General features: G+C 66.2%; 107 protein-coding genes and 4 tRNA genes (2 of these 111 only partly in view). 66 read left to right on the top strand and 45 right to left on the bottom strand.

The window, feature by feature from the left end; translation table 11 throughout:
- The 6 genes from purF to purM form a co-directional block, all read left to right on the top strand.
- Positions 1–1,510: the 3' portion of an amidophosphoribosyltransferase gene (purF, locus tag ACQP2D_RS40940; RefSeq protein ID WP_433685917.1), read on the top strand. It extends 50 nt beyond the left edge of the window; 1,510 of the gene's 1,560 nt are visible here — the last part of the coding sequence; its start codon lies beyond the left edge, outside the window; its stop codon occupies positions 1,508–1,510.
- Positions 1,511–1,900: 390 nt separating this feature from the next.
- Positions 1,901–3,457, top strand: coding sequence for an ABC transporter substrate-binding protein (locus ACQP2D_RS40935; protein ID WP_433681246.1), 1,557 nt, complete (start codon positions 1,901–1,903; stop codon positions 3,455–3,457).
- 113 nt (positions 3,458–3,570) lie between these two features.
- Positions 3,571–4,587: an ABC transporter permease gene (locus ACQP2D_RS40930; protein ID WP_433685916.1), complete on the top strand. Its 1,017-nt coding sequence runs from the start codon at positions 3,571–3,573 to the stop codon at positions 4,585–4,587.
- Positions 4,587–5,708: an ABC transporter permease gene (locus tag ACQP2D_RS40925; protein WP_433681245.1), complete on the top strand. Its 1,122-nt coding sequence runs from the start codon at positions 4,587–4,589 to the stop codon at positions 5,706–5,708. Before ACQP2D_RS40930 ends, ACQP2D_RS40925 begins: the two co-directional genes overlap by 1 nt.
- Positions 5,705–7,384 (top strand): ABC transporter ATP-binding protein, encoded by a 1,680-nt coding sequence (locus ACQP2D_RS40920; RefSeq protein ID WP_433681244.1) that lies wholly within the window; start codon positions 5,705–5,707, stop codon positions 7,382–7,384. Before ACQP2D_RS40925 ends, ACQP2D_RS40920 begins: the two co-directional genes overlap by 4 nt.
- 120 nt (positions 7,385–7,504) lie before the next feature.
- The gene (gene purM / locus ACQP2D_RS40915) at positions 7,505–8,584 is read left to right on the top strand and encodes a phosphoribosylformylglycinamidine cyclo-ligase (protein WP_433681243.1); all 1,080 of its coding nucleotides are present in this window, start codon (positions 7,505–7,507) and stop codon (positions 8,582–8,584) included.
- A gap of 160 nt (positions 8,585–8,744) precedes the next feature.
- Here the strand turns inward: purM and ACQP2D_RS40910 are convergent, their stop codons facing one another.
- The 4 genes from ACQP2D_RS40910 to ACQP2D_RS40895 all read right to left on the bottom strand — a co-directional run bounded on the left by ACQP2D_RS40910 (position 8,745) and on the right by ACQP2D_RS40895 (position 11,959).
- Entirely contained in the window at positions 8,745–8,957 is a 213-nt protein-coding gene (locus tag ACQP2D_RS40910; protein ID WP_420770527.1) for a DUF3073 domain-containing protein, read from the bottom strand.
- A gap of 175 nt (positions 8,958–9,132) precedes the next feature.
- On the bottom strand, positions 9,133–10,086 hold the full coding sequence (locus ACQP2D_RS40905) for an asparaginase (protein WP_433681242.1): 954 nt from the start codon (positions 10,084–10,086) through the stop codon (positions 9,133–9,135).
- Complete coding sequence (locus ACQP2D_RS40900) at positions 10,083–10,844, bottom strand: MOSC domain-containing protein (protein ID WP_433681241.1); 762 nt, start codon at positions 10,842–10,844, stop codon at positions 10,083–10,085. The genes ACQP2D_RS40905 and ACQP2D_RS40900 overlap by 4 nt, the downstream gene beginning before the upstream one ends.
- Positions 10,844–11,959, bottom strand: a complete 1,116-nt coding sequence (locus ACQP2D_RS40895; protein WP_433681240.1) for a YgfZ/GcvT domain-containing protein — start codon at positions 11,957–11,959, stop codon at positions 10,844–10,846. The genes ACQP2D_RS40900 and ACQP2D_RS40895 overlap by 1 nt, the downstream gene beginning before the upstream one ends.
- 152 nt (positions 11,960–12,111) lie before the next feature.
- On the opposite strand from ACQP2D_RS40895, the gene ACQP2D_RS40890 reads away from it, so the two are divergent.
- The 7 genes from ACQP2D_RS40890 (at position 12,112) to ACQP2D_RS40860 (ending at position 21,177) form a co-directional block, all read left to right on the top strand.
- Positions 12,112–13,029: an aminodeoxychorismate lyase gene (locus ACQP2D_RS40890; protein ID WP_433681239.1), complete on the top strand. Its 918-nt coding sequence runs from the start codon at positions 12,112–12,114 to the stop codon at positions 13,027–13,029.
- 176 nt (positions 13,030–13,205) lie between these two features.
- Positions 13,206–14,702 carry a cytochrome ubiquinol oxidase subunit I gene (locus ACQP2D_RS40885; RefSeq protein WP_433681238.1) on the top strand — a complete coding sequence of 499 codons (1,497 nt, stop codon included), beginning with the start codon at positions 13,206–13,208 and terminating at the stop codon, positions 14,700–14,702.
- A 9-nt stretch (positions 14,703–14,711) separates the two neighbouring features.
- Positions 14,712–15,743, top strand: coding sequence for a cytochrome d ubiquinol oxidase subunit II (cydB, locus tag ACQP2D_RS40880; protein ID WP_433681237.1), 1,032 nt, complete (start codon positions 14,712–14,714; stop codon positions 15,741–15,743).
- Between the two features lie 2 nt (positions 15,744–15,745).
- A complete protein-coding gene (gene cydD / locus ACQP2D_RS40875; protein WP_433681236.1) occupies positions 15,746–17,680 on the top strand; it encodes a thiol reductant ABC exporter subunit CydD in 1,935 nt (644 codons plus the stop codon).
- 148 nt (positions 17,681–17,828) lie between these two features.
- Positions 17,829–19,799: an ATP-binding cassette domain-containing protein gene (locus ACQP2D_RS40870; protein ID WP_433681235.1), complete on the top strand. Its 1,971-nt coding sequence runs from the start codon at positions 17,829–17,831 to the stop codon at positions 19,797–19,799.
- 290 nt (positions 19,800–20,089) lie between these two features.
- Positions 20,090–20,527: a hypothetical protein gene (locus ACQP2D_RS40865; RefSeq protein ID WP_433681234.1), complete on the top strand. Its 438-nt coding sequence runs from the start codon at positions 20,090–20,092 to the stop codon at positions 20,525–20,527.
- A gap of 65 nt (positions 20,528–20,592) precedes the next feature.
- Complete coding sequence (locus ACQP2D_RS40860; RefSeq protein WP_433681233.1) at positions 20,593–21,177, top strand: Uma2 family endonuclease; 585 nt, start codon at positions 20,593–20,595, stop codon at positions 21,175–21,177.
- Here ACQP2D_RS40860 and ACQP2D_RS40855 read toward each other — a convergent pair.
- The 6 genes from ACQP2D_RS40855 to ACQP2D_RS40830 form a co-directional block, all read right to left on the bottom strand.
- Positions 21,174–21,881 (bottom strand): FABP family protein, encoded by a 708-nt coding sequence (locus ACQP2D_RS40855; RefSeq protein WP_433681232.1) that lies wholly within the window; start codon positions 21,879–21,881, stop codon positions 21,174–21,176. The two genes, ACQP2D_RS40860 and ACQP2D_RS40855, sit on opposite strands and share 4 nt — an antisense overlap.
- A 184-nt stretch (positions 21,882–22,065) precedes the next feature.
- Complete coding sequence (locus ACQP2D_RS40850; protein WP_433681231.1) at positions 22,066–22,371, bottom strand: DUF1416 domain-containing protein; 306 nt, start codon at positions 22,369–22,371, stop codon at positions 22,066–22,068.
- A 4-nt stretch (positions 22,372–22,375) separates the two neighbouring features.
- The gene (locus ACQP2D_RS40845) at positions 22,376–23,209 is read right to left on the bottom strand and encodes a sulfurtransferase (RefSeq protein ID WP_433681230.1); all 834 of its coding nucleotides are present in this window, start codon (positions 23,207–23,209) and stop codon (positions 22,376–22,378) included.
- A 31-nt stretch (positions 23,210–23,240) separates the two neighbouring features.
- Complete coding sequence (locus ACQP2D_RS40840) at positions 23,241–23,843, bottom strand: DUF4395 domain-containing protein (protein WP_433685915.1); 603 nt, start codon at positions 23,841–23,843, stop codon at positions 23,241–23,243.
- A gap of 328 nt (positions 23,844–24,171) precedes the next feature.
- The gene (locus ACQP2D_RS40835; protein WP_433681229.1) at positions 24,172–24,612 is read right to left on the bottom strand and encodes a thioredoxin family protein; all 441 of its coding nucleotides are present in this window, start codon (positions 24,610–24,612) and stop codon (positions 24,172–24,174) included.
- Positions 24,609–25,415: an LmeA family phospholipid-binding protein gene (locus tag ACQP2D_RS40830; protein ID WP_433681228.1), complete on the bottom strand. Its 807-nt coding sequence runs from the start codon at positions 25,413–25,415 to the stop codon at positions 24,609–24,611. The genes ACQP2D_RS40835 and ACQP2D_RS40830 overlap by 4 nt, the downstream gene beginning before the upstream one ends.
- A 241-nt stretch (positions 25,416–25,656) precedes the next feature.
- Here ACQP2D_RS40830 and ACQP2D_RS40825 point away from each other — a divergent pair, with 241 nt between their 5' ends.
- The 6 genes from ACQP2D_RS40825 to pstB all read left to right on the top strand — a co-directional run bounded on the left by ACQP2D_RS40825 (position 25,657) and on the right by pstB (position 31,563).
- Complete coding sequence (locus ACQP2D_RS40825) at positions 25,657–26,424, top strand: winged helix-turn-helix transcriptional regulator (RefSeq protein WP_433681227.1); 768 nt, start codon at positions 25,657–25,659, stop codon at positions 26,422–26,424.
- 78 nt (positions 26,425–26,502) lie between these two features.
- Entirely contained in the window at positions 26,503–27,414 is a 912-nt protein-coding gene (gene mshD, locus ACQP2D_RS40820) for a mycothiol synthase (RefSeq protein WP_433681226.1), read from the top strand.
- Between the two features lie 248 nt (positions 27,415–27,662).
- Positions 27,663–28,778 (top strand): phosphate ABC transporter substrate-binding protein PstS, encoded by a 1,116-nt coding sequence (pstS, locus tag ACQP2D_RS40815; protein ID WP_433681225.1) that lies wholly within the window; start codon positions 27,663–27,665, stop codon positions 28,776–28,778.
- Positions 28,779–28,869: 91 nt separating this feature from the next.
- Positions 28,870–29,862 carry a phosphate ABC transporter permease subunit PstC gene (gene pstC, locus ACQP2D_RS40810; RefSeq protein ID WP_433681224.1) on the top strand — a complete coding sequence of 331 codons (993 nt, stop codon included), beginning with the start codon at positions 28,870–28,872 and terminating at the stop codon, positions 29,860–29,862.
- Positions 29,862–30,767, top strand: coding sequence for a phosphate ABC transporter permease PstA (gene pstA, locus ACQP2D_RS40805; RefSeq protein WP_433681223.1), 906 nt, complete (start codon positions 29,862–29,864; stop codon positions 30,765–30,767). Before pstC ends, pstA begins: the two co-directional genes overlap by 1 nt.
- Positions 30,768–30,786: 19 nt before the next feature.
- Complete coding sequence (pstB, locus tag ACQP2D_RS40800) at positions 30,787–31,563, top strand: phosphate ABC transporter ATP-binding protein PstB (protein ID WP_355181844.1); 777 nt, start codon at positions 30,787–30,789, stop codon at positions 31,561–31,563.
- 354 nt (positions 31,564–31,917) lie between these two features.
- Here pstB and phoU read toward each other — a convergent pair whose 3' ends face one another.
- From phoU to ACQP2D_RS40775, 5 genes are all read right to left on the bottom strand, one after another.
- Entirely contained in the window at positions 31,918–32,580 is a 663-nt protein-coding gene (gene phoU / locus ACQP2D_RS40795) for a phosphate signaling complex protein PhoU (protein ID WP_433681222.1), read from the bottom strand.
- 101 nt (positions 32,581–32,681) lie between these two features.
- Entirely contained in the window at positions 32,682–34,937 is a 2,256-nt protein-coding gene (locus ACQP2D_RS40790; RefSeq protein ID WP_433681221.1) for an LCP family protein, read from the bottom strand.
- 351 nt (positions 34,938–35,288) lie between these two features.
- A complete protein-coding gene (dusB, locus tag ACQP2D_RS40785; RefSeq protein WP_433685914.1) occupies positions 35,289–36,410 on the bottom strand; it encodes a tRNA dihydrouridine synthase DusB in 1,122 nt (373 codons plus the stop codon).
- 846 nt (positions 36,411–37,256) lie between these two features.
- Entirely contained in the window at positions 37,257–37,598 is a 342-nt protein-coding gene (locus tag ACQP2D_RS40780; protein ID WP_433681220.1) for a hypothetical protein, read from the bottom strand.
- A gap of 228 nt (positions 37,599–37,826) precedes the next feature.
- Positions 37,827–38,693, bottom strand: a complete 867-nt coding sequence (locus tag ACQP2D_RS40775) for an SDR family oxidoreductase (RefSeq protein ID WP_433681219.1) — start codon at positions 38,691–38,693, stop codon at positions 37,827–37,829.
- 234 nt (positions 38,694–38,927) lie between these two features.
- Here ACQP2D_RS40775 and ACQP2D_RS40770 point away from each other — a divergent pair, with 234 nt between their 5' ends.
- Entirely contained in the window at positions 38,928–39,581 is a 654-nt protein-coding gene (locus ACQP2D_RS40770; RefSeq protein ID WP_433681218.1) for a hypothetical protein, read from the top strand.
- A gap of 124 nt (positions 39,582–39,705) precedes the next feature.
- Here ACQP2D_RS40770 and ACQP2D_RS40765 read toward each other — a convergent pair whose 3' ends face one another.
- From ACQP2D_RS40765 to ACQP2D_RS40755, 3 genes are all read right to left on the bottom strand, one after another.
- On the bottom strand, positions 39,706–40,668 hold the full coding sequence (locus ACQP2D_RS40765; RefSeq protein ID WP_433681217.1) for an acyl-ACP desaturase: 963 nt from the start codon (positions 40,666–40,668) through the stop codon (positions 39,706–39,708).
- 322 nt (positions 40,669–40,990) lie between these two features.
- Positions 40,991–41,401 carry a DUF937 domain-containing protein gene (locus tag ACQP2D_RS40760; protein ID WP_433681216.1) on the bottom strand — a complete coding sequence of 137 codons (411 nt, stop codon included), beginning with the start codon at positions 41,399–41,401 and terminating at the stop codon, positions 40,991–40,993.
- A 229-nt stretch (positions 41,402–41,630) separates the two neighbouring features.
- Positions 41,631–41,703 (bottom strand) — tRNA-Lys (locus ACQP2D_RS40755).
- Between the two features lie 850 nt (positions 41,704–42,553).
- Between ACQP2D_RS40755 and ACQP2D_RS40750 the strand changes: the two genes are divergently transcribed.
- From ACQP2D_RS40750 to ACQP2D_RS40720, 7 genes are all read left to right on the top strand, one after another.
- Positions 42,554–43,219 (top strand): TetR family transcriptional regulator, encoded by a 666-nt coding sequence (locus tag ACQP2D_RS40750; RefSeq protein ID WP_433681215.1) that lies wholly within the window; start codon positions 42,554–42,556, stop codon positions 43,217–43,219.
- 93 nt (positions 43,220–43,312) lie between these two features.
- Positions 43,313–43,385 (top strand) — tRNA-Glu (locus ACQP2D_RS40745).
- A gap of 29 nt (positions 43,386–43,414) precedes the next feature.
- Positions 43,415–43,488, top strand: a tRNA-Asp gene (locus ACQP2D_RS40740).
- Between the two features lie 58 nt (positions 43,489–43,546).
- Positions 43,547–43,623: transfer RNA gene (locus tag ACQP2D_RS40735), tRNA-Phe, on the top strand.
- 211 nt (positions 43,624–43,834) lie between these two features.
- Positions 43,835–44,011: a DUF6374 family protein gene (locus tag ACQP2D_RS40730; RefSeq protein ID WP_433681214.1), complete on the top strand. Its 177-nt coding sequence runs from the start codon at positions 43,835–43,837 to the stop codon at positions 44,009–44,011.
- Between the two features lie 125 nt (positions 44,012–44,136).
- Positions 44,137–44,943: a hypothetical protein gene (locus ACQP2D_RS40725; RefSeq protein WP_433681213.1), complete on the top strand. Its 807-nt coding sequence runs from the start codon at positions 44,137–44,139 to the stop codon at positions 44,941–44,943.
- Positions 44,944–45,850: 907 nt separating this feature from the next.
- The gene (locus tag ACQP2D_RS40720) at positions 45,851–46,378 is read left to right on the top strand and encodes an HD domain-containing protein (RefSeq protein WP_433681212.1); all 528 of its coding nucleotides are present in this window, start codon (positions 45,851–45,853) and stop codon (positions 46,376–46,378) included.
- On the opposite strand, the gene ACQP2D_RS40715 is transcribed toward ACQP2D_RS40720, so the two are convergent.
- Together ACQP2D_RS40715 and ACQP2D_RS40710 are read right to left on the bottom strand one after the other, a co-directional pair.
- Positions 46,354–46,836 carry an NUDIX hydrolase gene (locus ACQP2D_RS40715; protein WP_433681211.1) on the bottom strand — a complete coding sequence of 161 codons (483 nt, stop codon included), beginning with the start codon at positions 46,834–46,836 and terminating at the stop codon, positions 46,354–46,356. The two genes, ACQP2D_RS40720 and ACQP2D_RS40715, sit on opposite strands and share 25 nt — an antisense overlap.
- 4 nt (positions 46,837–46,840) lie before the next feature.
- Entirely contained in the window at positions 46,841–47,578 is a 738-nt protein-coding gene (locus tag ACQP2D_RS40710) for an XRE family transcriptional regulator (protein ID WP_433681210.1), read from the bottom strand.
- Positions 47,579–47,721: 143 nt separating this feature from the next.
- Here ACQP2D_RS40710 and ACQP2D_RS40705 point away from each other — a divergent pair, with 143 nt between their 5' ends.
- From ACQP2D_RS40705 to ACQP2D_RS40630, 16 genes are all read left to right on the top strand, one after another.
- Positions 47,722–48,177: a hypothetical protein gene (locus tag ACQP2D_RS40705; RefSeq protein ID WP_433681209.1), complete on the top strand. Its 456-nt coding sequence runs from the start codon at positions 47,722–47,724 to the stop codon at positions 48,175–48,177.
- Positions 48,177–48,956, top strand: coding sequence for a DUF2637 domain-containing protein (locus tag ACQP2D_RS40700; protein WP_433681208.1), 780 nt, complete (start codon positions 48,177–48,179; stop codon positions 48,954–48,956). Before ACQP2D_RS40705 ends, ACQP2D_RS40700 begins: the two co-directional genes overlap by 1 nt.
- On the top strand, positions 48,956–49,222 hold the full coding sequence (locus tag ACQP2D_RS40695; protein WP_433681207.1) for a hypothetical protein: 267 nt from the start codon (positions 48,956–48,958) through the stop codon (positions 49,220–49,222). The genes ACQP2D_RS40700 and ACQP2D_RS40695 overlap by 1 nt, the downstream gene beginning before the upstream one ends.
- Entirely contained in the window at positions 49,222–49,464 is a 243-nt protein-coding gene (locus tag ACQP2D_RS40690; RefSeq protein WP_433681206.1) for a hypothetical protein, read from the top strand. Before ACQP2D_RS40695 ends, ACQP2D_RS40690 begins: the two co-directional genes overlap by 1 nt.
- The gene (locus ACQP2D_RS40685; RefSeq protein WP_433681205.1) at positions 49,464–50,783 is read left to right on the top strand and encodes an FtsK/SpoIIIE domain-containing protein; all 1,320 of its coding nucleotides are present in this window, start codon (positions 49,464–49,466) and stop codon (positions 50,781–50,783) included. Before ACQP2D_RS40690 ends, ACQP2D_RS40685 begins: the two co-directional genes overlap by 1 nt.
- A complete protein-coding gene (locus tag ACQP2D_RS40680) occupies positions 50,780–51,106 on the top strand; it encodes a hypothetical protein (RefSeq protein WP_433681204.1) in 327 nt (108 codons plus the stop codon). The genes ACQP2D_RS40685 and ACQP2D_RS40680 overlap by 4 nt, the downstream gene beginning before the upstream one ends.
- Entirely contained in the window at positions 51,103–51,333 is a 231-nt protein-coding gene (locus ACQP2D_RS40675) for a hypothetical protein (protein ID WP_433681203.1), read from the top strand. The genes ACQP2D_RS40680 and ACQP2D_RS40675 overlap by 4 nt, the downstream gene beginning before the upstream one ends.
- Positions 51,330–51,572, top strand: a complete 243-nt coding sequence (locus tag ACQP2D_RS40670) for a hypothetical protein (RefSeq protein ID WP_433681202.1) — start codon at positions 51,330–51,332, stop codon at positions 51,570–51,572. The genes ACQP2D_RS40675 and ACQP2D_RS40670 overlap by 4 nt, the downstream gene beginning before the upstream one ends.
- Positions 51,569–52,246: a DNA methylase gene (locus tag ACQP2D_RS40665; RefSeq protein WP_433681201.1), complete on the top strand. Its 678-nt coding sequence runs from the start codon at positions 51,569–51,571 to the stop codon at positions 52,244–52,246. The genes ACQP2D_RS40670 and ACQP2D_RS40665 overlap by 4 nt, the downstream gene beginning before the upstream one ends.
- Positions 52,246–52,842, top strand: coding sequence for a hypothetical protein (locus ACQP2D_RS40660; protein ID WP_433681200.1), 597 nt, complete (start codon positions 52,246–52,248; stop codon positions 52,840–52,842). Before ACQP2D_RS40665 ends, ACQP2D_RS40660 begins: the two co-directional genes overlap by 1 nt.
- Positions 52,842–54,587: a replication initiator gene (locus ACQP2D_RS40655; protein ID WP_433681199.1), complete on the top strand. Its 1,746-nt coding sequence runs from the start codon at positions 52,842–52,844 to the stop codon at positions 54,585–54,587. The genes ACQP2D_RS40660 and ACQP2D_RS40655 overlap by 1 nt, the downstream gene beginning before the upstream one ends.
- A gap of 15 nt (positions 54,588–54,602) precedes the next feature.
- A complete protein-coding gene (locus tag ACQP2D_RS40650; RefSeq protein ID WP_433681198.1) occupies positions 54,603–54,821 on the top strand; it encodes a helix-turn-helix domain-containing protein in 219 nt (72 codons plus the stop codon).
- Complete coding sequence (locus ACQP2D_RS40645; protein ID WP_433681197.1) at positions 54,821–55,942, top strand: site-specific integrase; 1,122 nt, start codon at positions 54,821–54,823, stop codon at positions 55,940–55,942. Before ACQP2D_RS40650 ends, ACQP2D_RS40645 begins: the two co-directional genes overlap by 1 nt.
- A 434-nt stretch (positions 55,943–56,376) precedes the next feature.
- The gene (locus ACQP2D_RS40640; protein ID WP_433681196.1) at positions 56,377–56,559 is read left to right on the top strand and encodes a DUF6374 family protein; all 183 of its coding nucleotides are present in this window, start codon (positions 56,377–56,379) and stop codon (positions 56,557–56,559) included.
- Positions 56,560–56,643: 84 nt separating this feature from the next.
- On the top strand, positions 56,644–56,829 hold the full coding sequence (locus ACQP2D_RS40635; RefSeq protein ID WP_433681195.1) for a hypothetical protein: 186 nt from the start codon (positions 56,644–56,646) through the stop codon (positions 56,827–56,829).
- Between the two features lie 251 nt (positions 56,830–57,080).
- On the top strand, positions 57,081–57,800 hold the full coding sequence (locus ACQP2D_RS40630) for a polyprenol monophosphomannose synthase (protein WP_433681194.1): 720 nt from the start codon (positions 57,081–57,083) through the stop codon (positions 57,798–57,800).
- Here the strand turns inward: ACQP2D_RS40630 and ACQP2D_RS40625 are convergent.
- Both ACQP2D_RS40625 and ACQP2D_RS40620 read right to left on the bottom strand, forming a co-directional pair.
- On the bottom strand, positions 57,797–59,263 hold the full coding sequence (locus ACQP2D_RS40625; protein WP_433681193.1) for an HAD-IB family hydrolase: 1,467 nt from the start codon (positions 59,261–59,263) through the stop codon (positions 57,797–57,799). The genes ACQP2D_RS40630 and ACQP2D_RS40625 overlap by 4 nt on opposite strands.
- Positions 59,263–61,716 carry a glycerol-3-phosphate 1-O-acyltransferase gene (locus ACQP2D_RS40620; protein WP_433681192.1) on the bottom strand — a complete coding sequence of 818 codons (2,454 nt, stop codon included), beginning with the start codon at positions 61,714–61,716 and terminating at the stop codon, positions 59,263–59,265. The genes ACQP2D_RS40625 and ACQP2D_RS40620 overlap by 1 nt, the downstream gene beginning before the upstream one ends.
- Positions 61,717–61,871: 155 nt before the next feature.
- Between ACQP2D_RS40620 and ACQP2D_RS40615 the strand changes: the two genes are divergently transcribed.
- Positions 61,872–62,636, top strand: coding sequence for a DUF2127 domain-containing protein (locus ACQP2D_RS40615; RefSeq protein WP_433681191.1), 765 nt, complete (start codon positions 61,872–61,874; stop codon positions 62,634–62,636).
- 104 nt (positions 62,637–62,740) lie between these two features.
- Positions 62,741–64,054 carry a salicylate synthase gene (locus tag ACQP2D_RS40610; protein ID WP_433681190.1) on the top strand — a complete coding sequence of 438 codons (1,314 nt, stop codon included), beginning with the start codon at positions 62,741–62,743 and terminating at the stop codon, positions 64,052–64,054.
- Positions 64,055–64,172: 118 nt separating this feature from the next.
- On the opposite strand, the gene ACQP2D_RS40605 is transcribed toward ACQP2D_RS40610, so the two are convergent.
- Entirely contained in the window at positions 64,173–65,792 is a 1,620-nt protein-coding gene (locus ACQP2D_RS40605; protein ID WP_433681189.1) for a (2,3-dihydroxybenzoyl)adenylate synthase, read from the bottom strand.
- 152 nt (positions 65,793–65,944) lie between these two features.
- On the opposite strand from ACQP2D_RS40605, the gene ACQP2D_RS40600 reads away from it, so the two are divergent.
- From ACQP2D_RS40600 to ACQP2D_RS40585, 4 genes are all read left to right on the top strand, one after another.
- Positions 65,945–69,493: an amino acid adenylation domain-containing protein gene (locus ACQP2D_RS40600; RefSeq protein ID WP_433681188.1), complete on the top strand. Its 3,549-nt coding sequence runs from the start codon at positions 65,945–65,947 to the stop codon at positions 69,491–69,493.
- A gap of 74 nt (positions 69,494–69,567) precedes the next feature.
- On the top strand, positions 69,568–70,446 hold the full coding sequence (locus ACQP2D_RS40595; RefSeq protein ID WP_433681187.1) for an oxidoreductase: 879 nt from the start codon (positions 69,568–69,570) through the stop codon (positions 70,444–70,446).
- Between the two features lie 123 nt (positions 70,447–70,569).
- Positions 70,570–71,040, top strand: a complete 471-nt coding sequence (locus tag ACQP2D_RS40590; RefSeq protein ID WP_433681186.1) for a carboxymuconolactone decarboxylase family protein — start codon at positions 70,570–70,572, stop codon at positions 71,038–71,040.
- A gap of 277 nt (positions 71,041–71,317) precedes the next feature.
- On the top strand, positions 71,318–72,409 hold the full coding sequence (locus ACQP2D_RS40585) for a 3-deoxy-7-phosphoheptulonate synthase (protein WP_433681185.1): 1,092 nt from the start codon (positions 71,318–71,320) through the stop codon (positions 72,407–72,409).
- A gap of 35 nt (positions 72,410–72,444) precedes the next feature.
- On the opposite strand, the gene ACQP2D_RS40580 is transcribed toward ACQP2D_RS40585, so the two are convergent.
- Both ACQP2D_RS40580 and ACQP2D_RS40575 read right to left on the bottom strand, forming a co-directional pair.
- Positions 72,445–72,999, bottom strand: a complete 555-nt coding sequence (locus tag ACQP2D_RS40580; protein ID WP_433681184.1) for a class I SAM-dependent methyltransferase — start codon at positions 72,997–72,999, stop codon at positions 72,445–72,447.
- A 44-nt stretch (positions 73,000–73,043) separates the two neighbouring features.
- Positions 73,044–73,613 (bottom strand): GNAT family N-acetyltransferase, encoded by a 570-nt coding sequence (locus ACQP2D_RS40575; protein WP_433681183.1) that lies wholly within the window; start codon positions 73,611–73,613, stop codon positions 73,044–73,046.
- Between the two features lie 106 nt (positions 73,614–73,719).
- Here ACQP2D_RS40575 and ACQP2D_RS40570 point away from each other — a divergent pair, with 106 nt between their 5' ends.
- A complete protein-coding gene (locus tag ACQP2D_RS40570; RefSeq protein WP_433681182.1) occupies positions 73,720–74,640 on the top strand; it encodes a sigma-70 family RNA polymerase sigma factor in 921 nt (306 codons plus the stop codon).
- Between the two features lie 50 nt (positions 74,641–74,690).
- On the opposite strand, the gene ACQP2D_RS40565 is transcribed toward ACQP2D_RS40570, so the two are convergent.
- The gene (locus ACQP2D_RS40565) at positions 74,691–74,894 is read right to left on the bottom strand and encodes a hypothetical protein (protein WP_433681181.1); all 204 of its coding nucleotides are present in this window, start codon (positions 74,892–74,894) and stop codon (positions 74,691–74,693) included.
- A 174-nt stretch (positions 74,895–75,068) separates the two neighbouring features.
- Between ACQP2D_RS40565 and ACQP2D_RS40560 the strand changes: the two genes are divergently transcribed.
- Complete coding sequence (locus ACQP2D_RS40560; RefSeq protein WP_433681180.1) at positions 75,069–76,256, top strand: pyridoxal phosphate-dependent aminotransferase; 1,188 nt, start codon at positions 75,069–75,071, stop codon at positions 76,254–76,256.
- Here ACQP2D_RS40560 and ACQP2D_RS40555 read toward each other — a convergent pair.
- Together ACQP2D_RS40555 and ACQP2D_RS40550 are read right to left on the bottom strand one after the other, a co-directional pair.
- A complete protein-coding gene (locus tag ACQP2D_RS40555) occupies positions 76,253–76,903 on the bottom strand; it encodes a trimeric intracellular cation channel family protein (RefSeq protein WP_433681179.1) in 651 nt (216 codons plus the stop codon). The genes ACQP2D_RS40560 and ACQP2D_RS40555 overlap by 4 nt on opposite strands.
- A 367-nt stretch (positions 76,904–77,270) precedes the next feature.
- On the bottom strand, positions 77,271–77,915 hold the full coding sequence (locus ACQP2D_RS40550; RefSeq protein ID WP_433681178.1) for a LysE family translocator: 645 nt from the start codon (positions 77,913–77,915) through the stop codon (positions 77,271–77,273).
- A 240-nt stretch (positions 77,916–78,155) separates the two neighbouring features.
- Here ACQP2D_RS40550 and ACQP2D_RS40545 point away from each other — a divergent pair, with 240 nt between their 5' ends.
- From ACQP2D_RS40545 to ACQP2D_RS40530, 4 genes are all read left to right on the top strand, one after another.
- On the top strand, positions 78,156–79,814 hold the full coding sequence (locus ACQP2D_RS40545) for a DNA repair helicase XPB (RefSeq protein ID WP_433681177.1): 1,659 nt from the start codon (positions 78,156–78,158) through the stop codon (positions 79,812–79,814).
- 108 nt (positions 79,815–79,922) lie between these two features.
- The gene (locus tag ACQP2D_RS40540; RefSeq protein ID WP_433681176.1) at positions 79,923–80,591 is read left to right on the top strand and encodes a DUF3239 domain-containing protein; all 669 of its coding nucleotides are present in this window, start codon (positions 79,923–79,925) and stop codon (positions 80,589–80,591) included.
- A 39-nt stretch (positions 80,592–80,630) separates the two neighbouring features.
- Positions 80,631–81,266, top strand: coding sequence for a LysE family translocator (locus ACQP2D_RS40535; protein WP_433681175.1), 636 nt, complete (start codon positions 80,631–80,633; stop codon positions 81,264–81,266).
- Between the two features lie 50 nt (positions 81,267–81,316).
- Positions 81,317–82,729 (top strand): M1 family metallopeptidase, encoded by a 1,413-nt coding sequence (locus tag ACQP2D_RS40530; RefSeq protein ID WP_433681174.1) that lies wholly within the window; start codon positions 81,317–81,319, stop codon positions 82,727–82,729.
- 3 nt (positions 82,730–82,732) lie between these two features.
- On the opposite strand, the gene ACQP2D_RS40525 is transcribed toward ACQP2D_RS40530, so the two are convergent.
- Positions 82,733–83,554 carry a hypothetical protein gene (locus ACQP2D_RS40525; protein WP_433681173.1) on the bottom strand — a complete coding sequence of 274 codons (822 nt, stop codon included), beginning with the start codon at positions 83,552–83,554 and terminating at the stop codon, positions 82,733–82,735.
- A gap of 65 nt (positions 83,555–83,619) precedes the next feature.
- On the opposite strand from ACQP2D_RS40525, the gene ACQP2D_RS40520 reads away from it, so the two are divergent.
- Both ACQP2D_RS40520 and ACQP2D_RS40515 read left to right on the top strand, forming a co-directional pair.
- Complete coding sequence (locus tag ACQP2D_RS40520; RefSeq protein ID WP_433681172.1) at positions 83,620–83,742, top strand: hypothetical protein; 123 nt, start codon at positions 83,620–83,622, stop codon at positions 83,740–83,742.
- Between the two features lie 117 nt (positions 83,743–83,859).
- Complete coding sequence (locus ACQP2D_RS40515; RefSeq protein ID WP_433681171.1) at positions 83,860–84,387, top strand: LppU/SCO3897 family protein; 528 nt, start codon at positions 83,860–83,862, stop codon at positions 84,385–84,387.
- Here ACQP2D_RS40515 and ACQP2D_RS40510 read toward each other — a convergent pair whose 3' ends face one another.
- Positions 84,388–86,661 carry a helicase-associated domain-containing protein gene (locus ACQP2D_RS40510; RefSeq protein WP_433685913.1) on the bottom strand — a complete coding sequence of 758 codons (2,274 nt, stop codon included), beginning with the start codon at positions 86,659–86,661 and terminating at the stop codon, positions 84,388–84,390.
- 253 nt (positions 86,662–86,914) lie between these two features.
- On the opposite strand from ACQP2D_RS40510, the gene ACQP2D_RS40505 reads away from it, so the two are divergent.
- Positions 86,915–87,103: a hypothetical protein gene (locus ACQP2D_RS40505; protein ID WP_062988419.1), complete on the top strand. Its 189-nt coding sequence runs from the start codon at positions 86,915–86,917 to the stop codon at positions 87,101–87,103.
- A gap of 91 nt (positions 87,104–87,194) precedes the next feature.
- Here the strand turns inward: ACQP2D_RS40505 and ACQP2D_RS40500 are convergent, their stop codons facing one another.
- Positions 87,195–87,815, bottom strand: a complete 621-nt coding sequence (locus ACQP2D_RS40500) for a transglycosylase family protein (RefSeq protein WP_433681170.1) — start codon at positions 87,813–87,815, stop codon at positions 87,195–87,197.
- Between the two features lie 366 nt (positions 87,816–88,181).
- Positions 88,182–88,424 carry a hypothetical protein gene (locus ACQP2D_RS40495; RefSeq protein ID WP_433681169.1) on the bottom strand — a complete coding sequence of 81 codons (243 nt, stop codon included), beginning with the start codon at positions 88,422–88,424 and terminating at the stop codon, positions 88,182–88,184.
- A 197-nt stretch (positions 88,425–88,621) separates the two neighbouring features.
- Between ACQP2D_RS40495 and ACQP2D_RS40490 the strand changes: the two genes are divergently transcribed.
- The gene (locus ACQP2D_RS40490) at positions 88,622–89,047 is read left to right on the top strand and encodes a cold-shock protein (protein ID WP_433685912.1); all 426 of its coding nucleotides are present in this window, start codon (positions 88,622–88,624) and stop codon (positions 89,045–89,047) included.
- Between the two features lie 108 nt (positions 89,048–89,155).
- On the opposite strand, the gene ACQP2D_RS40485 is transcribed toward ACQP2D_RS40490, so the two are convergent.
- The 3 genes from ACQP2D_RS40485 to ACQP2D_RS40475 all read right to left on the bottom strand — a co-directional run bounded on the left by ACQP2D_RS40485 (position 89,156) and on the right by ACQP2D_RS40475 (position 92,255).
- The gene (locus ACQP2D_RS40485; protein WP_433681168.1) at positions 89,156–89,665 is read right to left on the bottom strand and encodes a DUF2771 domain-containing protein; all 510 of its coding nucleotides are present in this window, start codon (positions 89,663–89,665) and stop codon (positions 89,156–89,158) included.
- The gene (locus tag ACQP2D_RS40480; protein WP_433681167.1) at positions 89,662–91,404 is read right to left on the bottom strand and encodes an MFS transporter; all 1,743 of its coding nucleotides are present in this window, start codon (positions 91,402–91,404) and stop codon (positions 89,662–89,664) included. The genes ACQP2D_RS40485 and ACQP2D_RS40480 overlap by 4 nt, the downstream gene beginning before the upstream one ends.
- 77 nt (positions 91,405–91,481) lie before the next feature.
- Positions 91,482–92,255, bottom strand: coding sequence for a glutaminyl-peptide cyclotransferase (locus ACQP2D_RS40475; RefSeq protein ID WP_433681166.1), 774 nt, complete (start codon positions 92,253–92,255; stop codon positions 91,482–91,484).
- A 17-nt stretch (positions 92,256–92,272) separates the two neighbouring features.
- Here ACQP2D_RS40475 and ACQP2D_RS40470 point away from each other — a divergent pair, with 17 nt between their 5' ends.
- Positions 92,273–94,621 carry a DUF3027 domain-containing protein gene (locus ACQP2D_RS40470; protein WP_433681165.1) on the top strand — a complete coding sequence of 783 codons (2,349 nt, stop codon included), beginning with the start codon at positions 92,273–92,275 and terminating at the stop codon, positions 94,619–94,621.
- Between the two features lie 47 nt (positions 94,622–94,668).
- Positions 94,669–97,680, top strand: a complete 3,012-nt coding sequence (locus ACQP2D_RS40465; protein ID WP_433685911.1) for a sacsin N-terminal ATP-binding-like domain-containing protein — start codon at positions 94,669–94,671, stop codon at positions 97,678–97,680.
- Positions 97,681–97,713: 33 nt separating this feature from the next.
- Here the strand turns inward: ACQP2D_RS40465 and ACQP2D_RS40460 are convergent, their stop codons facing one another.
- Positions 97,714–98,328 (bottom strand): TetR/AcrR family transcriptional regulator, encoded by a 615-nt coding sequence (locus ACQP2D_RS40460; protein WP_433681164.1) that lies wholly within the window; start codon positions 98,326–98,328, stop codon positions 97,714–97,716.
- A 126-nt stretch (positions 98,329–98,454) separates the two neighbouring features.
- On the opposite strand from ACQP2D_RS40460, the gene ACQP2D_RS40455 reads away from it, so the two are divergent.
- Complete coding sequence (locus tag ACQP2D_RS40455) at positions 98,455–100,512, top strand: neutral/alkaline ceramidase (RefSeq protein ID WP_433681163.1); 2,058 nt, start codon at positions 98,455–98,457, stop codon at positions 100,510–100,512.
- 18 nt (positions 100,513–100,530) lie between these two features.
- On the opposite strand, the gene ACQP2D_RS40450 is transcribed toward ACQP2D_RS40455, so the two are convergent.
- Positions 100,531–100,767 (bottom strand): DUF2530 domain-containing protein, encoded by a 237-nt coding sequence (locus tag ACQP2D_RS40450; RefSeq protein WP_354960656.1) that lies wholly within the window; start codon positions 100,765–100,767, stop codon positions 100,531–100,533.
- 63 nt (positions 100,768–100,830) lie between these two features.
- On the opposite strand from ACQP2D_RS40450, the gene ACQP2D_RS40445 reads away from it, so the two are divergent.
- Positions 100,831–101,268 (top strand): MarR family winged helix-turn-helix transcriptional regulator, encoded by a 438-nt coding sequence (locus ACQP2D_RS40445; protein ID WP_433681162.1) that lies wholly within the window; start codon positions 100,831–100,833, stop codon positions 101,266–101,268.
- A gap of 33 nt (positions 101,269–101,301) precedes the next feature.
- Here ACQP2D_RS40445 and ACQP2D_RS40440 read toward each other — a convergent pair whose 3' ends face one another.
- Together ACQP2D_RS40440 and ACQP2D_RS40435 are read right to left on the bottom strand one after the other, a co-directional pair.
- Positions 101,302–101,730: a YccF domain-containing protein gene (locus ACQP2D_RS40440; protein WP_433681161.1), complete on the bottom strand. Its 429-nt coding sequence runs from the start codon at positions 101,728–101,730 to the stop codon at positions 101,302–101,304.
- 804 nt (positions 101,731–102,534) lie between these two features.
- Complete coding sequence (locus ACQP2D_RS40435) at positions 102,535–103,740, bottom strand: GNAT family N-acetyltransferase (RefSeq protein WP_433681160.1); 1,206 nt, start codon at positions 103,738–103,740, stop codon at positions 102,535–102,537.
- 214 nt (positions 103,741–103,954) lie between these two features.
- Between ACQP2D_RS40435 and ACQP2D_RS40430 the strand changes: the two genes are divergently transcribed.
- Both ACQP2D_RS40430 and ACQP2D_RS40425 read left to right on the top strand, forming a co-directional pair.
- A complete protein-coding gene (locus ACQP2D_RS40430; protein ID WP_433681159.1) occupies positions 103,955–104,758 on the top strand; it encodes a TrmH family RNA methyltransferase in 804 nt (267 codons plus the stop codon).
- Between the two features lie 91 nt (positions 104,759–104,849).
- The gene (locus ACQP2D_RS40425) at positions 104,850–105,161 is read left to right on the top strand and encodes a DUF2537 domain-containing protein (protein WP_433681158.1); all 312 of its coding nucleotides are present in this window, start codon (positions 104,850–104,852) and stop codon (positions 105,159–105,161) included.
- A gap of 3 nt (positions 105,162–105,164) precedes the next feature.
- Here ACQP2D_RS40425 and ACQP2D_RS40420 read toward each other — a convergent pair whose 3' ends face one another.
- The 3 genes from ACQP2D_RS40420 to serC all read right to left on the bottom strand — a co-directional run bounded on the left by ACQP2D_RS40420 (position 105,165) and on the right by serC (position 108,741).
- Positions 105,165–105,911, bottom strand: coding sequence for a DUF6928 family protein (locus ACQP2D_RS40420; RefSeq protein ID WP_433681157.1), 747 nt, complete (start codon positions 105,909–105,911; stop codon positions 105,165–105,167).
- Positions 105,912–106,280: 369 nt separating this feature from the next.
- Positions 106,281–107,417: a septation protein SepH gene (sepH, locus tag ACQP2D_RS40415; protein ID WP_433681156.1), complete on the bottom strand. Its 1,137-nt coding sequence runs from the start codon at positions 107,415–107,417 to the stop codon at positions 106,281–106,283.
- Positions 107,418–107,616: 199 nt separating this feature from the next.
- Positions 107,617–108,741: a phosphoserine transaminase gene (serC, locus tag ACQP2D_RS40410; RefSeq protein ID WP_433681155.1), complete on the bottom strand. Its 1,125-nt coding sequence runs from the start codon at positions 108,739–108,741 to the stop codon at positions 107,617–107,619.
- 64 nt (positions 108,742–108,805) lie between these two features.
- Between serC and ACQP2D_RS40405 the strand changes: the two genes are divergently transcribed.
- Positions 108,806–109,450 carry a hypothetical protein gene (locus ACQP2D_RS40405; protein WP_433681154.1) on the top strand — a complete coding sequence of 215 codons (645 nt, stop codon included), beginning with the start codon at positions 108,806–108,808 and terminating at the stop codon, positions 109,448–109,450.
- A 46-nt stretch (positions 109,451–109,496) separates the two neighbouring features.
- Here ACQP2D_RS40405 and ACQP2D_RS40400 read toward each other — a convergent pair whose 3' ends face one another.
- The 3 genes from ACQP2D_RS40400 to ACQP2D_RS40390 all read right to left on the bottom strand — a co-directional run.
- Complete coding sequence (locus tag ACQP2D_RS40400; protein WP_433681153.1) at positions 109,497–110,084, bottom strand: GTP-binding protein; 588 nt, start codon at positions 110,082–110,084, stop codon at positions 109,497–109,499.
- The gene (locus ACQP2D_RS40395) at positions 110,081–112,870 is read right to left on the bottom strand and encodes a sensor histidine kinase (protein ID WP_433681152.1); all 2,790 of its coding nucleotides are present in this window, start codon (positions 112,868–112,870) and stop codon (positions 110,081–110,083) included. Before ACQP2D_RS40395 ends, ACQP2D_RS40400 begins: the two co-directional genes overlap by 4 nt.
- 258 nt (positions 112,871–113,128) lie before the next feature.
- Positions 113,129–113,850: the 3' portion of a polysaccharide deacetylase family protein gene (locus tag ACQP2D_RS40390; protein ID WP_433681151.1), read on the bottom strand. It continues 136 nt past the right edge of the window; the window shows 722 of its 858 coding nt (coding positions 137–858); its start codon lies beyond the right edge, outside the window; its stop codon occupies positions 113,129–113,131.

Below are 113,850 nucleotides of genomic sequence, written 5' to 3'. Positions count from 1 at the left end.
GTGTGGTGTGTTCGGAGTCTGGGCGCCGAGCGAGGATGTGGCCAAGCTCACGTACTACGGCCTGTATGCGCTGCAACACCGCGGCCAGGAGGCCGCCGGTATCGCCGTCTCCGATGGCTCGCAAATTCTGGTCTTCAAGGATCTCGGTCTGGTCAGCCAGGTCTTCGACGAGCAGACCCTGGCCGCGATGCCGGGGCATATCGCCGTCGGCCACTGCCGCTACTCCACCACCGGCTCCACCACCTGGGAGAACGCGCAGCCGATCTTCCGCACCACCGCGGTCGGTTCCGGACTCGCGTTGGGCCACAACGGAAATCTGGTGAACACCGCCGAATTGAGCGCCCGCGCACGGGAACTCGGGCTGATCGGCATGCCGCCGGTCTCCGGCGGTCGGCCCGCGCCGATCACCGCCACCTCGGACTCCGATGTGATGACCGCGCTGCTGGCGCACGCCGCCGCGGATTCGAGCATCGAACAGGCCGCGATGAAGCTGCTGCCGACCCTGAAGGGCGCGTTCTGCCTGACCTTCATGGACGAGCACACGCTCTACGCCGCGCGGGATCCGCACGGCGTTCGCCCGCTGTGCCTCGGTCGGCTCGAGCGTGGCTGGGTCGTTGCCAGTGAGACCGCCGCGCTGGATATCGTCGGTGCCGCCTTCGTCCGGGAGATCGAGCCGGGCGAACTGCTGGCGATCGACGCCGACGGCGTGCGGTCCATGCGCTTCGCCAATCCCGAACCCAAGGGCTGCGTCTTCGAATTCGTCTACCTGGCCCGTCCCGACAGCACCATCTCCGGTCGCTCGGTGCACGCCACCCGCGTGGAGATCGGCCGTCGCCTGGCCAAGGAGCATCCGGTCGAGGCGGATCTGGTGATCCCGGTGCCGGAGTCCGGCACCCCTGCCGCGGTCGGCTACGCCCAGGGCTCCGGTGTGCCGTACGGCCAGGGCCTGATGAAGAACGCCTATGTCGGGCGCACCTTCATCCAGCCGAGCCAGACCATCCGTCAGCTGGGCATTCGGCTCAAGCTGAATCCGCTGCGCGAGGTGATCCGCGGTAAGCGGCTCATTGTGGTCGACGATTCGATCGTGCGCGGCAATACCCAGCGCGCGTTGATCCGGATGCTGCGGGAGGCGGGCGCGCTGGAGATCCACGTGCGCATCGCTTCGCCGCCGGTGAAGTGGCCGTGCTTCTACGGCATCGACTTCGCCTCACGTGCGGAGCTGATCGCCAATGGCGCGGGTGCCGATGACAGTTATGAGGACATGGTGGAAGCGGTGCGCCGCTCCATCGGCGCGGACACCCTCGGCTATATCTCCACCGAGGGCATGATCGCCGCCACCGAGCAGCCGCGCTCCCGACTGTGCTCCGCCTGTTTCGACGGCGACTACCCGATTCCGCTGCCCACCGAGGCGGCCATCGGCAAGAACGTGCTCGAAGGCATGCTCACCGGACAGTCCGAGGCCATGCTGCTGAGCGAGAACGCGAATGCGAGCGCGCTCAGCCGTCCCTGACCCAGAACGATCCGCGAACCCCTCGGCGGCAGCCGGGGGGTTCGATCTTGTTCGGGGTCTCGTGCCCCATCTGTCCACCAGAGTGTCATGGCCTCCTCGAGACGCCACAACGCCGGTTTCGGTGGGAACCTGGTCATTCGTCCGGTGATCCGGCCTTACCCGCGCATCCTGCGCAACGGCCGCTGACACCGCGGTGATTTTTTCTTTGAAAACGCAACATCCCAGAAATGGATCCTGGGTACGGTGCCCGACATATCGGAAGTTCACCGTGCCGTCCGCAGTCCTGTGATCCAGAACATGCGGCGTGGCGCGCTCGAGAAGTGGGGCCTGATGTTGGTTTCAAGGAAGCCTGGGCGAAGGGTTCGGACCCGACGAATTGCGGCGGTCGGGATGGCGGCATTGGCCGTATCCGCGATCGCCGGATGCGGTTCGGGACGCACCGGTGGTGGTGGCGACGGAGCCGGACTGGTGGCGGGCACCACCGACAAGATCTTCTCGCTCGATCCCGCGGCGGCCTACGACAACGGCTCGCTGCTGGTCGAAACCCAGATCTATTCGTATCTGCTGAATTTCGCGCCCGGCGATGCCACTCCGAAGCCCGACGCCGCGGAGAAGTGCGAGTTCAGCTCGCCGACGGTGTACACGTGCAAGCTGAAGTCGGGGCTGAAGTTCGCCAATGGGAACCCGCTGACCGCCAAGAGCGTCAAGTTCTCCTTCGATCGCATGCTCGGCATCAATGACCCCAACGGTCCCGCCTCGCTGCTGGGCAACCTCGAGAAGACCGAGATCGCCGACGACCTGACGGTGAACTTCACATTGAAGGTCGCCAACGACCAGACCTTCCCCGCGATTCTGCCGACCCAGGCCGGCCCGATCGTGGACGAGAAGGTCTTCCCGGCCAATAAGGTGCTGCCGGATGAGGATGTGGTGAAGACCAAGGGCTACTCGGGCCCGTACACCATCGCCAGCTACGACAAGAACAAGCTGGTCGAGTACAAGGCATACCCGGACTACAAGGGCATCCTCGGTACGCCGAAGACGTCGCAGGTCTCCACCAAGTACTACGCGACCTCGGACAATATGAAGCTCGATCTGCAGAGCGGGGCGCTCGATGTCGCCTACCGTTCCTTCACGCCGACCGATATCGAATCGCTGCGCAAGGACAGCAAGGTCAAGGTGGCGGACGGTCCCGGCGGTGAGCTGCGCTATATCGTCTTCAATCTGAACACCATGCCGGGCGGAACTCCGGAGCAGAAGTTGGCGGTGCGCAAGGCCATCGCCTCGTCGATCGACCGACCCGCGCTGGCCGAGGGTGTCTACAAGAACACCTACCAGCCGGCATATGGCTTTGTGCCGCAAGGTATGCCAGGTGCGGCCGAGCCGCTGAAGGATCTCTATGGCGCCAAGCCCAATAAGGATGCGGCGGCGAAATTCCTCTCCGGCGCTGGCGTCGCGACGCCGGTGGAACTGAATCTGCAGTACAACCCCGATCACTACGGTTCGAGCAGCTCCGAGGAGTACGCGGCGATCAAATCGCAGCTGGAGTCGACCGGGCTGTTCAAGGTGAATCTGCAATCCACCGAATGGGTCACCTACCAGAAGGAACGGGCCCGTGATGGTTACCCGCTCTATCACTTCGGCTGGTTCCCGGACTACCCGGACGCCGACGACTACCTGACCCCGTTCTTCGCGCCGAACAACTTCCTGCAGTCGCACTTCGAGGAGCCGAAGATCACCTCGCAGCTCACCGCGGAGACGACCGAGCAGGACAAGTCCAAGCGCATCAAGCTGATCGAGGACGTGCAGAAGGATCTCGCGCAGAACTACCTGCCGACCCTGCCGCTGCTGTCCGGTAAGCAGATCGCGGTATCGAATCCGAGCGTCCAGGGTGTGGCCGACACACTCGACGCGTCCTTCAAGTTCCGGTACACGGTGCTGAGCAAGTGACATCTGGCGAAGCCGGGCCCGAGACAGTTGCCACCGCGGAAAAGCGGGCATCGGATCGGGTCCGGCGCTTCGGGCTGCCATGGGTCGGGAAGTTCGGCGGGGATTCCCGACAGCTGGCGTTATTGCGGTATTTGGTGATTCGACTGTTCTTGATCCTGCCGACGGCGTGGATCCTGGTCACCGTCGTGTTCTTCCTGATGCGGGTGATCGGTGATCCGATCAGCGCCGCGATGGGTGGCCGGATGACCCAGGAACAGATCGAAGTGCGCAAGGAAGCGGCCGGTTTGAACCGGCCCATCCTGACCCAGTACTGGGAGTACATCTCCGGGCTGATGCACGGGGATTTCGGGCACTCCCAGGACAATCGGCAGATCAGTGAGGTGGTGACAACCTACGGCGCGGCGACCCTGGAACTGGTGTTCTGGGCGCTGCTCGTCGCCTTCGCGGTTGGCGTTCCGCTCGGCAGATACGCTGCGACACACCGTGATTCGACGGCCGACGCCGGACTGCGATTGTTCGCCATCCTGGCCTACGCGGCACCGGTCTTCTTTGTCGGCCTACTGCTCAAGCTGATCTTCGCGGTGAAGTTGGAGTGGCTGCCGGTCGCGGGCCGGGCCAGCACTTCGGTGGAACTGCAACTGCAGCATGTCTCGCCGAAGACCAACATCATGGTGGTCGACGCAATCCTCTACGGGGACAGCAGTTATCTGCTCGATGTGCTGAAGCACGCGATATTGCCCGCGGTCGCGCTCGGTCTATTGACCGCGGGTATTTTTCTGCGGCTGGTGCGCGTCAATCTGATCCAGACGCTGCGCAGCGAATTCGTCGATGCCGCACGGGCGCGCGGGCTTTCGTCGCGGGTGGTGACGGGCCGACATGCCGTGCGCAACGCGATGATTCCGATCATCACGGTGATGGGCATGTATATCGCGACGCTGCTCGGCGGTGCGGTGCTCACCGAGACCACCTTCGAATGGAAGGGGCTCGGCTATCAGCTCGCGGAATATCTGCATCAGCGTGATTTCATCGCGGTGCAGGGCATTGTCGCGTTCCTGGCGCTGGCCGTCGCGGTCATCAGCTTCGTGGTGGATGTCATTGTCGCGCTGATCGACCCGAGAGTGAGGTTCTGATGACCGCTCCGGAATTGGCGAACGAACCACTGGTGGTGCCGCCGGTACCGCCGACCAGGCGCCGGCGGATACCCGGATTGCGGCTGTTCACCATGACCGCCGGATTGCAGCGGGTGACGCTGATCGTCGGACTCGGTCTGGTCGCGCTGTTCGTATTCGTGGCGATCTTCGCACCACTGATCGCACCGTACGGCCTCGCCCAGAACTCCTCGGACGGTGTCGCCTTCGTCGCACAGCAGCCGCCGTCGGGTCAGCATTGGTTCGGCACATCGGTGCGCAGCGAGGATGTGTTGTCCCGGGTGATCTTCGGTGCCCGCACCGCGCTTTTGGTGATCGCGATCTCTCTGGTGATGTCATTGGTCGTCGGGGTGCCGCTCGGATTGGTGTCCGGGTATATCGGACGCGCACTCGACCGGGTGCTCGTCCTGTTCATGGACGCCATCTACGCGTTCCCGACCCTGCTGCTCGCGATCGTGGTGTCCATCGTGGTCGCGGGCGGACAGTCGAGCAGCTTCGGCGGCGTGCTGTCGGCGTCGGTCGCCATTACGGCGATCTATGTGCCGCAGTACTTTCGGGTGGTTCGCAATGCGACCGTTGCGGTGAAGACCGAACCGTATGTGGACGCGGCCAGGGTCACCGGTGCGTCCACCACTCGGATCATGTTCCGGCACATCCTCGCCAATGTCACCCAGTCGCTGCCGGTCATCGTCACCCTCAATGCGGGCGATGCCATCCTGACCTTGGCCGCGCTCGGCTTCCTCGGCTTCGGCATCGAGCCCACCCAGGCCGCTGAATGGGGCTACGACCTCAATAAGGCGCTCTCCGATGTCTCCAACGGCATCTGGTGGACCGGCATCTTCCCCGGTACCGCCATCGTGCTGGTCGTACTCGGCCTGACGCTGGTCGGCGAGAGCCTCAACGAGGTGCTCAATCCGTTGCTGCGTACCCGCCGGACGCTGAGCCCGGCCACCGTCGCCAGCGACAGCCTCGGCGTCGGCACCGATACCGACGCCGAAAAAGACGTTCCCGCAGCGGAACTCACCGCCGCCGAACTCGATCTCGTGGGCGAGGCCGAGCGGGACGGCACAACCGATGCAGACCGGGAAGGACAAGCACGATGACGGAAGTGGTAGCCGAGAAGCGTCCGGCGTTGTCCATCGAATCGCTGTCGGTCACCTTCGCCACCGACGCCGGACCCGTCCACGCGGTCAGCGATGTCTCCTACGAGGTCTTCCCCGGCGAGGTGCTCGCCATCGTCGGCGAGTCCGGCTCGGGAAAGTCGGTGAGCTCGCGCACCGCGATCGGACTGCTGCCGAATACCGCACGGGTCGAGGGCCTGGTCACCCTCGGTGCGGACAAGGTCACCTCGATGAGCGAGCGACAGCTCACCGCCCTGCGCGGCGGCGCCATCTCGATGATCTTCCAGGAGCCGGGTCGTGCACTCGATCCGCTGTTCACGGTCGGCTTCCAGATCGCCGAGGCACTGCGGGCACACAGCGATATGAGCCGCAAGGCCGCCAAGGCCCGCGCGATCGAACTGCTGCGCATGGTCGGACTGCCCGATCCGGAGCATCGGGTGGACTACTACCCGCATCAGCTCTCCGGCGGCCAGAAACAGCGCGTGATGATCGCGATCGCCATCTCGTGTGAGCCGAAGGTGATCATCGCCGATGAACCGACCACCGCACTCGATGTCACCGTGCAGGCCGAAATCCTGGAGTTGCTGCGCGATCTGCGCGATCGCATCGGCAGCGCGATCGTATTGATCACACACAACATGGGTGTGGTCGCCGATATCGCCGACCGGGTGGTGGTGATGCACGACGGCAAGGTGGTCGAGCAGGCACCGGTGGACGAGCTGTTCGCAGCGCCGAAGCAGGAGTACACCCGCAAACTGCTGGCGGCTGTCCCCCATCTGGGCACCGAACAGTTGGAACACGGCGCAAAGGAGGTCGGTACCGCCGAGCCGGTGCTCGAGGTGTGCGATCTGGTTGTGCAATTCCCCGGACCGTTCGGCCGCCCGCCGTTCCGCGCCGTGGACAATGTCAGCCTGTCCATTCGGCCCGGTGAAACCCTCGGCCTGGTCGGCGAATCCGGCTCGGGCAAGTCGACCATCGGTCGCTGCGTCGCCGCACTGCAGCGCCCGACCTCCGGGGTCGTCAAGGTGCGCGGCCAGAACATCGCGGAGCTGTCGCAACGGCAGCTACGGCCGATCCGCCGCCGCTTCGGCTTCGTATTCCAGGACCCGGCCAGTTCGCTGAATCCGCGGCTCACCGTGGGCGACTGCGTCGCGGAACCGCTCATCGTGCACAAGGCGGGCAGTGCCGAGGAGATCCGGGCCCGGGTGCGTCACCTGCTCGATGACGTGCAGCTGCCAGCGGGCACCGAACGCCGCTATCCGCACGAACTCTCCGGCGGCCAGCGCCAGCGCGCCAGTCTGGCCAGGGCGCTGGTGCTCGATCCGGACCTGCTGGTCGCCGACGAACCGACCAGCGCGCTGGATGTGTCGGTGCAGGCGGCGGTGCTGGAGCTGTTCGGCACCCTGCAGCAGGAGTGCGGCTGGGCCTGTCTGTTCATCAGCCACGATCTGGCCGTCGTCGACCAGCTGGCCGACCGGATCGTGGTGCTGCGCGACGGTGCGGTGGTCGAGCAGGGTGATCGCGATCGCATTCTGCGGCATCCGGAGCAGGAGTACACCCAACGCCTGGTCGCCGCGGTGCCGGTGCCCGATCCGGTGGAGCAGCGGCGGCGTCGCGCCGAGAATGCGGCCCTGTTCGCCACCGAGCCGGTGGAATGATCGCCATCTACCAGGCGGGCGGTGGACAATATGAAGGTGCCTACGGCCGAGTCCGTTATCGGACTCCGGTAGCGTGAGCTGGCATCTATCCGCCGATTCGGTTTGGAGCTTTCCCCGAAGATGACTGAACAGACCCCCAGTGGTGCCGGTGCCTCCTACGCCGCGTCCGGCGTGGACATCGAGGCAGGTGACCGCGCAGTCGAGTTGTTCGGACCATTGGCGAAGAGGGCCAGCCGACCCGAGGTCCAGGGTGGGCTCGGCGGATTCGCCGGACTGTTCGCGCTGAAGGGTGGCTACCGCGAGCCGTTGCTCGCGGCCTCCACCGATGGGGTCGGCACCAAGATCGCGGTCGCGCAGGCGATGGACAAGCACGATACGGTCGGCCTCGACCTGGTCGCGATGGTCGTGGACGATCTGGTGGTCTGCGGTGCCGAACCGCTGTTCCTGCAGGACTACATCGCCATCGGCAAGGTCGTTCCGGAGAAGGTGGCCGAGCTGGTCTCCGGAATCGCGGAGGGCTGTGTCCGGGCGGGCTGCGCGCTGCTCGGCGGCGAGACCGCCGAACATCCCGGCCTGATGGATCCCGACGACTACGACCTGTCGGCGACCGGTGTCGGCGTTGTCGAGGCCGATTCGGTGCTCGGTCCGGACCGGGTGCGCCCCGGCGATGTGGTGATCGCCATGGGCTCCTCGGGCCTGCACTCCAATGGCTACAGCCTGGCCCGCAAGGTGCTGCTCGATATCGACCGGATGTCGCTGACCGGGCACGTCGAGGAATTCGGCCGCACCCTCGGCGAGGAACTGCTCGAGCCGACCAAGATCTACGCCAAGGACTGCCTCGCGCTGATCGCCGAAACCGATGTGCGCACCTTCGCCCACGTCACCGGTGGTGGCCTGGCCGCGAACCTGGCCAGGGTGCTGCCCGCGGGTATGGTCGCCGAACTGGACCGCGGCACCTGGAATCCGGCGCCGGTGTTCAAGATGATCGCCCAGCGCGGTCGGGTCGAGCGGGCCGAGATGGAGAAGACCTTCAATATGGGCGTCGGCATGGTCGCCGTCGTGGCACCCGAGGACGTCGACCGCGCCCTCGCCGTGCTGACCGCGCGGCATATCGCCTGCTGGACCCTGGGCACGGTCAAGAAGGCCAAGGACGCCGACGCGGTGCGCGCCGTGCTGGTGGGTGAGCACCCGCGCTTCTGAGAAGTCCTTGTCCCACAACAGAACACACATCAGCGTCCCGCATCGTTCGATGCGGGACGCTGATGTTATTGCAAGCCCCGAGTGGCTAGTCCGGTAACGCGATGTCAAAGCCTGAAGGGGGAGGCCCGTCGGCCTCCCCCTTCAGACGTTTGAATTCGAGTCAGCGGCGCCAGTCGTTGTAGTCGTCGTCCTCATCCCAACGGGTTGAGGACTCGTCCGCGTCGTGCTCATCGGACAGCACACCACCACTCCGCTGGGAGGTGGGGCTACCCGAAAGCTCGCGCTGAAGGCTCGCGAAGTCAGTCGGCGCTGAGCTGTACTTCAGCTCGCGTGCGACTTTGGTCTGCTTTGCCTTAGCCCGGCCACGGCCCATGGCTGACCCCCTCGCGTCACTGCGGGGCGGCCTGGGGTTTGTTGGCGGCCCCGTTCGAATTAATACTCTTCCTGACAGACACTTTAGCGTGTGTCCGGCGGTCGCGCTTCCAGGAGTGGGGGAAGAACTCCCGAAGTGGTGCCGTTTGCCCGGTTGTCGCCGCCGGGCCGACCCCTCAGAGCACCCCGGGGATCGCTCGAATGACACCGACTCTGGCACCGCCGCCGAGCACCGGCGGGGCCGCGAGTTCGGCGTGCGCATCGGACCACTCGACTCCCATGCGATGCAAAATGGCCAGTGTCAGGGGGATTCGCGCACGGTCGTGACCGTCGGCGATCTTGTACGCGAACGCCGTTCCATCCGGTAGCGCGCCCGCGTGCACACCGTCCGCGCCGATCTTGCAGACCAGTCCGGGGGTCGCCCGCATGGTCAGCAGATCGGGTGCGTTGGTGCCGGAAATCACTCGTGGATGTGCGCGGATCGCATCGGCGACCCGGCGCTGCGGCGACCCGGGGTCGGCGGTCGCCATGTTCGCGTAGGCGCGGGCCAGATTCACCAGCGAGACCGGGATGATCGGCAGTCCGCAGCCGTCGATGCCGAGGTCGGTTTCGGGTTCACCGGTGAGGTCGGTGATGGTGGCGATCACCGATTGCTGTAGCGGATGCGCCTGGTCCAGGTAGCCCTCGGTGGGCCAGCCATTGATGGCGCAGGTGGCGAGCATGGCAGCGTGCTTGCCGGAGCAGTTCATGTACACCCGGCGCGGCTCGGCGGATTCGCGCAGCGCCGCGGCCCGCGCGCGTTCGTCCTGCGGCAGATCGGGCGGGCATTCGAGGGCCTTCTCGTCGAAGCCGAACCGGTCCAGCAGGCGCTGGACCAGCGCGATGTGATCCGGTTCGCCGTAGTGCGAGGCGGTCGCGATGGCCAGCTCCGCGTCGTCGAGCGGTTCGAAACCGTTGCGCAGCAGGGTGATCGCCTGCATTGGTTTGTTGGTGGAGCGCGGGAAAATCGGGACGTGCACCTCGCCGAGGGCGAGGGTCGGTTCGCCGTCGGTGCCGAGGATCACCACCGACCCGCTGTGCACGCATTCGCGGAAGCCCGAGCGGACGACCTCGACGAGTTCGACGGTCATAGCTCGGCTCCTGTGGTCGCGGCGGCCTCGCGCTGCTCATGGGCGCTTGCCGCATCGACCCGTTGCTCGTGGGCGCTTGCCGCATCGACCCGCTGCTCGCGGGCACGGCGGGCATTCGCGTGGCGGCGGCCGTGGCGTTCGATCTGCATCCGAACATCGTCGGAGATGGTCGGCTCGTCGGCGAGCAGGATCGCGAGCAGATCCGGATCGTCGCCGGTGAACAGGTCGCGGACGGTGATGCCGTGTTCGGGGGTGTGCACGATGCGCACCTCGTCACCGGCGCCGATCGTGCCCTCGGTGAGTACGCGCAGATAGGCGCCGGTATCGCTCTGGAGAGTGAAGCGCTTGACCCAGTGGGCCACACCGGACCACTGCTGGAAGGTGGCACAGGGCACGCGGGGTGCGCTCACCTCGAGCAGCGTATCGCCGATCGCCCAGTGCGCGCCGAGCACCGCATCGCTGACGGCGAGGCCGGATATGCGCAGATTCTCGCCGAACCAGCCCGCGGGCAAGTCGCGGCCCAACTCCGCGCCCCAGCGTCGGGCGTCCTCCTCGGCATAGGCGTAGACGGCCTGGTGCACACCGCCGTGATGCTTGGTGTCGCACACGTGGTCGCCATCGAGGCCGAGCGCGCGCACGGCGACGCGGCTTTGGACCGGCCGCTTATCGATCGCGGTGCGGCCCACCTTGCCCGGTGCGTCGAGTTCCGCGTGTACGACGCAGACCGCCAGCACTCGGGCGGAGTCGTCGGGCTGCATCAGCGGCCACGCAGCCGGTCGACCGCGAGGCGACCCGCTTGGGGTTCGTCGTCGGCGGGTACCGAATCGGGATCGATGGCGGCGGCGGTCGGCCCTGCGGTGAGCTGGGTGTCCGCGGGGATGGTGCGTTTGACCAAAGCGAGTGCGATGGGCCCGAATTCGTAGTGGTCGACGACGGTGCCGAGCCTGCCGACGGCGCGCCCGCCCGCGGTGACATCGGTGCCGGTGGTCGGGCGTTCGTCGGCGGAACCGTCCAGGTGCAGCAGCACCAGGTGGCGCGGTGGCTTGCCGAGATTGTGCACCCGGGCCACCGTTTCTTGGCCGCGGTAGCACCCCTTGTCCAGGTGCACCGCCCCGTGCTCGTCGATGCCGCCGATCCAGCGGGCCTCGTGCGGGATGGTTCGTTCGTCGGTGTCCAGGCCGATCCTGGGTCGCAGCGCCGCGACGCGCAGCGCCTCGAAGGCCCACATGCCGGCCGGTTCGGCGCCGGCGGCGGTGAGACGGGCCCAGCGGTCGGCGAGTTGGTCGCGCGGGATCACCAGATCGAAGGAGTCCGTGCTCGGCCACGGCATCCGGCGCAGGAAGCCGCCGTCCGGCAGCGGCACCGCCTGGTAGGTATCGGGTAGGGCGGCGATGCCGAGGGTTTCGGTCAGCTCACCCGCGCGCGGGCCGAGCAGGCTCAGCACCGCGTGGTCGGCGGCCTCGACCGGTTTCGCATCGGCCCAGAAGACCATCTTCGCCAGGAATTCCAGCAGCGCCGCTCCGCGCTCGGCCTCGGTATCGATCCACACCGTGCCGTCGAGGTCGGTGAGCACGAAGTGGTGCAGTATCCGTCCGTTGAGATCGAGGTCGAGACTTTCGGCCGAGCGGCCGTCGCCGAGGTTCGCGATGTGCTGGCTGGTGATGGTGTGCAGCCAGCTCAGCCGCTCGGCGCCGGTGATCTTCAGTACGAACCGATGCGACCGGTCGACAATGGCGACCCGCTGTGCGGCGGCGCGCTGCTCGGTGAAGGGATCCCCGTAATGCCATGCGACGGCGGCATCCGGTGAACCGGCCGCTCCCGCAACGGCGCCCGGGACAGCGAGGATGGGACTGGGTGCGACGACCACGGACACGTTCACCACTCTAGGCGCGAACCAAAGATGGTGGCGTGGGCGGGTGTTGCGCGAGGGTCGCAAACCGCATCGGTACCCAACTGTGTCATGGGGGCTTACAGAACTCGTTCATGACCTAGGCGCGGTCATCGAACACCGCCTACGCTCGTCCCATGGTGGATCGAGTTCTTGTAACACTCGACGGCGCCGTCCAAGATCCGGACGCGCCGTTGTTGTTTGCCGACGACATCGGCGTACTGCGCGGCGACGGCGTCTTCGAGTCGATTTTGGTTCGAGGCGGAAACGCGTGCGCGATCGAATTTCATTTGGGCCGACTGCGGCGTTCGGCGCAGGCGCTCGATCTACCCGAGCCCGAGCTGGGGAGATGGCGGGACGCGATCGAGACGGCGACGAAGGAGTGGGGGACCGAGCGCGAGGGCCTGCTGCGGTTGGTGCTCACCAGGGGCCGCGACACCGAGCAGTCGCCCCGGTCGAGCGTCACGTCGGGTGATCTCGCGGCCGCGGTGCCGGTGCCGACCTCCTATGTACTCGTGCTCCCGGTTCCGGAGCGGGTGCAGAAGGCGCGCACCGAGGGGGTCGCGGTGGTTTCGCTATCGCGCGGCATCTCGGTGGACCTGGCGCAGGCCGCGCCATGGCAGCTACTCGGCGCGAAGACGCTCTCCTATGCCACCAATATGGCGGCGCTGCGGTTCGCCCAGCGCATGGGCGCCGATGACGTGATCTTCACCAGCACGGAGAACCGGGTGCTGGAGGGACCGCGCTCGACGGTGGTCATCGCCAGGGACAACCACCTGATCACGCCACCCGCGAAGAACGGCGTGCTGCCCGGGGTCACCCAGCGCGCGCTGTTCGCCGAGGCCGAGAAGGCCGGGTGGAAGTGCACCTATGACTCGTTGTTCACTGCTGATCTGCTGACCTGCGACAGCATTTGGCTGATGTCGAGCATTACGCTCGCGGCGCGGGTGAATTCGCTGGACGGACTGCGCATGATGGCGCCGGACAATGCGGCCGAGATCATCGAGTTGGTGGACCGAGCAGTGGAGCGGGCCGGGGCCATCGGCGATTGGTGAGTTCGGCGGGCGGTGATCTTCGTCCTACTACGCCGTGTAGGAGCGCGTGGCGAGCTGGGAAAACGGGCCGTTGAGGGCGGTAAGCCGTAGTGTGTCGTGGCATAAGTCCGCTTGATCGGCCCTTTTCCGGGCGTAGTCTTTACTACGTCATGTCGTAGATCGGCAGGAGGTCGGTTTTGAGCGTCCTGGACTTATCACGGTGGCAGTTCGGCATCACGACCGTCTATCACTTCATCTTCGTGCCGTTGACGATCGGTCTGGCCCCGCTGGTGGCGGGCATGCAGACCGCTTGGGTGATCACCGGTAAGGACCATTGGTACCGGCTGACCAAATTCTTCGGGAAGCTGTTCCTGATCAACTTCGCGCTCGGCGTCGCCACCGGCATCGTGCAGGAGTTCCAGTTCGGCATGAACTGGAGCGAATACTCCCGTTTCGTCGGCGACGTTTTCGGCGCACCGCTCGCACTCGAGGCGCTCGTCGCGTTCTTCCTGGAGTCGACCTTCCTCGGTCTGTGGATCTTCGGTTGGACCCGGTTGCCCAAAATGCTGCACCTGGCCACGATTTGGTTCGTCGCGATCGGCGTGAACGCCTCCGCGTACTTCATCGTCGCGGCCAATTCGTTCATGCAGCATCCGGTCGGCGCCAAATACAACCCGGAGCGCGGCCGCGCCGAACTCACCAGCATCTGGGAAGTACTCACCAACAACACGACGCTGGCGGCATTTCCGCATGTGATCGCCGGAGCCTTTCTCACCTCGGGCACTTTTGTCGTCGGCATCTGCGGCTGGTGGATGGTACGCAATGCGCGCAGCGGTGACGAGACGAAAATCGCCGAGGCGCGCACGATGTGGCGTTCCGGTGGGCGCGCCGGCCTGTGGGTGATCGTGGTCGCCGGCGTCGCATTGTTCTTCACCGGCGATGTGCAGGGCAAGCTGATGTTCGAACAGCAGCCGATGAAGATGGCCTCGGCGGAATCGCTGTGCAATACCGCGACCGATCCGGATTTCTCGGTACTGACCATCGGCACCCACAACAACTGCGACAGCGTGACGCATGTGCTCGAGGTGCCCTATGTGTTGCCGTACCTGGCCAAGGGCAAGTTCAGCGATGTCACGCTGGACGGTGTCACCGATCTGCAACAGGCGTACAACGCGAAATTCGGTCCGGGTGACTACCGACCCAATCTGTTCGTCACCTACTGGTCCTTCCGCGCCATGATCGGCCTGTCGGCGGGGGCGATCCTGCTCTGGCTGGTCGGCCTGTGGCTGACCCGCGGCGGCCGGATCACCGATAAGCGCTGGTACTCGTGGCTGTGCCTGCTCGCCATCCCGACCCCGTTCCTGGCCAATAGCGCGGGCTGGGTCTTCACCGAAATGGGCAGGCAGCCTTGGGTCGTCGCGCCCAACCCGAGCGGTGACCAACGGCTGCGGCTGATGGTGCAGCAGGGCGTCTCCGATCACGTCTCGGGCACGGTGATCACCTCGCTGGTGGTCTTCACCCTGCTCTACGGCGCCCTCGCGGTGGTGTGGTTCTACCTGATGCGGCGCTACACCATCGCCGGACCCGAAGCACCGCCGGCGATTCGGCCGGGCGGGCCGGACGATACCGGTGGTCCGGCAGGCCGTGATCGTGCCGAAGAACCCGCCGTCGAACAGCTTTCGTTCGCCTATTAGGAGCCGACGATGAATCTGCAACAGTTCTGGTTTCTGCTGATCGGCGTCCTGTTCACCGGCTACTTCGTACTGGAGGGCTTCGACTTCGGGGTCGGCATGCTGATGCCGATCCTCGGCAAGGGCAGCGATACCCGAAGGCGGGTGGTGCTCAATACGATCGGGCCGGTGTGGGACGGCAATGAGGTGTGGTTGCTGACCGCGGGCGGCGCGATGTTCGCGGCCTTTCCGGAGTGGTACGCGAGCCTGTTCTCCGGCTTCTACATCGCGCTGCTGCTGGTGCTCGTCGCGCTGATCGTGCGGGTCTGCGCCATCGAGTACCGCAGCAAGATCGATGACGCGCGCTGGCGGGCCTGGTGTGATGCCGCGATCGGAATCGGCTCCTGGATACCGGCTTTGGCGTGGGGCTGGGTATTCGCCAATGTGGTGCGCGGGGTGCCGCTCAACGAGAAGAAGCAGATCGCCGGTTCGGCATGGGATCTGCTCGGGCCGTACGCGCTGCTCGGCGGGCTCGCGACCGGATTGCTGTTCGCGCTGCACGGTGCGGTCTTCCTGGTGCTGAAGACCGGTGGCGAGGTGCGCGACGATGCCGCGAAGGCGGTGCGGTTGCTGCTGGTGCCGACCGCGGTCGTGGTCGGGGTATTCGGTGTGTGGACGCAGCTGGCCTACGGCACCGGATGGACCTGGATTCCGTTGGTGCTGGCCGTGCTCGGACTGGTGCTCGCGGGTGCGGCGAGCTTCGCCGAGCGCGATGGATGGGCCTTCGTCGGCACCGCGGTCACGACCGCGGCGGCCACCGTGCTGCTGTTCGGGTCGCTGTATCCGAATGTGCTGCCCTCCACCATCAGCGACCTGTTCAACCTGACCATCGACAATGCCTCGTCGACGCCGTACACGCTGAAGGTGATGAGCTGGGCGGCCGTGGTCGTCACGCCGGTGGTGCTCGGCTACCAGGGTTGGACGTATTGGGTATTCCGCAAACGGCTCACGGTCGAGCAGATTCCGGCGCCGATCGGCCTGCCGCTGGAAACCGGTAAGGACTGACCATGGCCCGCCCGCCCGTCGATCCCCGACTGTGGAAGCACGCGCGCTCGGCCCGGCGCTACCTGGTGCTGAGTGTGGCGCTGTCACTGGTGATCACGGGCTCGATCGTGGCTACCGCGGTCGCGGTGGCGCGGGTGCTGGCCGGGGTCATCACCGATCCCGGTCGGCGTTCCCTGGGTGCTTGGACCTTCGAGTTGATCGTGCTCGCGGTCGCCATCGGCTGTCGAGTGCTGGCCACCTGGGTGCAGTCCCGGCTCGCGCATCGCGCGGGGGCCACCGTGGTGGCGGAACTGGAGACCGCCGTGCTGGCCGCCGGTGCCCGCCTGGCACCGCGCGAACTCGAAACTCGCCGAACCGAACTCGCGGTGGTGGTGAGCACCGGACTGACGGGGCTGCGGGCGTATCTCACCGGATATCTGCCCGCACTGCTACTCGCCTGCCTGGTACCGCCGATCGTGCTGGTGGTCATCGCATGCCACGATCCGATCTCCGGTGTCATCGCGGTGGTCACCCTGCCGCTGATTCCGATCTTCATGATCCTCATCGGCCTGCTCACCCAGGGGCGTGCCGAAGCCACCCTCGCCGCGACCACTCGGCTGTCGGATCAATTGCTCGACCTCTTCGCGGGCATGCCGACGCTGCGTGCGCTCGGCCGGGAAGGTGGCGTCGATGCCACCGCGACGAACGGTTCGCGGACGCGTTCGATGCAACCTCGGGTGCGCGAGCTCGGCGATGCGTTGCGGCAGCGCACCATGCGCGCGCTGCGGATCGCGTTCCTGTCCTCGATGGTGCTCGAGCTGCTCGCCACCTTGAGCGTCGCGCTGATCGCGGTCTCCATCGGCCTGCGGCTGGTATACGGCGAGATGAGTCTCTACGCCGGGCTGGTGGCGTTGATCCTGGCGCCGGAGGTATATCTGCCGCTGCGGATGGTCGGTGAGCGTTTTCATGCGGCGCAGGACGGAATGGCCGCGGCAGATAAGGCCTTTGCGGTCTTGGAGCCGGAATCCGCCGCCGTCGCGCACGACTCGTCCCGACCCGGTGCTGACGAGCCGACCGAGTCCGTCGGTGCTGGTGACGCATTTGCCGTGCAGGCAGGTCGATCCACCCGCGACGCTGAATCCGTCGAAGGCTCGCGTAGTGCGGGAATTCTCGGCGTGGGTGGCGCGCCGATGGGGTCCGATGGTGGGCTCGTTGGTGCCGCTACATCCACTGACGATGATGCTGCGCGCGGGTTCGCGGGGATTGTCGAGATACGCGATCTTGCGGTGCGCGCCAGAGACGGTTTCGCGCCGGCTGGGCTCACCGCGATGCTGCGTCCCACCGCAATGACCGTGCTGACCGGTCCGAACGGGAGCGGGAAATCGACGGCGCTGCAGGCGATCCTGGGGTTGATCACTCCGGACCAGGGATCGGTGACGGTGGACGGCACCGATGTGCGCGAGCTGGATCAGCAACTCTGGTGGTCCAGGGTGGCCTGGCTGCCCCAGCGTCCGGTCCTGGTGCCGGGCACACTGCGCGAGAACCTCGAACTGCTCGGGGCGCGCACGCCCGAGCACACCGCCAAGGGCGCGTCCCGGGTCATCGATGAACTCGAAGCCGCCTGTATCGCAACCGGATTCGACGCGGTCCTGGATGAACTCCCGCAGGGCTGGGACACGGTGGTCGGCGCGGGCGGTGTCGGCCTATCGCTGGGCCAGCGCCAACGCCTCGCCCTCACCAGGGTGCTCGCCGCCGACCGCCCCGTCCTGCTCCTGGACGAACCGACCGCGCATCTCGACCCCGCCAGTGAAGCCACGGTCCTCACCGCCCTCCAGCAGCGGGCCCGCGCGGGTGCCAACGTAATCGTCATCGGCCACCGCCCGTCCGTCCTCGCCGCCGCCGACCACATCGTCCGCGTGCAGGCGCGAACCATCGAAGCGCAGGCGGTACCGCGATGAATCGCCGGGCGTCGAACGCGATGTGGTGGCGAACGTCGAGAGATCTCCGCCGTGCGGTGGCGCGGCGGGCGGGCTGGGCAGATCGCGGGTGGTCGGTCGAGGTGGTCGGCCGATGAGCAGCGGAATGGGCGGCGAGGGAGGTGCTTCGATGTCGAGCGTATCGGTGCGCCGCATGGTCGCGGATCTGCGGCGGATGTGGGCGCTGCTCGAGCTGTCCCCGTGGCGGATCGCCGTGGCCATCGGCTGGGGTGTGCTCGCGCTCGGCAGCGGACTCGGATTGGCGGCACTGGCCGCCTGGTTGATCGCGCGCGCCTGGCAGATGCCCCCGGTCCTCGATCTGAGTGTCGCGGTTGTCGCCGTACGCGCTCTCGGCATCTCTCGCGGCCTCGCCCGATATCTGGAACGCCTGGCCACCCATGATGTCGCACTTCGAGCGATGACGACGGCCCGCACAACCGTCTACCGGACCCTCGCGCACTCCAATATCTGGATGCGGCACGCGATCCGGCATTCAGACGGTGCGGCAGCCGACACCGAGAGCTTCGATGGGCCGGTTCGAGGTGGTGCGATGCCCGTCGATGCGATCAGCGAGGGGAGCGCATCGCCCCATGGCCTGTCGGTAGGTGCCGCGGCTTCGGCGCGCGCGGACGGTGCGTCCACGTTGCGGCGCGGGGACCTCCTGGTTCGAATCGGTAGTGATATCGACGATCTCGGCGCGGTCGTGGTGCGCGTCTTCGTGCCGATCGCGGTCGCGATCGTGTTGTCATCGGCGGCAATCGGGCTGTTGGCCGCCATTTCCATTGGTGCGGCGGCGATTCTGGCCGTATCGCTGGCTATTGCCGGGATCGTCGCACCGTGGTTGTCGGGGTGGGCCGCGCGCGCGGCCGAGCGCGCGGTGCGCGCCGACCGTGCCGAATTCACCGCCCAGGCACTCACCGTCCTCGACCACGCGGCCGAACTCCGCGTCGCCGGCAAATTGGACGGCGCGCTGGCGGCCGCGCGGCGGGCCGGGCAACGTGCGGTCGCCGCGGAAGATGCCGCGGCCGCACGCAGCGCCTGGGCCGCCGCCGCGACGCCGCTGTCGATCGGCGCGAGCGTCCTCGGTGCCCTGCTGGTCGGCATCGCCATATACGGCCCGCACGGCGGCGATCCGGGCGCAATGACACCGATGGCCCTCACCGTCCTCGTGCTGCTCCCGCTTTCGGCCTTCGAAGCCGTCGCCCCGCTCCCTGCCGCGGCCCAATCCCTCACCACCGCCCGCGCCGCCCTGCACCGCCTATCCGCCCTCAGCCCCACCGCCCCCCGGATGCCGCATCCGTCCGGCGACACCAACCTCCGTGACGATGCGCGAGATCCCCTGTCGAGCGATCTGACCCGCGGTGTCACCGGCGGCGCGAGCGGAGCCGGCAGCGGCGGTTCGCACGGGCTGCCGGATCCATCCGATAGCGACGGTGCTCGCGCGGACCTCGGCAGTGAGCGAGACGTCTTGCCGGAGAATCTGCCCGTGCGCCCTGATGGGCGGCGGATCGCCGTTGTCGGGCCCAGTGGTGCCGGAAAGACGACATTGCTGATGGCTTGGGCCGGGTTGTTCGGTGTGCCCGAACCAGGGGTGACATTCTTTGCCGAGGACGCACATATTTTCGGCACCACGGTGCTCGAGAACCTGCGGGTCGCGCGTGGGGATCTGACAGCGGCGGAGGCCGAAAAGGCTTTGAGCGTGGTCGGTCTCGGGGACTGGGTGGCCTCGCTCTCGGATGGTGTGCACACCGATCTCGTGGGCGGTGCGGCGGCGGTATCGGGCGGGCAGCGTCGTCGAATCCTGCTGGCGCGTGCGCTCATTTCACCCGCGCGGGTGCTGCTGCTCGACGAGCCGACCGAACATCTCGAGGCGGCGGCGGGTGCTCGGCTGCTGTGCGATCTGCTCGATATCGATAGCGGGCTGGTCGAACCCGACCGAATCGTGGTTGTCGTCACCCATCAGCTGCCACCGGACCACCACGCCGACGCGGTGCTGCATGTGGACGCGTCGGGCCAGGTCACGACCGATTTTCCGGGATCGGGACCGCGGCGGGCGGCCAGTGATTCCGCCAGCCGAGAAATTCCGTTGCCGACCCACTGACTCGTGGCTAGATTCGTTCGTACACAAGGAAGGAGGTGGTTCGAAGAATGTATGTTCATAGGACTCGTGAGGTGGCTGTCCGCTAGCGCCACCGCTGCAACGGATCTCCGTTCGCGCGAGCGCTGAGCGAATCCCAGGCAGCCACCCGGCCCCCGAGCTACCGGTCTTGTCCGACCGGGACCCACGCAGGCTTCACCGCCAGCGGGGTACGGCTCGGGGGCCGTTCCTTTTTCGGGCCGATCGCGCCAGGCGGTAGAGTCCGGCGACTGGTTCGATACGAGGGGTAGCTGATGCCATCGGAGGGACTCGCAGCAGTGGTCGGTCGCCGTATCAGTGCGATCCGCCGCATGTTCTACGTACACGGCACCGACGTCGACCGCACCGAAGGTCCCATCGAATTGACCTTCGACGACGGTTCGGTGCTGCTACTGGACGCCGGAACCGACGGCGAAGAACTCCGCGTCGCCACAACCCCCTGGCGCGACCCCTTCGCCGGCCTCACCGAACCCGAATACATCGACTACGTCGCGGAATCCGGTAAATACACCGCCTTCGACGTCGGCGCGGAACTCCCGTACTCGGACCTGCTCGGCTGCCGAATCGCCGCCATCGCCGAATCCCGCCTGCACGACGACCGCCTGCGCGCGGCCGTCCTCGAGGTGAACGGTTCGAAACTCGCCGTCGAAACCCTCGCCGACGAACTCCTGGTCACCTGGCACCCAACCTGATTCGCCCGCTGTCCAGGCGACTTTTTCCGGTGAAGTTCCACCCCGACAGGCGCTACGCTGGGGCAATGACCGTTGAGCCGTTTCCCGACTGGTTGATTCCACCTGCTGGTGGTTTTACCGTCGACGACTTCTTGGCGCTACGCGGCCTTCCCAAGCACACCGAGTTGATCGATGGGGGTCTGGTCTTCGGGAGTCCGCAGGAGAGATGGCACAGTCGGGCCGTGTCGATTCTCTGGCGGGACCTCGACCTACAAACTCCGCCTGATCTCTACGCCGACCGTGAGATGGCCGTCAAACTCGGACCACGTCAAATGCCGGAGCCAGATGTTCTGGTGGTCAGTATGGCGGCGGTTCGCCGAGGGGATCCGTCCACCTACTACTTCGCCGAGGATGTTGCCCTCGCGGTCGAGGCGGTGTCACCGGACTCCGAAGAGCGCGACCGGGAGACGAAGCCGTCCAAATATGCGAAGGCTGGGATACCGAACTATTGGCGGGTCGAGCGCCGAAACGATGACGCCGTCGTCTATGTCTACGAACTCGACCCCGCATCGAGAACTTACGGCTTGGTCGGCATCTTCCACGACCGCCTGAAGATCAACGTCCCGTTTCCGATCGATATCGACCTGACATCGATCGGTCGGCGAGGCTAACCGATGTAGCGCTGCAAACGGGCCGACAGGCGGGGCTCCAACGGCCCGTCGGCAACTACCCGCTCCTCGACGTAGGCGAGGTCACCGCCTTCGACGATGCCGTACAGGCGCTTGGCGCCGCCGACGACAATGCCGGACTGGCTGCGGATGACGACATCGGTGGCCAATTCCCAGGAGGACTGGGTCAGCGCGGTGCCGTAGAAGAGTTCGACGATGCCGGTGCTGTGGGTCAGCAGCAGTTCGATGACTTCGTCATCGCCGTCGATGCCGACGCGCCAGAAACCACTCTCGCGCAGATCCGGACCGCCGTAGGAACCGTCGGATTCGATGACCCAGGAACGGGAGTCCCAGGACAGATAGTCACCACCGTCATGGGAGACGATGATCTGCTGGCCGAAGCGGTAGTCGCCGCGATCGGGGTCATTGCCCTCGCCCTCACCGCGCCATACGCCGACCATGGGCAGCAGAGCGAGCATCGACGAACTCAGATCCGGGCCGAGTCGCAGATTCGCGGTGTCCTCGGGTAGCGGCAGATCCGGAAGCACCGGAATATTGCGCACACCGGTCGACTTCGCCCGTTCGGCCGCCTCGGCCACGGCCTCGTCGCCACTGCGGCGAGCCGACGGCTCGGCAGGACCGTTGCCGTTCATTTGTTCACTCGCTCGCTCGGCCGGGTTGGAACCTTCGCTCGCGAGTTCACTCATGATTCGGTGAACAACCGGTAGAAGACGTACAGGCCGAACCAGCCGATCAGAACGGCCACGGCCACCAGCAGAATTTCGAAGAAGAGGACCACATTTGGAGTCTAACGAGTTGCGTCCCGACCAGCACAACGGCCCCGTTGCTTCCTGGTGATCCAGGAAACAACGGGGCCGTTTGCGGTATTCGCTACTTGGCGACGGCCACGTCGACGGTGTGGATGCCCGCGCCCTCCGGACGGACCTCGGCCGAGCCATTGCCCGACGAGGACAGCGCCCGCACGGTCCACGCGCCCGGTGCCGCGAAGAAGCGGAAATCGCCGGTACCCGAGGCGACGACCTCGGCGGTGAAGTCACCGTTGCCGTCGAGCAGGCGCACGAACGCGCCGCCGACGGGCTGACCGTCCGAGCTCAGCACACGGCCGGTGATGACCGTTTCCTTCTCGACATCGACGCCGGCCGGGATGGCCTGGCCCTGGGTAGGTGCTGCGCACATGTGATTACTCTCCCAACTCGATCGGTGCACCGACGAGCGAGCCGTATTCGGTCCAGCTGCCGTCGTAGTTCTTGACATTCTGGTGGCCCAGCAGCTCCTGCAGCACGAACCAGGTGTGCGAGGAACGCTCGCCGATGCGGCAGTAGGCGATGGTGTCCTTGGACCCGTCCAGCCCGGCCTCGCCGTAGATCTCGGTCAGCTCGGCATCGGACTTGAAGGTGCCGTCCTCGTTCGCGGCCTTGCTCCACGGCACGTTGATGGCGCCGGGGATGTGGCCGGGACGCTGGCTCTGCTCCTGCGGCAGGTGCGCCGGAGCCAGGATCTTGCCGGAGAACTCGTCAGGGGAGCGCACATCGACCAGGTTCTTGGCGCCGATGGCGGCGATGACCTCATCGCGGAAGGCGCGGATGGTCAGGTCGGGGGCGGCGGCCTTGTACTGGGTGGCCGGGCGGTTCACCGCGTCGCGGGACAGCGGACGACCGTCGAGCTCCCACTTCTTGCGGCCGCCGTCGAGCAGCTTGACGTTGTTGTGGCCGTACAGCTTGAAGTACCAGTAGGCGTACGCGGCGAACCAGTTGTTGTTGCCGCCGTAGAGCACGACCTCGTCGTCGTTCGCGATGCCGCGGGCCGAGAGCAGATCGGAGAACTGCTCCTGGTTAACGAAGTCGCGACGAACCTGATCCTGCAGGTCCTTCTTCCAGTCGAGCCGGACGGCACCCTCGATGTGGCCGCCGTCGTAGGCGGAGGTGTCCTCATCGACCTCGACGAAGACGACGCCGGGGGCGTTGAGGTTCTCTTCGGCCCAGTCAACGGAGACCAGGACATCGGAGCGGGCCATGTTGTTCCTTTCGGGATGGTGACTTGCAGGGTCAGTTCGCCGGGGACCCGGCGGTGTTCGCGTCAGGCCCGGAGGCGGTAGCTCGCGTGACCACGGAGGGCCCGCGGACACCACCTATCGGATCAGTCCGGCGGAGGCGGGCGACCAGCGGATAGATCTGGCAACCCAGGCAGATCCCGAACGCCGCGTTCAAGAACGCCGCGAACAGGGCGAAGCCGACGAATACCGCGCCGACGACGGTGGAGCCGACCAGGAAACCCAGCAGGCCGACGGCACTGAAGATCAGGCCGAGTAATTGGGCGAACCGCAGCGGGGCCACGGGTTCGGTTTCGACGGTCGGACCGATGCGCGGCGCGATGAACGCCGCGAAGATCCGGCCATAGGGGTGCCGCCGCGGTCCATAGGCCGCGCCGATCGCGAAGACCACCGCTTGCAGACCGATGAGCACCGCGGCGACCGGCGTCGAAACGGCGGCGGCGAGCAGGACCAGGACCAGGACGCCGGTGGTGATCCAGGCGGCGAAGCGCGGCCCGCGGACATCCACAACGGAAATTCCGGGCCCACCCGTCACCCGGCCGCCGCCTCCCACCGAATCGCTGTGCGATGCCGTATTAGCGGCTGTGTTACGAGAAATCGTGGACATTGTGCGTACTCCTGCGCTGAATAGTGCTGTTGGCGGGAAAAATGCCAGTTCGCCGGGGGATCGAGAGATCACTCGCACGACGGACGCAGGTCGGCATCAGGAATTCTGACGGAGCCGACCGCTCAGCCACACAGGCAGCAACAACCACCGAGGCGACACAGATCAACTGTGCGGCGTCGGGTGAGCATCAGCTCGTGGTTGGCTTGCACGCAGAGCAGTTTACCTGGTTCCGACGGAGAATTGGACCCGGGGTTCGTCACAGTTGCTATGAACCCTTGTCACGCCCGGTTTTCCGCCGTCAGCGGCCATCCGCCGATGTTTATCCGACGGTCAGCGGTGCCAGCGCGGTTCGCAGGTCGGCGGACTTGGGCACGCCGGAGATCCGGAACCGTTCCCGCCCTTCGATATCGAAGACGAAGGTGGTGGGTAACGAGAGCACGTTGAGTTCCTTGGCCAGCGCGGGCTCGGCATCGATATCGATCTCGATATCCAGCGGCGGGCGCGGGGATCCGGCGAGATCCTCGGTCACCCCGGCGACCACCTTGCGCACCGCGGCGCATGGTCCGCACCAGTCGGCGGAGAAGTGCAGCACCGCCGGACCGGAACTGTCGACGCCGACCGCGGCCAGCAGTTCGGTACGCGCCGATTCGGTGCTCGGCTCGGTCTCGTTCGCGCGCAGCTTGCCGTCGCGCCGGCGCAGTGCGACGCCGACCGCGATCGCGGCCAACACCATCACGAGCAGAATTGTGATTTGAATCATGGTCGACGCAATCTGTCCAGATCGATGGTCACGTTCTCGGCCTTACCCTCGATGACGATCTGCCCACCCGTTGCGTAGACCTTGGTCGGCCGCAGCCCGAACGGCAGTTCGTTGGTATCGATGGTCCGGGTGAACTGCTCGAGTATCTTCGGGCGCTCGGTATCGGTGACGACCGCGGTCGTCGTGACATCACCCGTGCCGTGGTAGATGCTGGTCGCGATGATCTTGATCTGATCGCCGTCGACCCGCAGGTCCGCCGTCACGCTCACATTGTCACCGCTGAGCGGTGCGCCCGGCTTGCTCGGGGTCTTGCCCGGCATGGTGCCGGCGAGCAGGAGCTGACCACCGGTGGTCATTCCGGATCCGCCCGAGCCGCCAGTTCCGTCGGATTTGTCCCCCGGTGCCGAATGCACCTGCAGGTCGGGGATTTTGAACAGCCGACCGAGCTCGGTGGGCTCGAGCCGCATCGACCCCTCGACCCGATCCACCGGTACCGCGCGCACGTTTCCATCGGTGAGATCGCCGACCGAAAGGTGTGCGCCGGTCAGCATCGCCCCGACCGAAATTTCACCCGGGATGTCGGGACGCATGACGTGCGCGCGGATCTCGACACTCTGGTACCGGCCGTCGAACGCCTGGGTAAGAAATGGGAACCCATGAATGATCACGTCGGGATCCGCACTGAGATCGGCGCCGACGCGCAGCGCGCGCGACACGCGGTACTCCGAATAGGCGGCGACGCCGAAATCGATGACTACCGCCAGTCCCGCGAGGCACAGCAGCCCGATAATCAGCTTCCGCATGCAGGCCACAGTAATAGCAGGCCCGATCGCGGACCGTCGCCAGCCCGAGCGCGGACGGGGCCGCGGTCTACTCAGCGGTACGTTTCGGGTATCGAATGGCGCACTCGAGGTGTCACACTGACCCCGGATGGCGAGGTCATCGGTGTTTACGCGCTAATCTTGCATCCGAATTACCTGTGATCAGCGACGTGGCCCCGGCGGTGTGGCTGTTGTCCGGAGCTATGAGATGGGAGGAGGGCTTGTGGAGCTGCTCCTGCTGACCTCCGACCCCAACCCCGAGTCGGTGCTGCCCGCTCTGTCGCTGCTGGCGCACAATGTGCGTCCGGCGCCGACGGAGGTGGCGTCCCTGCTGGAGGCGGGGACAGCGGATGTCGCGCTTGTCGACGCGCGTACCGACCTGGCCGCGGCCCGCGGCCTGTGCCGCCTGCTCGGCAGCACCGGTTCCTCGGTGCCGGTGGTCGCCGTGCTCACCGAGGGCGGGCTGGTCGCCGTCAATGCCGACTGGGGCCTGGACGACATCCTGCTGCCCGGCACCGGACCGGCCGAATTGGACGCCCGGCTGCGGCTGCTGGTCGGCCGCAACGGCGGTGTGGCGAGCCCGGAGAACACCGGCAAGATCACCCTCGGTGAACTGGTGATCGATGAGGGCACCTATACCGCGCGGCTGCGCGGTCGCCCGCTCGACCTCACCTATAAGGAATTCGAACTCCTCAAATACCTCGCGCAGCACGCGGGCCGGGTCTTCACCCGGGCCCAGCTGCTACAGGAGGTCTGGGGCTATGACTTCTTCGGTGGCACCCGCACGGTCGATGTGCACGTGCGACGCCTGCGCGCCAAACTCGGCAGCGAATACGAATCGCTGATCGGCACCGTCCGCAATGTCGGCTACAAAGCCGTCCGTCCATCCCGCACCGCCGCGAAGGGCGAGCCCGTCACCTTCCCCGACGACGAAGCCGCCGAGGGCACCGATGACTCCCAGTCGGTGACGGTCAACGGCTCCGTTCAATAGCGGGCCATCGGAATTACGTACCGGGCTCGCGCGTTCGCTGCGGTGACGAGGGTCGGTACGACGAGGGAGACGTGACTCATGGGTGAGACGACACTGCGGTGGAGTGAGCGGCTCGACGCCGAAGCAGCGCACGCGGTGCGCGAGCTGCTCGCGCGGGCGGCCGCGGCCGACGGCGTCGAGCCGGTCTCCGAACAGGCCGTGCTCTCACTGGCCGCAGCCGATTCCGGGGCCGCGCACCTGGTCGCGGTGCGTGACGATGTCATCGCCGGTTACGCGAATCTCGTTGCGGCACATGGCGAACACCCCGCAATGGCCGAGGTCGCCGTCGATCCCGCCGCCCGCGGCAATGGCATCGGGGCCGAATTGGTCAGCGCCGCACTGGAAAAGGGCGGACCCGGAGCTCGGGTGTGGGCGCACGGTGACCGGCCCGCGGCCAAGGCGCTCGCGACCCGTCTCGGCCTGCGCACCGCCCGCGAGCTGTGGCAGATGCGGCGCCCTTTGGCAACACCGGAGCTACCCGAGTTGGCGGTACCGGAAGGCATCGTGCTGCGGACCTACGAAGGGCCGGCCGACGACGCTGAACTGTTGCGCGTCAATAGCGCGGCCTTCGCCTGGCATCCGGAACAGGGTGGCTGGACCGAACGCGATATCGAGATGCGGCGCGAGGAGTCCTGGTTCGACCCGAAAGGGCTGTTCATCGCGGTGGATCCGGCCGATCCGGACCGCATCCTCGGATTCCATTGGACCAAGGTGCATTACGAACAGAACCCGCCGGTCGGCGAGGTTTATGTGGTCGGTATCGATCCGGTCGCGCAGGGCCGGGGGCTCGGCCGTCTGCTCACCCTCGCCGGCCTGCACTACCTGCGGGAACGGGATCTCGCGGAGGTGCTGCTCTACACCGAGGCAGATAACGCGGCGGCAGTGCGCACCTACACTCGACTCGGCTTCACCCCCGCCCACATCGACGTCGCGTATTCGGCCCGTGACTGAATAACAAGCGGCCCATCGGGGTTACTCGAGTAACACTGGGGCAAATGTCACACAACACGTGCCCAATCGCGCCGGGCTGTTCACCCTGTGTTCACTCAGCTTGGTCCAACTGTCAACCGAGCGACCTTACGTTACATACGGGCGGCGCAGTTGCCGCCTGGTGCGCAAGTTCCCCGCGAACGGCACCACGAAACCCGCCCGGGCCGGTGAGGGACCGGGCGTGTCGAACGCGATTCCCGGAGGAATTTGTGAACCTCAAGCGCAGCAGCGCCATGATCGGTGTGCTGGCGGCCGTCGCCATGCCCTTGGCCGCCTGTGGCAGTGATGACAACTCGACCGGTGGTGACACCAGCAACGTCGCCAAGGTCGACGTCGCCTGCGGTGGCAAGAAGGCCCTCAAGGCCAGCGGCTCCTCGGCGCAGAAGAACGCCATGGAGCGCTTCATCGCCGCCTACGAGGGCAACTGCAGCGGCCAGACCCTGAACTACACCTCCAGCGGTTCGGGCGCGGGTGTCAACGAATTCCTCGGTGGCCAGACCGATTTCGCCGGTTCCGACTCGCCGCTGAGCGATAAGAAGGGTGAGCCCGCCAAGGCGCAGGAGCGCTGCGGTGCCCCGGCTTGGAACCTGCCGACCGTCTTCGGCCCCATCGCGGTCACCTACAACATCGACGGCGTGAGCGACCTCGTGCTCGACGGCCCGACCCTAGCCAAGGTCTTCACCGGTGCCATCACCTCGTGGGATGCCCCCGAGGTCAAGGCGCTGAACCCGAAGGCCACCCTGCCGTCCGGCCCCATCGCGGTGATCTTCCGTTCGGACGAGTCGGGCACCACCGACAACTTCCAGCTCTACCTCGACGCCGCCTCCGACGGCGCGTGGGGCAAGGGTGCCGGCAAGACCTTCAACGGCGGTGTCGGTGAAGGTGCCAAGGGCAACGAGGGCACCTCGGCCGCCATCAAGAGCACCAAGAACTCGATCACCTACAACGAGTGGTCCTTCGCCAAGGCGCAGAACCTGGCGATCGCGCAGATCGTCACCTCGGCGTCCAAGGACCCGGTCAAGCTGACCCCGGAGTCCGCGGCCAAGGCCGTCGACAGCGTGAAGATCAAGGGCGAGGGCAACGACCTGGTGCTCGACACCTCGTCGTTCTACAAGCCGACCGCGGCCGGTGCCTACCCGATCATCCTGCCGACCTACGAGATCGTCTGCTCGAAGTACGCCGACGCCGACACCTCCAAGGCGGTCAAGGCATTCCTGACCTCGGCCGTCAACAACGGCCAGAAGGGTCTGGACACAGCGGGTTACGTCTCGATCCCGGACAAGTTCAAGACCAAGCTGACCACCGCCATCGCCGCCATCAACTGATAGCCGCCACGCCATGACCGTGCACCCTGAGGTGACCGCCGCGGGCCAGTCGGACTCGACTGGCCCGCGGGCGGCTGGAGATACTGCCCCTATGTCGAGTGAACCGAGCACCGAACCGGCCTCACCGAAGGATCCGGCTGCCGCCAAGTCCAGAAAAGGCCACAGCCAAGGGGCCGAGGTCGTCTTCCGGTCGCTGGCCACCGCGGCGGGTGCGACGGTCGTGGCGGCCATCGCGCTGATCGCCCTGTTCCTATTGATCCGGGCCTGGCCCTCGATCATGGCGAACGAGGCGAACTTCTTCACCAGTACCGAATTCAGCACCACCAATGCCGACCATCTGCGGTTCGGCATTCGGGACCTGCTCATGGTCACGGTGCTGAGCTCGATCCTGGCGCTGGTGATCGCGGTGCCGATCGGTGTCGGTATCGCGCTGTTCCTGACCCACTATTCGCCGAAGCCGATGGCGCGTCCGTTCGCGATGCTCGTCGATCTGCTGGCGGCGGTGCCGTCGATCGTGTTCGGTCTGTGGGGTTTCCTGGTGCTCGCGCCGCGGATGGAACCCGTCGAGACCTTCCTCAACGACAAGCTCGGCTGGTTCTTCCTGTTCTCCGACGGCAATGTGTCGATCTCCGGTGGCGGCACCATCTTCACCGCGGGCGTGGTGCTCGCGGTAATGATCCTGCCGATCATCACCTCGGTCTCCCGTGAGGTCTTCAACCTGACGCCCGTCTCGCATATCGAGGCCGCGCAGGCGCTCGGCGCGACCAAATGGGAGATGGTCCGGATGACGGTGCTGCCCTACGGCCGCAGCGGTGTGATCGCCGGATCCATGCTCGGCCTCGGTCGCGCGCTCGGTGAGACGATCGCGGTGCTGGTTATTCTGCGCACCTCGGCGCAGGCCGGGCACTGGTCGCTGTTCGACGGCGGCTACACCTTCGCCTCCAAAATCGCCGCCGCCGCTTCGGAATTCAGTCAGCCACTGCCGACCGGTGCCTACATCGCGGCCGGCTTCGTGCTCTTCGCGCTGACCTTCATCGTCAATGCGCTGGCGCGGCTCGTATCCGGTGGAAGGGTAAACGGGTAATGACCACCACGACGACTCTCGACAAGCCGGTCAAGGCACCCACCTTCCGGCATGTCAGCACGGCCCGCAGGGTCAAGAACAATATCGCCACCGGAGTGGTCTGGATCTGCTTCGCGATCGCACTCGTGCCGCTGGTCTGGGTGCTGTTCATGGTGGTGTCGAAGGGCATCGACGCCGTGGTCTCGCCGGACTGGTGGCAGAAATCGCAGAAGGGCATCCTGCCGGATCAGACCGGTGGCGGTGTGTACCACGCGATCTACGGCACCATCGTGCAGACCCTCGTCGCTGCGATCATCGCGGTGCCGCTGGGCATCATGGCCGCCGTGTACCTGGTCGAATACGGTCGTGGCGTGCTTGCCAAGGTGACCACCTTCATGGTGGACATCCTCGCGGGTGTGCCTTCCATCGTCGCGGCCCTGTTCATCTTCGCGCTGTGGATCGCGACATTCGGCTTCCCGCAGAGCTCGTTCGCGGTATCGCTGGCCCTGGTGCTGCTGATGCTGCCGGTGGTGATCCGCAGCACCGAGGAAATGCTCAAGCTGGTTCCCGACGAATTGCGCGAGGCGTCCTACGCACTCGGAATTCCGAAGTGGAAGACCATCGTTCGGATCGTCGTGCCGACCGCGGCGCCCGGCATGATCAGCGGCATCCTGCTCTCATTGGCCCGCGTGATGGGTGAGACCGCGCCGGTGCTGGTGCTGGTCGGCTACAGCAAGTCGATCAACACCAACCTCTTCGACGGCAATATGGCCTCGCTGCCGCTGTTGATCTACCAAGAGTTGGCGAATCCGGAGCCTGCGGGCCGGGCGCGGGTGTGGGGTGCGGCGCTGACGCTCATCCTGCTGATCGCCCTGCTGTACGCGGCGGCCGCGGTCGTCAACAAGCTGCTCACGCGGAACCGATAGAAGCGAAACGGATATTCAGATGGCCAAGCGGATCGACGTCAAAGACCTGAACATCTACTACGGCAAATTCCACGCGGTTGCCGATGTCAAGCTGTCGGTGTTGCCGCGCAGCGTGACCGCCTTCATCGGCCCGTCCGGTTGCGGTAAGTCCACCGTGCTGCGTTCGCTCAACCGGATGCACGAGGTGACCCCGAACGCCCGCGTCGAGGGCGCGGTGTTGCTCGACGGCGAGGACATCTACGGCTCGCAGGTCGACCCGGTCGGCGTGCGCCGGACCATCGGCATGGTGTTCCAGCGCCCGAACCCGTTTCCCACCATGTCGATTCGCGACAATGTGGTGGCCGGGCTGAAGCTGCAGGGTGTGCGCAACAAGAAGGAGCTCGACGAGGTCGCCGAGCGCTCGCTGCGGGGCGCCAACCTCTGGAACGAGGTCAAGGACCGCCTCGACAAGCCGGGCGGCGGCCTCTCCGGTGGTCAGCAGCAGCGTCTGTGCATCGCGCGCGCGATCGCGGTATCGCCCGATGTCCTGCTGATGGACGAGCCGTGTTCGGCGCTGGACCCGATCTCCACCCTGGCGATCGAGGACCTGATCACCGAGCTGAAGAAGGAATTCACCATCGTTATCGTCACCCACAACATGCAGCAGGCCGCGCGCGTGAGTGACCAGACCGGCTTCTTCAACCTGGAGGCGCAGGGCAAGCCGGGCAAGCTGATCGAGATCGACGATACCGAGAAGATCTTCTCCAACCCGGGCCAGAAGGCGACGGAGGATTACATCTCCGGCCGCTTCGGATAGAGGCTCGCCCCCCCAGCACCTTCAGGCGCCGGACTCAGGTGCCTGAAGGTGATGTTGGCGACTGGCAGCAGGTGCGGAGCACATGAGCCCGTACCCGGCGAGTTACCCATCTGCTCGGGAAATCAGCGGAACCGACCGAAATGTGAAGGCCCGCGCTACGGCGCGGGCCTTTTTGGCTCTGTCGGCCGATGTAATTCGTTCGAGCTGCATGATGGCCGCGCCGTCGTCCCGGTTTGCGCCGGGATCCAGTGGATCCGGCTAGCGGAGCGACGGCGCGGCGCGTGCTTGGTCCCGTTGCGGGGATGTTCGCGTGCGTGCCCTGGTTTCCTTGTCCGGCAGGCGGTTTCGCCGGTATCAGGACTCGGCGTCGGGATCCGGCGGGAGCACGCCGGTGACCAGGAAGATCACTCGACGGCCGATCTCCACCGCGTGGTCGGCGAAGCGCTCGTAGTAGCGGCCTAGCAGGGTCACGTCGACGGCCGCGGCGACGCCGTACTTCCAGTCGCGGTCCATCAGCAGGGTGAACAGGTGACGGTGCAGATCGTCCATCGCCTCGTCGTCCTCGTTGAGCTGGGCGGCGCGCTCGGGATCGCGGGTCTCGAGCACCTCCTTGGCGCTCTTGCCCATATTCACCGCGATGCGGCCCATTTCGGCGAAGTAGCCGTTCACCGACTCGGGTAGCGCGTGATTGGGGTGGCGCCTGCGAGTCACCTTGGCGACGTGCAGTGCCAGCGCGCCCATCCGGTTCACATCCTGGACGATCTGGATCGCGCTCACTACCTGTCGCAGATCGCCCGCCACCGGTGCCTGCAGCGCAAGCAGGGCAAACGCCTTCTCCTCGGCTTCGCTGATCATTTCGGCGATCCGGTCGTCCTCGCTGATCACCGACTCAGCCAGGGTGAGGTCGGCCTGGAGCAGAGACTGGGTGGCCCGGTCCATCGCCGAACCCGCCAGACCAGCCATCTCGCCCAGCAGGTGGGCGAGGTCGGCCATTTGCTCGTTGTAGATGACACGCATGAAAACAGACACTAGTGCCCAGTGCTGACCTAGTCACCAACACAGGGTTAATGAGTGGTGCCGAACATTAGCGACGGTGTTGCCCCAGTTCGGGGCCATACCTACTTGCAGGTGTCGTCGGCGGCGTTGACGTGCTCCAGATCCGAGGGCAGTGTGACCGGCGCCGCACTCGATACCGTGACCGACACATTCGAGATCGGGTCACCGACCGGCGTCGGCGTCCGTACCGTGCCCGCGAAGTCGGCGCCGATCACGACCTCGACGATGCCGCCGAGATCCTTCGCCTCCTCCATGGTCGCCCCCGGCAGGGAGCTGGCCACGGTGGCCGCCTCGGCCTCATGGCCGGAGCCGAACCGGACCTTGGTGGCGACCTCGGAATTCCCGCCGGAGTAATTGCCGGTGTTGTAGATCTGGAAGCCCTGGTTGCCGAGTTTGGTCGCCGCCTTATTGGCCACGCCCGGCGTCCCCGAACCATTGGAGACCAGCAGCGACACCGTGCCCGGGTCGACCGCGAAGAGCTTCGGCGGCGCCGGTTGGGCCGACGGGATCGATCCGGGGGCCGGAGTCGACTTCTTCTCGCCGGGCAGCGGCTGGTCGTCGATGACGGCGCGGAAGATCGCCTTGATATCGGACTCGCGGGGGATCTCATTGCCGTAGGAGGTGGTGCCCGCGGTCGGGATGGTCAGGAAGGTGACCGCGCCCGCGTCGACCTTCTGCAGCGAGCGGCCCAGGGTCAGCAGGTCGGTGGGCTGGACCTTGTCCACGAAGGTGTGGCTGGTGAACGCGGAGATGAAGCCGTTCAACTTGCCGGGATCGAAGAGCACCCGGCTCGACAGCGCACCGCGGAGCAGCGAGGCCAGGAACCGCTGCTGGCGGTTGATCCGGTCGTAGTCGCTGCGTTCTTCGCCGTAGACGTGCCTGGCGCGTACGTAGTTGAGTGCCGTCGCGCCGTTGACGCGCTGTCGGCCCGGAGTCTCCAGCACGGTGCCGAGGATGCCGTCGACGATCGGCTTGGGGGTGCAGACATCGACGCCGCCGACCTGGTCGACCATCGCCTCGAAACCGGCGAAGTCGATGCCGATGAAGTGTCCGATGCTCAGGCCGGTCATCTTCCGGATCACATTGACCAGACACTTCGGTCCGGCCAGCGCGTAAACCGCGTTGAGCTTGTCACCCATGGCCGAGGGGAAGACCTCGTTGGTGTACTCGGCCTTGTCGTTGTCCCAGCCGTTGCACTGCGGCCGGGTGACATCCAGATCGCGGGGGAAGGAGACCACCACGACGCGCGAGCGGTTCTTGGGGATGTTCACCAGCATGACGGTGTCGGCGCGGGCGCCCTCGGCGTCGTCGAGCGTGCCGGCGCCCACCTGTCCGTTGACGCCGGCGCGGGTGTCGGTGCCGACGAGCAGATAGTTCTCATCGCCGAGCTGTGCGCCCGAGTCGACGACATCCTCGGGATGGTCGTCGAGCGCGGAGACCTGGGTGAAGCCGTTGGCGGTCGAACGCAGATAGCTCCAGCCGCCGCCGGTGACCAGCAGCGCGATCACCGCGAAGATGATCGCGGTGGCCCGGCCCGCCAGCTGTAGCCGCTTAGTGCGGCGCTGCCGGCTCGCGGCGAGCCGGGACAGGCCGACGCGGGTCGATGCCGCGGCTGTTTTCGGTGCGTCCGAATCGGTGGTCGGCCAGCCGTTGGCGCGCTTCTTGGTGGACGGGGTCTCCTCTACCGGCGGAATGACGTCGGTGACGACCTCGGGCGGTTCGTTCCCGCCGGAGGCCGTGGCGGTACGGCGCTTCGCGGCGCCGGCGGCCGTCGAGGTGCCCGCGATGTCGTCGACGACCGCGGAGGACCCGGTGCGGCGAGCGGTGCCCGGCGTGCGGGGCGGTGCTTCGGCCTTGCTGGCGGCCGGGGCACTCGAGGTACGGGGCGGTGCGTCTTTGCGTCCGGCCGGGATGCCCGATGTGCGCGGCGGCGCATCGGCCTGGCGTCCGGCTGGAGTTGCGGTGCGGGGCGGTCCGTCGGCTTTGCGTCCGGCCGGGATGCCCGACGTGCGCGGCGGTCCGTCGGCCTGGCGTCCGGCTGGGGTACTCGAGGTGCGGGGTGGTGCGTCGGCTTTGCGTCCGGCTGGGATGCCTGATGTGCGGGGTGGTCCGTCGGCTTTGCGTCCGGCCGGGGTACCCGATGTGCGCGGCGGTGCGTCCGCCTGCCGTCCGGCTGGGGCGCTCGATGTGCGCGGCGGGATATCGGACTGGCGCGGGGAGTCCGCGGACCGGGCCGGGGCGGATTCCGGGGGTTTCGGAGCGGCGGTCTCGGATCGCCGCCTGCGTCCGGAGCGTTCGTTGTCGACCTTCTGGACCAAGTCCTGAACCGTCAGCGGGGCCGAGCCCGGTTCGGAATCGTTATGTCGGGCTCTGCGGGACGACCGTGCGCCGTCCCGGTCGGGGTAATCCGCCGTGGGATAGCGCTCCCACGGGGCGCGACCTCCGGGCCGTGGCGACTGCCCGTGCCGATCGTCACCCACTAACGAACCTCGCTTTTCGTCTCTGCTGCCGTTTCGGCCGCTTTCGACCGGCATGACCGATTCCGCCAATGATAACGATTCCGCCACGGCGAGCCAGCCCAGTGCGAAATCAACGGGACGCAGAGGTGTGTCGGAAGTGCGTGCGCGCTGGTGGGAGGATTCTTGACGATCGGATGTCGCTCGAAAGAATCAGCCGCCGCTGTGCATCAGATCGGCGCCCGCGGGGACGGCCGGATCGTCCGGATCATCGAGCCAGCCGTGTGGCAGCGCCACCTTGCCCGGTGACCCCTGGCGGCCCCGCGGACCTTCGGCATCGCGGGGAAACGGCGCGGTCGGGTCGAGTTCGCCGATGAGATCCTGCAATTGGGTGAGACTCGACACAGTGGCGAAGCTGCGGCGCAGCTCGGCACCGACCGGGAAGCCCATCAGATACCAGGCCATATGCTTGCGCAGATCACGCATGGCCTTGTCCTCGCCGAGGTGTTCGGCGAGCAGTGCGCCGTGCCGGTACAGCACCTCGCCGACCCGCCCGAGATTCGGCGCCTCGGGCAGTGCTTCGCCGCGCAGTGCCGCCTGCAGTTCGGCGAACAGCCACGGGCGGCCGAGGCAACCGCGCCCGACAACGACTCCGTCGCAACCGGTTTCGTCCATCATCCGTACCGCGTCGGCGGCGGAGAAGATATCGCCGTTGCCGAGCACCGGGATCGTGGTGACGGCTTCCTTGAGTCGGGCGATCGCGGTCCAGTCGGCCTGGCCCGAATATCGCTGTGCGGCGGTGCGGGCGTGCAGCGCGACGGCCTTGGCGCCCTCGGCCTCGGCGATGCGGCCCGCGTCCAGATACGTCAGGTGGTCGTCATCGATGCCGATGCGAAACTTCACCGTGACCGGGACACCGGCCGGTTCGGCACCCGAGACCATCGCCTTGACGATCTTGCTGAACAGCGCGCGCTTGTACGGCAGCGCCGCGCCGCCACCCAGCCGGGTGACCTTCGGCACCGGGCAGCCGAGATTGAGATCGATGTGATCGGCCCAGCCCTCGCCGATAATGATCCGCACGGCCTCGCCGAGGGTGGCCGGATCCACGCCGTACAGCTGCATCGAGCGCGGATGCTCGTCCTCGTCGAAGGACATCATGTGCAGCGTCTTCTCATTGCGCTCCACCACCGCACGCGCGGTGATCATCTCGCACACATAGATCGATGTGGAGCTGCCGAACTCCCGGCACAGCTTCCGGAACGCCAGATTCGTGATCCCCGCCATCGGGGCGAGCACCACCGCCGGATCGACCGGATACGGCCCGATCCGCAGCATGCTCTTGGCCTCAGCGGTAATCGTCACGCCCACCAGTGTCGCATTTGCTGCCGGGGCGGCCCCAAGCCGTACGGGCTGACGTGCGCTGATTCACCCTTCTAGGTGGTGGAGCGGTCCTTGTGCGTGTGATCCGAGCCACCGAAGATTCGAGATCGCTACCGCCGACGAGATCCTGGCCAAGGTCCGACTCGCCCAAACCGACATCGAGCCCATGCACGGCTCGAGTAGCTCCCCGCCAAACCGTGAACTTGTAACGATCCTGATCACGACGCCCGCCAAGAACAATGCGACACATACGAACGTAAATGCCACGAAATAGATAAACCGTTTCTATACCTGCGCGTGAGCACGAGGCCATCCCCGGCGATACTTGCCGCATCTAGGGCTAACGCGACTATCGCTGAGTACCGCAGCCGGGCTGGGACACGATCGCTCACCGATAAAATTGGAATGAACACTGCAAGTACTGAAGTGATCGCGATTGCGGTTATATATACATCAGTAATTTCGATGCTGCCGCCCGTTTGCTCCAATTTCAACATGAACAGAGCTCTGAATGACGCGATTAGCGCAGGCGTCAATGAACACACCGTACCTCGACCGCTTTGCGAGAGCGCCTTGCTATTCATGCCGCTACTCTCGGCCGGTTATTTTATCGACCATTCTGCGATGCGATCCAGTCGGGTGCCATTGTCGAACGATGACGCCTTCTGTCAGTGTTTGTCCACGCCGAGTTATCCGGCGCAGTGGCTTTGATCGCTCCTAGCTAGCCAACTCGAGCGCCCAGCACGAGTGTTGGCCCCCGTTACCACGGCCGCAGTCATGGCGGAGTCTGTGGCCGCTTCGTCAGCGATCAACGCTGCCCCAGCCCACGAAGTACACGCCCTTCGCGATACCGCCCAGCCCGGCAGCTATGGCTACGGCCGCTTCGACAACAACTCGAAAAATGCAAGGCAAGTCCGGCGACCGCGATGTCTCGAGCGCAATTGCTGCGTCTTTGCCGATATCGCTGATGCGGTTTGTTGTCGCGTTGTGCGCTGTAGCGAGAGACCTGTGCGGCCGGGTGCCGTTCCCCCACTCGGCAATCGACTTCAGGGCATTCGTATCAATATTGCCAGCCACCTGGGATGCGTTCCGCCGGATATCGAGCCGATCCAATGCGCACATCGTCATATAGACGGGAGCCACGACTCCATTTCTATACTCAGGAAACAGCGCCAACCCCCCGTCGTGTTACCTGCCGCCGCCCGACGGACGGCGCAACCCGCTCGGGCATCATTCGGTTTGTCAAGTCGACCGGTGTGGTGCGCTGTCCGAAAGCCGTCGCGACCGAGCTGATTCGAGCAAGGTGTATCAATGCTGCGGCGTAGCAAGCGGCCGGTGCGGATGCGGCGCGCGGTTGTGGCCGGAAGTGGCCTATTGGTCGCGGAGTCTGCGGTGGTAGATCTCGCGTACGGCGGGGTCTGGTTGGGCATATGCCGTTGTCGCGCCGGTGAATTCGGCGACGAGCAGCTGGGCGCGGTAGGGCAGCAGCTGGGCCGACTTGATAATGGCCGCGAGTCTGCGGGGGACGGTGGTCAGCGGCTTGTTGGTCCGTACCGATTGCACGATCGCCCGCGCGACATCCTCCGGATCCACGGTGGTCAGCGGCGTGATCCAGTTCGGCATATTGGCACCGGCCGATAGTTCGGTGCGGACGATGCCGGGCAGTACCGCGCCGACGTGCACACCGTGCTCCTTCATCTCCAGGTGCAGCGCCGAGGTGAATCCGACCACCGCGTGTTTGGTCGCACAGTAGGTGGCCAAGCCCGGAAAGCCCTGTGTCCCAGCCAAAGACGCGATATTGATCAGATGTCCGGTGCCGCGGTCCTTGAACCGTTGGACGGCGAGCCGCGAACCGTGGATCACCCCGTTGAGGTTGATATCGATGATCCGGTCGGTCATCGCCTCGTCCTCATCAGCGAACAGACCGGTCGGCATTATGCCCGCATTATTGACGAGTACGTCCAATGGCCCGAGCTCGCTGTCCACGGTGTCGAGGAAGGCGGCGAACGCGGCGCGATCGGTCACATTCAGCGGCAGACCGACGATCTTGGCATCCGGATCCGCACCCAACTCCGCCGCCGTCTTCGCCACCAGTTCGACATCGATATCGCCGATCGCGACTGCGGCGCCCGCCGCGAGAAATGCCTCGGCGGTCGCGCGTCCGATACCGCGCGCCCCGCCGGTGATCGCGACAACCTTGCCGGTGAGCGGCCTGTCGCCCTTCGATGTGCTGGACATGTCCTCGGCCTCCTACGGTCCTATGAGTCATAGCCGGTCGGCGCTGCGCGCCGTCGGCGGCAATACCTTCAGTGTCGAGGTTTGCGGCCGGATCGTCGACGGATTCGGAGGTCGGGCTCGAGATACCCGGCCCGCCCCCTGTGTCGAGGGCGCTACGGCCTTCTCAGACGCCCTCAGTAGCCTGTTACTCGCGGGTATCGCCCGTGACCATCACAGACTCATCGGAGAGAGCGAATGACGGAACGGATCGAGGGCACCGCATCAGGCGCGGACGGCGACTCCGGCGTGGAGTCGGATAAGACTGCAGAGACGAGGGCGTCCGATACGAAGGCCGATACGTCCGGGCAGCGGTCGGACCTGCAGTCGGGAACCGTATCGATCCGCGTCTCCACCGTGGTCACCGGCGCGGTAATCGGCGTATTGGTGATCGCGGTCGGTGTATTGACCGGATTTCTGTGGTCGGCGCGCAGCGATCTCGCCGAGCAAAAGGATCGGGCAGCCGCGGATAAGAAGGCCGAACAGGTGGCCAGCGAATACGCGGTCGGCGCGGCCACCGTCAATTACCAGGACATCCCGTCCTGGGTGGCCAAGCTCAAGGCGAATACCGTTCCGCAGCTGGCGAATAAGTTCGATGCGACCGCGCCCAAGCTCGAACAGATTCTGGTTCCGTTGAAGTGGACCTCCACCGCCGCGCCGATTACCGCAAAGGTGATGTCGGAACAAGGCGGTGCCTACAAAGTCGACGTATTCGTAAATGTCAGTTCGACGAATGCGCAGAGCCCGGAAGGCGCGCAGACAACGGTGACCTACAACGTCACACTGGATAAGAACTCGGACTGGAAGATCACCGATGTCGGTGGTGTCGACGGCGCACTGCCGATGAAGTAGAGCCGCGGTGGGTTTCGGCGGTTGAACCTATGAACTCGCCGACGAGATGGGCGTTGCCGAATATAAACGCGCCGCCGCCGGAGAAATCCGGCGGCGGCGCGTCGTCGTTTGCGGGGGGCGGAGATCAGCTGGCGACCCCGGCCAACTCCCGCTTCTTCGCTTCACGGGCGAGCATGCGGTCGCGCTGTTCTTCGAACTTGATGACGTCCTGGCCCAGCTTGTCCAGGAACAGGCCGAGCCGCTCGCGCACGGCCTCACCGCGCGCGGTGAAGTCGGTGCGCTCGAAGATGTTCCACTTCTTGAGCACCGGCGCCACCACCTCTTCGAGGTGCTGGCGCAGGTCGTAGATGCCGTGCTTGGCCATCAGCACGCCATTGCGGCGGAAATTGGGCATACCGGCGCCGGGCATCTGGAAGTTCTCCAGGATCAGGGTGATCGCCTCGATCGCCTGGTCGGGGGACAGGTCGAGGGCCGCGCCGCACATATTGCGGTAGAAGATCATGTGCAGGTTCTCGTCGGCGGCGACGCGCTGCAGCATGCGGTCGGCGATCGGGTCGTCGCAGACCTTGCCGGTATTGCGGTGGCTGACCCGGGTGGCCAGCTCCTGGAAGGTCACGTACGCCACCGAATGCAGGAAGCCCGCATCGGCCTCGGTGGGGGAGGCGAAGCCGTTGGTCATGTGGACCATGCGTGCTTCCTCGAGCGCCACGGGATCGACGCCACGGGTGACAACGAGGTAGTCGCGCATGACGATGCCGTGGCGATTCTCCTCGGCCGTCCAGCGGCCCACCCAGGTGCCCCAGGCGCCGTCCTGGGAGAAGTTCTCGGCGATCTCGCGGTGGTAGGAGGGCAGGTTGTCTTCGGTCAGCAGATTCGTGATCATGGCCGCCTTCGCGACCTCACTCAGTCGGGACTGCTCCGGGTCCCAGTCCACGCCGCCGAGTGCCGCGAAGTTGCGGCCTTCGTCCCACGGGACATAGTCGTGCGGATGCCATTCCTTTGCCAGGGAGAGGTGCCGGTTGACGTTTTCTTCGGCAACCGGCTCCAACTCCGTGAGCAGCTCGAGTTGAGTCAGATCCCTTGCCATATACAAGCCCTTCATGTGTGCGTGCACTCTTGCAGGTCAGTCCCCGAGTAGACCGTGTCGATGCGGCCATACCTTACGGCACCGTAGGTGTGATGCGAAACGCATCCGGCTGTCAAAAGACACGTCGTGATAGACGTCATACGCCAACGTCGGCGCACGACAACCATCCCGAGTGTAGGGGGTTCGCCCGCGCGAAGGGTCTATCGCTATGGGTTGACAGTCGTTAGCCCAGCGTGAGGCATTGCACGGAGTCGGGAGTGTCGGCGCGGGCGCAGTTCGGTGCCTGCCCCTGAAGAGACCGCGCAGCACGTTTTCGAGCGCGCTACCTGCGTTCTCGGCCAGCGCTTCTCCGGGCGCGCCCCGATGCCGCCGCTCTTGCCGCTGCCGCCGAGCAGACCACCGAGTATGTCGCCCGGATGTGTCCGGGCGGTGCCGCCGTGCTGCCACCGCCGCCGGCCAGCTGTTCGGCCAGATAGGCCATCACGATCGGCGCCAGCATCGGCAGCAGCTCGGCGACCAGGTCGTCGCCGCCGGTTCCCTCGGTCGCGCTGAGCGCGGTGATCACCGTGTGCTGCTCCGAGCCGAAGACGTTGTCGACGATATCGACCTTGTCGACATCCGCCGCGCCCTCGCCTTCGACGAGTTCGCGGTGCTGTTCCAGCGCGCCCACCGGAGCGGCCGCGCCCGCTGGTTCGGTGGCGTTGGCCGGTAATCCGCCGAGCAGGGTCGGCATTGCCGCATTCGTCGCGGTGCGATGGGGATTCGGGAGAGCGGATCATCGAAGGACGGCATCGGCTCCGCCTGTTGTCGAGAGATGCCCCCGGTGTGCGGGGACGCGCCCTCAGTGGGGAAAGCCCGCCCGAGAATGTGCCGATTCGCGGTCGGGGCCGGTGCGCGTCACGTGTGCGGACGGACCGAAAAAAGACTCAGGCGTCCGGTATGAAACCGGACGCCTGATGCGGTGCCCCCAGTAGGGCTCGAACCTACGACCTGCGGATTAAAAGTCCGTAGCTCTACCAACTGAGCTATAGGGGCGCGGAGGGACAGTGTAGTTGGCTCGGCGCGGATCGGGTAACCGGGGGCGGGGCCCGGTGGGTGGGCCGCGGTTCGGTTCGCTCGGGGTTGCCGGGGAGCAGGGTCGAGTCATGCTGGCGCAGCGGGTAACACGGCGCCTGCGCGCGGCGATGCTGCGGGTAAACGTTTGGTGCCCAGCTTTGTTCATTCGGCCTGTGCCGGGCTACCATCCAATCATGTTGCGTACCAATGTCTTTGGATTTGCGGGGGGTGTAGGGTCAGCGCACGGGGGGACGCAGCGAGGCGGCTGGCCGGTGTCACGCGGTCGGCGCCGCCGCGATCGGTCCGCTGGTCGACTCGGGTGAACAGTGCTGCGTCGCTGCCGAATTCGGAAATCCGAGTGGCTCGATCGGGCGATTGCGCGATGTTAGCTGTAACAGATATCCGGATGTTTCGTCCGCTCGAGTCTTCGGTTTGCCGCGTGTCGGATGCCCTTTCCGGGTACGGTGACGACTTGGTGAATTACGGAGGAATCGCCGACTTACCCGGTGATCCGGAATTCGGCTTATCGTTGTTGTGCCCGAACGTGTCGCGACCGGTACGGCCGATCGTGACTTCCTACGAGTCGACGCCGGGGGAGGCAGATCCGAGAAGAAGTAATGCCCAGGTGCGCACCCCCTGCGGCGCACCTGGGCAGGAAAACTATACCAGCTGGTGTGTTTCAGGAATTTCGCAAGTTTTCGTACCGAAAGTTTGAAACTGGGCGAAATCCCGGTTTGAAGTATTGATAAAACTCATGACTTCGCGCCAAGGGTCCGTTCCTTTGGGGGGCACCGTTTGGCGGCGAGTAGGCTTCGGAGGCGTTTCGAGCATGGCACGGCAGCAAGAGCGGGCCCGCCGGACACGCGCGGCGATAATCAGGTCCGCCGCCGTTGAGTTCGGGAAGAGCGGCTATGCCGCTGCATCGCTCAACCGCATATTGGAAGGTTCACGCGCCACCAAGGGCGCCATGTACTTTCATTTCGATTCCAAGGAAGACCTGGCACGCGCCGTACTCGACACTGCGGTCGAACGATATCGGGCATCGGCCGAACGTTGGCTTGCCAGAACCGATCTCGGTCCGCTCGACGTGTTGCACGGGATGATCGACGAGATGGCGTTGCGGCTCGAGCACGACATCATCGTGCAGGCCGAATTCCGGCTGATCATCGAACCCGACTTCTATCGCGATGTGCAGACCGGCGGCGGCCGGATCCTCGTCCGCGCGACCAGGGCGCTCGCGATCCGCGCCATCGATCAGGGGCAGCTGCGCTCCGACTCCGACCCGGACCGCTTCACCCGCACCCTGTCCGCCGCACTGGCCGGCCAGCGCTACCTGGTGGACATCCTCGGCAGCGGGGTCGATCTGCGTGCCCGGTTCCAGGAGGCGCTCGAGGTCGTGGTCGAGGCGATGGCCACCCCGGAGTGGGGGGAGAAGTTCCGCAATGACGGCTGGCGCGCCCAGGCTCGGCTGGAAGAGCTCGGTTTGGGAGCCTGAACAGCCGATTTGGGAAACGTGGCCGGTCTGTCATAAGCTATCCCAGCTCCCAACGGACAGCCGTTGAAGCCGATCCGGAGAAATCCGGGGCGAGCCCCCTTCGTCTAGCGGCCTAGGACGCCGCCCTTTCAAGGCGGTAGCGCGGGTTCGAATCCCGTAGGGGGTACGGTCTTCGGATCGTTGGAAGTAACGCAAGGCCCTGTGGCGCAGTTGGTTAGCGCGCCGCCCTGTCACGGCGGAGGTCGCGGGTTCGAGTCCCGTCAGGGTCGCAAGTGAGCGCCGGAGCAATCCGGCGTTTCGCGTATGGCATTCACCACGGGTGCCTGCGGCCAGGTAGCTCAGTTGGTACGAGCGTCCGCCTGAAAAGCGGAAGGTCGCCGGTTCGATCCCGGCCCTGGCCACCAAATCCCCTCGACATATCACCTGGTCGGGGGGATTTTCGTATCCATACCCGGTGGTGGCATCGGTCCATCGTTGACCGCTGTTGACCGCCGCGAACCGGGGCTTGGTGCACGTGGAGTGCACGCCCGAATTGTGACGTTCGTCGCTTTGGCTGATTCGCTCATCGATAACCTGCTATCGAAACTTTGTTCGATCCGGAGTAGTCTCCCGCCTATGCCGGAACTCTCTCGCCTGGACTGGGCACGGATGACTCTGGAGCAGGTGCGCGGGCAACTTCTCGACGCTGCCGCGTTCGGCAAGTGGATGACTCCCGACCAGCTGGAGAATGCAGCGGGGAAGATCGCCGAGGGCATGCGGATCTACGTGGAGGAAACTCGGCCCCGCAGTTAGCGTCGCCAACCTGTCCGGTACCGGGGGTCCTCATGCGGGCTTGTGATCCGTAGTTATGGGCGGGGACAACGTGGATCGGTAGTGTCGCCGTACAGGACCTGACTGCTGGCTCAGAGGAGAAGTGCGTGACCGACCCCAAGAGCTTGGAAGCGAGAGTGTCCACCTGGCTTCGGGAACAGGGATACCCGTTGGAGATGCGAACCGCTCGTGACCTTCGATTGAAGGGCATTTGGACCCAACTGGGGCGGTACTACACGGACATTGAGACTGGTCATCAACGTGAGACTGACGTCTACGCGAGATCCAATGACTTTGGCAAAGACAGTGGTGATGACAGTACCGACGTCTGTCTTGTGATCGAGTGCAAGTCAGCTAGGGAAAAGCCTTGGGTGCTGTTCACGGACGCGCAGCCGCGCAAGGTACCAAGGACTATTCACCGGTCTGAGCGACTCGCCGTTCCGAACCGAGATTGGCTGTACCGCCTACACAGGGCAGGTGTCGCATGTGGGCCGTTGCCGTTGCTGGATGGGTACGAACCATTCGGATATGCACTGGTGCGCGCATTCAACAATGGCAACGACGATGTTGCCTACAGCGCGATGATGTCTGTCGCCAAAGCGGCTGCGGGCGTGTGGGCGGATCTCGCCGCTGATGTCGAGCTTGTCGGAGTGACTGACCGTGCGATCGTGTTGCCGGTTCTCTTGATTGACGCACCACTGCTTCGGTGCGACCTCGACGACAATGGGCAAGAGAGGCTGACGCGCATAGATCGTGGCACGGTCGAGTGGAGATACCAGCTTGCACCGGACCATCCGCTTAAGACGATCATCACGGTTGTGACCACGGCAGCGCTGTCCGAGCTTGGTGATGACTTGATTACGACGGCCGCGAATCTTCAGGGGATCGACCAACGGGGGATCGCAGGGTCATAACCCTCACCTGTCCGTCCGGCACCTATTTCCCCCGCTTCCTCATACTGGCCGTCCTGTGCTGAGGGAGGGTTAGTCAAGGGTGGCCTTTGGCCATCGCGTAGCGACGCGCCGAAGGTGCGCCCTTTACTCACCCGGACTGAAGTCAGATCATGGGGCCATGAGGAGGCGGGAACCCAAGCCGGGATGTGGTTCTCTAGGCGTGAGGTTCGTCGTTTGCCGCCCTACTGCTCGATCTCGTGCCGAGTGGCTCGGATAGGAGCAGTGAGCGTTGGAGATTTGCGCCGCTGTCCGTCGCCGACGTGCCGACGCGCCGCGACGACGCCTTATCAGGAGCGGTGCGCGTCGCCGCCCGGCGGCGGCGGGCGGCGGCGCTGTGCGCCGCCGCTCTTGTTCCTGTATGGCTGAATTCGGCAGTAGTACGCATGTACGTGACGTGCGGCCGGAAGTCGGGAACGAAGCACCTCCGGAGAGTCGATAGTCGAGCCGTTGGTGTCGCTGCCGGGTTCGTGGGATCGGCTGTGATTCAACGGTTCTCGTCGGTGCGCCTGGCGTAGGGTGGTGACACCTCTTTCCGAGGGGCGGTGGACATTGGTCCAGACATCGCGCCCAGGAGGGAGGTGGTGGGTTTGGCGAAACATCGCCGGGCAAAGAGCAAGGCCCCGGTCGACTACGGCATCGTGCTTACGATAGCTGCCGTAATCGCCGGGGCGCTCGTGCTGGTCCGCTGGTTTAGGGGCTAGGTAACCCATCAGGTGGGGCGTCGATTGCACTCGGCGTCCCACCGCCCAGCATCACTCACGTGACGTGTTGAGTTTACAGGCAAAACACATGTTTGCATCCTCAACAAAGAACGGGCTGACCGTTGAGCCGAACGTGATGAGTCGAGGCCGCGCGTAGCATGGCAGCCGTGAACGAGGCTATGGCCGAACTGCTTTCCTCGCTGACGGAATCGCGGCGGGCTCACTCAATCGCTGTGGGGCGGCGAATGGAGACTGTCGCGGAGCTCTTGCCAGTGGGACTACGTGTGGATGCGGTGACCGCGGCTTATCTGCATGACGTGGGTTATGGGCATCCGGACATCGGGTTTCACCCTATCGACGGTGCCCGACTATTGCGATCGCTCGGGTACTCACCGGTTATATGCCACTTGGTGGCGTTCCACACGGCGGCAGAGGTTGAGGCAGATGTGCGTGGCTTGGATGTGGGCATGTTCGAAGAGTTCGCCTTGTCCGACGTGACTGGACTCGAGACAGCCGACGATTTCATGTGGTGGGCTGACCTATCCACCGGGCCAAACGGCGAGAACTTCACTGTCGATGAACGACTGGCCGAGATATTGAGAAGATACGAGCCAGGAAGCGTGGTTCACACTGCCATCACGCGGGCAGAGCCTCGGTTGCGAATGGCGGTTCAGCGGGCGTCAGGATCGATGTAGGGTTCGCGCTCGCTCAGCGCCCAATCGATCCGCTTTCGTTGGCTAGGGTCCATAGTCAGAGATGGGATTTGCTCGACTGGCACCCATTCGACCCGCGTGCTTTCGTTGCTGGTTGTCGGGTGTCCGCCGATCGCCTCACCGCGATAGACCACGGTGAATTCCTGCCGTACCTCATCGTTACTGGTGTAGTGAATGACGTGGGTCGGATCAGTGAAGATCCCGACGATTCCGGTCACGTGGATATCCACCCCGGTCTCTTCCTGGGTCTCGCGGACAGCGGTCCGACTCAGGGACTCGCCTGGATCGTGTGCACCTCCGGGCATAGACCAGTTTCCATTGTCTGACCTGCAAATGAGTAGGACTGCGTCCTGCTGGTGAATGAATGCGGCTGCACTGGGCCGGACGCTGTTAGCTGCTGGAGCGTCGGGGTCCTGGTGGTAGTCGATTCGGCGTCCCATGAAGTCAGGATAATGCGGGACGTCCCGTAGTCCAGGCAGCTTCGAACGACTCCATATAGTAGGCGAAGAGGCGACCGCCCGGGACGTGCTGCAAATGCTGGACTGGAGACTTTGCCGCGTAGGCACCGTAGCTGTGGGTGTTGACAAGCATCGAGTCGCCAAAGCGATAGATGCTGTTGTATAGCGTTGTGCGGTGTGTGCGGATGTCGACCATAGGCGAGTCCATCGTCTCTCGGAGGTATTCCAGGGTCGACTGGCACCGCTGAGGTAGCGACGGCAAACCCTCCTCGCGGGCTCGGGCGATAACTTCCGGCGAATCACTTTCTCCGAGGAGAATTCGAATCTGCACACCTGCGCTCGCTTTGGCGCGGACCACGTTGACGAAGTCGAGAGACTCCACGAGGAAGCCCCCGGCGTACACCAGGACATCGATATGGTCGGTTGCCTGCTGCATGAGTGAACGCCAAACCTCGTGCGGCACTTCAGGGCGGGTTGGCCAGATCTGCACGAGCTCCGACAACGAAGCGGCGGCTGACCGACTGCCAGCCAATAGTTCGGGCCAGAGGTAAGTCTCGTCGTGGCCCAGTTCGCGGGCGACCTTGAGTCGAAGTCCTGAATGCGGGCATCGGTCCTGAGTGATCCACCGCTCGATTGTCTTGGTACTTATCTGAAGTCGTTCCGCGAGAGCGTGTTTCGTGAGATTCGCTGCGGCCATCGCGCCCCGGAGTCGTTCGTTCGGCATGAACATATCCTATCAGGAAATGTCCCTAAGTGTCCCAAATCTTGGGTTATTCCGTCCCTATATGTCGCGGGATCCTAGATGTGTCAGAGGTTGCAAAGCCTCAGGTAGTGACGAAATCGACACTGACACAAGGAGATACGGCAATGGCTTTGAAGGATGTGTGGTTCAGTCCGGAGTTCGGTGAGGCGTTCCCTCGGGGTTTGTTCCTGCTGGGTGAGATTTCGCCGATGACCGAGTTCAGTACCGATCGCAACGCGCCCAAGATTCAGAAGCAGGAGTTGGACGCGGACGGTAACGGCACGGGTCGCCGGTTGTGGAAGGGCACGGTCACCGATCCGGATGCGGCGAATGCGAGGAATGCCAGCTATGACGTGATCTTTGCGTCTCCGGTTCAGCCGGTTCCGGCGGTGGCCGAGATCGTGCCGGGTATGACTCCGATCGAGCTGGAGGGCTTGCAGATCAAGCCGAAGGTCGTCGGTGCGGGGGAGTTCAAGTCGATTGGCTGGAACATTCGCGCGACCGGCATCAAGGGCGATACCTCGGGTTCGAAGCAGGCTCCGGCTGATCCGGGTGCTTCGCGTCAGTCCAAGGCGGCGTGATGAATACGGCGGATCGGTCGGTGGGGATGCGTGTGGTGCGCTGGTCCGCCGTCATCATCATCGCTGGTGTCGGGGCTGCGGCTTTCCGGCTGTCCTTCGCTACCCTGCGGGACCTGGCGGTCCTGGCGCATATCCCGGCCAAGGATGCGTGGCTGTTCCCGGTGATCGTGGACGGCACCATCGTCTTGGCAACGCTGGGCGCGGTGGTTCTGGCGAAAAGTCCTGAGCGGCGTTGGTTCACGTGGGTGTTGATGGTCGGGGCCGCGGTCTCGGTGGTCGGTAACTCCCTGCACGCGGTCGCTGCTGGTCGTGAACTTCCGTGGTGGGCATCGGCACTGGTGGCTGCTGTGGCTCCTATCTCGCTGCTGGTGGACACCCACGGCTTGGTCGTGTTGTTCCGTGCGGCACAACGGCAGTCGGTTCCGGAAGTGGAGCCATCTCCCGTTGTCGAGCCTGAACAGGAAGTACGGGCCGACGAGGCTCCTGTGCCTGCCCCTGGACCTGTCTCGGTTCCAGTTCGTAAAAAGCGCCCTCGGCGTGATCCCGCGACGGTCGCTCGTGCGATCGCTCTGCGGGCAGAAGGTAAATCGTTCACCGAAATCGGTAAGGCGCTGGGTGTTTCGCCTCGCACGGCGGCGAACTACGCGTCTACTCCCGCACCTGCTACTGCGGCGGCCGAGTCTCGTCCGCTGACTTCGGTGGCCCCGGTGCAATCCATTCGTTCCTCGCGACCGGCTCAGACCATGCTGCCGATCGCTGTCCCTGTTGGGGGTCTCTGATGTCTTCCTTTGTTCACGCATCGAACCAAGTCGAGTTCACCTCGGCCACCTATGAGCCCGCCTATGTGGATCGGTGGGGACCGGGAAACAAGTACGAGACTCCGATTACGGCGTATGTGGCCGTGCGCCTCGGCACATCCGTCCGGCTGTCGCTGAGTATCGAGGATGCCCGCGTACTGGTTGCCGGTGTCGCTGAGGCCGTGGCCGCTCATGACGCCCTGGTGGCTGCCGACTATCACGTCGACCTGGTGAAGGCGGCGGCGTGATGCCTGTATCGAATCCCATCGTCGAAGGCTCGGTTACCGGTGGTCTGCGCAACGTGAAATACGTTCCCGCGCAACGCTTCCGGCCGGTGGAGTCGACCGCTGGTGTGTCGTTCCTGGTCGGGGGTGTCGAAGTGCGCCTGAGCCTGGTCGATGCCCGCGCCCTGTCGGAAGTCCTGCCGAACGTGCTGGCCGAACACTCGGTCGCTCTCGCGTTCGCTCCGCTGCTGGGGGAGGTGGCGTGATGTCGACAACGTTGGCGTTGCTCTCCGGTGGCGCGGTCGTGGGTTCGGCGGTGCTGGCCTACTGGTCACGCCTGGGTGCTGGTCCTGGTGTGCGGGCGTTGACGGCGGCAGAGATAACCGTCGATGCCCCGTTGGAACTGCGCACTGCTGTCTCGATTCTGGCCCAACCGGCGCAAACGAACATGATGTTCGCCGCGTTGGGGCTGGGGTCGGTCGATGACGGGTTCCCGCATGTCGAGGTGTGGGACTACGACCAGCACGGCCTGCATGTCGATGTGCTGATGCTCGGGGGTCACAAGCTCAAGGACTGGAACAACGAAGACGTTTTGGACCAGTTCGCCACCTATCTCGGGGTGCCCGAGGTGACAGCGTCGTCACCTGCTCCGAGCTGGGTTCGTCTTCAGGTGCGGGTGTATGACACCCTCGCTGCTCCGACATCGGCGTCGGTGGCGGTCCCCAATGGTGTGGACCTGGAGGCGATCCCGGTCGGTGTCCTGGAATCCGGGGAGGTCTGGAACCTGGCGGTGCTGTATCGGCATCTGCTGATCGCCGGTGGCACCAACGCCGGTAAGGGCGGGCTCGTGTGGGCGATCATCGCGGGTCTGGCTCCTGCGATCAAAGCTGGTCTTGTCGAGCTGTGGGTGGCTGATCCCAAGGGCGGCATGGAGTTCTGGCGTGGCCGCAAGCTGATGACCCGCTGCGAATACACCGATGAGGGCATCGTCGCGATGATGGCCGATGCGGAGACGCTGATGCTCGAACGCGCAAGCCGCTGCCGGGAAGCCGGTATCGAGAAGCACGTTCCGACCGTCGATGAACCGCTGATCGTGATCATTGTCGATGAGGCCGCGTCGATGACCTCTTACGCCGACAAGGACACCATCGCCAAGTTCGAGCGTCATTACGGCAAGCTGCTGACCCAGGGCCGTGCTCCGGGGTTCTGCGTGATCACCTGCGTGCAGGACCCGAGCAAGGAAACCCTGCCGATGCGGCAATTGATTCCGGTGCGTATCGCGTTGCGGCTGGATGAGAAAACCCAGATCGGCATGGTGCACGGCGATTCGGCTCGTGATCGTGGCGCACGCTGCGATGAAATCCCTTACACCACACCGGGAGTCGCCTACGTCCGTGAGGACGGCACACCGAACATCGTGCGGGCACGCGCCTACTTCGTCTCCCGCGAGGACATCGCCTACCTGGTCGAGCACTACACCCCCGACTACAACCTCGAACCTTCGGCGCCAGCGCCGGGCGAGTACGCCGACTTCGATCCCGATGACCTCGGCGACGGCGACCAGGACGGGGAGGTGGCGGCATGAAACGCGGGTTCGTCACTGAATGCCATGTCGTCATCTACTGCGACGGCTGCGGCGACATCTACTCCGAGAACGAGAGCGAGTCGGTGTGCTTCGACTCGGTCAATCAGGCCGTGCACTACCTCAACGCTCGTTCCGCTGGCGTCGGCTGGCTCTACGACGGCGACAAGGTCCAGTGCGATGGCTGCCTGGCCACCGCCATCTGCGCCGAACGCGGCCACACCTTCCCTGATTCCTGGCAGACCACGAAACGGCTGCTGGGCATCTCCACTCGTTCGCGCACCTGCATCGTGTGCGGCGTCCCTGAAATCGAGGCTCTGCCATGACCATTCGCTCTATCGACGACATCGACCGGTTCGACCGCGACGACGACATCGACGCTGTCGTTCACCTCCGCTCGGCACGCCGCTGCCACCTCGAACGCCGCGGCCTGGACTCGATCACGGTCGCGGTGCACCTGCTCGCCGAAACCGGAGACGTGCCCGGCTGGGATGACGCCATCGACGACGATGCCGACCTCGCCGATGACTCCGATTGGGGGTGCGCGGCATGAGCAGCACCCGTAAGCCCGTGCAGTGGGGCGTGCTGATCGGTGAAACGGTGCGTGCGCTTCCGACGGCTCGCAACGTCACCGACGCGACTCTGTTCGCCTCCAAGCTCAAGCCTGTTCGGGGTGCGAAAACCGCTGTGGTGTACCGGGATTCAAAGGATGAGATGTGGCGTCGCTGGATCGATGAGGCACCGGTGCCGACTCAACTCGCCTTCGATGTGTTCGACCAGGAGGCGTCGTGAAGACCAGGCTGCGGCTGCTGGATCTGTTCTGCTGCGCTGGGGGAGCCTCCACCGGATATCACCGTGCCGGGTTCGAGGTGGTCGGTGTCGATATCCGCCCGCAGCCGCGGTACCCGTTCACGTTCCATCAGGGCGACGCGCTGGAGTTCCTGGCCGCACACGGGGGCGAGTTCGACGCCATCGCGGCTTCCCCACCGTGCCAGGCGTATACGCCGTTGTCGGCGTTGTATCCGGATCGGTCCTACCCGGATCTGGTGGCCGAGACCAGGGCGGCGCTACACGCGGTGGGGGTGCCGTTCGTGATCGAGAACGTGATGCCCGCGCCGTTGGACCTCGCGCGCTCGGTCACCTTGTGCGGGGCGATGTTCGGGCTGCGCACCTACCGGCATCGCCGCTTCGAATCCAACGTCACCTTGCGCTCTCCACTCCATCCGGCACACACCGTGCGTACAGCCACGACCCGGCGGCGCGAACGCTGGGCGCAAGGCTGGAACGTCTCGGTCACCGGACATATCGGCACCTACGTCGGCCCGGACGCGATGGGCATCGACTGGATGAACGGTGACGAACTGTCCCAAGCGATTCCACCGGCCTACACCCAAAACCTGGGCACCCAACTTCTGTCCCAACTCAGCGATCCCACCGGCCAACTGACCTTGTTCGAGGCGGCATGATGACCACGACCAACACACACAAACACGATCCGCTCGACCTGATCGGCCTGGCCATCCTCAACACCGTGTGGTGTACCTTGACCGGGCTCGGCGTCGCCGTGTGGTGGGCGGTGCTGTTCCCGATGGTGTCGCTGCCGTTGGGGTTGGCGGTCGCGGCCGGCCGTTTTATGGGTTGGCCGGTGGGTGTCGTGGTGGTCGTGGTGTCCATCGCGGGGATGGTGCTCTGGCGTGCGAAGCATCCGGAGACCTTCGAGCGGTGGGTTTCTCGACGGGCACGGCATCGGTTCCTGACCTGGTTCCGGTACCGGCGTCGCTGGACCCGCCTGATGACCGCCTGCCATCTGAGCATCGACCGCAGTGAACACACCCTCGTCCCAGCGCTGCGCAGTGTGGAGATCGGAGAATCGGTGGACCGGCTGCGGGTGCGGATGCTGGAAGGCCATTGCCCCGCACACGCGTTCGGTGCCCTGGAATGCCGCGCCACCATCACCGGACCCGGAACCGTGGAACTGGTTATGCGGCAATCGGATTCACTCGCCAAAGCCATCGACCTGCCACGTATCGACGGTGGCCGCTGGGGAAAGGATGCTGCCTGATGACCGACCTTCACACCAACGCGGGCCCGCAGAAGTATGTCAACCCTAATTTTGTCGGGCCCGCGTCGAATTCGGAATCGGCCCGGGAAACCGCGGCCGACCGTCGCGCCCTCCCGAACCTCTACGACATCGCGGTCGCTACCGCCGAGAAGTTCGGTGTGTGCGTGCGCCCGGTCACGATGCGTGTGGAGGACCCGAAAACCGGGACCGTCTCCTACATCGGGGCACCGTGCAAGGCGACCGTCGCATCGGTGTGCAAGCCGTGCGCGGACAAGGCCCGTTATCTGCGGATCACCCAATGCCGGGAGGGCTGGCACGCCGACACCGAACCGGTCGCCGAGAAGCGTGAACCTACCGAGTGGCAAACCGAATTGCTCACCGCCAGAGTAGATCTCGTCGCCCAGTATCAGGACGCGAAAGATGACGGTGACGAAGACCTGGCGGGGGCTGTCCGGGAAATCGTGGCCGATATCGATCAGGAGTTGCGCGCGTGTGGGTTGCGTGGCCCGCTGCCCTCGCTGGATCCGAAACCGGCGAAACGGCGTGCACGCTCGACCAAGCGGCGTCAGGATGTGCCGGATCTGCCGCGTAAGAAGGTGGCGCGCAACACGATCGGACGCGTCTACGGCGGCAAGTACCGGCCCTCGATGATGGTCACGTTGACCATGCCTTCGTATGGTGCGATCAATCACGATGGGGCGGTCGACAAGGACGGAAAGCCCTGTTCGGATGGTTCGCCGCGGCGGCCGGATGAGTACGACTATCCCAGTGCCGCTCGTGATGTCGTGTTCTGCTCGGCGTTGTTCGACCGCTGGATTCAGAACCTTCGTCGCGCGGTCGGCTATGACGTGCAGTACTTCGCGGCCGTGGAACCGCAAAAACGGGGTGCCCCGCATTTTCATGTGCTGCTGCGCACCGCGATCCCGCGCGACATCCTCAAGTTGGTCACCGCGGCTACCTATCACCAAGTGTGGTGGCCGCACTTCGACCCCGACAACGAGCGCTATTCCGGGGATCGGATGCCGGTCTGGGACCACAAGCTGATGACCTTCGTCGACCAGGACAGCCACGCACCGTTGAAGGGCTGGGATGAGGCCCTGGACATCCTCGATACCGTCGATGACCTCGAACCGGCCTACACGGTGCGGTTCGGGGCACGCATGGACCCGGGCGATATCCGCGGCCACGTTCCTGGCAAGGACGCCAACCGCGCTATTGGCTACGCCACGAAGTACCTCACCAAATCGATCAGCGAAGTCCTGGAAACCGATTCGATGCGCACCGCCGTGCACTACGACCGGTTGCACGCGGAACTCAAGCACACCCCGTGCTCTCCGAAATGCGCGGTGTGGCTGCGTTACGGCATCGTCCCCAAGGGCGCCAGCGACAAGACCGTTCCGGGACGCTGCAAGGGCAAAGCACATCGGCGAGACACCCTCGGCCTTCCCGGTCGCCGGGTCCTGGTCTCACGTCGCTGGTCGGGCAAGACCCTCCCGGATCACAAGGCCGACCGCGCCGATTTCGTTCGGCAAATGCTCGCCGACGTCGGCATCGTCAAACCCGACACGAGCCATTTGAAGGTCACCCCGGTCGAACCCGGCGACCAATCGCGACCGCTGCGTGAACACGTGATCATGGGCGAAATCGCCCGGCGAACGAAATGGCGGGCCGAGTACCTGAATGCCATGTTGGACGCGAATCCGCCAGGAACACAACAAACTTCGGTAATCCAGGAAGCGGCATAGGGGGGAGGAGGGGTGATGCCTGCGAGATCGGAATACCTCGACGTGGAAGGTGCGGCCGAGTACCTGGGTACCGGCGTCCGGTTCGTCCGACGACTAGTTGCTGAGCGCCGAGTGGTGTTCTACAAGGTGGGGAGTCACGTGCGGTTCAAGGTGTCTGACCTCGAGGCGTATGTGCAGGCCGGTCGTGTGGAACCGATCGAGGTGCGCTGGAGCGGCGGCAAGGTGGTGGCCTGATGGTTCGGCGTCGCTTCGGCAAAGTGCGCAAGCTGCCCTCCGGGCGGCATCAGGCATCGTTCATCGGTCCGAATGGTCAACGCCAGAACGCTCCGAACACCTTCCGGACGAAGACCGATGCGGACAAGTGGCTGGTCAAGGTTGAGGCTGATATCAGTCGCGGGACCTGGCTGGACGAACAACTCGGTCTGAGCCTGTTCGGGGAATATGCCAGCGACTATCTGACGGACAATCCGGATGTCGGTGCGCGGTGGGAGGAAACATGTCGCCGGAACATGCGGCTGCACATGACGGAATTGCTCGATAAACCTCTGATCGCGATCACTGGCCCTGTCGTTCGGCGTTGGCATGCAAAGGCATTGGCTGGTAAAGGTGGCAAGACCTCGATCGCGCAGTCCTATCGGTTCCTGCGCGCGGTCATGAATCAGGCCAAGCGTGACAATGCGATACCGGTGAACCCGTGCACGATCAAAGGTGCGGGCTCGGACGGATCGAAAGAACGCAACGTCGCGACGGTGACGCAGGTGGCTGATCTGGTCGACAAGATCACGCCTCGCTACCGGGCTGCTGTTCTCCTCGCGGCATGGTGCGGGCTGCGTCGCGGAGAGATCATCGGCCTGGCCGTGGTGGACCTCAGCCTGGAGACGAACGAGGTGCATGTGCGCCGGAACCGTGTCGAGCTGCTGGAGTCCGACGATGCGTTCGACAAGGACCCGAAGACGGACGCGGGCAAGCGACCGGTATCGATCCCGCCGCATCTCCGGCCGTACCTGGTCGAGCACAAAGAGAAATGGGCGGGAAAGACCTGGCTGTTTGTCGGCCGTGACGGTGAGCGGATGCGTGGAAACGCGATCTATCAGGCGTTCGTGCGGGCGCGGAACAAGGTCGGGGTAGACGTGACCTTTCATGATCTGCGGCATACCGGCCAGACCCTCGCGGCGAGTACCGGCGCGACTCTCGCCGACCTGAAGAAACGGCTCGGTCATTCCTCCAGCGCTGCCGCGATGCGGTACATGCACGCTGTCGACGGACGCGACAAGGAAGTCGCCGCGGAGCTGAGCAAGCTGGCTGCTCGAGGTGATGCGGCGAGTCTTCCCCGCGCCATCGTCGTGCAGCACTGACAGCCAGATAGGGCACGTCGGGTGCATGATGTTGAAAAAGCAACTTCTGACCAGCGATTATGTGCCTGACTGAAAAGCGGAAGGTCGCCGGTTCGATCCCGGCCCTGGCCACTCGTCGCGAGGAGCCCCTGTCCGCAGAAAGCGCGGACCGGGGCTCCTCGTCTTTTGTCTTGTGGGGTGCAACCCCACACCCGTTCGGGGGGCTGGCGCCCCCCCCGAACCCCCGTCCTCCTGGGGTGCCGCTTCTGGGAGCCTCCCGCGGCTGCCCGTGCCCCGCCGCTGTCTGTGCTCCGCCTCTAACTGTGCTCCGCCTCTGCTCGTGCCCCGCCTCGGTCGATTCGCTCATCGATAGCCTCGGTTGTTCTCCGAATCTCTTGCCTGCATCTTCCGCATTCGCTATCGAAACTTTGTTCGATTAGCGGTAGTCTCCGGTCATGCCGGACAGTTCTCGCCTCGACCGGGCACGGACGAACCTCGAACAGGTTCGCGGGCAACTCCTCGACGCCGCCGCATTCGGCAAGCAGCTGAGTCCCGAGCAGTTGGAGAACGCGGCCGGAAAGATCGGTGAGGGGATGCGGATCTTCGTAGAGGCGACGCAGGGACGTGCTCGCGGATAGATCGCTGGTCCGCGCCGACCGGTGTCGAGCCGGGATGGCTGGAAATCTCGGGTGTAGTGATCATGGTGGTGGAATGCTGGGGGCATGGCGGAGAAGTGGTACTACTGCTTGAAGCATCAGCGGGCCGAGAACGGGAAGCAGTGCTGGTTCCGGGACCGGATGGGGCCCTATCCGGATCGGCAGACGGCCGAGCGGGCCTTGGAGATCGTGCATGCGCGCAATGCCCGTGAGGATGCCCGGGATCGGGATTGGCGCGGCGGGGGGAAGTGAGGGCCCGTCAGGGGTGGTGTGGGGCAACTGATTTCGTCCCAGGTGTGCGGCGGTGGGGCGGGGTGCTCGGGCGGTGGGCGGCGCGATCTGCGAGGTAGTCGGCACATCGCCAGAAAACGGGCGGTGGCGGGAGCCCGTATGCGCTCAGGAGCTCTTTAGGTCGATCAAGTACGGTTCTTTGCAATCAGACGAATGCTCGGGGTCCTGTCGTGGGTCAGCGGGCGCGAACAGGTGAGCAGGGAGGGCGACCCTTGAGGGTTACCGTTGTTGTGCCGACCTACAACGAGCGGGAAAATCTGCCGGTTGCGGTGGAGCGGCTGACGGCGCTGCCGGTGCCCGACCTGCATGTGCTCGTGGTGGATGACAATTCGCCGGACGGCACCGGTGAGGTCGCCGACAAGTTGGCGGCGGAGCTGCCGAACGTGGTCGGCGTACTGCACCGAACCGAGAAGAACGGATTGGGTCGCGCCTATGTGGCCGGGATCACCCGGGCGCTGGACGAGGGCGCCGATGTGGTGATCCAGATGGACGCCGACCTGTCGCATCCGGCCGAGGTCATTCCGGCGATGCTGGAGAAGCTGGACACCACCGATGCCGGTGTCGTACTGGGTTCGCGCTATGTGCCCGGTGGGTCGACCGCCGAGGAATGGAAGTGGTACCGCAAGGCGCTCTCGGCGTGGGCCAATTTCTACGTGAACCTGATCCTGCGACTCGGCGTGAAGGACGCGACCGCCGGATTCAAGGCATGGCGGGCCGACACCCTGCGCGCCATCGACGTGGCCTCGATTCGCAGCAACGGGTATTCGTTCCAGGTCGAGATGAACTACCGGACCGTCAAGAAGGGCATCGCGATCGCGGAAGTCCCGATCCGGTTCGAGGAACGCACCCTCGGCGCCTCCAAGATGAGTCTCAAGGTGCAGCTGGAATCGGCGCTGATGCCGTGGAAGCTACTGTTCGGCCGCGCGGTCTAGTCCGGCGCCGGCCAGTTCAGCAAGGTGTCGAGGTAGCGCTGACGGACCGCTTCGACCTGGTCGTCCATATCGTTCGGATCCCAGCCGCTGACGTCGATCGGGTCGAGGATGGCGACATCCACCGTGCCCTGGCGCGCGACCATCGAATTGCGCCAGTTGACTTCGCCCGCATTGCGGACCACCACCGGGATCACCGGCACCCCGGCCTGGATCGCGATATGGAAGGCACCCTTCTTGAACGGGCCGATGCCTGGCGTATACGACCGGGTCCCTTCGGGCGCGACCACGATCGACAATCCATCGCGCAACGTCTCCACCACCGGGGCGAGGGCCGCCTTGGCCTGTGTGGTGTTGGCACGGTCGATAAAGGTGACACCGACGAACCGCATCAGCGGACCGAAAAGCGGATTCTTGGTCAGCTCCTTCTTGCCGATTCCCGTCACACCACCCGCGAGCACCTTGGGCAGGATGATGACGTCGAATTGGCTCTGATGGTTGAACAGGAAGACGGCGGGCCGCGGCGCACGGGCGTTCTTCGCACCGGTGACCCGCAGCCGGATCCCGGTCGCTCCCAGCGTCGCACCGGTCCCATAGGCCATCAGCGCATCGGCCATCTGCCGACGCTGGCGGGTGTACGACTTGGTCAGCACGCCGAATAGCGCCCCGCTCAGCAGTCCGGCGAATCCGGCGATGGTGCGCAGATAGTCACTCGGGCGCGGCGGTTGCCGAGGGCGGAAGGTCACGATCGGCCAATGCTGTTCGGCGGCGGCGATACCGAGCTTGCGATCGGGATTCACCGCGACCGGATATCCGACCACCGATAGCAACGGCAGATCGGCGATGCTATCGGCGTAGACGTAGCTGCGGGTGATATCCAGGCCGTGTGCCGCGGCGAATTCGCGGACCGCATCGGCTTTGCCATTGCGCCACAGCGTTCTTCCCTCGGCATATCCGGTCAGTACGCCCTCGGTCGTCGCCATTCGGGTGTACAGCACATGGTCGATACCGAGTGCGGCCGCGGCGGGCTCGACCTGGAATCGGGTCAGCGCGGTGACCAGCACCACGGTATGTCCGGCGGCCTCGTGCGTGCGGATGAGCTGCCACGCTTCGGGATACAGGTGTCCGTAGATGGTGCGCCGGAACAGCCGCTGTCCCACTTGCTCCAGTTCGGCCTCCGGACGGTCGGCCAGTGTGAGCACAGCCTGCTGTAGGAACCGCCGGTATTCGCCGTCGGTGAGTCCGTCGCGGATACTGCCCAGCAGTGTGTTCGCGGGGGCTCTGTCGCGCCGCAGTATCCGCCGCCACCAGGACGGTCGGGCGAAACCGTCCACCACGGTGCCACCGAAATCGAAGACCGCGGCGATCTGCGGTCCCTGCGGTCCGGATCGGATCGCGGCGATCGCCGTCGCCAGATCCGCTGGGGTCGCTCGGTGCTGCGACTCCGCGGTATTCGCTGACTCCATCAGGCCCCCAGTCCGGGCCGATTCGACGGATCGAGTGCGGCGGCCTGCGAGATCAGGGCGGCGATGGTGCGCAGTTGGTCGGCGAACTCGATTCTGCGCCGGGTCAATTCGGCCCTGCGCTTGGCCGAATCACGACTCACCGGAGTCAGCAGGCCGCGGTTGTCCGCGAGTTTCAGTGCGCTGGTGAACAGTTCGGTGGAGACCGACTCCGGACTGTGCAGCCGCTGCTGCAACAGCATCTGCTTGCCGACCGCCACGCATTCGTCGATGAATTCCTTGCGATCGATCTCCTCGGCGTTATCGCGCGCCGCCAAACGCTCGGCCACCACCAGCTGAGCGTCGACGAACGAGCGCAGCGTGCGGTGGGCCATCATGAATCCGGAGGCGGTGAGCTTGTGCAGAATGTCCTCCCCGAGCGTGTCCTCGGTGGTGTGGGCATACCAATCCGGGTCGACCAGCAGCATCTCCGCGGTCATCTGCGCCGAGAATTCCGCCCGCTCCGGGAAGAAGAATTCGAACTTCAGCAGATCACGCAGCTCGAAGGCCTCGTCCCACCCGGCACGCAGCTGATCCGGCGCCTGCTTCTCCAGCCCCGCCAGGATGGACAATTCGAGGATGGCCCGATTGATGAACCAGTGCACCGCACTATTGCGATAGAAGGCCGCCTCCAGATGCGCACCGGATTCGATCGAGTACACCGGTTCCAGCCCGCCGCGATACACCGTGACAACCTTGGCCAGCGACAGCTGCTCGAGTACGACCGCGAGGCTCTGTTCATCGCGCAATGCCGCCAGCTCACCGCGCGGTAGATCGCGCTGCTCGATGTAGCGCAGCACCGGGGCGAGTACGGCGCGCACCTCGCCGAGGGTGAGCGCCCGCTCGTGCACGCCGAGCAGCGCCAGCGTGACCAGCGCGTTGACGGTGATCGGCGTGACCTCGTTGATGCCGACGGCGATCTCGAAGGCCAACCGCTGCACCGCCTTCCGCTCCAGCTCCGCGACATGTGCGGACTCCGCCGTCGCGGTCGGCCGGGTCTCGGAACGCTCGACGCGGTGCAGCGGAATCGTCACCGGCGGCAGGGTGAGCGGATCACCGTATGCCGCAAGGCGATCGCGTGCCGACAGCGGCGCTCCGAAGCGCACGTAGACGTGTCCGGCCGAATGCTGTTGGCTGCGCACATAACGCGCCAGCCAGGCCAGTCCCTCCGACTTCTTGGTCCCGCCCGCCTGTTCGGTCGCGATGGCGCCGAGTTCGTTGAGCCGCTCATAGGTGATCGAGACCGGGACGAGCAGGACATCGTCGATCCGATTCGAACGAACCGCGGCGGCAAGGTAATTCAGCAGTCCATAGCGGGGTGGCCGCAGCTTCCCGGTGCGGGTGCGGCCGCCCTCGAAGTACCACTCCATATTGAATCGCTTGGCCAGCAGATAGGCGAAATACTCCTCGACCACCGCCTTGTAGACCTCGTCGTCACCGAAGCTGCGGCGAATGAAGACGGTTCCGGTGCGCCGGGCGATCGGTCCCATCGGCCAGAAGCTCAGATTCGCGCCGCCGATCACATGATTCGGCGGGAAGTCATTGCGGGCCAGCACATCACCGAGGACGAACGCATCGACGTAGGACCGGTGCGACGGCAGGAAAACCAGCGGATAGCTCCGGTTGAGCGCGCGCAGTCCGTCCAGACCGGTGTCGTCGGAGTCCACCTTCCAGGTCGAGGCGTGGACCGGGCGCATCGCCTGGGTGAACAGATCCGAGACCAGTCTGCTCTGCGCGGCGACGAGTTCGCGCAGCGCCTTCTCCGCCCGCCGGTACACCTCGTGCGGACCGGCGCCGAGCTGATCGGCGATGAATTCGAGACGGCGCAGGAATTCCGGGGAGTCCAGGATCTCCTCGGCCACCAGCCGCGGCACCTTGTACCGGTCACCGATGACGGAGCGTTCGGCGCGTTCCAGCGCGACCACCGCCGCGCGCACGATGGCGCGGGCGAACGGCTCGGCGGAGCCCTTGACCAGCAGTGCCGCCGCCTCCGGATTATTGGCGCGCAGCTCGCTGAGCAGGGCGGGCTGACCGGTGAGCACCACGTGCCGGTCCGGCGCGCCGACCAACCGGCGTTGCGCGAGGCGGTTCGGCTTGCGCGGATTGGTCAGCAGGGCCAAGTCGGCGAAGGTGATGCGGCGGACCCCGTCGCGCTCGGGCGGTAGCCACAGCACCCGGATCGGCACCACGAGTGGATCGTCGCGCCGCCCGACCAGCCGATCGCCGATCGCGCCCGCGTCCAGATCCAACTGTGTGACGGGTGCGTCGATGCCGAGTTCATGCTCGAGCCGACCGTCGGCGAGCCAGGTGCCGACGAGTTCGCGTTCCACTCCGGAGCCCGCGTCGATGAGCGCCACCACCGATCCGGGTGCTGTCGCTCGAGCCGGAGCGGGCGAATCCCCGCGGTGATCGATCATGCTTGTCCTCCGCAACTGCCGATCCCCCTATTGAAGCCCGCCAGGGGATTCCGCGCAGGAACTCCGGCGGGCGAGTCGGCCGCGAGCCTTGTGGACGGCGGCCGACACGATGGTTTCGATCGCTGCCCATGGTGATCTCGAACTAGGCTGCGCGCATGGATTGGGCGTTACGCGCGTGTGGCTGGCACGGCCATTACACCTACGCGCCGGACGAGCAGGATTTGGCGGAGCGTCTGCATGTGCAGACCGTGGCGGGGGTCGCGTGGCGGTGTCTGCGCTGCGGCACCTTCGTACCGGGCGAGCCGGTCGGCTCCGGGCCCGCCGATCACGCACCGGAGGTGCCGCGCGGGCGACTGCTGCGTGACCGCTGGCTGATGCGGGCGCTGGCGATCGAGCGGTTGGTGCGCGGATTGCTGTTGGTGGTGGCCGCGCTCGCCGTCTTCAAGTTCCGTTCCTCGCGCGAGACCATGCGGGCCGACTTCGAACGGGAACTGCCCTTGCTGCGGCCGCTGGCCGATCAGATCGGGTGGGATATCGACCGATCCAAGATCGTGCATCTGATCGATCAAGCATTCTCGCTGTCGAATACGACATTGCTGTGGGTGGGCGTCGGCATCCTGTGCTACGCGGCGCTGCAGGCCATCGAGGCGGTCGGGCTGTGGTTGGTCAAGCGCTGGGGTGAATATTTCGCGGTCGTCGCGACCAGCATCTTCCTGCCGTTGGAGATCTACGAATTGACCGAGAAGATCACCGTGCTGCGCGTCGGCGCGCTGCTGATCAATATCGCCGCGGTGGTCTGGCTGCTCTACAGCAAGCGCCTGTTCGGCCTGCGCGGCGGCGGGGCCGCGTACCACGCGGAACACAGCACGGAGAGTCTGTTGAGCGTCGAGCGTTCCGCGCTCGCGGTGCCTGCGGAGTAACGGTTTTCGCGGTCGTCGCTGTGGTCGCCGACACCAGTGGCGGTCTAGGCAGGTAATGCTAACCTTACCTCTCAAAGTTAGGTCAGCATAACCTTGGAGGATCGTTGTCGACCACGGAGCGCTTGCGCGTTGAGTATGTGACCGATCCGGCGGCAGCGATGTCCCGGCTGGCGGCGGCCGAGCGCTTCGGCGACTACGTGATGTACGAGCGGCCCGGCGAATGGGTATTCGCAGCCGACCCCCTCGGCGGCGTTGAACTCGATGCGAACGAATTGCGCGTGAGGTGGGACGGGCGCGTCACGGCCGGTGCGTGGGAAGGCAGTCCGGCCGGCGTCATCGACCGCGCGCTCGGCGCGCTGCCGCTGGGTGGGCGACGGGCCTACGGCTGGATCGGATTCGAATTCTGCGCGTGGGCATTGGACGCGACCGCACATCTGCATCCGCGAACCGCGCTGGCGCATTTGATGATTCCGCGCATCGAGGTGCGGGTCGGCGCGTTCGGCGTCCGTATCTCCGGTGCCACCCCCGCCGAGGCCAATGACATTCACGATCTCATCGCCGCCTCGCAGGACACCGAATTGCCCCGGGCGCAGCCGGTCGACGTGCGCCTCGATCCGACCGGTTATCGCGATCGGGTCACCCAGGCGGTCGCGGAGATCCGTTCCGGCCGCTACCAGAAGGTCATTCTGTCCAGGAAGGTCGATCTGCCCTTCGCGGTCGACGTGCCGGCCACCTATCGGCTCGGCCGCGCCAATAACACTCCGGCGCGGTCGTTCCTGCTGCGCCTCGGTGGGCTGGAGGCGGCGGGATTCAGTCCGGAACTGGTCGCCGCCGTCGATGAGGATCGGGTGGTCACCACCGAGCCGCTCGCCGGTACCCGCGCCTTCGGCCTGGGTGCGGCGATCGATATGGCGGCTCGTGCCGACCTGGTCACCGATCCCAAAGAGATCGTGGAGCACGCGATTTCGGTCCAGACCTCCTTTGCCGAGATCACCGAGGTGGCCGATCCCGGCACGCCCGCGGTCTCGGATTTCATGGCGGTCCGTGAACGCGGCAGCGTGCAGCATCTGGCCTCCACCGTGCGGGGGCGTCTCGCGGCGGACCGCACCAGTTGGGATGCGCTGGAGGTGCTCTTCCCGTCGGTCACCGCTTCCGGCATTCCCAAGCGCGAGGGCGTGGATTCGGTATTCCGACTCGACGGCGCGCCGCGCGGCCTGTACTCCGGTGCCGTTGTGACGATCTCGCCGTCCGGCGCGATGGAGGCCACGCTGGTGCTGCGCGCGGTCTATCAGACCACCGAGGGCGCCTGGCTGCGTGCGGGCGCCGGCATCGTCGGGCAGTCGCGGCCGGACCGGGAATTCGAGGAGACCTGCGAAAAGCTGGGCAGTATCGCCCCCTATCTCGTCAAGGCGTCATAGCGGACCCATCAACTTCGGGGTGGGCTCCGAATATCTGCCGGGGCAACCCGGTTATCGGCGACATCCGGGTAGATCGGGGGCGGCGTAGGTCGGACTCACGCCGCCCCCGATTGTCCGATCAGCTGTGATCGGCGCGCAGGGCCTTCTTATCGATCTTGCCGACGGCGGTGATCGGGAGCCGGTCGGCCCGGCGAACCAGGTCCGGGAGCTTGTAGGTGGCCAGACCGCGATCGGTCAGGAAGGTCTTCAGCTGGGCCAAGGTCGGCATTTCGCCGTCGGTGACCAGGATGGCGCAGACCTTTTCGCCGAGCGCGGCATCGGGGAGGCCGACGGCGGCGGCGTGGCGGACCGACGGATAGGCGAGCAGATGTTCCTCGAGTTCGTCGCAGGAAATGTTCTCACCGCCGCGGTTGATGACGTCCTTGATGCGGCCCGAGACGATCAGGTGTCCGCTGGGGAGGCGGCGCACGAGGTCGCCGGAGCGGTAGTAGCCGTCGGTGGTGAAGGCGCGGGCATTGTGCTCGGGGGCGCGGTAGTAGCCGCGGATCGTGTAGGGGCCCTTGGTGAGTAGTTCGCCCTCCGCCCCCGTGGCGACATCGTTGCCGTCGGCATCCACGACGCGGACCTCATCGGCCAGGGACAGCGGGCGGCCCTGGGTGGTGCAGACGAGTTCGGCGCTGTCGTCGAGCCGGGTGTAGTTGAGCAGGCCCTCGGCCATGCCGAATACCTGTTGCAGTTGAACGCCCAGCGCCGGTGCCACCTCGCGCGCATTCACCTCGGCCAGTCGGGCACCGCCGACCTGGAGTAGTCGCAGTGAGCCGAGATCGGCATCCTCCCATTCGGTTGCCGCACACCAGAGTTGGGCCAGTGGCGGCACCACCGCGGTGACCGTGACCCGATGACGGGCGATCGCGGCGAAGGCGCTCTCCGGACTCGGATCGGTGGTGAACGCGACGGCCGCGCCGACCGCCACGGAGCCGAGGATGCCGGGACAGGCGAGCGGAAAGTTGTGTGCGGCGGGCAATGTCGCGAGGTATACGTCGTCTTCGGTGAGTCCGCAGATCTCGGCGCTCGCGGTGGCGTTGTAGACGTAGTCGTCGTGGGTGCGTGCGATCAGTTTGGGCAGGCCGGTGGTGCCGCCGGAGACCAGCATCAGCGCGATATCGCTCGGGTCGATAGTCGGGAGTGAACCGCCGTCGCGGGGAATCGAATTCAGATCGGTGCCGCGGCCGGGATCGCCGAGTACCAGAATGTGGCGCAGGGTGGGCACGGCCGTGCGGACGGTTTCGGCCAGTTCGCGGTAGTCGAAGTCGCCGAACCGGTCGGCGATGATGTAGGCGACCGCCTCGGAAAGTCCGGCCAGATGCTCGATTTCGGCGCGGCGGTGGGCGGGCAGGGTCAGTACCGGAATGATTCCGGCCCGCAGCAATCCGAACAGGACGGTCAGGAACTGCGCGACATTCGGCAGCTGCACGACCACACGGTCGCCCGGCGCGATCCCGAGCGCGAGTAGACCGTGCGCCATCCGGTCGGCCTCGGCATCCGCCCACGCGTAGCTGTGCGCGCCGTCCGCATCGAGCAATGCGGTTCGGTTCGGGTGCTGGGTCGCGGTCGCGCGCAAGAGGTCGCCGAGCGGTCGGCCGGTCCAGTAACCGGTCGCTCGATATGCCTCGGCGTCGGCAGTCGGAAAGGGGACGTAGCCGTCGCGATGGGTGGGCGCGGTGGATGTCGAAGTCACGGTCTGCCTCACAGATGCCTGGTACTTGATCTACTGCGTGATGATCAGGGTCTCGAAAGATAGGTTAGGCAACCCTATCTCAATGCGATAGGCTACCGCCGAGCAGTCTCGATCCGCCGGATGCGGCGGCGACCAAGGAGTGACAGCGCCAGATGGAGCCAGCACAGCGACCGGGGGACGGGGCGGGGACGACGATCGGCCGGGAGGAAATCCGCGCCGCGATCGCGAAGCAACTCGACGTAGCCGTCGAGACGATCGGCTTCGGCGATGATCTGATCCAGTTGGGGCTGGACTCCATCCGCACCATGAAACTGGCGGGGAGTTGGCGTAAGCGCGGTATCGATATCAACTTCGCGCTGCTGGCCGCGAACCCGACGGTCGATGGGTGGCACGAATTGCTCGGCGGATCCGCCGGAGATGATGCTCAGCCGGACCCAGGGGCGCCGGATGCCGATGCGGTGGTCGATCGGGCCGACGACGAAACTCCCTTCGCGCTCGCACCGATGCAGCACGCGTACTGGTTCGGGCGCTCCGAATCCCAGGAACTCGGCGGCGTCGCGGCGCATCTGTATGTCGAATTCGAGGGTGCGGGAGTCGATCCCGCCCGGCTCGAGCAGGCCGTCGACGCGCTGGTGCTGCGGCATCCGATGCTGCGCACGCGATTTCTGCCGGATGGCACGCAGCAGACCATGGCGCGGCCGGGCCGCTCGGTATGGACCTGCACCGATCTGCGCGAGCTGCCGTCGGATGAGGCCGAGCGCAGGCTGGAGTCGCTGCGGGAGGAAAGAACTCATCAGCGGATGGCGGTCGAGGACGGTCAGGTCATCGATATCGCGCTGACGCTCTTGTCGGACGGCCGGACCCGGCTGCACCTCGATGTCGATATGCTCGCCGCCGATGCGATGAGCTACCGCATTCTGATCAGCGATCTGGCTCGGCTCTACCACGGCGAATCGCTACCACCGCAGACCTATACGTTCCGTCGCTATCTCGCGGAGCATCCGAGCGGTACCGGCGCCGAACACGAGCGGGATCGACAGTGGTGGCAGCAGCGGCTGCCCGAACTGCCCGGTGCGCCGGAACTGCCGCAGGCGTCGGGGGTTTCGGGGGTCGGCCGTACCGTGCGGCACCACCGCTGGCTCGCACCCGCGGCGAAGGCGCGGATATTCGAGGCCGCGCACGCCCGCGGCATCACCCCGGCCATGGCGCTCGCATCGGTATTCGCCGAGACCGTCGGCGGCTGGTCGGCGCAGCGTCGGTTCCTGCTGAATCTGCCGCTGTTCCATCGGGAACCGGTGCATCCGGAGGTCGACGGTGTGGTCGGCGACTTCACCTCGTCGGTATTGCTCGAGGTCGATGTGACCGAACCGGCGACGGTCACCGAACGGGCGCGGGCGCTACAGGCGAATCTGCATGCGGCGGGCGCGCATACGGCGTACTCGGGACTGGAGGTGCTGCGCGACCTCGGGCGTCAGCGCGGTGAGCCGGTGCTGGCGCCGATCGTCTACACCAGTGCGCTCAATCTCGGTGAACTGTTCGCCGATACCGTGACCGAGACCTTCGGCGATCCGGTCTGGATCATCTCGCAGGGCCCGCAGGTGCTGCTGGACGCGCAGCTCACCGAGGTGCGCGGTGGGCTGCTGCTGAACTGGGATGTGCGCGAATCCGCCTTCCCCGCGGGCGTCGTCGAGGCGATGTTCGCGCGCTATATCGATGCCATCATGCGACTGGCCGGAGATCTCGGCTCCGGTGAAATATCGACGGCCGGTTGGGATGCCGAGGCGGCGCTGCGGATTCCGCTGGAGCAGGCCGAAACCCGGGCCCGGGTCAATGCCACCGCCGGGCCGGTCAGCGGACGACTGCTCCACACCGGTTTCTTCGCCCATGCCGCGACGAATCCCGATGCGCCCGCGCTGATCTGGGAACCGAGCCGTGTCGTCTCCTACGGCAAACTCGCCGCCGAGGCACTGTCGGTCGCCGGTGCGCTGCGCGATGCCGGGGTGCTGCCGGGTGATTCGGTCGCGGTTCAGCTGCCGAAGGGGCCGGATCAGGTGGTGGCGACCCTCGGTGTGCTGGCCGCGGGTGCGGTCTATGTACCGATCGGCTTCGACCAACCCGCCGCACGGCGCGCGGAGGTTCTGCGCATCGGCAATGCCGTCGCCGCCGTGACGGTCGGCGACGAGCAGATCCCGGAGGTCGGCACCGTCGCCTTGGCCACGGCTCGCGCCTATCCGAAGCCATTGGCGCGCCCCATCTTCGGTGATCCGGAATCCATCGCCTACATCCTGTTCACCTCCGGTTCGACCGGCCGGCCCAAGGGCGTGCAGGTACCGCATCGCGCGGCCATGAACACCATCGACGACCTGAACGAACGCTTCGAGGTCGGCGCCGCGGATCGCGCGCTCGCCCTCTCGGCACTGGAGTTCGACCTGTCGGTGTACGACATCTTCGGCCTGTTCAGCGCGGGCGGCGCGGTAGTCGCGGTGGACGACGCGCAGCGCGGCGAACCGGCCGACTGGGTGGAGCTGATTCGCCGCCACCAGGTTTCGGTGCTCAACTGTGTGCCGAGCCTGCTCGATATGCTGCTCACGGCTGCCGCGGGGGCGCCGCTCGGCTCGCTGCGTACCGTCATTCTCGGCGGCGACTGGGTAGATATCGCCCTGCCCGGTCGGCTCGCTGCGGTGGCGCCCGCGGCCCGCTTCGCCGGGCTCGGTGGCGCCACCGAAACCGCCATCCACTCCACCATCTGCGAGGTCGTCGACGGTGCGGTGCCCGCGGAATGGGCCGCCGTGCCCTACGGCACTCCGCTGCGCAATGTGCAGTGCCGCGTCGTCGGCCCCACCGGCCATGACTGCCCCGATTGGGTGACCGGTGAACTGTGGATCGGCGGCGGCGGCGTCGCGGCGGGCTATCGCGGCGATCCGGAACGCAGCGCCGAGCGCTTCGTGGTGCACGAGGGCATGCGCTGGTACCGCACCGGCGATCTGGCCCGCTATCTGCCCGATGGCGCACTGGAATTCCTCGGCCGCGCCGATCACCAGGTCAAGATCCGCGGCTACCGGGTGGAACTCGGTGAAGTCGAGAGCGCCCTGCGCCAGGTTCCCGGCGTCCATCACGCCATTGCCGCCGTCGTTGGCTCGACAGCACCGAAACTCGTCGCCGCCCTTGTCCCCGAGGCCGATACCGAATTGGTGCCGGAGTCCGTACTCGCGGCCGCGGCGGAACTCTTGCCCGCGTACATGATTCCGACGCGACTGGAAATTCTCGCGGAATTGCCGCTGACCTCGAATGCCAAACCGGATCGCAAGGCCGTGCTCGCCGTGCTCGCCGTGCTCGCCGCGCTCGAACACGCCGATGACACAGTCGAATTCGTCGCGCCGCGCACCGATCTGGAACGTGCGCTCGCCGATATCGTCGGCACGGTCCTCGATACGGCCCGGGTCGGGGCCACTGACGACTTCTTCGCCCTCGGCGGTGACTCCGTCCTGGCCACGGCGGTGATCGCCCGCGTGCGCGAGTGGCTGGACACACCGGAGGCGATCGTCGCCGACCTCTTCACCGCCCGCACTGTGGCGGGGCTGGCCGCGCGCCTGCTCGACCGCGAAGCCGACCGGGCCGCGATCGGAAGGCTGGAGACGGTGGCCGGGATGTATCTGGAGGTGGCGGCGATGAGCGACGATGAGGTGCTCGCCCAGGTTTGACGGTTGTCATACGCTGCGGCCCAGGTGGGTCGCAGCGGATGAGACTCATCCCACACCGGACTAGACTCTCCCGTATGAGCAGGTGGGATCTGTCGAATATGCCCGATCAGAGTGGCCGGAAGATCATCGTCACCGGCGCGAACAGCGGGTTGGGGGCGGCGGCCGCGCGTGCGCTCGCGGGGGGCGGTGCGCAGGTGATCTTGGCCTGTCGGAATGTGGCCAAGGGTGAGCACGTGGCCGGGGAGATCGGCCCGCTGGCCTCGGTGCGCAAACTCGACCTCGCGGATCTGGCCTCGGTGCGGGAGTTCGCCGATGGGGTGGACCAGGTCGATGTGCTGATCAATAACGCCGGGGTGATGGCGCTGCCGGAGCAGCGCACCGCCGACGGATTCGAAATGCAGATCGGCACGAACCATCTCGGACACTTCGCGTTGACCGGCCTACTGCTGGACAAGATTTCGGACCGGGTGGTCACGGTGTCCAGTGGCGCGCACCGCCTCGGGAAGATCGACCTCGAGGACCTGAACTGGGACCGCCGCAAGTACCAGCGCTGGCCCGCCTACGGCCAGGCCAAACTGGCCAACCTGATGTTCGCCTACGAGCTGCAGCGCAGGCTCACCGCGGCGGGCTCACCGAAGATCTCGGTGGCCGCGCATCCCGGTTATGCCGCAACGGAACTGCAGTCGCACACCGAGTCCGTCCTGGATACGGTCATGGCATGGGGGAACCGGCTGTTGGCGCAGAGCGCCGAAATGGGTGCGCTGCCAGAGATTTACGCGGCCACCGAATCGGTCGAGCCGGGGGCGTTCTACGGTCCGCTCGGTTGGGGTGGAATGCGTGGTTATCCGGAGCGCTGCGGTTCGAGTGCGGCATCCAAGGATGAGCAGGTTGCGCGCGAACTCTGGGAGTTGTCGGAGAAGCTGACGGGAGTCACCTACAGCTTCGGCGAATGACCTCATCTCAATAGATCGATCCGAGGTCGAGGCTGTATGCCCCACATCACACTCGGTGATGTCACACCTCGCCGCGCCGCGTCGTCCTCTCTGTGAACCCATCCGAATGGAAAGGCACAGATCATGGAACAGCGCTTCAACCTCTACGCCAACCCGGTCGCCGGCAGCTTCGTCAAGCGCCTCACCACCGCCAGCAAGGTGATCGACGGATCCGAGTTGCCCTCCGCCACCTACGAATTGGTCAAGATCCGCGCCAGCCAGATCAATGGCTGCGGCTACTGCACCGATATGCACACCAAGGACGCCGCGCACGCGGGCGAAACCTCGGTGCGGCTCAACCTGGTCGCCGCCTGGCACGAGGCCACCGTCTTCACCGACGCCGAGCGCGCCGCCCTCGCCCTCACCGAGGAGGCCACCCGCATCGGTGACGGCCGCAGCGTCAGCGATGAGACCTGGGCGCAGGTGCGCAAGCACTACGACGACGACCAGACCGCCGCTCTCATCGCGGCCATCGCGATGATCAACGCCTGGAACCGGATGAACGTGATCGTTCGCACTCCGGCGGGCGACTACCAGCCCGGCCAGTGGGGGTGAACCAGCCGGGATGTGCCGCAATGCGGCTCGGCGCGCGGCCGAGCCGCGAAGGCTGAGTGGCAATGCCGAAAATTGGCCCCAGCGTCACTGGGAAGTTGCACCTGGTACTGTCGGCGTCGTGCAGCGCGTGTATTTCTGGTTTAGCAACCCGGCCCTGGGTGGGCCGGTCTGCGGCAACCGCATGCGCTGACTGCACCTCCACCCCGAGCCGGATGAAGACCGGCTCGACGGGTTCGACATCCGTGGGTCGGCCTTGAAGTAAAGGAACCCACAAACGATGACTACCGCAGCCGACATCGATGCGCGGCACTCCGATCTCGACGACCAACGCACCCTCAGCGTGAGCCCACTGCGCTCACCGGCCGAGGTGCGCATGGTCCACCCGATCACCGATCCGCTGGCGGACGTGGTGCGTGCCGGTCGCAAGGCCACCGTCGATGTGCTCAACGGCGACGACGACCGCCTGATGGTGATCGTCGGACCGTGTTCGGTACACGATCCCGCCGCCGCGCTGGACTACGCCCGCCGCCTGGCCGCCAAGGCCGCCGAGCTGAACGACCGCCTGCATGTGGTGATGCGGGTGTACTTCGAGAAGCCGCGCACCACCCTCGGTTGGAAGGGGCTGATCAACGATCCGCACCTGGACGGTTCCTTCGACGTCAATACCGGCCTCGGCATCGGCCGCAAGGTGCTGGTCGATATCACCGCACTCGGCCTGCCGGTGGCCTGCGAATTCCTCGACCCGATCACCCCGCAGTACATCGCGGATCTGGTCTCCTACGGTGCCATCGGCGCGCGCACCGCGGCCAGCCAGGTGCACCGCCAACTGAGCAGCGCGCTCTCCATGCCGGTCGGTATCAAGAACGGCACCGATGGCGATGTGCAGGTGGCCGTCGACGGGGTCCGCGCCGCCGCTGCCAGCCACGTCTTCCCGGGCACCGATCTGGACGGGCGCTCGGCGCTGATCCGCACCACGGGCAATCCGGACTGTCATGTGATCCTGCGCGGCGGCAGCACCGGCCCGAACTACGACGCCGCCTCGGTCGCCGAGGCCTGCATCCGGTTGGAGAAGGCTGCGCTGCCGCAGCGGATCGTGGTCGATGCCAGCCACGGCAATAGCAATAAGGATCACAACAAGCAGGTGGATGTGGTCACCGATATCGCGGGCCGGTTGGCCGCGGGTGAACCGGGCGTGGTCGGGGTGATGCTGGAGAGCTTCCTCGTCGCGGGCCGCCAGGATCTGACCCTCGGTCACGCCGATGCGCTGACCTACGGCCAGTCCATCACCGATGCCTGCATCGATTGGGAGACCACGGCCGCCCAGCTCGACCGGCTCGCCGAGGCGGTACAGCTGCGCCGCAATCGCTGAACTCGGAGCCCGCCCCGGTGAAAGCCGGGGCGTGGCTACGACTTTCGGCGTGGTCTGGCGACCACGCCGAGGATATCCCCGGAGCAGACGGTGTCACCGTCGAAGCCCGCGGTGGCCAGATAGTCGATGAGGTGTCCCGGCGCCGGTTTGGGACTGGTGCGGGTGTGCCCGTCCGGTTGTCCGTAGCCGTAGAACAGGTACAGCGTGCCGTCGGGCGCGAGCACCTGCCGGATCAGGGCCAGCTCGGTGGTGGGGCGTTTGGTCCAGAACAGATTCACGTTGACCGCGACAACCTTGTCGAATCCGCGGGTGCCCGGTTCGATCTCGGCGAGCACCCGGGTGCGGTCCAGCTTTTCCAGCCCGGCGTGCAGCAGATGCACCTTGCCGCAATCGATCAGCGCGGCATGGCGTTTCGCGGCGCGGGCGATCGCCGTGACCGAGCGCTCGACTCCGACGATGCGGCCACCGTCCAAGCGCGCGGCCAGATATGCGATCGAATCACTGGAGCCGGGACCGATTTCGAGGATCCGGTCGTTCGGTTGCAGGTGCATGGTTTCGGCGATCCAGTCGAATCGGGTATCAGCCGCCATAGTCGCAATCTACGACTGTTGCGGTGTGCGGGTCGGCGGTTCGGTCAGATTCCGGGCGGCCAATCCGCGGCCGGGCCGGGCGGGTCCGTCGCCAGCCGCCCGGCCAGCCAGATATCGCGGCGGACGCCACGCTGGACGCCGCCGAGCCGGGCCATGCCCTCGTAATGAAAGCCGTTGCGGCGCACGGCGGCGGCCGAGGCGTGGTTGCCGACGAAGGCGCGCCAGCCGATCCGGATCAGCGCCAATCCGTCCGGGTGGAAGCCGAATTCGCAGACCAGCGCGATCGCGCGCGACATCACCCCGCGACCGCGCTGTGCGGGCGCGAGCCAGAAGCCGATCTCTGAGGTCGTCGCCTCACGTTGGCCGAGGTCGATCATGCCGACCACCGGACCGTCGGCGCGCAGCCGGATCGCCCAGATCGGGCCGCGGGCGGCCCAGCCCGGCGCGACCATCTCGTTGAGGAAGGCCTCGGCATCGGCCCGGTGATACGGCACCGGAATCGTCACCCACTCGGCGATGGTGGGCTCCTGACAGCATTCGACGATGTCATCGATGTCGGCCTCGGTCGGCCGCGACAGCCAGACGGTGCCATCGGTGAGCGGGTGATCCTTCATTCGATCATGGTGTCATGCGACCCCCGGTCGAATCATGTGGATTTCGCATGACAGCCGGTCCATACCGCGATCGGGGGCTGATCCGGCGGACCGTAGAATCGGACCGATGGTTTCCGCTCTGCTCGCCGATCTGTTCGAATCGAATCGGGCGCATCTGCTCTCGGTCGCATACCGGCTGACGGGCAGCGCGCGCGACGCCGAGGACGCGGTGCAGGAGAGTTGGCTGCGGCTGGCCGGTGCGCATCAATCCGAGATCGAGGATCTGCGGGCCTGGCTGACCACGGTGGTCGGGCGAATCTGCCTGGACCACTTGCGCAGTGCCGCAGTGCGCAGGGAAAGCTATGTGGGGCAGTGGCTTCCGGAGCCGGTGGTAACCGGCATCACGCCGTCGAGCACGCCCGATCCGCTCGAAGCGGTGGTGCGCAAGCAGGAATGCAGCCTCGCCGCCATGGTGGTGCTGGAAAGTCTGACGCCGCCGCAGCGCGTGGCATTCGTACTGCACGACGGGCTTTCGGTGCCGTTCGGCGAGATCGCGGAAATCCTCGGTGTTTCGGTGGAGGTGGCGCGCCAGCTGGCCGTGCGGGCGCGCAAATCCGTCGCGCAGGCCCCGCCGCCCACGCCGAATGGCGAACATGCGGCTGCGGTGCGGAAGTTCTTGGATGCGTTGTCGGCCGGTGATATCGGCGCGGTAACCGCGGCGCTGCACCCGGATTCGGTGCTGATCGGCGATGCCAACGGCACCACCTCCACCGCGGTCAATGTCATCGGCGGCGCGGACAAGGTCGCCCGTTTCTTCCTCGGACTGGTGCGCAAGTACGGGTTGGACGGTTCGGCGGAGCCGACGCTCGAATACGAATTCGCCTCGGTCAATGGGCAATTGGGTTTGGTCGTGCACCGGGTCGCCCCGGGTTACGGGCGCCTCGAAGGTCCGGCCAGGGTCCTCGGATTTGCCGTTCGCGACGGATTGGTGTGCGGTGCCTACGATCTCGCGAATCCGGAAAAGCTGTCTCGGGTCCGTCTGGGTTGAGGCGGTGCCAGGCCGCGCCCTCATCGCCGGGCCTGACACCGCCGATCGGGCTACGGCGTGGACGAGCCCAGGAACCAGTTCCCGGTGGACGAGCCGGTGCCGCTATTGCCGGTCGATGAGCCGCTGAACCAGTCGCCGGTGGAGGAGCCGAATCCGGAGATCAGCTCGTGTACGACATTTCGAACGAAACCCAGTGCGGTTCCGGCGACCTCCGACGCGGCCGGATTCGTTACCAGGTCCAGATACGAGGCCATTAGCGCCCCTTTCGAGATACCGCCTTGTGAGCGGTTTGTGAGGTAGAACACGGCGAGGCTAGCCGCCGTTGGGGAAACGCACAACCATGCAGGTAGAAGCCGCAATTCAAAAGTGAAACATAGCCTTTCGCTATCTAAGGGCAACAATAGCGACCATTGGGCTACGCTCCGGGTATGCCCTCGCAACCCGCGACCGTCGCTCGCCTGCGCCCCTTCGCCTCCACGATCTTCGCGGAGATGACCGAATTAGCCGTCCGCCACGAGGCGGTCAATCTGGGGCAGGGCTTTCCGGACACCGACGGACCCGCTGGCATGCTCGAGGTCGCGCGCCAGGCCATTGCCGACGGGCTGAACCAGTACCCGCCGGGGCGCGGCATGCCGGTCCTGCGCCGCGCCATCGCGGCCGACCGGGCCCGTCGCTACGGCACCCGGTACGACCCGGACACCGAGGTGCTGGTCACCGTGGGGGCGACGGAGGCGATCAGTGCCGCCGTCCTCGGTCTGGTGGAACCCGGCCGAGAGGTCGTGCTGATCGAGCCCTACTACGACTCCTACGCCGCCGCGATCGCACTGGCCGGGGCCCGGCGGCGCACGGCCCACCTCGTCGCCGACGGGGACCGCTTCGTCCTCGACCTGGACAGCCTGCGCGCGGCGATCACACCCGCGACCAAGATGCTGATCGTCAATTCACCGCACAATCCGACCGGCACCGTGCTCGGCCGGGCCGATCTCACCGCGATCGCCGAAATCGCCTGCGAACATGACCTATTGGTGCTCACCGACGAGGTTTACGAACATCTCGTCTACGACGGCAATGAGCACATCAGCCTCGCCACCCTGCCCGGTATGGCCGACCGCACCGTCGTGGTGTCCAGCGCGGCAAAGACTTTCAGCGTCACCGGTTGGAAAACCGGCTGGGCCTGCGGTCCGGCGGACCTCATCGACGGTGTGCTCGCGGCCAAACAGTTCATGACCTTTGTGGCGGGCGGGCCGTTCCAGCCCGCGGTCGCGCACGCGCTCAACAATGAACTCGGGTGGGTCGCGGAACTGCGAGATACGCTGTCGGACAAGCGACTGCGCCTCGCCGCCGCGCTGTCGGATACCGGTTTCGGCGTCAAGCAGAGCGCTGGAGGCTACTTCATCTGCGCCGATATCACGCCGCTCGGCGGCACCGACGGTCTGGCGTTCTGCCGGGAACTTCCGGGCCGGCTCGGTGTCGCGGCCGTGCCCATCAGCGTATTCGCCGACCATGCCGAGGCATGGAAGCACCTGGTGCGCTTCACCTTCTGCAAACGTGACGAAACTCTGGACGAGGGTGTGCGGCGACTCCGCGCGGGAGTTCGAGTGAATTCGACGACCTAGGCCCGATCCTGTGGACGACGCCGAGCCTGCGGCGCGTGCCAGTCGTAGCGCAGCGCGAGCAATCGGAATGCGATGGCGCCGAGCGCGGCAGCGCCACCGGTGATCGGGTTGTAGGCATTGAAATGCAGCAGCGTCGCCGTCGCGGCGGCACCGAAAAGTGCTGGTACCGCATAGATCTGCTCGGGTATCAGCACACTCGGCGTCTGCCCGCCGAGCAGATCCCGGATCACCCCGCCGCCGATCGCGGTGACGAGTCCGAGCAGCGTTGCCGACGGTGCGCCCAGGCCGTGGTTGTAGGCGATCACCGTGCCGGTGACGCAGAACAATCCGAGCCCGAACGCATCGGCCACCTCCAGCGGTCCGCTGGTCACCCGCGGCGATGGATGCCAGAAGAAGATGACCGCGGCCGCGAGCAGTGCGGTCCACAGATAGCTGAGATCGACGAACGACGCCGGTGGGGTGCGGCCGATCACCAGATCCCGGATCACCCCGCCACCCAGCGCCGTACTGCAGGCCAACACCACGATCCCGAAGACGTCGAACCCCCGCCGCACCGCGAGCAGCGCCCCCGAGGTCGCGAACGCCACAACGCCGAACAACTCGCCGATGTGCTGCACGGTGTTGACCGCGGAATCGAAATGCGCCATGCGCACACGATCACATATCCGCCGCACCCGTCGCATCGAGGCCACTGAGCACAACCGCGGCGGCGGTGCATCGATGACGCGGCCACCTAGGTGTTGTGTGGCGGTGCGTCGATGACGCGGCTACCTGCGTGTTGTGTGGCGGTGCGGTGCATCGATGACGCGGCCACCTGCGTGATGTGTGGCGGTGCATCGATGACGCGGCTACCTGCGTGATGTGTAGCGGTGGTCGCATCCGCTGAGTGCTCGGCCGCGATAGTGGACCGACGGTGTGACCACTCGTGCCCGGCCGATGTGACTGCATCCGCCGGGCGTACCGAGGCGATGCCGAACTCGGGGTCGGGCATTCCCGCGCGGAAGCCTGGCGCGGTCAGGCGGGCATCGGGCGAGCGCGATCGGTGGCAAGCAGTACGGCGATGCCGCCGAGCATGGTGCCCATGACATAGCGCTGGATCCGCAACCACAGCGGCCGACCGGTCAGGAAGGCGGCGATTCCGCCCGCACCGAGCACGATCAACCCGTTCACCGTCAACGCCACCGCGATCTGCACCGACCCCAGGCACAGACTCTGCAGCCACACCCGGCCGTGCTCGGGCACCACGAACTGTGGGATCAGCGCCATGTACATGATCGCGATCTTCGGATTCAGCAGGTTGGTGACCAATCCCATAGTGAACAGCCGCCGGGTCGGATCCGCGGGCAACTCGGTGGGCGCGAACACCGAGGTCCCACCCGGCCGCACCGCATTCCAGGCCAGCCACAGCAGATATCCCGCCCCCGCCAACTTCATCGCCATGTACAGCCCGGGAACCACGGCGAACACTGCCGTGATCCCGGCCGCGGCCGCCGCCAGATACACCCCGAACCCGGCGGCGACGCCCCCGAGTGACACCAATCCAGCGCGCCGACCTTGGGAAACGCTGCGCGACACCAGATACATCATGTTCGGCCCCGGCGTCAGCACCATCCCCAACGCCGCCGCCGCCACTCCGAGAACCGCCGCAGTTTCGATCATGGTCCCGATCTTGACCCACATCTCCCGCGCCCGTCTCGGTCCAGTCGAGCACCGGTGGCCTGGCCTCCCGGAACAAAACAGTCGCCACGCACGCTGTATGTGCGAGGCCGACGCGAGCTATGCCCGTCGGCATTGGCCCCCACACCCGCCGGGTTGTTGTCGGTGGTGTCGGGAAGAATGGGCCGAAGTCGCACGCGCGATCGGACACGCAATGCCCGAGGCCGTATACGAGGAGAGACTGTGACCGACGGTCCGCTGATTGTTCAGAGTGACAAGACGCTGCTGCTCGAGGTCGACCATGAGTTGGCCGGGGTGGCGCGGCAGGCCATTGCGCCGTTCGCGGAATTGGAGCGGGCGCCCGAGCATGTGCACACCTATCGGGTGACGCCGTTGGCGCTGTGGAATGCGCGGGCGGCGGGGCATGATGCCGAGCAGGTGGTGGACGCGCTGGTCAGTTACTCGCGGTATGCGGTGCCGCAGCCACTGCTCGTCGACATCGTGGACACCATGGCCAGGTACGGCCGGTTGCAGTTGGTGAAGAATCCGGCGCACGGATTGACGCTGGTCAGCCTGGATCGGGCGGTGCTCGAGGAGGTGCTGCGGCACAAGAAGATCGCCCCGATGCTCGGCGCTCGCGTCGATGAGGACACCGTCGTCGTGCATCCGTCCGAACGCGGCCGGATCAAGCAGATGCTGCTGAAGATCGGCTGGCCCGCCGAGGATCTGGCGGGTTACGTCGACGGCGAGGCGCATCCGATCGAGCTGGATTACACCGGCGGCCACTGGCATCTGCGTGACTATCAGGAGATGGCCGCGGAATCGTTCTGGGCCGGTGGTTCCGGTGTGGTCGTGCTGCCGTGTGGCGCTGGCAAGACCATGGTCGGCGCGGCGGCGATGGCCATGGCAAAGGCCACGACGCTGATCCTGGTCACCAATACCGTGGCCGGACGGCAGTGGCGACGCGAACTGCTGGCGCGAACCTCGTTGACCGAGGAGGAGATCGGCGAATACTCCGGTGAGCGCAAGGAGATCCGCCCGGTCACCATCGCCACCTATCAGGTGATCACCCGCCGCACCAAGGGCGAGTACAAACACCTCGAACTCTTCGACAGCCGCGACTGGGGCCTGGTCATCTATGACGAGGTGCATCTGCTGCCCGCACCGGTTTTCCGCATGACCGCGGATCTGCAATCGCGGCGCAGGCTCGGTCTCACCGCGACCCTGGTGCGCGAGGACGGCCGCGAGGGCGATGTCTTCTCGCTGATCGGTCCGAAGCGCTACGACGCCCCGTGGAAGGATATCGAGGCCCAGGGCTGGATCGCCCCGGCCGACTGCATCGAGGTCCGGGTCACCCTCACCGATGCCGAGCGAATGGCCTACGCCACCGCCGAACCGGAGGAGCGATATAAGCTCTGCTCGACCGCGCGCACGAAAATCCCTGTGGTGGAATCGATTCTGGCCCAGCACAAGGATGCGCAGACCTTGGTCATCGGCGCGTATCTCGAGCAATTGGACGAACTCGGCGCCGATCTCAACGCCCCGGTCATTCAGGGGTCGACGAAAACCAAAGAGCGCGAGGAACTTTTCGATGCCTTCCGGCGCGGTGAGATTCCCGTGCTGGTGGTGAGCAAGGTCGCGAATTTTTCCATCGATTTACCCGAAGCGTCTGTCGCGGTACAGGTTTCGGGCACTTTCGGTTCGCGTCAGGAGGAAGCGCAACGCCTCGGTCGGTTGTTGCGGCCGAAACACGATGGTGGCCAAGCCCACTTCTATTCGGTCGTCGCGCGTGACACCCTGGATGCCGAATATGCCTCGCACCGACAGCGTTTCCTCGCCGAACAGGGGTACGCCTATCGCATAACGGATGCCGATGACTTGCTGGGACCGGCCATCGGATAAGGGGTGCCCTCGCCTGCGCTCGTGCGAGCGCGGGCGGTCGACGGGCTGCGCCCGGCAGCGCCATTTATCCGGAGGTGTCGGCTCCGATACGTATGCTAGGAATGAGACGTGCGACGCTTCGAATTCGCGGTGGACCGGCACCACGCCCATGCGGTCAACGAAGTCTTCGCCGACTTGCGTCGACTGCGGGTCATGGCGATCGCGGCCGCCGTCATCGCCGCGACCGGCACCGCATACCTGATCTGGCTGAACCATCCATGGGCCTATCTGCTGGCGATCGCGTTCGCGCTCGGCGCGGTGGTGGCGGTGTGGGTGGCGTTCTGGACGCCGCACCGCTCCAGCATCGATAAGCTCTACGCCGACGGTGAGCTGGTCCCCGCGGTCGTCTCGGAGACCCATCCGAGCGGGGTGGTGCTGCTCGCCCTGGTCGATGTTTCGAAACCGGATACTCCCGACCCGCGCTATGCCCTGGTGATCAGGAAGGTGCGCGACCTGCCCGGACACGAGAAGCGGGCGGGTGAGCGGGTGCCGTCGGTCGCGGTGCGCACCGATCGGGCGCCGCACCAGGTAGGCGAGCGCTGGCAGTCGGTCAGCGCGATGCCGATCGCCTGGGGAACCCGGGACGGCACCGTCATCGAGCGCGCCCGCGCGGCCATCAGCGAGGTCGAATGGCAGCTGCTCACCGATAATCTCGCACTCGCCGACAAGGTGCGGCGCACCTCCGCCAAACGTTTGCTGCTCGACCCGCATCAGCTGCCCGGCGACCTGGGTTCCTGACCATCCGAATTGCCTTGCGCCGCCCAATAGACTCGGTAGATGGTTCCGGCGTCAAATCTGCTGGCTTTTACCGCCGCATCGATTGTCATCATCGTCATCCCCGGACCGGGTGTGCTGTTCACCATCGGCCGCGCGCTCGCGCTCGGCCGTCGCGCCGCCCTGGTCTCGGTACTGGGCCACGCGGTAGGCGTTTTCGTCGCGCTGCTGCTGGTCTCGATCGGGCTCGGCACGCTGCTCGCGGCATCGGCGCTCGCGCTGACCGTGGTGAAGTTCGCGGGTGCGCTGTATCTGATGTACCTCGGTGTCCAGGCGATCCGCGAGCGCAAGACCCTGCGCGAGGCGCTGAACGCCAAGGTCGATCCGGCCGATGCCAGGGTGCTGCGGCAGAGCATTTTCGTCGGGCTGACCAACCCCAAGGCGATCGTCTTCTTCTCGGCGGTGCTGCCGCATTTCGCCGATCCGGCGGCGGGTTCGCTGCCATTGCAGTTCCTGATACTCGGCACCATCTTCCTCGCGATCGCGCTGGTCTCCGATAGTGCGTGGGGCCTGCTGGCCGCATCGGCGCGCGCCTGGTTCGCCCGTTCACCGCAGCGACTGGAGGCGGTCGGCGGTGCGGGCGGTGCGATGATCTTCGGCCTTGGCGCATCGGTGGCACTCAGCGGTAGTGCCGACTGAGGCGGTTACCATCCACCCAGGTCGGGTGGCCGGAAAGGGGTGGTGATCGAATGAGGTTGTCCGGTTTGTGGTGCGCGGCGGTGGTCGGCGCGCTGGTCGCGGTTCCCATGCCCGTGAATGCCGATCCGGTGCCCCCGAACGCCGATCCGCTGGTCGGCGCACCCGGGCTGAATGACCCGTACTACCCGCTCGACGGTAACGGCGGCTACGACGCCGACCACTACGAGGTCAGCATCGACTACGACCCGCCCAGCCACCAGCTCACCGGCTCCACCCGGATCGACGCCATCGCCACCCAGGCGCTGCGGACGTTCAACCTCGACTTCAACGGCCCGGACGTGCGCATGGTCTCGGTGAACTATCTGCCCGCCGCCTTCGATCGCAACGGCGAGCACGAACTGACCGTGACGCCGCTGCTGCCGCTATTGCCCGGCCTGCCGTTCACCGTGACCGTCGAGTACGCGGGCCAGGTCGCGGATACCGAGGGGGCGGGCTGGACCTATACGCCCAGCGGCGGCGCCTTCGCCGCGGGCGAGCCGCGTTCGGCGACCACCTGGTACCCGCTCAACGACACCCTGCTGGACAAGGCCACCTTCACGCTGCACGCATTGGTACCCGAGGAGTGGGAGGTGGTCTCCAATGGGGTGCGGACGCAGAACACCGTCACCGGTGCGAAGCGCAATGTCACCTGGGAGACACACCAACCGGTGCTCGGCTACCTGACCACCATCGCGATCGATCACTACAGCTACCTCGAGCAGCGCCGCGCCAACGGCACCTCGCTGATCAGCGCCTTCGCCCCTGATACGGAGGGCAGTCTGGAAACCGAACAGCGCCTGCCCGAAGTGCTCGACTTCGCGGAGGCGCTCTACGGGCCCTATCCGTTCGACACCGCGGGCGGCATCTACGTCGACTCGGACCTGAAGTTCTCGCTGGAAACCCAGACCCGCCCGATCTACGCGCCGTGGACCGAGCTACCGACCGTGGTGCACGAAATCGCGCACCAATGGTGGGGTGATTCGGTATCGGTGCGGCAATGGTCCGATATCTGCCTCAATGAATGCTTCGCCAGCTACACCGCGGACTATTTGTGGCCGGAGCGCATGGAAGGCAAAGACGTCGACACCGACTACCGCAACACCATTCGGAAGAATCGTGATGAGCCGAAGTTCTGGGATACTCCCTTGGAGAACCCGGGCGTCGGAAATGAATTCACCTCCGTCTACTACCGCGGCCCGCTGTTCCTGCACGCACTGCGCAAACAGCTGGGCGACGATATATTTTTCGCCGCCGTCCGGCAATTCAATGTCGCACACGCCTACGGCAATGCCTCGATGCCGGAATTCCGCACCTTCATGCAGTCGAAATCCCCCACCGATCTGACCGGGTTCTTCGATGCCTGGCTGAACCGCACCACGCCGCCCTCGGACGAGTACCTTTTCCCCGGCACCCTGCGCGATTGAGAATTACTCGCCGTCGACGCGCTCGCGGGCCCGCTGCACCCAGCGCTCGGCCCGATCGAGTTGCTTCCGCGCCGAACGCAACTCGTCCTGCGCGCCGCGATCGGCCGTGCGGGCGAACTTCTTCTGCTGTTCGGCGTGCGCCAGTTCCGCGCGCAGGGCCGCGATGCGAGATTCGCTCTCGGCCAGCCGGTTCGCCGTCTGCTCGGCCTCGTCTCGTGCTTTTTCCATTGCGGCGCGGGCGGATTCGAGGGCGGCGAGCGCACCGTCGAGGTCACGGCGCGCATCGTCCTCAGCTGGTTTCGCCGCGGATTCCGTTGTGTCCGTTGCGTCGACGGCCCGCAGCTCGGCCCCGCCCGGTCCGAAGCCTTCGTAATTCGCCGCGGTCGCCAGCGTTCCGGTGCGCACCTGCTCGGCCACCGTGTCATCGGCCAGCGCCGCCGTCAGCGTCTGTCCCACCTCACGCAATACTCCCTCGCTGACCGAGTGTCCGCGGTCGGCGGCCAGCGCACCGGCACGTCTGGCAAGGGCATTGACCACCTGCTGCCGTTGCGCGGTCAGCGCGCGTAGCTGATCGCCCGACAGTTCGCGCTGTGCCGCGCGCAAGGCCGCGCCCAGCCGCAGCAGTGCCTCGACATCATCGGGTGCCGCGCGGGCCAGCACATTCACCGTCCACGCGACCACCGTCGGCTTGCGCAATTTGCCGATGGCTGCGGCGAGTTCTTTATCGCCCGCATCCTTGGCCGCGGCGACGCGGGCCGCCCTGGCGGCGATGAACTCACCAGGGGCGAGTTCGTACAGGTCGACGGCGACCTCCTCGAGCCTCATACTTTCCAAGCGTAACGACCGGGTCTCCGGAAGCGACAGAGTGCATGTACTGGACAGACGTCCATATGTTCGAAATGCGAAAGGCATTGCTAGTGAACTATTTAGGCATCATGGTCCTCGCCAACCTGATCCCGAAATTCCTCAGCCTCGGGTTGTCGGGGCTGACCGGACTGTACGCGTCGTACTGAGCCGCGCCCCCGGGTTGGTCGGTCGTCCGAACTGCTGATGCGGTTCGGACGACCGTGACGGTATTCTCACCGCGTTCACGACTACCGTGAACGCGTTCGGTGAGAGAGGGTTTCACGTTGAAGTTCCCAGGAACGAGGCTGCTGGCACGTCTTGTGCTCGCCCTCCTGGCGGTGGGTGCATTGGTGGCCGCGGTGACCGGTTGTTCGGCGCTCGACAATGCAAGTAAGTCCGACACCGCCAAGGCGAAGGTCGGTGACTGCATCAATGTCACCGACAGCTCGTCGACGGCCACCAAATCCGAGCCGGTCGACTGCTCCTCGGCCAAGGCGGTCTACAAGGTATTCCAGACCGCGGACAACAAGCTCGACTGCGCGGCCGAATACACCACCTACACCGAGGACCTGGTCAGCGGTGGCAAGGCCTACATGTGCCTGGCGCCGAACTTCAAGCAGGGCAGCTGCTATGCCGATGTCGGCACCAACCCGTACAAGTACGTGGACTGCTCCTCATCGGAGGCCACCTTCAAGGTGGTCAAGCGCATCGACGGCCAAGCCGACGAACTGCTGTGTGGTGCCGACGCGACCAGCTTCGTGACCGTCCCGGATCCGAAGGTCACCTTCTGCCTCGGCGCGGCCAAGGGCTGATTACTCGAGTAGCGCGACCGACGCGATCCGGTGCAGGGTGAAATGCCGGATCGCGCCGGTCACCGGGTCCAGCGCGTCGAGCTGGCCGTTGCCGACCTTCAGCGGTTCGACCACGCGCTGCGACGCGACGCCCTGGGCGTCGACATAACCGATATTGACCGACCGCCGCACCCGCGCCGCCAATTGCAGCAGCGCCAGGGTTGCGGCGGTACTGGTTCGGGTGCCATCGGTGCGCACCGCCTCGCCCTTGCGTGCGCTGGCGGCCCGCTCGCTCGCGCGCAGTTCCGCGACGAGGAGTGCCAGCTGTTCGCTGCTCGGCGGCGTCGGGCGATACGGCTGCCTGGCATGCGGGCGGACCGCGATCCGCGCGCCGCGCGGACGCAGATCCACAATGGTGCCCGCCGAATCCTCACCGGCCGGGGCGAATCCGGCCGCACGCAGCCGTTCGAGCAGTTCGCCGAGTGGGGCCTGCGCGATGGCGACGGTCGGCGCGATGCCCCGCAGCGCCAGTTCGCTCGCCACCGGCGAGGCCAGCACCTGAGCCAGCAGCGCGGGATCGTCGCTGCGCACGAATGCCTGCGCCATTCCCGCCCGTAGCTGGCCGTGCCTGCGGGCCACGTCATCGATGAGATAGGTCAGTGACTGGGGGATCGGTGTGCGGGAGTGGGTGGTGAACAGGGTATGCAGTTCGGCCGCCGTCATCCCGGCATCCAGCGCGCGCCGCACCGACGTATCGCTGATCCGATAAACCGTTGCCGCACCGGCGGATTCGACATCGGCGACGAGCGCGACCCGGCTCTGCAGTTCAGGGGTCAGTGGTCCGGGCGCGATGACCGTCAGATCCGCCTGGACCAGCACATGATCGACCGGTTCCGGCAGGGCCGACTCCATCGCGGCTTCGGCATCGGCCGCGCTGGTCGGCACACCGTGCAGCAGCGCCCGGGCCGGTGAGCCGAGCGCGCCGCGCCCGATGAATCCCAGCGTCGCGGCCTCCTGCAGCGTGTGCTCGACCGCCTCGGAGCGAAAGTGTCTGCGCCACCGCGGTTGTCGCCAGGCCAGGATCCGGCCGATATCGGCGGAAGGCAATGCCGTGCCGGTCGGATATTCAGCGAGCAGATTCAGTATGGTGCGCCGGTCGCGCGGTGCGTGCGGGGTGCGCAGTTCGATCGACAGTGCCGCGATCGGCTTGTCGTTGGCATCGCGCATGCCGATCATCCACGGCATGCGGTCCAGGTCGAGCCAGGCCAATGCCAGTGCCACCCAGCGGCGGGCGGGCGGGGCGTCGCGCCAGCCGTCCGCGGCCGGGGTCGGCGCCCAGAAGTCGTCGGTGGAGTCGAATTCCGGCGGCGGGTCCGGCATACCCTTCTCGACGAGTTTGGCCGCCGCGAGCAGTTCGACGAGCAGTCCGGCGCGCGGTTCGTCGACACCGGTCTGTTTGGCGATGCGGCGCAATTCCCGCACCCCGAGACCACCCGCCCGCAAGGCGGGTGCGGGCGCTTGGCCGAGGGCGTCGAGAATGTCGGCGCAGTGCCGGAGCAGTTCACCCACCTCGCCCGCCGCGACCGCGTCCACCTCGGCGGGGGTGTGCTTCGTCGGCGTCGGCTCCGGCGGTTTCAGTGCGTGCGGATGGGTTACCGGCTCGCGGCGCAGCACCTGGCCGACGGTGACCGGGAGCTCGACCGTCTCATCGTCGATCCAGTGCAGCAGTCGGCGAGCCAGCAGCTGCTGGATCGGGCGGTCGGCGGGCGTGCCCGGTGCGGCGTCCCTGGTGCGTCCGCGCGGGCCGGTGGCGGCCAGTTTGTCCAGCAGCGTGCGTTCGGCCGAGGAGGCCGACGCGAGCGCGGCGACCACCTCGGGCTCGGTCAGTGCGTCCGGAATCTCGGTGGTGGCGCCGATCGGCCATGGCAGTGCCTCGGCGGCGGCCGGGATCAGGTGCAGATCGTCACCGTCGTTCCATACCAGCGCGCGATCGGATAGACGGGTGAGTGCGGCATCGATCGCCGCGACCCGAACGCGGTCCTTCAACTGCGAGCGCAGCGCCTTGCGACTCATCGGCGTCCCACCTGAGCCCGTCGACCGGTGCACCGCAAGAGTTTCCACGATCGCGAACTCCAGCGTGTCGAGATCGTCGGTGGCGCGCAGCACCGACGCGCGCTGCTCGGCGCGTGCCGCGAGCACGGCCATCGAGGAGGGCAGTGGTACGGCGAGATCGGGGCGGAGTTCGAGCAGGGCAACCAGCTGCGCATCGCTACGGGCCGCGAGCCAGCCCGTCAGTGAATCGGTCGCAGGCTCCCCCGCCTCCCTCGACCTGCTGCCGGTCGCGTGACCTACGTCGCGGGCTTGCGGTCGTGTGCCTGGCACGGCTTTGGGCGTCCCCGACAAGTTACCCATGTGCTCTCGAGATCAGTTGTTGCGTCACAGTCCGAATGTTGCCGATTTTGTCAGCCTAGTGGATGTGGACTATCCGCCGCCGGGCGACAGCGGAGGGCAGAGTGCTCGCGGGTCGCTCGCGTGCCACAATGTGGTCGTGGTGAACAAATCGAAGAAACCCTATGTCGACAATGGCTGGCCCTCGCTGGAGGACGGTGGCCACGCGGTCACCGAACTGTCGTCGACTCGTTCCGGTGGGCTTTCGCCGTTCGGCGAGGACACCGAGTTTCCGGTCCCGGCCGACCAGCTGCCGTACATGCACCCGAACACGGTGATCAACCGCTGAGAACCCAGACGGAAAACCCGCGGATACGACGAAGGTCCCCGCATCACCATTGATGCGGGGACCTTCGTCGTACGGTCTGCTGTGTGGCGACTCAGGAGGGCAGCAGGCCCTTGTTCGCCTCGTAGAAGTTGACGACCGCCGGGTCGAGTTGAGTGCCCTTGGCGGCGTTGAAGAAGTCGAGGGCTTCCTTCGGGATCTCCACGCCCTGTCCCTGCACAACGGCGACGGCGCGGTCGATCGCATCGAAGACCTGCTGGCTCGGGTCGGCGACGGCCTGCTGCGGGGCGGCCGGGGCCGGGTTCCAGCGCGGGGTGTCGGAGGCAGGGGCGGTGCGCGGGGTGGATCCGCTGCTCAGGCCGAGCGAGGCCGAGCAGGAGGGCCAGGCGCCCCAGCCCTGGCTGGCGAGGACCTTCTCGGCGACCGCGATCTGCTGTTCGCGGCTGGCCTGGTTGGCCGTCGCGGCGTATTCGCCGCCGCCGTGTGCGTTCCAGGTGCTCGGGGAGAACTGCAGTCCACCTTGGAAACCGTTGCCGGTGTTGATGCCCCAGTTGCCGCCGGCCTCGCACTGCGCGAGTCGATCCCAGTCCTGATCGGGTGCCGCGCTGGCATTTCCAGCGAATGCAACACCTGCGGTGCCGATGATCGCGCCGGTGACGGCGACCTTGGCTACGGTGCGCCCGGTGGAGGTTGGCTTGCGATGGCGTCCACTCATTGCGGGTTCGTCTGCCTCTCGTACGCATCTGCAAGTGGTCCGGACTGAGAGGTCGTCCGTCCCGCCCTCACCCCTGCTTCCGTTGGGGTCCGGTACCCGCGGGGCGAGGTTCGATGCGGCGGGCCGGTGGTTGCCGGTTGTCCCGGCTGGGTAAGACCGTACGACGATCCGCGCGAAAAATCACTATTTGGTAACCGGCGGGTCCGCGCGGGTCTCGGACCGGTATCGGTTGCGGCGGTGATGCTTCCGCGCAGCTGAGGCATGGTGCGGCCGGGCCGGTAGCGGGCGGTCTCGGCTCCGTGACCGCTCCGTTATGTGACGAGGATCACACTGATGATTCGGTAACGATTAGCAGGGGTAACCGGTTCACCGCGACCGTCGGCCGGACCACAGCGCGAAGCCGACCGCGCACAGAAAACCGAGCGGCGCCAACATCGCGGTCAGATACAGCCACAGGGCCGGGTCCGAATCGCTGAAAATCGGCGTCAGGAATATGGCGACGATCGCGAGCAATCCGATCGCGAACAGGCCGAGTGCCACATACAGCAACCGATCGCTTGCACGGCGTGGTGAGCGGCTCGGGGGCGGTGGCGCGGGAGGGTTCGTCACTGCTCGACCGTAAAACTGATGTGCTTGCGTTATTCGCACCGGGGTAGACTCGGTGTCTATCGCGTCCTGCATAGCTGTGGGGCGCGTTCTTTTCGCAAACTGACAGGATCCGTTCGCGTTTCATCGGACGGATCCCGGGCAGACGGATGTGCTCGGGCCGATGGGGTCCGAGTTTCGATGATGAACGGGTGAGCGCAGTGCCGACCGGCAGGGTGAAGTGGTACGACGTCGAAAAGGGCTTCGGCTTCCTTTCCCAGGACGAGGGTGAGGACGTCTACGTCCGTTCATCCGCGCTGCCGGATGGAGTGGAGGGCCTCAAGCCCGGTCAGCGCGTCGAATTCGGGATGGCCGCGGGACGCCGTGGGCCGCAGGCGCTGAGCCTCAAGGTGCTCGAATCGCCGCCCTCGGTCCGCCAGGGCCAGGACCGCGATCGCGGGGCGCACAAGGAACCGGCAGCGCGCAAGCACACGCCGGACGAACTGCACGGGATGGTCGAGGACATGATCACCCTGTTGGAGGCCAAGGTGCAGCCGGATCTGCGCAAGGGCAAGTATCCGGATCGCAAGACCGCACAGCGTATTTCGGAAGTGGTGCGGGCGGTCGCGCGCGAACTCGATCACTGACGTTCGCGGATAACGAATTTCGCGCGCTGCCCGGAGCTACGGGCAGCGCGCGAAGCGTTTCAGCGGACTTTGTCGAGCTGCTTTTCGACAGCGACCAGCAAGCAGGCGCTAGGGCGCGGTGCTGATCGACCAGGCCGCGTGCGGGACGTAGAACTCGCGGCCGGTCTCGTCGCGCGCGAGGATCGGCAGCTGCAATTCGACACCGACGAGCCGAAGTTCGGGCTCCGGCTTCGAGTCGATGGTGACGGCGAGCGCGCCCTCGGGAAAGTCGTTGCGGCTCACTACCCGATCCACTTTTTCACCGGAGGGCAGGGCGTAGACCAGTTGGGCCAGCCAGGGCGCGTCGGCGATCTTCTTCGGCAGCGACAGCTGTAGCGGATATCCGGCGGGGACATCGAGTACGACGGTCTCGCCGTACTTGCACTGCTCCAGCTTCACCGTGCAGTACAGGAACGGCTCGACGGTGACGGTTTTGCCGTGGGCATATGCGGTAACGGTCGGATCGGGGTGCGCGGCTCTGCGGACGAGCACCGTCAGCACGCCGACGAAGGCGACAGTGAACACCAATAGAGCCGCCACGGCTAGCGCGACGACGGTGCGGGTACTTGGCTTGTTCACCAGATCGGGTCTCCTGTGCCTCGTTGCATGTGCTTAGTGTCGCCACCGCGCTCCCGGCCGCGTTGCGCGGCTCGGTCGGCGTCGGCGTGTCGGGTTGTCGCGACTTCCTGCTCCGCGTGTTCGGGGCGGTGGCCGCCGAGTCCGGGCAGCAGGGAGTGACCGCGGTCGCTTATGAAGGTCTGTAGCAAGCCGAACAGCAGGATCGCGGAGATGAACGCGAAACCCTGCCAATAGGTGGTCGGCAGCAGCACGCCCGCCGCACCGCCGATGACCCAGCTGAGCTGCAGTACGGTTTCGGACCGGCCGAAGCCGGAGGCGATCGATTCGGGCGGCAGATCGTCCTGGATGGAGGCATCCAGCGATACCTTCGCCAGCGCGCTCGCCGCGGCCGCGACCAGGGTCGCCAACGCGGCGCCGAGCAGGTTGTTCAGGAAGACCGCGAGCAGGGCCACCGCGCAGCAGGCCGCGGTGCAGCCGAGCACGATCAGCGACGGCTTGCCCAGTTTGATCCGGGCGCCGGTCGCGTTGCCGACGAAATTGCCGACGGCCGCGGCGACGCCGACCACGCCGAGCATGGCCGCCTGCTGCCAGCCGCCGTGCTCGGTGGACTTGGCGACGAAGGCCACATAGAAGGTCAGGAAGCCGGTCAGTATGCGGATGGCGCTATTGCCCCACAGCCCGGTGACGACCGCGCGGCCCAGTGGCTGCCTGCGCTTGCGCGGCGGAACCGTGGCTTCGGTCGTCGGATCGAGCACTTCGGTGTTGGCGTGATAGCTCAGGGTCGCCGGGACCTCGCCCTCGGTGACCTCGACCCAGCGCGGGATGCGCAGGCTCAGCCAGGTGCCCGCGATCGCGATCGCGGTGGCGAAGACCAATGCGCCATGCGAACCCGCGATGGCGGCGGCCAGCGCGGCGACCGCGCCCGCCCCGATGGTGCCGCCGACCAGACCGAAGACGGTGAGCCGAGAGTTGGTACGCACCAAATCGATTTCGGGTGGCAGTACGCGGGGCGTCACCGCGCTCTTGAGCACCGAGAACGATTTACTGCCGATCATCATGCACAGCGCGAGCGGGTAGAGCGCCCAGCTGTCGAAGGCCATGATCAGCACCACCGCGACCACCGCGCGCAGGGTGAAGGAGGTTGCCAGTGCCAGTCGGCGGCCGCGCTGCAGACGGTCCAGCATCGGGCCGATGAGCGGGGCGATCACCGCGAACGGGGCGATGGTGATCAACAGGTACAGCGCGACCTTCGTCTTGCTCTCCGCGGTGGCGCTGGCGAAGAACAGCGTATTGGCCAGGGCCACCGCGATCGCGGCGTCGAGCGCGAAATTCGCCATGGTGGCGTAGGTGAGTGCGGTGAGGCCGGATTTGTCGGCGCCATCGGCCTTGGCGGCCCGCTGGAAGGAGGCGACGCCGCGGGAGGTGAGTTCGCGGCCGCGCATCGCGGCGACGCGGGTGACGGTCAGTTTGCGTGGAGTGCGCTGGGGCTCGGCATCGCCGGATGCGGTTTCGGGTTCCGGTTGCGGGGCCGAGGGTTTCGCGGATGCGTCGGGTAGTGGCTTGGTGGCGGGTGTTTCGCGGCGTTGCGACTCGGGTGGCAGCGGCGGTAGTGGTGACCGGCGGGGCGGCGTATGGGGTGGCGGGTAGCGGTCGTAGCCGGGGTGACGCTGGATCGGTGGGGACTCCTCGCCATCCCACGGACCACGGTCGGAACCGGAGGGATCGCGGGGAGTAGTCACGTCCTCAATTCTGTCGTACATCGGCGACTTGGGTTCACTTGCCGCTCCAAGCCGTCCGGAAAGGTGACTCGGCTCGCTCAGTCCGGTACGAATCTGACCTCGAATACCGTCGGCCAGTATTTGCCGGTGATCAGGAAGTGGTCGGTGCCGGGGAGTTGGGCGATGCCGTTGAGCACGTCGGTGCTCGCCCGGACGGTGGCAGGGAGCAGGCCGCTGGCGTCGATGACCGCGAGGACGTCCCCGGTTTCCGGATCGATGCGCAGGATCTCGTCGGTGGGGTAGGAATTGGCGTAGACCGAACCGTCGGCGGCGCAATCGAGTTCGTTCAGTTGCACGTTGTTGTGGTTCGTGAGTGTGACCGTGCCGGTGGGGGCGAAGGTGAGCGGATCGCGGAAGGTGAGGGTGTCGGAGCCGTTGCTCATCACCAGCCTGCCCGCGCGGGTGCACAGACCCCAGCCCTCGCCGTCGTAGGACACTCGGAAACGTTCGGCCAGCGTCGCCGGATCGCGGGCGATCGCCACCCGGTCCTGCCAGGTGAGCTGCCATACGGTGTCGCCCGCCCTGGTGACCCCTTCGCCGAAGTAGGGTGCGGGCAGTTCGACGCTGGCCAGTTCGTCGCCGGTGGTCAGATCGGTGGCGCGCACGCGCGACGCGCCCGGCATGCCGGTGCTCTCGTAGAGCACGGTGCCGTCGACCTCCAGACCCTCGGTAAACGCCTTCGGATCGTGCGTGCGGGTGCCGATCACCTCGATGCGTAGTCGCGGCGTATCGCCGCCTGAGCCGCCGCACCCGGCTATTCCGAGCAGGCTGACCAGGACAACGACGGCCAACGAACGCCGATTGCGCTCCATACGGCAAAATGTAGGCCGTGAGCGCAGTATCTGTTTCGCAGCCCGGCGTGCGGCCGATCCTTGCCGATGCCGTCGACGTGGCCCGCCGTGCGCTCGTGGAGCTGGAACCCACCGGTGTCGGCGCGCATCTCGGCGTCACCGCGGAGGACGAGACCGCCGCGACCCATCGATTCGAGGCCACCCTGTCCGGCTATCGCGGCTGGCAGTGGGCCGTCGTGGTGGCGGCCCCGCCCGGCGCGACCTACGCGACGGTGAGCGAGTCGGCGCTGCTGCCCGGTCCGGACGCGCTGGTCGCACCCGATTTCATCCCGTGGGAGCAGCGGATCCGCCCCGGCGATCTGGCGCCCGGCGATCTGCTCGCCCCGCCCGTCGACGATCCGCGCCTGGTGCCCGGCTATGTCGCCAGCGGCGATCCGGCCGTCGACGAGGTCGCCATGGAGATCGGCCTCGGCCGCACCAAGGTGCTCAGCCGCGAGGGCCGCGAAGAAGCCGCCGAACGCTGGTACGCCGAATTCGGCCCCGAAACCGATATGGCCAAGGCCGCCCCATCCACCTGCGCCCGCTGCGGCTTCTACCTCCCGCTGGCGGGTTCGTTGCGCGCCGCGTTCGGCGTCTGCGGCAATGCCATGGGCGCCGACGGCCGAGTGGTCCACGCCGAATACGGCTGCGGAGCCCATTCCGACGTGGAAGTACCCACCGGCGGCGGTTCACCGCTGTACGAGGCCTACGACGACGCCGCCTTCGATGTCATCCCGGCGGAGGCGCTGCGCGAGCCGGAAAGCGCCGACGCGTCGGCGGAAGCCGCGCTCGCCACTGGCCCTGCCGTTGAAACCGAAGGTGCGCAGACCGCAGCGAGCGACGCTGTGGCCGATTCGGATGCGACTGCTGAGCAGAGCGTCGAGACGGAAGGTGCCGTCGCGCCGAGCGAGTCCGTTGCCGAGGCTGCCACGGACCTGACCGAGTCGGCCTTGGCCGAATCCGGCACTGCGCCTGGTTCGAGTGATGTTGTCGCCGAGTCGAGCGCTGAGGGCGGGTCCGGTGGCGAAGTTACGTCGGGTGATGCTGCGGCGGAGTCGATCGTTGTGGACGAGTCCGGTGTCGACGTCGTGCGAGATGATGCTGCGGCTCAGGCACCCGACGTGCTCGAGCGCGACGTCGAAGCCGTACCTGGCGATGTAGCGGCTGAGTCGCGCAATGCGCTCGCATCCGATGTTGAGAGCGCGCCAGGTGATGCTGCGGTGGAGTCGAATACCGCAGTTGAGCAGAGCTTCACGCAGCCGGTCGGCCAGCAGGTGGTCGAGGCCGGTGAGTCTGCCTCGGATCAAACCGTGTCCACCACGATCGAGCCCGATGAAGCCTCCGTCTCGGCCGATGTTGTTGCCGAACCGAGCATCGGGGCCGAGCCCAGCACCGATATCGCATCGAGCGAGGTTACGACCGAGTCGAATACGGCAGTCGAGCAGGATCTTTCCGCGCCCACCACAACCAGCGCCGAGGCTGTCGTGGATCCGACCACGGCCCCCACGGCCGAGCCGACCACCATCGAGCCGGATGACCGGTCGGCGTCGGGTGATGTTGTCGCAATAGAGCCCTCGGTTGAGCTGGATGACCAGGCAGCGGGCCCTGCGGCGGCCGAGGTGACCTCGGTCGAACCGAGCCCAGTGGCCGCATCCGGTGACGAGGCCGAGTCACGCACTCCGGGCGAGCCCGGCGGCGCTCTGTCGGGTGATGCTGGGCCGAGCACTTCGGTTGAGTCGAATGTCGTTGCGCCAGAGTCGGACACCGTCTCCGATGTTGCACCCACATCTCATGTGGCCGCTGGCGGTGCACCCGAGTCGAACACTGCGATCGCCCCGGCTGCCTCGCCCAGCGATGTCGTCGCCGAGCCGATTGCGGCGGTTGAGCCCGTCGTATCCGACGCGGACGATGAGCCGATCGCCAACGCGGAGTCCGGTCCGTCTGCGGTCAACGATTCTTCGACAGCACCGACCGTCGCCGTCGAACCGAGTTCTCCCGCAGGTGCCGAGGCCGAGTCGAACACTGCGACGGCCGTGAATGCCGCCGCTGGCGGTGCCGCAGCCACGACGAGCGCGGCAGGTGATGCGGCTCCGGTCGAGCGCAGTGCCGAGTTCGTGTCGAAGCCCGGATCAGATGCTGGCGCGACGTCGAGCGATCAGGATGCCGTCGAGTCGGCCGCCGATGCTGCGGTGTCGCAACCGGGATGGGATCTCGGCGCCGTCGGCGGTACCGAGGGCGTTGTCTCGCAGCCGGAATCGGGTGCGGACGAGGGCGTCGGTGAGACGGCCGCGGGTGAGGGCTCGGGGGATGCGGAGTGGCCGGGGTTCGGGTCAGCGCTGCGGGGGTGAGCGGCGGGGCGTTCGATCAGTTCGGTACGGCAGGGCTGCGGGCCGGGGTGCTCGCGGCGTGGCGGGATTCGCCTACTCGGTTGCGGGAGGATGCGGCGACCGAGGCGGATCTGGTGCGGGCCGGTTATCGGGATCGGCTGCTGACCGAGCTGGCGCAGAATGCCGCGGATGCGGCGGCCAAGGCCGGAGTGCCGGGGCGGCTGGTGGTGCGGCTCGTCGATGACGTCGTGCACATCTCGAATACCGGTGCGCCGCTCGATATTTCCGGTGTGCACGCGCTCACGGCGTTGCGCGCCTCCGGGAAAGCCGATCCGGCGACGAGCGTGGGCCGATTCGGCGTCGGCTTCACCGCGGTGCGCACGGTCAGCGATGAGATCGAGGTGCGATCGACCACCGGCTCTCTCCGCTTCTCCCGTGACCTCACCTGGAAGGCCCTGCGCGACAACGCGATCACCGTCCCGGATCCGGCCGACACCTTCACCCCGCCCGTGCTGCGCTTGGCCTGGCCGATCGAAGCCGTCCCAGCGCCGGGCGCGGATACCGAGATCGTGCTGACCCTGCGCCCGGACGTCGATCCGCAAAGCCTCCTTGCCGCCATGCGCGCCGAAGCCGCCGACCTCCTCCTGGAACTCCCAGCCCTGCGGTACATCCGTATCGGCGACGACGAGCTGACCAGTACCGTCACCGATCTGCACAATCCACACCAGCCCGAGCACAGCGGCCTCGGCAGCCATCCGGTACCCGGGATCCGGACGGTGCGCATCGACGGGCCCGCAGCGGAACGGCGGACTTGGTGGGAGTTCCGTACGGCCCGGGCGCGCTGGCTGCTGCCGGTGCGCGATGGCAGGCCGGTGCCCGCCGCGCCCGATGTGCTGCGCGCACCCACCCGATCCGATGAGGAGCTGTCGCTACCGGCCCTCCTGATCGCCGATATTCCCATGCAGCCGGACCGTCGACGGGTGCTGCCCGGTGCGCGCCTCGCCGAATTGGCCGAGGGCTATGCCGATTTCGCCCGCGCACTCCCGCCCCGCGATCGCCTAGTCCTGGTCCCCGTCCCGGGGTTCGCCCGCAGCGAGGTCGATGGCCTGCTGCGCGAGGCCCTGGTCCGCGAACTCCAGACCCACTCCTGGCTCCCGGTCGTAACCGCCCGCCGGAACTACGTCGACGGGCCCCTCACCGGCTCCGACGCGGCGGAATCGGAAGGCTGGGCATTTCCGGATGACGCACCCACTGCCACCGTCGGCAGTCCACTCACCTCATCGCCAACGGACATCGCAGCGGCGCAGGACATTACGGCGCCTGATGAGCGCACTGCGGTCAGCATCGGTAAGGACACTGGCCAGCTCGACGCCGAGTCCGAGGACTTGGCCATGAGCGCTCCGGTCGTCGCGGAATCGTCTGATGGCCCGGGAGTGACCGCGGTCCCGACGCGCGCGAGCGTATTTACCGGTCTCAGTCGGGAATTGGCCGAATTGCTCGACGATGTGGTCGGGCCGTTGGTGATTCCCGAACTGTCGGGGCGGGCGCATACCGAGGCACTGGGCGTGCTGGATGCGCACCGGATCGGATTGGCTCGGCTGGCGGAGCTTTCGGGTGGCCTGGAGCGGTCGCCGAAGTGGTGGCAGTCGTTGTATGCGGCGTTGGAGCCGTATGTTGTCGATCCTTTGGCGGCCGAGGAGTTGGGTGCGCTCGCGGTACCGCTGGCCGACGGGCGGCTGGTAACCGGCCCGCGCACAGTCGTTTTGGATGACCAGCTCGAGGTCGCGATACCGGTGCACTGGGCCCGGCTGGTGCATCCGGAGGCGGTCCACCCGCTACTCGCGCGGCTCGGTGCGCGTTCGGCCACCGCCGAGGATCTGCTGACCGATCCCGGTTTGCGCGCCGAGTTGGACGATCAGCCGGACGATCCGGACACCGTCGATGCCGTACTGCGATTGGCCGCGCACGCCGATCCCTCGGCGCTCCCGTCCTGGCTCGGCAAGCTCGAATTACCGGACAGCACCGGGGAATTGCTGCCCGCCGACGAATTGCTGCTCCCCGATGCCCCATTGCGCGCATTGCTGGTGGCCGATTCGCCGTTCGGCACCGTCGCGGCGGACCTGGTGGACCGCTATGGCGCGGATGCGCTGCGAGCGGTGGGCGTCGGATGGGATTTCAGCATTGTCGTCGAGTCCGATCCCACCGGTCCGGACCATCACCTGGACGACGAGGAGCGCTGGTGGACGGGCCTGCCGGAGGACCCGCCGGAGCTGGCCGCCGTCCGCGACCTGGACCTGGTGGCCGAGTCGTGCTGGCCAGCCGCATTGCGGCAGTTGGCATCCGCCCCGCGCACCCACCGGCTGCTCACCGATCCCGAGGGGTATACGGCTTGGTGGCTGCGCAGCCACGCACGCATAGACGGCACCCTGCTCGGGCTGCTCCGCCATCCCGCGGATACCGAATTCGCCGGTCTGCTCCCCGCATTCGAACTCTCCGGCCTGGATTCCGCTGCCATGCGCGCGGTCCTGGCGAATCCGAATGCGATCACCCATGAACTGGCCGCCGCCCTACTCGACGCCCTCGCGGATCCGGCGAAAACCCCCACGCCCGAGGTGGTTTCCCGAACCCACGCCCGCCTGGCCGCCGCTGTGGCCGCGGACCAGCTGGACCTGACCGACCTCGAGCTGCCCGACCGGGTACGCGCCCTGTCCGCGGCGGTCGTCGATCCCGACGACGTCTGGGTGCTCGACCAGCCCTGGTTCGGCCTCGCCCTACCCCCGGACCGCCTGGTAGCAGGCGATATCGCCACCGCATCCGCGCTCGCGACCCTACTCGACCTGCCGCTGGTCTCCGAGTCGATCACCGCCGAGGTGACCAGTGCGGGCCGCCGCACCACATGGTCCGCCGAACCACTGGGAATCGTGCTGCGCCAACTGTTCACGCTGCCCGAGGAAGGCGATCTGGTGCTGCACGACAACCTCCGGATCCGCCTGCACGGCGCATTGGACGCCACGGTCGCCGTCCCCTGGTGGCACGATGGCACCACCACCCACATCCAAACCCCGTACCCCTCAGCCTGATGCCGACTACCCCCGTCCCAGGGGAGAACCGACCTACACCGCGTAGCCGGCGACCATCTCGCTGAGCAGATCCAGCTGCCCGCGCACCTTTTCGCTGTCGTTGTCCACCAGCCAGCGCAGCACGACCCCATCGATCACATTGAGCGTGAAGCGGCTCAGCGTCTGCACCGGTACCGACCAACGGCAACCGGTCGCATCGCGCGCGTGGTCGAGGATGTCGGCGACGGTGGTGTCGTTGAATGCGTACTGTTCGCGTGCGATGGCGAGTTTCGCCGGGGTCGATTCCCCTTCGCGTAGCGCATATGTGGTGGTTTCGTAGGTGAGTAGTTGTCGTTCCGGTGTTGCTTCAATGTTGAGCCACATCAGTTCGAGTCCGGCACGCACCAATTTTTGAAGCGCTTCTTTTCCACTTCCGACGTCTTGCCAAACTGTTTCATTGGCGTCAACGGAATCGCGTAATTCCATCGACAACGCTTTGACCAGCTCGGTCATCAGCGCGTCCTTGTTTTCGAAACAGTAATGCACCACACCGAGCGAAACACCGGCTGCCTGAGCGACATCGCGCGTGGTCACGCCCGCGACGCCCTTTTTCTCGGCAAGGCCGATGGCTGCCTCGATAAGGTGGGCCCGTCGTTCTTCGACGCTCAATCGGGAGGACACCTCAGCGAGTTAAGTCTCCAACTTCGCCGCAGTCAATTCGCAGGGCCGAAAATCTCGACTGGACGAGCGTCCAGTTGTGTGGTTCGCTTCACCATGGACCGAAGGGAGACGCGAATGCCGGTGTCACGCAGAACGGTACTGGCCCGAACCGCGGCGGGTTCGGCCGCGCTCGCGACAGCCGTCACCGTGCCGGGAATGACGGCGGCACTCGGCACGCAGGCCGCGGCGGTCCCCGCTGCGGATGGCTATCTCATCGGACTCGGACTTTCCGACATCACCGGTCCCGCCGCCGAATGCGGAATGATGGGCTACTCGCAGTTCGAGCAGCAGACCGCGGGCATTCATCTGCGCCCGCGCGCCCGCGCATTCATCATCGGCAGCGGTGCGCGCCGTATCGTGTTCGCGGTCGCGGAGAACGGCATGATTTTCCAGTCCGTACACCGCGGCGTCATGCTCGAACTCGCCCGCCGCTTCGGTGATCTCTACACCGAGCAGAACGTCCTGCTCACCTCGACGCATTCGCATGCGACCTGTGGTGGCTCCAGCAACGATTACGCGTACAACCTGTCCATCCTCGGATTTCAGCAGCAGGTCTACGACGCCGAGGTCAACGGCATTGTGGAGGCGATCGCCGCCGCACATGCCGATCTCGGACCGGGCACACTCACGCTCGGCCGCGCCGAACTGCACGATGCCAGCGTCAATCGATCGCGAGTTGCCTTCGAGCGCAACCCGGATGCGGATAAACAGCACTTCCCGAATGCCATCGACCCGGCGGTCACCGCGCTGTCATTCGTCAAGGACGGCAAACAGGTCGGCGCCATCACCTGGTTCGCCACCCACAACACTTCTATGACCAACCAGAACCGGTTGATCAGCGCGGATAACAAGGGCTACGCCTCGTTCTCCTATGAGCACACCGAGCACGGCGTCCGATATCTGGACGGCCCAGCCGATTTCGTGGCGGCCTTCGCGCAGACCAATGCGGGGGATATGTCCCCGAACCTGAATCTGCGACCCGGCTCCGGCCCGACCGAGGACGAGTTCGACAACACCCGCATCATCGGCGAGCGGCAATATCTGGCCTCGAAATCCGCATCGGCGGGGGCACAGTCGATCAGCGGTCCGGTCGATTCGATGCTCTGCTATATCGACCTGGCCGATACCGCCGTCGACGGCAGGTTCACCCCGGACGGTCACCCGCGCCACACCGCAACCGCCGCCGCGGGCGTCTCGCTCATCGCGGGCAGCGTCGAGGACGGTCCCGGTCTACCCGGCCTCCCGATCCCCGAGGGCGTGCGCAACCCGTTCATCGATGCCCTCGGCGATCCGCGCCAGCCCGTACCGTCCTGGCTCGCGGATGCCCAGGCGCCCAAGGCGATCGTGGCGCCGTTGGGGTTGCTGCCCCCGGTGCCGTGGGTGCCGAATGTGGTGCCCATTCAGATCGTTCGGATCGGTGATCTCTATTTGGCCTGCGGCGGTGGCGAATTCACCATCGTCTCCGGACTGCGCATCCGCCGCGCCGTGGCCGCCGCGCTCGGTGTTGGGCTGGAGCAGGTGCTCATGCAGGGGTATGCGAACGCCTACCACGAATATGTCACCACCCCGGAGGAGTACGACTCCCAGCAGTACGAGGGTGGCTCGACCCTGTTCGGCCGCTACACATTGCCCGCCTACCAGCAGGAATTCACCCGGCTGGCAACGGCTTTCGCCGCCCGTCAGCAGGTGCCGCGCGGTCCCGCACCCCGCGATGTATCCAACCTGCAGCCGAACTTCCAGCCCGCGCCGGGCCCGGATGCCACACTCCCGGGCCGCGGTTTCGGTGATGTCCTGACCCAACCCGCCGCCGCCTACCCGCCCGGCACCCAGGCTGCCGCCGAATTCGTCTCCGCCCATCCGAAACACAACAACCGCCGCAATGGCACCTTCCTGGAAGTGCAGCGCCGCAACGCATCCGGCGATTGGGAGCGGGTCGCCAACGAGGGCGAATGGGCGGTGCGCTTCTACTGGAGCAAACGCGGCACCGCCGCATCCGTTGCCCGGTTCACCTGGGACATCCCCGCCGACGCCGCCTCTGGCCGCTATCGCATGCGGCACTTCGCCGACAGCCTGGGCGCCGACGGCGTGCTGCGGCCCTTCATCGGCACCACCGATGAGTTCGACGTGGGCTGACGCGCGAGCACGCGCGGCTCATAGCCCGGTCTGTGCGCCCTTGTCCCCGCGTCGGGCTCCACGGCGCTGGATAGCGAAGATCGTGTAACCGAGCAACCCCACCGCCAGACCCATCAGACACACCGGACGCGCCGATTCCCAGCGGTCGCTGGTCCACACCACGATGGTGGCGATCAGCCAGAGGATGCTGCCGACCGCAAGGACCGGCCGTGGATCGGTGAAGCGCGGCGGTATCTGCGGGACATTCTGGGTCACAGTCCTAGCGTAGCTGCGGGAACAGGCGTCCACCGGCCAGCGTGTCCCGTATCGTTCTGCTCTGTGACAACGCCATCGGATGTTCGAGCTCTCGCTGGTGAGCTGTCGCTCGCGGTGGTGCGCTTGACGCGACATCTGCGAGGACGGCGCGCCGACGCGCAGATTTCGCTGACCCAGCTCTCCGCACTTGCCACCCTGCATCGGGAAGGTGCGATGACGCCGGGCGCCCTGGCGGCCAAGGAACGCGTGCAGCCGCCGTCGATGACGCGCGTGATCGCTTCGCTGACCGATTTGGAACTGGTTGAGCGCAAACCGCACCCGACCGACGGCCGTCAGATCATCGTTTCGCTCTCGGATGCGGGCCGCGCCTTGATCGCCGATGAGACCAGTGCCCGCGAGGCCTGGATGACCGAACAGCTGTCCACCCTGACCGACGATCAGCTGGTCGTGCTGACCCGCGCCGTCGGCATCATGAAGCAGCTGGTCGACGACTCGGAGTAAGCCGAGTGTCCCGACCGCGTCGGCGCGGGGTCATCAGCGAGTTACGTACCCACCGCGGCTGTACTGCGCCCCGAACGGCTGATCGCTCGCGACGATCTCGCGCCCGAGCGGGAACAGCGAGATCGGGATGAGCTTGAGGTTTGCCCAGCCGAAGGGGATGCCGATGATCGAGATGAACAGCGGGATGCTGGTGAGCAGGTGCCCGAGCGCCAGCCACCAACCGGCCACCAGGAACCAGATGATATTGCCGATCATCGACCCCACACCTGCGGAAGGCTTTTCGACCGTGGTCCGCCCGAACGGCCACAGCACATAGGCCGCGATCCGGAACGACGCGATCCCCCACGGAATGGTGATGATCAGGACACAGCAGATGATGCCCGCCAGGATGTAGCCGAGCGCCATCCAGAACCCGACGAATACGAGCCACAGGATATTGAGCACCAGCTGAATCGGCTTCATAAATCCAGCATGCCAGCCCACCGCATATCCGGACATCACTCCGGAGTACGAGGTGAGCTCAGGGACAACCCCGATCCACAGCACCGGCCCAGCTCAGCGGAACCGACCCGATTCAGCGGAATCAGCCCGGTTCGGCGGAGCCAGCCCGGTTCGACGGAATCAGCCCGATTCAGCGGAGCCAGCCCGGTTCGGCGGAGCCAGCCCGGTTCGACGGAGCCAGTCCGGTTCGACGGAGCCAGTCCGGTTCGACGGAATCAGCCCGGTTCGGCGGAATCAGCCGCGTTCAGCGGAATCAGCCGGGCTAAACGGAACCGGCCCGGTTCGGCGGAATCAGCCGGGCTAAACGGAACCGGCCCGGTTCGGCGGAATCAGCCGGGCTAAACGGAACCGGCCCGGTTCGGCGGAATCAGCCGGGCTAAACGGAACCGGCCCTGTTCAGCGGAATCAGCCGGGCTAAACGGAATCAGCCCGGGTTCGACGGAATCAGCCGGGTTCAGCGGAACCGACCCGTCTCAGCGGAACCCACCCGCTCAACAAAACCAGCCTGGCTCAGCTGAACCAACCCGGCTCAGCTGAACCAGTGCGGCTCAGCGGAAACAGCGCGGCTCAGTGGAAACAGCGCGGCTCAGTGGAAACAGACCCAGCTCAACAGGACCAGCCGGACCGACCCGGTTCGGCGGAATCAGCCGGCCCAACAGAATCAGCTGGGTTCAACGGAACCAGCCGGGTTCAGCGGAACCGACCCGTTCAGCGGAACCGACCCAGCTCAGCGGAACCAACCGGACTCAGAAGAACCAGCCCAGCTCAGAAGAACCAACCCAGCACTGCGTCCCGCTCCGCGCCGAACGCCTCGTCGAGTGCGCGCAGCTGGCCGGCATCCTTGGCCTGCAGCCGGTTGGCACCAGCGAAGACCCGCACCGGATATGCGCCGAGGTACATGCTGGCGAGCACGTCGATGCCGAGTTCGAAATCGGGGGTCCGGCTGGTCGGCACGCATTCGGCGACGCCGTCGCGCACCGTGAGTTCGAAGCTGCCGCCCGCATTCCGGAACGGGTCCTGTACCGCGAGTACGACATTCAGATCGCGCAGATACGAACGTGCCGTCAACGCGGCGGGAACGTCCATGAGCCGCAACCACAATCCGTCATAGCGTGCCTGCGTGCGCACCAGCCGGAGATCGGTGAGCAGATGCGGGAGCGGATCGTTATCGGTGAGCGCCGCCTCGATGTGGCTGCACAGCTCCAACCCGAATAGCGCCCGCCACAACGCGATATGCGCCTCCGGAGTCACCGCGCGCATCTCCTCGACGACCGCGGTCATGCTGCGGTCGCGACGGTTGTACCGATACAGCACGTACCCGTCCGGGTGCAGGAATGCGAAAAGTTCGCTGCTGCCATTGCGGAAGGCGGGCGAATCGGCGAGGTCCATTTTCCAGCGGGCCTCGGGACGCCGCTGCGCGCCGGGCACCAGGCGACGCCACCGGTCGTAGATCGCGCGGATCGGCTCGCCCGCATCGGTCATCGTGCTGAGCACCACGCCGCCCGGATCGGGGGCCGACGGTAGGAACTCGACGAACCGCCGATCGATCGAGACCGCGTTCTCGCGAATCGTCGGGCCGTAGCCGAACCGGCCGTAGATGGCGCCCTGACTCGCGGTGAAAATGGTCAGCGCGAGCCCGGCCGCTTCGGTGCGTCGATGCTGTTCGGTATAGATGGCCCGCAGAATCCCGCGCCGCCGGTGCATCGGCGCGACACCGACCCCGGCGATGCCACAGACCTCGACCGTGCGCTCGCCGGGCACCGTCAGTGTCATCCGGGTGGACCTGGCATGTCCGACGACGCGACCGTCGTCGACGGCGACGATCGCCTCCTCGGTCGGAAAGACCTGCGCCCGCAGCTGCGCGTACTCCGGTTCACTACGCACGCCGAACGAAGTATCGCCGAGCAACGCAATGGCCGCCACATCCTCCTCGGTGGCCGACCGAATCGTAATGCCCGGTATCAGCGTCATCCCTCGACCATCCCACGCCGCCCCACCCGCCCGCACTCGAATTACCGCGCCACCAAAGCTGCACCGTGGTTTCCCGCAGAGGTTCCGAACGCCCCGCAGACCGACATGCCGCACGACTCGCCGACAGTTGGACCCGAACCTCTGCGGCACCAGGCGTTGGGCGGTGGTCGGCACCGGTGTTGGGTGGGGTGGTGGTGCCCGGCAGGATGTAGCGGTGGCTGAAGTGATCGATATTGATGATCCTGCTGATCCGCGGGTCGATGACTTTCGCGACTTGAAGTCCGCGGATCGGCGGCCCGATCTGCCGGGACGCAAGGGGTTGGTGATCGCGGAGGGGGTGGTGGTCGTGCAGCGGATGCTGGATTCGCGGTTTCGGCCGAACGCGCTGCTCGGCGTGGAGAAGCGGCGCGCCGAACTCGCGGCGGATCTGGCGGGCATCGATGTGCCGTACTACCGGACGACCGCCGAGGTGATGGCGGAGGTGGTCGGGTTCCATCTCAATCGCGGTGTACTCGCGGTGGCGCGCCGACCCGCGGAGTTGAGTGTGGACGAGGTCATCGAGCGGGCCAGGACGGTGGCGGTGCTGGAGGGGGTGAACGATCACGAGAACCTCGGCTCGATGTTCCGGAATGCGGCGGGACTCGGCGTCGAGGCCATCCTGTTCGGAGACCGGTGCGCCGATCCGCTGTACCGGCGGGCGGTGCGGGTGTCGATGGGACATGTGCTGCGAGTGCCGTTCGCGCAGCTGCCGCAATGGCCGGGCGGGTTGGATATGTTGCGGAACAAGGGATTCCAGCTCATCGCGCTCACCCCGAACCGGGCGGCGGTGAACCTGGCCACGGCGATGACGGGGGAGCGGGTGGCATTGCTGCTCGGTGCGGAGGGGCCCGGTTTGACCGAGGAGGCCATGCGAGCCACCGATATTCGGGCGCGCATTCCGATGTCGCCGGGTACCGATTCGCTCAATGTGGCGACCGCGGCCGCCATGGCGTTCTATGAACGGGTGAGGACGTCATGAGGGGGGATCCCGTGAGCGAGCGTCAGCGGGTGAACCATAAGCACCGCGCGCCGTGGCGCACGACGGAGCCGAGCGCCGGCGAGGCGCCCTCGTGAGCTATTTCCCCAATGGGGCGTACCGCCCCTACCAGCCCTACCAGGATCCGACCCCGTGGGCCGCCGGGCTCACCGTCGCGACCATGGTGGCTTTGCTGACGGCCGTCGCGGTATACGCCTTCGGCTCGGCACTGGCACAGGTGCATCCGATCCTCGCGATCCTGGTCAACCTGGTCGCCGTCGGCGGCGCCGCGCCCACCGCTTGGCGCTGGCGGCAGGCGCCGGTGACCCGCTGGGTCATCGGCGGCGGTGCGGTCGGTGTTCTGCTCGGCTGGCTGGTCCTGATCATCGGCGGACTGTCGGGCTAGACCTCAGCAGACGCGATCCTTGCCGCGCAGCCAGTCGAGCAGGCCGCGTCGGGGTCTCGAATCGCCGTTGTGCTGCGCGTCGGATGGCATCAGGTCGGCTGGACCGGGTGCCTGCCCCTTCGGATAGAGGGTGAAGCCGCAGACCGCGATATCGCCCGGTGTCAGCGCGCCGTCGGCGGCGGGGGAGCGGTAGTGGAAGCCGAGCCACTCGTTGTTGGCGGCGTCGGCGAAATCGGGCGGATCGAAAGGGAGCGTCTGCGGGTCCGGCAGTTCCCCGGCCTGCCAGCGCACCGGATGATCACCCGCCCAATACGAGCGTTCCCACACCAGTGGCAGGCCGTCGTCTTCCAGGATGTTCACCCGTGTCGAACTGAACGAGCGCCGGAATTCACCACGCTCCCAATGTGCGAACGCGCCCCAGCCATGGTGGGCGTCGAACGAGACCAGATAGGTGTGCTCCGAGGCGAGCGGGCGGACCAGCAATTCCGGCAGTGCCGTCGGATGCGCCCGTGCCGCCTGCGCCGAGCAGACCACGGTGACCCCGGGATAGCAGCCGATGTACACCTCGTCGGCATCCGGACCCGCGCAACCGCCGAGCGTGCCGACCATGATGGGTAGGACGTCGCGGTCCTCGTGCAACTGTTTCGCCAGTGCCAGCGCGGCTTCCGGATCCGGATCGTGGTTCGCGCGGAGTACCGCCAACGGATCCTGTGCGTCGACGTACCAGAGAGACGAAGCCTTGAACAGCATTTCCGGCACCTCCCGATGGTTGCACCAAACAGCTCCGCTAACTTCGAGCAACCCACGGCGTCCTCGCGTGACTTCGCACTACCGTGACCCGCCCGACGTCGACAAACCAAGTCGACGACACACGAAAAATCTACCCGTTCTCCCGCTTCGGCGATGGACCTTCCGCCTCCGAACACGCCAGCGGGCCTCAGAAATTCGCAGCAAACAGTTAGCTGGCGATCAGGCAATCAAGATCGAGCAGTGCTCGTGGTGGGGTTCTCTGAATCGATGCCGCGACGAGTCCCACCTGATCTCGAGCGCCGCGCGAGTTGGGGGCTGAGTGTTGCCGGCCCGGACCCGGACCTGAAACCCGGTCCGGGGTAACTCGACTCAGTGCCCCGAGCTGCGGACCCCGAGCAACACGTCTTCCCACGACGGCATGGGCGCCTTGCCCCGCTTGTTGCGCGCCGCCTTCGCGGGCGCGGCCTTGGTCTTCGGTGCTTCCTCCGCGGCAGGCTTCGCCGAGGCGGCGGGCTTGGCCGGAGCAGTGGGCGCGGATGGGGCGGTGCCCACACCGGATGCCGGGGCGGTCGGTGCGGCACCGGCGGCCGGGGTGGTGCTCGTCCCCGCGGCGGCGGCAGCGGAACCACCCGCGGCCGGAATGGCATTCGTGGTCGCGGCGGCCGGAATCGCGGCAGCCGCACCGCCGGCGCTGACCGGCGTGCCGCTACCACCGGCCGCGACGGAACGCTGCTCGTAGTAGTCGTCCAGGGTCGGCTGACTGCGTGCCGCCGTCCGTGCCGGTGCCGCCGCGGTCTCGCGCGCCGGACGCGCCTCGGTCGGGCGGGTCTCCACGGGCCGAGTCTCTACCGACGGTTCGGGCGCGACGGGCGCTTCGATTTCGGACTGCGGCGGGAGGATGGTCGCGAGCCCGCGTAGGGCGCGGCCGAAGTCGGGATCGATGAGGTCCGAGGCCGGATCATCGAGCGGGGAGACCGAGCCGCCGTGCGCGTCGGGCTGGTAGCGCCAATGCGCGGCGATTTCGGAACGGCCGTTCTGCCACTGCAATTGGGCGACCCAGAAGCCCTTCTCGTCCTTCCAGGCATCCCATTCGGCGTTCTCCAGGGTGTGCCCGCGTTCGGTGAAGGCGGCGGTGACGATGTCGATCAGGGTTTCCACGGCCGGACCGTCGGCGCGCACCGGATGGGCCTTCTGCGCTAGTTCAGCGGCGCGGGCCCGTTCCAGCAGCACGGGATAGGCGAACCGTTCGACCCGGCTCAGCGGCATCCCGGATTCCTCGGTGACCTGTTCTACGGATGCCCCGGCGCGGATACGAGCTTGAATATCGCGGGGACGCATAGTTGCTTCCATCTCGATCTCAATCTGGCCGAATCGGGCAAGGTCTCCGCGTGCTGCGGCTCGAAGCTTGTCGTCAGCGGGCAGCCGGTACTTGTTGCCGGTCTCGGTGTCGATGCACACAATGTGCGTGGAGTCGGGCGTCACCCCGATCACTCGAAGTTCACGCACCGTTACCTCCTTATCGCGTCGGCTCGCGACACCGCCCACTTTCCGAAACAGTAGTGCACTACTGATGATCTCGAGGCGGGACACGCGGGGCGGAAATCTGCGAAAGAGCTTCCGCGCCCCGCTAGTCTGCTCTGATCGATTCGCCGCACCCTAATGCGCGGCGTGTCGAAAGTGGGCGTGTCGCAGTGGCCGAGCTGATTTACCCCAGTTTCTCGACGACCCAGTCGATGCTACGCGTCAGCTGCGAGACATCCTCGGGGTCGATTGCCGGGAACATGCCGACGCGCAGTTGGTTGCGGCCGAGCTTGCGGTAGGGCTCGGTGTCCACGATTCCATTGGCGCGCAGCACCTTCGCCACCGCGGCCGCATCGACCGAATCGGCGAAGTCGATGGTGCCGACCACCTGCGAGCGGTGCGCCGGATCCGCGACGTACGGCGTGGCGTAGGAACTCGACTCGGCCCAGGAGTACAGCCGCGACGAGGAATCCAGCGTCCGCTTGACGGCCCAGTCCAGCCCGCCATTGCCATTGAGCCATTCGATCTGGTCGGCGAAAAGCAGCAGCGTGCCCAATGCCGGGGTGTTGTAGGTCTGGTCCTTGGTGCTGTTGTCGATCGCGATCGGCAGCGAAAGGAATTCGGGGGTCCAGCGGCCCGAGGCCTTGATCTCCTCGACCCGGGCCAGTGCGGCCGGGCTCATCAGCGCGACCCAGAGGCCGCCGTCGGAGGCGAAGCACTTCTGCGGTGCGAAGTAGTAGACGTCGGCGTCGGTGATGTTCACCGGCAGACCGCCCGCGCCGGAGGTGGCGTCGATGGCGATCAGCGCGTTCTCCGAACCCGCCGGGCGCTGCACCGGGATCGAGACGCCGGTGGAGGTTTCGTTGTGCGCCCAGCCGATCAGGTCGGCCGAGGGATCGGCGACCGGCTCGGGCGCACTGCCCGGCTCGGCGGAGACCACGATCGGATCGCCGATGAACGGGTTGCCCTTGGCCACCGCGGCGAACTTCGAGCTGAACTCACCGTTGGTCAGGTGCAGCGAGCGCTCGCGGATCAGGCCGAATGCGGCGGCATCCCAGAACGCCGTGGTGCCACCGTTGCCGAGCACCACCTCGTAGCCGTCGGGCAGGGTGAACAGTTCGCGCAGGCCCTTGCGCACGCGGGCGACCACGTCCTTGACCGGCTTCTGCCGGTGGCTGGTTCCGAATACCGAGGCGCCGACGGAGACCAGAGACTGCAACTGCTCCGGGCGCACCTTGGAGGGGCCACAGCCGAACCGTCCGTCGGCGGGCTTGAGATCGTCGGGAATGGTCGGGAACTCAGCGGTCATGGCCAACAGGGTAGACGGTGGTATTGCTGTGACTCTGACCACACTCCAGCTAACGTTGACGCCCATGAACCTGGCGTCGGTTGGTACGGGGTGGCTACTGCGCAGTCGGGGGTCACGGAACTTCGGGCTCCGTGCTGGTGCTCTAACGGATGGGCAGCGGCGCGAGTTGCTGATGCGCGGCGTCGCGGGGTCGGCGACGATCCTCGGCGTGCGGCCCCGGCGCAGCGAACCAGGACACGTTTTCTGGGTCCGCGTGCAGGTGGAAGGCGCGCTGCCGTACGAAACCCGGGTCCGGCAGCGGATGCGCCCCGAAGACCTGGAGTGGATGCAGCCCGGGGATGTGATCAGCTGCCGGGTCGATCCGGGCGACCGCGACCGGCTGGTGCTCTATGTGCCCGATATCGAGGAGACCAGCCGGGCCAGCATTGCCAAGATCCTCGCCGGCGGCCGCCGCGCCGATGCCACCGTACTGGCCGCCGCGCCGGTGGCGGCCGATTACACCGGTCGCGACGATCCGGTGCTGCGCCTGGACCTGGAACTGCGCGCCTGGGATGAGGAGAAGCCGTGGCGCGTGCGCCTGATCCAGCCGGTCCCGCTGGCCGCCATCGGTCTCGTCGATCTGGGCCAGCACCTCGAGGTCGCCTTCTTCACCGTCGACCGCGGCGAATCCGTCGCGGTCGACTGGCTCGCCTCCCTCGGCGAGGACTAGCGCTGCATGGGCGGCTCGGTGCACGTGCGGAGCCGCCCGTCGAGCACTAGCTGTTCGCCTTCACCCGGGCCAGGGCGTGGCCGGTGAGTGCGATCAGGGCGGTTTTGGCGGACTCCCGGTCTCTGGCGTCGATCATCATGACCGGGACGTCGTCGGAGAGCGACAGCGCGTCGCGAATGGCCTCTTCGGGAAATTTCGGGGCGCCCTCGAATTCGTTCACCGCGACCAGGAACGGTAGACCGAGTTCCTCGAAATAGTCGACCGCGGCGAAGCTTTCGTCCACGCGACGGGTATCGACCAGCAGGATCGCGCCGATCGCGCCGAGGCTGAGGTCGTCCCACATGAACCAGAACCGATGCTGGCCGGGGGTGCCGAACAGGTAGAGCACCAGATCGTCGGACAGGGTGATCCGGCCGAAGTCCATGGCCACCGTGGTGGTCTGCTTATCCGGGACCGCGGAGGTGTCGTCGATCTCGGAGGCGAGATCGGTCATCAGCGCCTCGGTCTTCAGCGGCACGATATCCGATACCGCGCCCACCAGGGTCGTCTTGCCGACGCCCATTTCTCCGGCTATCACGATCTTCGCCGAGACAGCGCGGGACGCGGCGGGGGCTTCTTGCTCAGGTGCGGTCATCGAACATCCTCGGCTGCAAAGGGTTTCAACTTACCAGTGGCTCTTCCGTCACGTACCCCCCGCTGATAGCTGTTCAATCCTGCGCGGATCGATTCCGGATTCCGTCGTGGGCCCTCCGCCGAATCCGTTGTCCCCGCCCCCGATTCGGCCCCGCCGGGCACCAACTGATTCCCAGGGTCTCGTTTCGGTAGTCCGGAGGTCGTCCTTTCGGTGATCTGCGCATCCGCCGCCCGCTGGGCGGCGGACCAGCCTTCATCCGCCGCCGAATGCCAATTCGTCAAGACCGGTAACTCCCCTGTAGTCGGATCCGCCAACCACTTCGACATCATCCCGGCGAATATCGGCGTCGATTCACCACCGGTATCTTGCGCCGACTCCCCGTTGGATGTGGGTCGGATGGACTCTGCCGCATCCCCATTCGCCCCGGATGGTGTGGATTCGGTAGGCGCGGTCTGGAAGAACGACGATGTCTTGACCACGCGCTCCTGGGGCCCGGTCGGTGGACCCGAATCGGGCACGCTCGCGGATGACGGCGTAGGGGCGGGCGGTGTCGCGCTGGCCGGTGTCGATGTGGTCGCTGCGGCCGCGCCAGACGTCTTGGCGGCAGCAGCGGATGCGCCCGCTTTGCGACGCCCCTTGCGATTGACACCCGGAACCCGTTTCGGCAGGCCATAACTGGTGATCACCGGCGGTGCGGCAGGTGCGTCGGCCGCGGGCTCCGCCGGCTTGGGCAGCGCCGCCGGCGGCGCGCCGATCCGCCGGGCCGCGGGTGTGGCCTTGGCCGCGGGGGCGATCGCCTTCGCTGGCGTAATGGCCTCGACCGCGGGTGTGGCCTTGGCGGCCGACTCGGCCGTGGCCGCCGCCGCGGTGCTCAGCGCATCACGATGTATCGGAATCACCGGCTTCAGATTCGCCGGATCATCCGGATCCTGAGACGGCACGTCGATGAGCGCGGGCGGAATGTGCAGGCTCGCGGTGATGCCCGGACTCAGCGCGCGATCGTGGCTGCGCCGGAGTCGAACCGTGATGCCGTGCCGCTCGGCGAGTTTGCCGACCACGAACATGCCCATCTGCCGGGTCGTCGCGACAGTGGCCGCGGCCGGTGCCGCCAACCGCTCGTTGATCTCGTTCAGTTCGGTCGGCGTGATGCCGATGCCCTCGTCGATGACCTCGATCAGCAGGCCGCCCTCGGAGGTCCGGCTGTAGGAGAACGTGACATCGCTATCGGGCGGTGAGGCCCGCAGCGCGTTCTCCAGCATCTCGGCGATCAGGTGCACCACATCGGTGGCCGCGATGCCAGCGACCCAACCATCGGGTGTGGCACCGGATTTGACCCGCTGATAGTCCTCGACCTCGGAGACCGCGGCGCGCAGGATATCGCGCACCTCGACCGGTCCGGACCGATCGTGGCGCGACCGCGTCCCGGCCAGCACCAGCAGGTTGGCGCTATTGCGCCGCATGCGTGCGGCCAGGTGGTCGAGCCGGAACAACTGGCCGAGCCGTTCGGGATCCTTCTCCTCGAATTCCAGCGCCTCGATCATGCTGAGCTGGCGATCCACCAGCGTCTGGCTGCGCCGCGCCATGGTCTCGAACATGTCGTTGACCTGATCGCGCAGCAGTTGCTGCTGGGCGGCGAGTTTGAGCGCCTGCGCGTGCAAACCATCAACGGTGCGGGCGATTTCGCCGATCTCCTCACCGGTGTGCACCGGCACCGGTTTGACCGTGATGTCCTCGAGCTGGGCGCCGAGCATGATCCGCTCGACCTCGCTCGGCAGATCCTGTTCGGCGAGTTCGGTCGCGCCCGCCCGCAGCCTGCGCAGCGGCTGCAGCAGCGAGTGCGCGACCAGCAGCGCCAAACCGAGCGCCGCGATCACCGTGACGAGCACCACCAGTGAGGCCTGTAGGGCCGCCGACTGGGCCGCCGTCACCTTATTGTCGACATCGCCGATGACGCTCTGCACGATCTGGCGGGTGAGCCCGGTGTAGATATCGCGGGATTCGATGGCGAGCCGCCGCAATTCGACCAGGTCCACGATGTGGGTGTGGATCCCCGTCTCGATCATGTCCTTGAGCACGGCGTTGTTGGGGCGCACCACCCGATCGAGGTCGGCCTTGGCCGCGGGCATGGCCTGCTCGATCGCATCGGTGGTGGCCAGGAATCGGCCCTGCGCGGTGTGGAAACCCTCGGCCTGGGTCGGCTGCTGGATTGCCTGCATCGCCGCCATCAGCCAGTTGAAGCCTTCGACCTTGCCGACGAGCACATCGGAGAGCTGTGCCTTCGCCACCACGACCGAGCCGACGCGGATCGGGGTGAGCAACTTGTCCACGGTGCCGATCGCGTCGACGACGATCGCGTTGTTCAATTCGACGGCCTTGACCGGATCGCCGCCGCCCTTACCGCCCGAGCGGATGACCTCGCTGGTCGTGGTCATCTGCTTCAGCGCCCTGGCGACGGACGCATCGAGGCCGTCGCGTTTGGCGCGCAGGGTGGCTTCGGTAATAGCCGTTGACAATTCGACCAGGTCCTGGTCGGTAGTGGTGCCGTAAATCTGCCCGGCCGCGACGGTCGAGGCGGCGGATTCGAGTGCGGTGATCGCCGGAATATCGGAGATCCGATCGGCGGCATCGGCGTATTGGGAGTAGTCGTTGAAGAAGACCGTCAAGCGCAGGCCGCCGAGCAGAATGGCCGCGGCCAGCGGAAGCGCAACGGCCGCGCCGACTTTCCAGCGCACCCGCCATTGCTCCAGGTGCCGCCACCGAGTGTGCGCGAATATTCCCTGCGCCACCCTACCTACCGCCTTCCGCTCGGATCGGCCCGATCAGGTCACCTCGCGCTCGGCGAAATGCCCAGTGAGCAGCCGCGATCCGTCTCACCATCGTGCTGCGCCCGAACTTGTCGGGCAGGTTTGTCCATGAGCGACCGGCAGGCGGTCGGCTGACCTCGGGATAGCAGTCAGCATCGGTACCATACTGGCTCGCTGCCGAGGGTTGCGCGTTATTGGCGCGATCCCTGGGGCGTCCAGTCCATTCCGTAATATTCGTGTTCACAGATGGACAAAAGTGAACCCCGCCGCACGCAGTGCGGGCAGCGCCGCGGTCATCCCGGCGGCGGTCCCGGAGTTCGGCCGGTGCATGTGCGCCAGTGAGATCGCTCCCGGTTGAGCGGCTTTCATCGCGTTCTGGACCTGGGCCGCGCTCGCGGTGGCGCCGTAGTCGGCGTTGATGCTGAAGCCGACCGGCCGTTCGCCCAGCTCGTTCACGATCGACACCGCGACATCGTCATAGTGCGCGGTACCCGCGCGGAAGAAGCGCGGCGGTTTGCCGAGCAGGGTGGTGAGCCGTTCGTGATTGGCCCAGACCTCGTCGACCGCCTCCTGCGGCGATCCGGTGCCCGCGATGTCATAGGCGGCCCGGCCGGTCACCGAGAGCGGCTTATGGGCCACACCGTGATTAGCCAGCTCGAACAGCGGATTTGCCGCCAACTGCGCGGCACGACCCGGATTCGCATCGATCCAGCGCTTATTGAGGAACAGCGTGGCCGGAATCTGCTGGGAGATAAGCAGATTCAGCAGGACCTCGTCGATATCGTTATTGCCAGGCCCGCCGCACGCGTCAAAGGTCACCGCCATTTGCTTGCCGGTTGCCGCGAAAGTGCTGGTGATGCCGTCCATCTCCATGCCCCACTGCTGCGGCTGCGCACCCGCGTGCCGGGCGGCCACCGCCGCGGGCGCGTTGGCGGCGGGCGCCTGCTGCGGGGCCTTCGGAA

The organism is Nocardia sp. CA-119907, assembly GCF_050955995.1.
Taxonomy (GTDB): domain Bacteria; phylum Actinomycetota; class Actinomycetes; order Mycobacteriales; family Mycobacteriaceae; genus Nocardia.
This window is presented reverse-complemented; position numbering and strand designations above follow the sequence as displayed.

Excerpts from the sequence above, each read along its gene's own strand:
- ACQP2D_RS40920 (WP_433681244.1), top strand. The coding sequence starts at position 5,705 with ATGACGGAAGTGGTAGCCGAGAAGCGTCCGGCGTTGTCCATCGAATCG.
- ACQP2D_RS40635 (WP_433681195.1), top strand. The coding sequence starts at position 56,644 with ATGGCGGAGAAGTGGTACTACTGCTTGAAGCATCAGCGGGCCGAGAAC.
- ACQP2D_RS40730 (WP_433681214.1), top strand. The coding sequence starts at position 43,835 with ATGCCGGAACTCTCTCGCCTGGACTGGGCACGGATGACTCTGGAGCAG.
- ACQP2D_RS40905 (WP_433681242.1), bottom strand. The coding sequence starts at position 10,086 with ATGACCGTCGAACTCGTCGAGGTCGTCCGCTCGGGCTTCCGCGAATGC.
- ACQP2D_RS40600 (WP_433681188.1), top strand. The coding sequence starts at position 65,945 with ATGGAGCCAGCACAGCGACCGGGGGACGGGGCGGGGACGACGATCGGC.
- ACQP2D_RS40850 (WP_433681231.1), bottom strand. The coding sequence starts at position 22,371 with ATGTGCGCAGCACCTACCCAGGGCCAGGCCATCCCGGCCGGCGTCGAT.
- ACQP2D_RS40760 (WP_433681216.1), bottom strand. The coding sequence starts at position 41,401 with ATGCCGACCCTGCTCGGCGGATTACCGGCCAACGCCACCGAACCAGCG.
- ACQP2D_RS40400 (WP_433681153.1), bottom strand. The coding sequence starts at position 110,084 with ATGACCGCACCTGAGCAAGAAGCCCCCGCCGCGTCCCGCGCTGTCTCG.
- ACQP2D_RS40560 (WP_433681180.1), top strand. The coding sequence starts at position 75,069 with ATGCCCTCGCAACCCGCGACCGTCGCTCGCCTGCGCCCCTTCGCCTCC.
- ACQP2D_RS40650 (WP_433681198.1), top strand. The coding sequence starts at position 54,603 with ATGCCTGCGAGATCGGAATACCTCGACGTGGAAGGTGCGGCCGAGTAC.
- ACQP2D_RS40765 (WP_433681217.1), bottom strand. The coding sequence starts at position 40,668 with ATGGCAAGGGATCTGACTCAACTCGAGCTGCTCACGGAGTTGGAGCCG.
- ACQP2D_RS40500 (WP_433681170.1), bottom strand. The coding sequence starts at position 87,815 with ATGAGTGGACGCCATCGCAAGCCAACCTCCACCGGGCGCACCGTAGCC.
- serC (WP_433681155.1), bottom strand. The coding sequence starts at position 108,741 with ATGACCGCTGAGTTCCCGACCATTCCCGACGATCTCAAGCCCGCCGAC.
- ACQP2D_RS40405 (WP_433681154.1), top strand. The coding sequence starts at position 108,806 with ATGAACCTGGCGTCGGTTGGTACGGGGTGGCTACTGCGCAGTCGGGGG.
- ACQP2D_RS40890 (WP_433681239.1), top strand. The coding sequence starts at position 12,112 with ATGGTGGATCGAGTTCTTGTAACACTCGACGGCGCCGTCCAAGATCCG.
- ACQP2D_RS40855 (WP_433681232.1), bottom strand. The coding sequence starts at position 21,881 with ATGAGTGAACTCGCGAGCGAAGGTTCCAACCCGGCCGAGCGAGCGAGT.
- ACQP2D_RS40455 (WP_433681163.1), top strand. The coding sequence starts at position 98,455 with ATGCCGGTGTCACGCAGAACGGTACTGGCCCGAACCGCGGCGGGTTCG.
- ACQP2D_RS40570 (WP_433681182.1), top strand. The coding sequence starts at position 73,720 with ATGGTTTCCGCTCTGCTCGCCGATCTGTTCGAATCGAATCGGGCGCAT.
- ACQP2D_RS40750 (WP_433681215.1), top strand. The coding sequence starts at position 42,554 with ATGGCACGGCAGCAAGAGCGGGCCCGCCGGACACGCGCGGCGATAATC.
- ACQP2D_RS40420 (WP_433681157.1), bottom strand. The coding sequence starts at position 105,911 with ATGCTGTTCAAGGCTTCGTCTCTCTGGTACGTCGACGCACAGGATCCG.
- ACQP2D_RS40575 (WP_433681183.1), bottom strand. The coding sequence starts at position 73,613 with ATGAAGGATCACCCGCTCACCGATGGCACCGTCTGGCTGTCGCGGCCG.
- ACQP2D_RS40860 (WP_433681233.1), top strand. The coding sequence starts at position 20,593 with ATGACCGTTGAGCCGTTTCCCGACTGGTTGATTCCACCTGCTGGTGGT.
- ACQP2D_RS40870 (WP_433681235.1), top strand. The coding sequence starts at position 17,829 with ATGTCGAGCGTATCGGTGCGCCGCATGGTCGCGGATCTGCGGCGGATG.
- purM (WP_433681243.1), top strand. The coding sequence starts at position 7,505 with ATGACTGAACAGACCCCCAGTGGTGCCGGTGCCTCCTACGCCGCGTCC.
- ACQP2D_RS40830 (WP_433681228.1), bottom strand. The coding sequence starts at position 25,415 with ATGCGGAAGCTGATTATCGGGCTGCTGTGCCTCGCGGGACTGGCGGTA.
- cydD (WP_433681236.1), top strand. The coding sequence starts at position 15,746 with ATGGCCCGCCCGCCCGTCGATCCCCGACTGTGGAAGCACGCGCGCTCG.
- ACQP2D_RS40640 (WP_433681196.1), top strand. The coding sequence starts at position 56,377 with ATGCCGGACAGTTCTCGCCTCGACCGGGCACGGACGAACCTCGAACAG.
- ACQP2D_RS40475 (WP_433681166.1), bottom strand. The coding sequence starts at position 92,255 with ATGGAGCGCAATCGGCGTTCGTTGGCCGTCGTTGTCCTGGTCAGCCTG.
- ACQP2D_RS40615 (WP_433681191.1), top strand. The coding sequence starts at position 61,872 with ATGGATTGGGCGTTACGCGCGTGTGGCTGGCACGGCCATTACACCTAC.
- ACQP2D_RS40900 (WP_433681241.1), bottom strand. The coding sequence starts at position 10,844 with ATGCAGCCCGACGACTCCGCCCGAGTGCTGGCGGTCTGCGTCGTACAC.
- ACQP2D_RS40530 (WP_433681174.1), top strand. The coding sequence starts at position 81,317 with ATGAGGTTGTCCGGTTTGTGGTGCGCGGCGGTGGTCGGCGCGCTGGTC.
- ACQP2D_RS40675 (WP_433681203.1), top strand. The coding sequence starts at position 51,103 with ATGACCATTCGCTCTATCGACGACATCGACCGGTTCGACCGCGACGAC.
- pstB (WP_355181844.1), top strand. The coding sequence starts at position 30,787 with ATGGCCAAGCGGATCGACGTCAAAGACCTGAACATCTACTACGGCAAA.
- ACQP2D_RS40595 (WP_433681187.1), top strand. The coding sequence starts at position 69,568 with ATGAGCAGGTGGGATCTGTCGAATATGCCCGATCAGAGTGGCCGGAAG.
- ACQP2D_RS40625 (WP_433681193.1), bottom strand. The coding sequence starts at position 59,263 with ATGGAGTCAGCGAATACCGCGGAGTCGCAGCACCGAGCGACCCCAGCG.
- ACQP2D_RS40660 (WP_433681200.1), top strand. The coding sequence starts at position 52,246 with ATGACCACGACCAACACACACAAACACGATCCGCTCGACCTGATCGGC.
- ACQP2D_RS40565 (WP_433681181.1), bottom strand. The coding sequence starts at position 74,894 with ATGGCCTCGTATCTGGACCTGGTAACGAATCCGGCCGCGTCGGAGGTC.
- ACQP2D_RS40910 (WP_420770527.1), bottom strand. The coding sequence starts at position 8,957 with ATGGGCCGTGGCCGGGCTAAGGCAAAGCAGACCAAAGTCGCACGCGAG.
- ACQP2D_RS40555 (WP_433681179.1), bottom strand. The coding sequence starts at position 76,903 with ATGGCGCATTTCGATTCCGCGGTCAACACCGTGCAGCACATCGGCGAG.
- mshD (WP_433681226.1), top strand. The coding sequence starts at position 26,503 with ATGGGTGAGACGACACTGCGGTGGAGTGAGCGGCTCGACGCCGAAGCA.
- ACQP2D_RS40695 (WP_433681207.1), top strand. The coding sequence starts at position 48,956 with ATGTCTTCCTTTGTTCACGCATCGAACCAAGTCGAGTTCACCTCGGCC.
- dusB (WP_433685914.1), bottom strand. The coding sequence starts at position 36,410 with ATGCTGCGGATCGGGCCGTATCCGGTCGATCCGGCGGTGGTGCTCGCC.
- ACQP2D_RS40590 (WP_433681186.1), top strand. The coding sequence starts at position 70,570 with ATGGAACAGCGCTTCAACCTCTACGCCAACCCGGTCGCCGGCAGCTTC.
- ACQP2D_RS40435 (WP_433681160.1), bottom strand. The coding sequence starts at position 103,740 with ATGACGCTGATACCGGGCATTACGATTCGGTCGGCCACCGAGGAGGAT.
- ACQP2D_RS40925 (WP_433681245.1), top strand. The coding sequence starts at position 4,587 with ATGACCGCTCCGGAATTGGCGAACGAACCACTGGTGGTGCCGCCGGTA.
- pstC (WP_433681224.1), top strand. The coding sequence starts at position 28,870 with ATGTCGAGTGAACCGAGCACCGAACCGGCCTCACCGAAGGATCCGGCT.
- ACQP2D_RS40770 (WP_433681218.1), top strand. The coding sequence starts at position 38,928 with ATGACGGAACGGATCGAGGGCACCGCATCAGGCGCGGACGGCGACTCC.
- ACQP2D_RS40550 (WP_433681178.1), bottom strand. The coding sequence starts at position 77,915 with ATGATCGAAACTGCGGCGGTTCTCGGAGTGGCGGCGGCGGCGTTGGGG.
- ACQP2D_RS40580 (WP_433681184.1), bottom strand. The coding sequence starts at position 72,999 with ATGGCGGCTGATACCCGATTCGACTGGATCGCCGAAACCATGCACCTG.
- ACQP2D_RS40865 (WP_433681234.1), top strand. The coding sequence starts at position 20,090 with ATGCCATCGGAGGGACTCGCAGCAGTGGTCGGTCGCCGTATCAGTGCG.
- ACQP2D_RS40715 (WP_433681211.1), bottom strand. The coding sequence starts at position 46,836 with ATGGGACGCCGAATCGACTACCACCAGGACCCCGACGCTCCAGCAGCT.
- ACQP2D_RS40440 (WP_433681161.1), bottom strand. The coding sequence starts at position 101,730 with ATGAAGCCGATTCAGCTGGTGCTCAATATCCTGTGGCTCGTATTCGTC.
- pstA (WP_433681223.1), top strand. The coding sequence starts at position 29,862 with ATGACCACCACGACGACTCTCGACAAGCCGGTCAAGGCACCCACCTTC.
- ACQP2D_RS40680 (WP_433681204.1), top strand. The coding sequence starts at position 50,780 with ATGAAACGCGGGTTCGTCACTGAATGCCATGTCGTCATCTACTGCGAC.
- ACQP2D_RS40685 (WP_433681205.1), top strand. The coding sequence starts at position 49,464 with ATGTCGACAACGTTGGCGTTGCTCTCCGGTGGCGCGGTCGTGGGTTCG.
- ACQP2D_RS40525 (WP_433681173.1), bottom strand. The coding sequence starts at position 83,554 with ATGAGGCTCGAGGAGGTCGCCGTCGACCTGTACGAACTCGCCCCTGGT.
- ACQP2D_RS40585 (WP_433681185.1), top strand. The coding sequence starts at position 71,318 with ATGACTACCGCAGCCGACATCGATGCGCGGCACTCCGATCTCGACGAC.
- ACQP2D_RS40700 (WP_433681208.1), top strand. The coding sequence starts at position 48,177 with ATGAATACGGCGGATCGGTCGGTGGGGATGCGTGTGGTGCGCTGGTCC.
- ACQP2D_RS40520 (WP_433681172.1), top strand. The coding sequence starts at position 83,620 with ATGTTCGAAATGCGAAAGGCATTGCTAGTGAACTATTTAGGCATCATG.
- ACQP2D_RS40645 (WP_433681197.1), top strand. The coding sequence starts at position 54,821 with ATGGTTCGGCGTCGCTTCGGCAAAGTGCGCAAGCTGCCCTCCGGGCGG.
- ACQP2D_RS40655 (WP_433681199.1), top strand. The coding sequence starts at position 52,842 with ATGACCGACCTTCACACCAACGCGGGCCCGCAGAAGTATGTCAACCCT.
- ACQP2D_RS40690 (WP_433681206.1), top strand. The coding sequence starts at position 49,222 with ATGCCTGTATCGAATCCCATCGTCGAAGGCTCGGTTACCGGTGGTCTG.
- ACQP2D_RS40705 (WP_433681209.1), top strand. The coding sequence starts at position 47,722 with ATGGCTTTGAAGGATGTGTGGTTCAGTCCGGAGTTCGGTGAGGCGTTC.
- ACQP2D_RS40835 (WP_433681229.1), bottom strand. The coding sequence starts at position 24,612 with ATGATTCAAATCACAATTCTGCTCGTGATGGTGTTGGCCGCGATCGCG.
- cydB (WP_433681237.1), top strand. The coding sequence starts at position 14,712 with ATGAATCTGCAACAGTTCTGGTTTCTGCTGATCGGCGTCCTGTTCACC.
- ACQP2D_RS40670 (WP_433681202.1), top strand. The coding sequence starts at position 51,330 with ATGAGCAGCACCCGTAAGCCCGTGCAGTGGGGCGTGCTGATCGGTGAA.
- ACQP2D_RS40775 (WP_433681219.1), bottom strand. The coding sequence starts at position 38,693 with ATGTCCAGCACATCGAAGGGCGACAGGCCGCTCACCGGCAAGGTTGTC.
- ACQP2D_RS40935 (WP_433681246.1), top strand. The coding sequence starts at position 1,901 with ATGGCGGCATTGGCCGTATCCGCGATCGCCGGATGCGGTTCGGGACGC.
- ACQP2D_RS40845 (WP_433681230.1), bottom strand. The coding sequence starts at position 23,209 with ATGGCCCGCTCCGATGTCCTGGTCTCCGTTGACTGGGCCGAAGAGAAC.
- ACQP2D_RS40620 (WP_433681192.1), bottom strand. The coding sequence starts at position 61,716 with ATGATCGATCACCGCGGGGATTCGCCCGCTCCGGCTCGAGCGACAGCA.
- ACQP2D_RS40535 (WP_433681175.1), top strand. The coding sequence starts at position 80,631 with ATGGTTCCGGCGTCAAATCTGCTGGCTTTTACCGCCGCATCGATTGTC.
- ACQP2D_RS40710 (WP_433681210.1), bottom strand. The coding sequence starts at position 47,578 with ATGCCGAACGAACGACTCCGGGGCGCGATGGCCGCAGCGAATCTCACG.
- phoU (WP_433681222.1), bottom strand. The coding sequence starts at position 32,580 with ATGCGTGTCATCTACAACGAGCAAATGGCCGACCTCGCCCACCTGCTG.